This is a genomic window from Paenibacillus sp. FSL M8-0228, assembly GCF_038007385.1.
GTDB lineage: Bacteria > Bacillota > Bacilli > Paenibacillales > Paenibacillaceae > Paenibacillus > Paenibacillus polymyxa_D.
Genome location: NZ_JBBOXA010000001.1, coordinates 1,152,501 through 1,267,843 on the forward strand (window position 1 = coordinate 1,152,501; position 115,343 = coordinate 1,267,843).

Annotated in this window: 84 protein-coding genes, 14 tRNA genes, 2 rRNA genes and 1 pseudogene (1 of these 101 only partly in view); 84 read left to right on the top strand and 17 right to left on the bottom strand. The window is 48.6% G+C overall.

The features are described from left to right. The first annotated feature begins 333 nt into the window (after positions 1-333). The 16 genes from MKY98_RS05235 to MKY98_RS05310 all read left to right on the top strand — a co-directional run bounded on the left by MKY98_RS05235 (position 334) and on the right by MKY98_RS05310 (position 4,850). A 23S ribosomal RNA gene (locus MKY98_RS05235) occupies positions 334-3,261 on the top strand. Positions 3,262-3,414: 153 nt separating this feature from the next. After that, positions 3,415-3,531 (top strand): 5S ribosomal RNA (rrf, locus tag MKY98_RS05240). A 71-nt stretch (positions 3,532-3,602) separates the two neighbouring features. After that, a tRNA-Ala gene (locus MKY98_RS05245) sits at positions 3,603-3,678 on the top strand. A 4-nt stretch (positions 3,679-3,682) separates the two neighbouring features. Beyond that, positions 3,683-3,758: transfer RNA gene (locus tag MKY98_RS05250), tRNA-Asn, on the top strand. 3 nt (positions 3,759-3,761) lie between these two features. Further along, positions 3,762-3,853, top strand: a tRNA-Ser gene (locus tag MKY98_RS05255). 20 nt (positions 3,854-3,873) lie between these two features. Next, positions 3,874-3,945 (top strand) — tRNA-Glu (locus tag MKY98_RS05260). A gap of 10 nt (positions 3,946-3,955) precedes the next feature. Beyond that, positions 3,956-4,031: transfer RNA gene (locus tag MKY98_RS05265), tRNA-Val, on the top strand. Between the two features lie 26 nt (positions 4,032-4,057). Continuing rightward, positions 4,058-4,131 (top strand) — tRNA-Met (locus MKY98_RS05270). Between the two features lie 26 nt (positions 4,132-4,157). Continuing rightward, positions 4,158-4,234, top strand: a tRNA-Asp gene (locus MKY98_RS05275). A gap of 13 nt (positions 4,235-4,247) precedes the next feature. Beyond that, a tRNA-Thr gene (locus MKY98_RS05280) sits at positions 4,248-4,323 on the top strand. 4 nt (positions 4,324-4,327) lie between these two features. Next, positions 4,328-4,413, top strand: a tRNA-Tyr gene (locus MKY98_RS05285). A gap of 7 nt (positions 4,414-4,420) precedes the next feature. Then, positions 4,421-4,496, top strand: a tRNA-Lys gene (locus MKY98_RS05290). Between the two features lie 12 nt (positions 4,497-4,508). Then, positions 4,509-4,589, top strand: a tRNA-Leu gene (locus MKY98_RS05295). Positions 4,590-4,599: 10 nt separating this feature from the next. Continuing rightward, positions 4,600-4,674: transfer RNA gene (locus MKY98_RS05300), tRNA-Gly, on the top strand. A gap of 7 nt (positions 4,675-4,681) precedes the next feature. Further along, positions 4,682-4,758 (top strand) — tRNA-Arg (locus MKY98_RS05305). Positions 4,759-4,770: 12 nt separating this feature from the next. Beyond that, positions 4,771-4,850 (top strand) — tRNA-Leu (locus tag MKY98_RS05310). 329 nt (positions 4,851-5,179) lie between these two features. Here MKY98_RS05310 and MKY98_RS05315 read toward each other — a convergent pair. Then, positions 5,180-5,518, bottom strand: a complete 339-nt coding sequence (locus MKY98_RS05315; RefSeq protein ID WP_029514776.1) for a hypothetical protein — start codon at positions 5,516-5,518, stop codon at positions 5,180-5,182. 402 nt (positions 5,519-5,920) lie between these two features. Between MKY98_RS05315 and MKY98_RS05320 the strand changes: the two genes are divergently transcribed. Continuing rightward, positions 5,921-6,385, top strand: coding sequence for a phage tail protein (locus tag MKY98_RS05320; RefSeq protein WP_069010310.1), 465 nt, complete (start codon positions 5,921-5,923; stop codon positions 6,383-6,385). Between the two features lie 457 nt (positions 6,386-6,842). On the opposite strand, the gene MKY98_RS05325 is transcribed toward MKY98_RS05320, so the two are convergent. Both MKY98_RS05325 and MKY98_RS05330 read right to left on the bottom strand, forming a co-directional pair. Then, positions 6,843-7,673, bottom strand: coding sequence for an SDR family oxidoreductase (locus tag MKY98_RS05325; RefSeq protein ID WP_069010311.1), 831 nt, complete (start codon positions 7,671-7,673; stop codon positions 6,843-6,845). Positions 7,674-7,719: 46 nt separating this feature from the next. Continuing rightward, the gene (locus tag MKY98_RS05330) at positions 7,720-8,472 is read right to left on the bottom strand and encodes an SDR family oxidoreductase (RefSeq protein WP_069010381.1); all 753 of its coding nucleotides are present in this window, start codon (positions 8,470-8,472) and stop codon (positions 7,720-7,722) included. A 146-nt stretch (positions 8,473-8,618) separates the two neighbouring features. On the opposite strand from MKY98_RS05330, the gene MKY98_RS05335 reads away from it, so the two are divergent. Beyond that, complete coding sequence (locus MKY98_RS05335) at positions 8,619-9,296, top strand: TetR/AcrR family transcriptional regulator (RefSeq protein WP_081317513.1); 678 nt, start codon at positions 8,619-8,621, stop codon at positions 9,294-9,296. 197 nt (positions 9,297-9,493) lie between these two features. After that, positions 9,494-9,616 (top strand): hypothetical protein, encoded by a 123-nt coding sequence (locus tag MKY98_RS05340; RefSeq protein WP_256026018.1) that lies wholly within the window; start codon positions 9,494-9,496, stop codon positions 9,614-9,616. Between the two features lie 91 nt (positions 9,617-9,707). On the opposite strand, the gene MKY98_RS05345 is transcribed toward MKY98_RS05340, so the two are convergent. Further along, entirely contained in the window at positions 9,708-11,060 is a 1,353-nt protein-coding gene (locus tag MKY98_RS05345) for an MATE family efflux transporter (protein ID WP_029514780.1), read from the bottom strand. A 137-nt stretch (positions 11,061-11,197) separates the two neighbouring features. Between MKY98_RS05345 and MKY98_RS05350 the strand changes: the two genes are divergently transcribed. After that, a complete protein-coding gene (locus tag MKY98_RS05350; protein ID WP_069010312.1) occupies positions 11,198-11,884 on the top strand; it encodes a TetR/AcrR family transcriptional regulator in 687 nt (228 codons plus the stop codon). Positions 11,885-12,001: 117 nt separating this feature from the next. On the opposite strand, the pseudogene MKY98_RS05355 reads toward MKY98_RS05350, so the two are convergent. Further along, positions 12,002-12,659 (bottom strand): annotated as a pseudogene (locus tag MKY98_RS05355) (aldo/keto reductase). 195 nt (positions 12,660-12,854) lie between these two features. Between MKY98_RS05355 and MKY98_RS05360 the strand changes: the two are divergent. Next, entirely contained in the window at positions 12,855-13,235 is a 381-nt protein-coding gene (locus MKY98_RS05360) for a winged helix-turn-helix transcriptional regulator (RefSeq protein ID WP_025685981.1), read from the top strand. A gap of 46 nt (positions 13,236-13,281) precedes the next feature. Here MKY98_RS05360 and MKY98_RS05365 read toward each other — a convergent pair whose 3' ends face one another. Both MKY98_RS05365 and MKY98_RS05370 read right to left on the bottom strand, forming a co-directional pair. Further along, on the bottom strand, positions 13,282-14,352 hold the full coding sequence (locus tag MKY98_RS05365; RefSeq protein WP_069010313.1) for an SDR family oxidoreductase: 1,071 nt from the start codon (positions 14,350-14,352) through the stop codon (positions 13,282-13,284). 638 nt (positions 14,353-14,990) lie between these two features. Next, complete coding sequence (locus MKY98_RS05370; protein WP_341010679.1) at positions 14,991-15,242, bottom strand: VOC family protein; 252 nt, start codon at positions 15,240-15,242, stop codon at positions 14,991-14,993. Between the two features lie 525 nt (positions 15,243-15,767). Here MKY98_RS05370 and MKY98_RS05375 point away from each other — a divergent pair. The 40 genes from MKY98_RS05375 to MKY98_RS05570 all read left to right on the top strand — a co-directional run bounded on the left by MKY98_RS05375 (position 15,768) and on the right by MKY98_RS05570 (position 73,183). Beyond that, positions 15,768-19,793 (top strand): DUF5695 domain-containing protein, encoded by a 4,026-nt coding sequence (locus tag MKY98_RS05375; protein WP_069010314.1) that lies wholly within the window; start codon positions 15,768-15,770, stop codon positions 19,791-19,793. A 134-nt stretch (positions 19,794-19,927) separates the two neighbouring features. After that, positions 19,928-21,226, top strand: a complete 1,299-nt coding sequence (locus tag MKY98_RS05380) for an alpha-glucosidase/alpha-galactosidase (protein WP_069010315.1) — start codon at positions 19,928-19,930, stop codon at positions 21,224-21,226. A 13-nt stretch (positions 21,227-21,239) separates the two neighbouring features. Beyond that, positions 21,240-23,066 (top strand): sensor histidine kinase, encoded by a 1,827-nt coding sequence (locus tag MKY98_RS05385; protein ID WP_069010316.1) that lies wholly within the window; start codon positions 21,240-21,242, stop codon positions 23,064-23,066. A 16-nt stretch (positions 23,067-23,082) separates the two neighbouring features. After that, complete coding sequence (locus MKY98_RS05390; RefSeq protein WP_069010317.1) at positions 23,083-24,672, top strand: response regulator; 1,590 nt, start codon at positions 23,083-23,085, stop codon at positions 24,670-24,672. A 123-nt stretch (positions 24,673-24,795) separates the two neighbouring features. Continuing rightward, the gene (locus MKY98_RS05395; RefSeq protein ID WP_245231545.1) at positions 24,796-26,151 is read left to right on the top strand and encodes an ABC transporter substrate-binding protein; all 1,356 of its coding nucleotides are present in this window, start codon (positions 24,796-24,798) and stop codon (positions 26,149-26,151) included. A gap of 33 nt (positions 26,152-26,184) precedes the next feature. After that, entirely contained in the window at positions 26,185-27,090 is a 906-nt protein-coding gene (locus MKY98_RS05400) for a carbohydrate ABC transporter permease (RefSeq protein WP_069010319.1), read from the top strand. Next, positions 27,087-28,013: a carbohydrate ABC transporter permease gene (locus MKY98_RS05405; RefSeq protein ID WP_069010320.1), complete on the top strand. Its 927-nt coding sequence runs from the start codon at positions 27,087-27,089 to the stop codon at positions 28,011-28,013. Before MKY98_RS05400 ends, MKY98_RS05405 begins: the two co-directional genes overlap by 4 nt. 79 nt (positions 28,014-28,092) lie before the next feature. After that, entirely contained in the window at positions 28,093-29,196 is a 1,104-nt protein-coding gene (locus MKY98_RS05410) for a M24 family metallopeptidase (RefSeq protein ID WP_069010383.1), read from the top strand. Positions 29,197-29,269: 73 nt separating this feature from the next. Next, positions 29,270-30,793 carry an Ig domain-containing protein gene (locus MKY98_RS05415; RefSeq protein WP_069010321.1) on the top strand — a complete coding sequence of 508 codons (1,524 nt, stop codon included), beginning with the start codon at positions 29,270-29,272 and terminating at the stop codon, positions 30,791-30,793. Between the two features lie 46 nt (positions 30,794-30,839). Further along, the gene (locus MKY98_RS05420) at positions 30,840-32,048 is read left to right on the top strand and encodes an NAD(P)/FAD-dependent oxidoreductase (RefSeq protein ID WP_069010322.1); all 1,209 of its coding nucleotides are present in this window, start codon (positions 30,840-30,842) and stop codon (positions 32,046-32,048) included. Then, the gene (locus MKY98_RS05425) at positions 32,045-33,046 is read left to right on the top strand and encodes a proline racemase family protein (RefSeq protein ID WP_069010323.1); all 1,002 of its coding nucleotides are present in this window, start codon (positions 32,045-32,047) and stop codon (positions 33,044-33,046) included. Before MKY98_RS05420 ends, MKY98_RS05425 begins: the two co-directional genes overlap by 4 nt. Positions 33,047-33,109: 63 nt before the next feature. Beyond that, positions 33,110-33,997 (top strand): dihydrodipicolinate synthase family protein, encoded by an 888-nt coding sequence (locus MKY98_RS05430; RefSeq protein ID WP_069010324.1) that lies wholly within the window; start codon positions 33,110-33,112, stop codon positions 33,995-33,997. Positions 33,998-34,012: 15 nt separating this feature from the next. Next, a complete protein-coding gene (locus MKY98_RS05435; RefSeq protein WP_069010325.1) occupies positions 34,013-35,449 on the top strand; it encodes an aldehyde dehydrogenase family protein in 1,437 nt (478 codons plus the stop codon). 4 nt (positions 35,450-35,453) lie between these two features. After that, positions 35,454-35,756, top strand: a complete 303-nt coding sequence (locus MKY98_RS05440; protein WP_069010326.1) for a (2Fe-2S)-binding protein — start codon at positions 35,454-35,456, stop codon at positions 35,754-35,756. After that, positions 35,753-36,088 (top strand): (2Fe-2S)-binding protein, encoded by a 336-nt coding sequence (locus tag MKY98_RS05445; RefSeq protein ID WP_029516055.1) that lies wholly within the window; start codon positions 35,753-35,755, stop codon positions 36,086-36,088. Before MKY98_RS05440 ends, MKY98_RS05445 begins: the two co-directional genes overlap by 4 nt. Further along, a complete protein-coding gene (locus tag MKY98_RS05450) occupies positions 36,085-37,308 on the top strand; it encodes an NAD(P)/FAD-dependent oxidoreductase (protein WP_081317515.1) in 1,224 nt (407 codons plus the stop codon). Before MKY98_RS05445 ends, MKY98_RS05450 begins: the two co-directional genes overlap by 4 nt. Before the next feature lie 86 nt (positions 37,309-37,394). Beyond that, complete coding sequence (locus MKY98_RS05455; RefSeq protein ID WP_069010385.1) at positions 37,395-39,695, top strand: glycoside hydrolase family 127 protein; 2,301 nt, start codon at positions 37,395-37,397, stop codon at positions 39,693-39,695. Between the two features lie 436 nt (positions 39,696-40,131). After that, positions 40,132-41,076, top strand: coding sequence for a stalk domain-containing protein (locus tag MKY98_RS05460; RefSeq protein WP_069010327.1), 945 nt, complete (start codon positions 40,132-40,134; stop codon positions 41,074-41,076). 4 nt (positions 41,077-41,080) lie between these two features. Beyond that, positions 41,081-44,368: a DUF5704 domain-containing protein gene (locus tag MKY98_RS05465; protein WP_069010328.1), complete on the top strand. Its 3,288-nt coding sequence runs from the start codon at positions 41,081-41,083 to the stop codon at positions 44,366-44,368. Between the two features lie 339 nt (positions 44,369-44,707). After that, a complete protein-coding gene (locus tag MKY98_RS05470; RefSeq protein ID WP_069010329.1) occupies positions 44,708-47,155 on the top strand; it encodes a rhamnogalacturonan lyase in 2,448 nt (815 codons plus the stop codon). Between the two features lie 312 nt (positions 47,156-47,467). Further along, positions 47,468-48,967, top strand: coding sequence for a nitrogenase cofactor biosynthesis protein NifB (gene nifB / locus MKY98_RS05475; RefSeq protein ID WP_069010330.1), 1,500 nt, complete (start codon positions 47,468-47,470; stop codon positions 48,965-48,967). A gap of 6 nt (positions 48,968-48,973) precedes the next feature. Further along, the gene (nifH, locus tag MKY98_RS05480; RefSeq protein ID WP_069010331.1) at positions 48,974-49,840 is read left to right on the top strand and encodes a nitrogenase iron protein; all 867 of its coding nucleotides are present in this window, start codon (positions 48,974-48,976) and stop codon (positions 49,838-49,840) included. Positions 49,841-49,928: 88 nt separating this feature from the next. Beyond that, the gene (gene nifD, locus MKY98_RS05485) at positions 49,929-51,377 is read left to right on the top strand and encodes a nitrogenase molybdenum-iron protein alpha chain (RefSeq protein WP_069010332.1); all 1,449 of its coding nucleotides are present in this window, start codon (positions 49,929-49,931) and stop codon (positions 51,375-51,377) included. Then, entirely contained in the window at positions 51,374-52,903 is a 1,530-nt protein-coding gene (gene nifK, locus MKY98_RS05490; RefSeq protein WP_069010333.1) for a nitrogenase molybdenum-iron protein subunit beta, read from the top strand. Before nifD ends, nifK begins: the two co-directional genes overlap by 4 nt. A gap of 79 nt (positions 52,904-52,982) precedes the next feature. Further along, positions 52,983-54,344, top strand: a complete 1,362-nt coding sequence (gene nifE, locus MKY98_RS05495; protein WP_069010334.1) for a nitrogenase iron-molybdenum cofactor biosynthesis protein NifE — start codon at positions 52,983-52,985, stop codon at positions 54,342-54,344. Next, on the top strand, positions 54,334-55,641 hold the full coding sequence (nifN, locus tag MKY98_RS05500; RefSeq protein ID WP_069010335.1) for a nitrogenase iron-molybdenum cofactor biosynthesis protein NifN: 1,308 nt from the start codon (positions 54,334-54,336) through the stop codon (positions 55,639-55,641). The genes nifE and nifN overlap by 11 nt, the downstream gene beginning before the upstream one ends. Next, the gene (locus tag MKY98_RS05505; protein WP_069010336.1) at positions 55,638-56,027 is read left to right on the top strand and encodes a NifB/NifX family molybdenum-iron cluster-binding protein; all 390 of its coding nucleotides are present in this window, start codon (positions 55,638-55,640) and stop codon (positions 56,025-56,027) included. The genes nifN and MKY98_RS05505 overlap by 4 nt, the downstream gene beginning before the upstream one ends. Positions 56,028-56,121: 94 nt before the next feature. Further along, positions 56,122-56,886, top strand: a complete 765-nt coding sequence (locus tag MKY98_RS05510) for a HesA/MoeB/ThiF family protein (RefSeq protein ID WP_069010337.1) — start codon at positions 56,122-56,124, stop codon at positions 56,884-56,886. Further along, complete coding sequence (locus MKY98_RS05515; RefSeq protein WP_069010338.1) at positions 56,864-58,000, top strand: homocitrate synthase/isopropylmalate synthase family protein; 1,137 nt, start codon at positions 56,864-56,866, stop codon at positions 57,998-58,000. The genes MKY98_RS05510 and MKY98_RS05515 overlap by 23 nt, the downstream gene beginning before the upstream one ends. Before the next feature lie 246 nt (positions 58,001-58,246). After that, positions 58,247-59,983 carry an ABC transporter ATP-binding protein gene (locus tag MKY98_RS05520; protein ID WP_341011421.1) on the top strand — a complete coding sequence of 579 codons (1,737 nt, stop codon included), beginning with the start codon at positions 58,247-58,249 and terminating at the stop codon, positions 59,981-59,983. Continuing rightward, positions 59,964-61,802, top strand: a complete 1,839-nt coding sequence (locus MKY98_RS05525; protein ID WP_069010340.1) for an ABC transporter ATP-binding protein — start codon at positions 59,964-59,966, stop codon at positions 61,800-61,802. Before MKY98_RS05520 ends, MKY98_RS05525 begins: the two co-directional genes overlap by 20 nt. A gap of 319 nt (positions 61,803-62,121) precedes the next feature. Next, positions 62,122-62,778, top strand: a complete 657-nt coding sequence (locus MKY98_RS05530; protein ID WP_039269397.1) for a DJ-1/PfpI family protein — start codon at positions 62,122-62,124, stop codon at positions 62,776-62,778. Positions 62,779-62,921: 143 nt separating this feature from the next. After that, positions 62,922-64,121 (top strand): MFS transporter, encoded by a 1,200-nt coding sequence (locus MKY98_RS05535; RefSeq protein ID WP_069010341.1) that lies wholly within the window; start codon positions 62,922-62,924, stop codon positions 64,119-64,121. After that, positions 64,114-64,773 (top strand): TetR/AcrR family transcriptional regulator, encoded by a 660-nt coding sequence (locus tag MKY98_RS05540; RefSeq protein WP_069010342.1) that lies wholly within the window; start codon positions 64,114-64,116, stop codon positions 64,771-64,773. Before MKY98_RS05535 ends, MKY98_RS05540 begins: the two co-directional genes overlap by 8 nt. Before the next feature lie 148 nt (positions 64,774-64,921). Then, positions 64,922-65,833: an AraC family transcriptional regulator gene (locus tag MKY98_RS05545; RefSeq protein WP_341010690.1), complete on the top strand. Its 912-nt coding sequence runs from the start codon at positions 64,922-64,924 to the stop codon at positions 65,831-65,833. 459 nt (positions 65,834-66,292) lie between these two features. After that, positions 66,293-66,952, top strand: a complete 660-nt coding sequence (locus MKY98_RS05550; protein ID WP_029516074.1) for a hypothetical protein — start codon at positions 66,293-66,295, stop codon at positions 66,950-66,952. Beyond that, positions 66,940-68,364, top strand: coding sequence for a hypothetical protein (locus MKY98_RS05555; protein ID WP_069010344.1), 1,425 nt, complete (start codon positions 66,940-66,942; stop codon positions 68,362-68,364). The genes MKY98_RS05550 and MKY98_RS05555 overlap by 13 nt, the downstream gene beginning before the upstream one ends. A gap of 15 nt (positions 68,365-68,379) precedes the next feature. Continuing rightward, positions 68,380-68,808: a DUF4280 domain-containing protein gene (locus tag MKY98_RS05560; protein ID WP_029516076.1), complete on the top strand. Its 429-nt coding sequence runs from the start codon at positions 68,380-68,382 to the stop codon at positions 68,806-68,808. A gap of 20 nt (positions 68,809-68,828) precedes the next feature. Continuing rightward, on the top strand, positions 68,829-72,251 hold the full coding sequence (locus MKY98_RS05565; protein ID WP_069010345.1) for a phage baseplate assembly protein V: 3,423 nt from the start codon (positions 68,829-68,831) through the stop codon (positions 72,249-72,251). Between the two features lie 125 nt (positions 72,252-72,376). Further along, positions 72,377-73,183, top strand: coding sequence for a hypothetical protein (locus MKY98_RS05570; RefSeq protein ID WP_029516078.1), 807 nt, complete (start codon positions 72,377-72,379; stop codon positions 73,181-73,183). A gap of 546 nt (positions 73,184-73,729) precedes the next feature. Here MKY98_RS05570 and MKY98_RS05575 read toward each other — a convergent pair. From MKY98_RS05575 to MKY98_RS05595, 5 genes are all read right to left on the bottom strand, one after another. Next, complete coding sequence (locus tag MKY98_RS05575; protein ID WP_069010346.1) at positions 73,730-75,130, bottom strand: sugar porter family MFS transporter; 1,401 nt, start codon at positions 75,128-75,130, stop codon at positions 73,730-73,732. 227 nt (positions 75,131-75,357) lie between these two features. Next, positions 75,358-76,695 (bottom strand): response regulator transcription factor, encoded by a 1,338-nt coding sequence (locus tag MKY98_RS05580; protein WP_029516080.1) that lies wholly within the window; start codon positions 76,693-76,695, stop codon positions 75,358-75,360. A gap of 4 nt (positions 76,696-76,699) precedes the next feature. After that, positions 76,700-78,115 (bottom strand): sensor histidine kinase, encoded by a 1,416-nt coding sequence (locus MKY98_RS05585; protein WP_039269403.1) that lies wholly within the window; start codon positions 78,113-78,115, stop codon positions 76,700-76,702. Beyond that, entirely contained in the window at positions 78,112-79,110 is a 999-nt protein-coding gene (locus MKY98_RS05590) for a substrate-binding domain-containing protein (protein ID WP_069010347.1), read from the bottom strand. Before MKY98_RS05590 ends, MKY98_RS05585 begins: the two co-directional genes overlap by 4 nt. Before the next feature lie 229 nt (positions 79,111-79,339). Then, the gene (locus MKY98_RS05595; protein WP_069010348.1) at positions 79,340-80,185 is read right to left on the bottom strand and encodes a Cof-type HAD-IIB family hydrolase; all 846 of its coding nucleotides are present in this window, start codon (positions 80,183-80,185) and stop codon (positions 79,340-79,342) included. 264 nt (positions 80,186-80,449) lie between these two features. Here MKY98_RS05595 and MKY98_RS05600 point away from each other — a divergent pair, with 264 nt between their 5' ends. From MKY98_RS05600 to MKY98_RS05655, 12 genes are all read left to right on the top strand, one after another. Next, positions 80,450-81,949 carry an alpha-glucosidase/alpha-galactosidase gene (locus tag MKY98_RS05600; protein ID WP_069010386.1) on the top strand — a complete coding sequence of 500 codons (1,500 nt, stop codon included), beginning with the start codon at positions 80,450-80,452 and terminating at the stop codon, positions 81,947-81,949. A 549-nt stretch (positions 81,950-82,498) separates the two neighbouring features. Further along, a complete protein-coding gene (locus MKY98_RS05605; protein WP_081317517.1) occupies positions 82,499-84,643 on the top strand; it encodes a glycoside hydrolase family 6 protein in 2,145 nt (714 codons plus the stop codon). Positions 84,644-84,818: 175 nt separating this feature from the next. Next, a complete protein-coding gene (locus MKY98_RS05610) occupies positions 84,819-85,754 on the top strand; it encodes a nucleoside hydrolase (protein WP_069010349.1) in 936 nt (311 codons plus the stop codon). A 164-nt stretch (positions 85,755-85,918) separates the two neighbouring features. Continuing rightward, positions 85,919-88,594, top strand: coding sequence for a PAS domain S-box protein (locus MKY98_RS05615; RefSeq protein WP_069010350.1), 2,676 nt, complete (start codon positions 85,919-85,921; stop codon positions 88,592-88,594). Positions 88,595-88,755: 161 nt separating this feature from the next. After that, on the top strand, positions 88,756-89,145 hold the full coding sequence (locus tag MKY98_RS05620; RefSeq protein ID WP_069010351.1) for a GntR family transcriptional regulator: 390 nt from the start codon (positions 88,756-88,758) through the stop codon (positions 89,143-89,145). Beyond that, on the top strand, positions 89,138-90,040 hold the full coding sequence (locus MKY98_RS05625) for an ABC transporter ATP-binding protein (protein WP_025723753.1): 903 nt from the start codon (positions 89,138-89,140) through the stop codon (positions 90,038-90,040). Before MKY98_RS05620 ends, MKY98_RS05625 begins: the two co-directional genes overlap by 8 nt. Further along, a complete protein-coding gene (locus MKY98_RS05630) occupies positions 90,015-92,111 on the top strand; it encodes a multidrug ABC transporter permease (RefSeq protein WP_069010352.1) in 2,097 nt (698 codons plus the stop codon). Before MKY98_RS05625 ends, MKY98_RS05630 begins: the two co-directional genes overlap by 26 nt. A gap of 209 nt (positions 92,112-92,320) precedes the next feature. Next, positions 92,321-93,085 (top strand): class I SAM-dependent methyltransferase, encoded by a 765-nt coding sequence (locus MKY98_RS05635; protein WP_069010353.1) that lies wholly within the window; start codon positions 92,321-92,323, stop codon positions 93,083-93,085. A 196-nt stretch (positions 93,086-93,281) separates the two neighbouring features. Beyond that, on the top strand, positions 93,282-94,736 hold the full coding sequence (locus MKY98_RS05640; RefSeq protein ID WP_069010354.1) for a PstS family phosphate ABC transporter substrate-binding protein: 1,455 nt from the start codon (positions 93,282-93,284) through the stop codon (positions 94,734-94,736). A gap of 149 nt (positions 94,737-94,885) precedes the next feature. Next, positions 94,886-96,127, top strand: coding sequence for a WD40/YVTN/BNR-like repeat-containing protein (locus MKY98_RS05645; RefSeq protein WP_069010355.1), 1,242 nt, complete (start codon positions 94,886-94,888; stop codon positions 96,125-96,127). Positions 96,128-96,140: 13 nt separating this feature from the next. Beyond that, positions 96,141-97,004: an aldo/keto reductase gene (locus tag MKY98_RS05650; RefSeq protein ID WP_069010356.1), complete on the top strand. Its 864-nt coding sequence runs from the start codon at positions 96,141-96,143 to the stop codon at positions 97,002-97,004. Positions 97,005-97,018: 14 nt separating this feature from the next. Then, a complete protein-coding gene (locus MKY98_RS05655) occupies positions 97,019-97,564 on the top strand; it encodes a mismatch-specific DNA-glycosylase (RefSeq protein ID WP_029516095.1) in 546 nt (181 codons plus the stop codon). A gap of 81 nt (positions 97,565-97,645) precedes the next feature. Here the strand turns inward: MKY98_RS05655 and ald are convergent, their stop codons facing one another. Continuing rightward, entirely contained in the window at positions 97,646-98,776 is a 1,131-nt protein-coding gene (gene ald, locus MKY98_RS05660; protein ID WP_069010357.1) for an alanine dehydrogenase, read from the bottom strand. 244 nt (positions 98,777-99,020) lie between these two features. On the opposite strand from ald, the gene MKY98_RS05665 reads away from it, so the two are divergent. The 7 genes from MKY98_RS05665 (at position 99,021) to MKY98_RS05695 (ending at position 108,689) form a co-directional block, all read left to right on the top strand. Next, positions 99,021-100,685 (top strand): PucR family transcriptional regulator, encoded by a 1,665-nt coding sequence (locus tag MKY98_RS05665; protein ID WP_069010358.1) that lies wholly within the window; start codon positions 99,021-99,023, stop codon positions 100,683-100,685. 101 nt (positions 100,686-100,786) lie between these two features. Beyond that, complete coding sequence (locus MKY98_RS05670) at positions 100,787-102,310, top strand: copper amine oxidase N-terminal domain-containing protein (protein WP_029516098.1); 1,524 nt, start codon at positions 100,787-100,789, stop codon at positions 102,308-102,310. Positions 102,311-102,499: 189 nt separating this feature from the next. Then, positions 102,500-103,810, top strand: a complete 1,311-nt coding sequence (locus MKY98_RS05675) for a galactokinase (protein ID WP_069010359.1) — start codon at positions 102,500-102,502, stop codon at positions 103,808-103,810. A 116-nt stretch (positions 103,811-103,926) separates the two neighbouring features. After that, positions 103,927-104,844 (top strand): PD-(D/E)XK nuclease family protein, encoded by a 918-nt coding sequence (locus MKY98_RS05680; RefSeq protein ID WP_069010360.1) that lies wholly within the window; start codon positions 103,927-103,929, stop codon positions 104,842-104,844. A gap of 168 nt (positions 104,845-105,012) precedes the next feature. Continuing rightward, positions 105,013-105,672, top strand: a complete 660-nt coding sequence (locus tag MKY98_RS05685; RefSeq protein ID WP_069010361.1) for an SGNH/GDSL hydrolase family protein — start codon at positions 105,013-105,015, stop codon at positions 105,670-105,672. Between the two features lie 141 nt (positions 105,673-105,813). Next, entirely contained in the window at positions 105,814-107,154 is a 1,341-nt protein-coding gene (locus MKY98_RS05690; RefSeq protein WP_029516102.1) for a hemolysin family protein, read from the top strand. Positions 107,155-107,417: 263 nt separating this feature from the next. Next, entirely contained in the window at positions 107,418-108,689 is a 1,272-nt protein-coding gene (locus MKY98_RS05695; RefSeq protein WP_029516103.1) for a methyl-accepting chemotaxis protein, read from the top strand. 94 nt (positions 108,690-108,783) lie between these two features. On the opposite strand, the gene MKY98_RS05700 is transcribed toward MKY98_RS05695, so the two are convergent. Then, positions 108,784-108,996, bottom strand: coding sequence for a hypothetical protein (locus MKY98_RS05700; RefSeq protein WP_013309048.1), 213 nt, complete (start codon positions 108,994-108,996; stop codon positions 108,784-108,786). A 188-nt stretch (positions 108,997-109,184) separates the two neighbouring features. Between MKY98_RS05700 and MKY98_RS05705 the strand changes: the two genes are divergently transcribed. Beyond that, a complete protein-coding gene (locus tag MKY98_RS05705; RefSeq protein ID WP_029516104.1) occupies positions 109,185-109,979 on the top strand; it encodes a YwaF family protein in 795 nt (264 codons plus the stop codon). A gap of 114 nt (positions 109,980-110,093) precedes the next feature. Here MKY98_RS05705 and MKY98_RS05710 read toward each other — a convergent pair whose 3' ends face one another. Then, a complete protein-coding gene (locus MKY98_RS05710) occupies positions 110,094-110,885 on the bottom strand; it encodes an SDR family oxidoreductase (RefSeq protein WP_029516105.1) in 792 nt (263 codons plus the stop codon). Between the two features lie 186 nt (positions 110,886-111,071). Between MKY98_RS05710 and MKY98_RS05715 the strand changes: the two genes are divergently transcribed. Next, positions 111,072-112,505, top strand: a complete 1,434-nt coding sequence (locus MKY98_RS05715; RefSeq protein WP_069010362.1) for an N-acyl-D-glucosamine 2-epimerase — start codon at positions 111,072-111,074, stop codon at positions 112,503-112,505. Positions 112,506-112,625: 120 nt separating this feature from the next. After that, the gene (locus MKY98_RS05720; protein ID WP_069010363.1) at positions 112,626-113,297 is read left to right on the top strand and encodes an MgtC/SapB family protein; all 672 of its coding nucleotides are present in this window, start codon (positions 112,626-112,628) and stop codon (positions 113,295-113,297) included. Positions 113,298-113,525: 228 nt separating this feature from the next. On the opposite strand, the gene MKY98_RS05725 is transcribed toward MKY98_RS05720, so the two are convergent. Both MKY98_RS05725 and MKY98_RS05730 read right to left on the bottom strand, forming a co-directional pair. Beyond that, positions 113,526-114,203: a peptidylprolyl isomerase gene (locus tag MKY98_RS05725; protein WP_029516108.1), complete on the bottom strand. Its 678-nt coding sequence runs from the start codon at positions 114,201-114,203 to the stop codon at positions 113,526-113,528. Between the two features lie 330 nt (positions 114,204-114,533). Continuing rightward, positions 114,534-114,791, bottom strand: coding sequence for a YqkE family protein (locus tag MKY98_RS05730; protein WP_029516109.1), 258 nt, complete (start codon positions 114,789-114,791; stop codon positions 114,534-114,536). Positions 114,792-114,922: 131 nt separating this feature from the next. Between MKY98_RS05730 and MKY98_RS05735 the strand changes: the two genes are divergently transcribed. Further along, positions 114,923-115,343, top strand: the beginning of a protein-coding gene (locus MKY98_RS05735) for an MFS transporter (RefSeq protein WP_069010364.1). The gene runs 812 nt beyond the window's last position; only the first 421 of its 1,233 coding nucleotides appear in the window; the start codon lies at positions 114,923-114,925; its stop codon lies off the right edge, out of view.

The window sequence follows — 115,343 nt, forward strand, 5'->3', positions numbered from 1 at the left end:
TTCATCACGTTCGTGTGAATGAAATGAATATCCTGAACTTACTCACTCGTTGCTCAGTTTTGAGAGTTCAAACTCTCACATTGGATTTCCAAAATATACTTGTATTCAAGTATTGAGGAATTTGATATGATATTTTTCCGGGGTTAAAGCCGGGGAGAATATTGCACCTTGAAAACTGGATACCGAAACGAAATTGCGTTTTAGAATATTCCTTTAAGCTGATCTTGTGTAAACAAGTGAAATAAAGGTAGCAGGTAAGGAAAAATCTTTTGCCTTTGGCAAAAATCATTCTTTATCGAACATCGACATTTTCTTTTATCAAAGAAAAGTCAAGGTTAAGCTACAAAGAGCACACGGAGGATGCCTAGGCGCCAGGAGCCGACGAAGGACGTGGCGAACAACGATAAAGCCTCGGGGAGCTGTAAGCAAGCTTTGATCCGGGGATGTCCGAATGGGGAAACCCGGCTGTCTTCATCGACAGTCACTTTCTGCTGAATACATAGGCAGAATAGAGGCAGACCAGGGGAACTGAAACATCTAAGTACCCTGAGGAAGAGAAAACAATAGTGATTCCGTCAGTAGCGGCGAGCGAACGCGGATTAGCCCAAACCAAGGAGCTTGCTCCTTGGGGTTGTGGGACGTCTCACATGGAGTTACAAAGGAACCGGTTAGATGAAGAGGTCTGGAAAGGCCCGCCAGAGAAGGTAAAAGCCCTGTAGTTCAAAACTTGTTCTCTCCGAGACGGATCCCGAGTAGTGCGGGGCACGTGAAACCCCGTATGAATCCGGCAGGACCATCTGCCAAGGCTAAATACTCCCTGGCGACCGATAGTGAAGCAGTACCGTGAGGGAAAGGTGAAAAGCACCCCGGAAGGGGAGTGAAATAGATCCTGAAACCGTGTGCTTACAAGAAGTCAGAGCCCTATTTATGGGTGATGGCGTGCCTTTTGTAGAATGAACCGGCGAGTTACGTTCCCGTGCAAGGTTAAGGTGAAGAGCTGAAGCCGCAGCGAAAGCGAGTCTGAATAGGGCGATCTTTAGTACGTGGACGTAGACCCGAAACCGGGTGATCTACCCCTGTCCAGGGTGAAGGTGCGGTAACACGCACTGGAGGCCCGAACCCACGCATGTTGAAAAATGCGGGGATGAGGTGGGGGTAGCGGAGAAATTCCAATCGAACCCGGAGATAGCTGGTTCTCCCCGAAATAGCTTTAGGGCTAGCCTCGGAAAGAAGAATCGTGGAGGTAGAGCACTGATTGGGTGCGGGGCCCGCAAGGGTTACCAAGCTCAGTCAAACTCCGAATGCCATAGATTTAGTTCCGGGAGTCAGACAGTGAGTGCTAAGATCCATTGTCAAAAGGGAAACAGCCCAGACCATCAGCTAAGGTCCCCAAGTGTGTGTTAAGTGGGAAAGGATGTGGAGTTGCACAGACAACCAGGATGTTGGCTTAGAAGCAGCCACCATTGAAAGAGTGCGTAATAGCTCACTGGTCGAGTGACTCTGCGCCGAAAATGTAACGGGGCTAAACACACCACCGAAGCTATGGCTTGATGCTTGCATCAGGGGTAGGGGAGCGTTGAATGCGGGTTGAAGGTGTACCGTAAGGAGCGCTGGACTGCATTCAAGTGAGAATGCCGGTATGAGTAACGAAAAGATCTGTGAGAATCAGATCCGCCGAAAGCCTAAGGGTTCCTGAGGAAGGTTCGTCCGCTCAGGGTAAGTCGGGACCTAAGGCGAGGCCGATAGGCGTAGTCGAAGGACAACAGGTCGAAATTCCTGTACCACCGTAATCCGTTATGAGCGATGGGGTGACGCAGTAGGGTAGTGACGCGGACGGATGGATGTCCGTCTAAGCAGTGAGGCTGGTGTGTAGGCAAATCCGCACATCGTTAAGGCTGGGCTGTGATGGGGAGCGAAAATTATAGTAGCGAAGGTCATGATCTCAGACTGCCAAGAAAAGCCTCTAGCCAGGAGAAGGTGCCCGTACCGCAAACCGACACAGGTAGGCGAGAAGAGAATTCTAAGGCGCGCGGAAGAACTCTCGTTAAGGAACTCGGCAAAATGACCCCGTAACTTCGGGAGAAGGGGTGCCTCGGTAGGGTGAATAGCCCGAGGGGGCCGCAGTGAAAAGGCCCAAGCGACTGTTTAGCAAAAACACAGGTCTGTGCGAAGCCGCAAGGCGAAGTATACGGGCTGACGCCTGCCCGGTGCTGGAAGGTTAAGGGGAGTGGTAAGCCTTTGGGCGAAGCTATGAACCGAAGCCCCAGTAAACGGCGGCCGTAACTATAACGGTCCTAAGGTAGCGAAATTCCTTGTCAGGTAAATTCTGACCCGCACGAATGGCGTAACGACTTGGGCGCTGTCTCAACGAGAGATCCGGTGAAATTTTAATACCTGTGAAGATGCAGGTTACCCGCGACAAGACGGAAAGACCCCATGGAGCTTTACTGCAGCTTGATATTGAATTTGGGTACGATCTGTACAGGATAGGTGGGAGCCGTCGAACTTTGAGCGCCAGCTTGAAGGGAGGCATCCTTGGGATACCACCCTGATCGTATCTAGGTTCTAACTTGGTACCGTAAACCGGTGCGAGGACAGTGTCAGGTGGGCAGTTTGACTGGGGCGGTCGCCTCCTAAAGAGTAACGGAGGCGCCCCAAGGTTCCCTCAGAATGGTTGGAAATCATTCGAAGAGTGCAAAGGCAGAAGGGAGCTTGACTGCGAGACCTACAAGTCGAGCAGGGACGAAAGTCGGGCTTAGTGATCCGGTGGTACCGCATGGAAGGGCCATCGCTCAACGGATAAAAGCTACCCTGGGGATAACAGGCTTATCTCCCCCAAGAGTCCACATCGACGGGGAGGTTTGGCACCTCGATGTCGGCTCATCGCATCCTGGGGCTGAAGTAGGTCCCAAGGGTTGGGCTGTTCGCCCATTAAAGCGGTACGCGAGCTGGGTTCAGAACGTCGTGAGACAGTTCGGTCCCTATCTGTCGTGGGCGTAGGAAATTTGAGAGGAGCTGTCCTTAGTACGAGAGGACCGGGATGGACGTACCGCTGGTGTACCAGTTGTTCCGCCAGGAGCACCGCTGGGTAGCTATGTACGGAAGGGATAAGCGCTGAAAGCATCTAAGCGTGAAGCCCCCCTCAAGATGAGATTTCCCAGTATGTAAGACCCCTTGAAGACGACGAGGTGGATAGGTTGGGGGTGGAAGTGCAGTAATGCATGGAGCTGACCAATACTAATCGGTCGAGGGCTTATCCTAAAAAATAAAACGCAAATGAGTTTCGGATCCAGTTTTCAGGGTGTAACCTTGAAGGTATGTACAAGTGACATACAACAAGCGCATGGCTATTCATTCACACGATAAGTGATGAACCGAATAACCGTACGGAAGAATTTGCATAGCAACTTCATGTTTGGTGGCGATAGCGGAGGGGTTCCACACGTACCCATCCCGAACACGACCGTTAAGCCCTCCAGCGCCGATGGTACTTGGACCGCAGGGTCTTGGGAGAGTAGGACGTCGCCAAGCAACCCCATAATGGGGATTTTTTTTTCGCCTATCAGGCTATTGATTATACATACAAAAATGATTTTTTAGATGGGGCTATAGCTCAGCTGGGAGAGCGCCTGCCTTGCACGCAGGAGGTCAGGGGTTCGATCCCCCTTGGCTCCACCAATATTCCCTGATAGCTCAGTTGGTAGAGCACTCGACTGTTAATCGAGTTGTCACAGGTTCGAGTCCTGTTCGGGGAGCCATGTGGAGAGGTGTCCGAGTTGGCCGAAGGAGCACGATTGGAAATCGTGTAGGCGCCAAAAGCGTCTCGAGGGTTCGAATCCCTCTCTCTCCGCCAGCTCTTAATAATAGATATATGGCCCGTTGGTCAAGGGGTTAAGACACCTCCCTTTCACGGAGGTAACAGGGGTTCGAATCCCCTACGGGTCATAAGCAGTATGGAGGCTTAGCTCAGCTGGGAGAGCATCTGCCTTACAAGCAGAGGGTCGGGGGTTCGAGCCCCTCAGCCTCCACCATTTGAAAAATAAATATTTATTACTGTCGCGGGGTGGAGCAGTTCGGTAGCTCGTCGGGCTCATAACCCGAAGGTCGCAGGTTCAAATCCTGCCCCCGCAATTACTTCAACTAAGGAAGTTTCCTCTGGAACCGTGGTGTAGAGGCCTAACATGCCTGCCTGTCACGCAGGAGATCGCGGGTTCGAATCCCGTCGGTTCCGCCATTTAACTTAATACGCCGGTGTAGCTCAACTGGTAGAGCAACTGACTTGTAATCAGTAGGTTGGGGGTTCAAGTCCTCTCGCCGGCACCATATTGGAGGATTAGCGAAGTGGCCAAACGCATCAGACTGTAAATCTGCTCCCTTACGGGTTCGGTGGTTCGAATCCATCATCCTCCACCAGTTTTACGAGCCATTAGCTCAGTTGGTAGAGCACCTGACTTTTAATCAGGGTGTCGAAGGTTCGAGTCCTTCATGGCTCACCATTATCATTGTATGCGCGTGTGGCGGAATTGGCAGACGCACTAGACTTAGGATCTAGCGTCTTTGACGTGGGGGTTCAAGTCCCTCCACGCGCATCTTGTTTTTGCGGACGTGGCTCAGCGGTAGAGCATCGCCTTGCCAAGGCGAGGGTCGCGGGTTCGATTCCCGTCGTCCGCTCCATTTATTAGTCCCCTTAGCTCAGCTGGATAGAGCGTTTGACTACGAATCAAAAGGTCGGGAGTTCGAATCTCTCAGGGGACGCCATTAACTTCATAAGCCGGTGTGGCGGAATTGGCAGACGCGCGCGACTCAAAATCGTGAGGGAAACCGTGGAGGTTCGAGTCCTCTCACCGGCATCTATTTCGGGATGTAGCTCAATGGTAAAACTCAGCCTTCCAAGCTGGTAGCGTGGGTCCGATTCCCATTACCCGCTTTATATAGATGAAAAAGGAGAGATGGCTTATTTTTATGCCATCTCTCCTTTTTTACTTTTAAACTATTTCTATCGACATCACAAGCAGTAGAAACCCCAAGGCAATCTCCTCCGTTTTTTTGCGTTATTAAGATAGGGCGTACAACTAACGAGGAACGATAGTTAAATAACACACAATGTTGAGCAGGCGCTTCAAGTCTGCTCTTTTTATTAAACTAACGGGCAAGTTAGTTTTAAGTTTACTTCACCAACTCAACACAGAAAGCGCAAAAGTCTGTTGGGAAACTCGACAGACTTTTGCGCTTTAGAAGATGAAGCTTGCGCGGCCGGCGTTAGCGGATATCGTAAGGCCTCTAACACGCGAAAGCCTTCGTCCATAGCCGCGATCATCTGCCGCAACAACTTGTCGTCCCCAGCGATTTTTTTCATTTGGCGCTCGTGTGTAACCGTTACAAAGTTTAGTACAACGATAGGCACGATATGATTCTTCAGCCATGCATCTATATTTTCATGATAGATAGGCATCATACTCATTTGGTTTACGTATGCGGGTGCTCCCCTTCCATGCAGAGGAGTTTTCCAAACAAACATGGCCTAACGGCCACCATCATGAATGAAAATATCTTTGGCTTGTGAATCTGAACCTCCTTAATGGAAGTACAGGACACAGGCCGAGAGTTTTTTGGTAGGACATACTCTGAGTCCTTAATTTCCCGACCTCGAGGAACTATAGGCAGCATCGTTTTATCTCGCTGGTCGAATATTTAAAGCGGTGTTTGTGAATACCAGTCTATGTGAACACTATTTAACAAACTAACAAATTCGCCATTCAAAATCTTCTCTTGAATCAATTTTGGTATACTATGTGGTAGATAAGAGAATTAATTTGAAGTCTGGCTATAAGTATGTTTCTACAACAACTTGAGAAATGAATTTGATTTTGGTGAAATGCGGAAGCTGTTAGGGCGTAAAGAGAGAAGAGGAGGAATGGAAATGTCGTATCTCGTTGATTTTAAAGATGTATCTACGGTTGGTTTAGAGTCTTCACCTGTAGCAGAAGCGCTTGCTGGTTTACGTGCTAATGAAGCCCGTTATTTTATGAACAAGTACAAGTATGAATTTACGGTTGTACCAGCTAGCGAAAGCCAGGAGAGCCTTGATTATGTGAACCGAATTTTGAGAGAAGAACGTAATATTGCGTTTGCGGCTAAACCTTTAGAAACGTCGCGTTTTCAAGTGGAAAATATCCAATTTACCTACGTTTTTTATGAGGATGGTCTTGCAATCAATGTCATGTATACGGTGGATGACCCTAAAAAGCGGGCTGTTGGTTTTAAGCTTTCTGAGGGGATGGAGGTACCAAAGGAGCTAGAAGGGAAGTTTAAGTTTGCTAGGCAGAAGTCTAAACTAGCTGGAACAATTCGGGGTTCGTTTTTTGTAATTAAAGGACAATATTAAAGTAAGCAAAAGCGCAAATGGAGGAATCCAGCACCTTATTCTCTTTGCAAAAAAGTGAAATTAAAGAAAGGGCTATCCCGCAAAAGGATTGCCCTTTTTTGAAAGAATGATGAAAAGCTACCGCTTATCGTATGATTATCAAACAGGAAGATCGCGGGTAGTCTCTGATAAGGAGACTATTTTTTTTGAGAACTTGCCCTTTCAGCCAACGCGGTGAACCATACCATAAGTGAAGATGAAAAATTTCCTTGTGGGAAGTGAGCCTAACAATACGATTAGCCAGAATAGTTTGCTGCGAATGAAGGTAACAACACTTAGTGTGGTATGCACTCGTGTTGATCTTGTTTTAATATCCAAACTTCTATTTCATACATGTTGTTGTTAGTCCATGTCTTACTTCGCTTTTCTCAAGTGCTTTATTAAGCGGCCCATGATCGATTCTCGGTCTCGTCTCCAATCAGTTGTTGAAGTAGTGAGACTGTTCGAGGTCGTGGATCAGTGCAGGTTGCACAGACAGCCATCCCAGAAGTTCCTGAGTTGCAACGCTTGATCTCGGGATATCGAGCGCTGCAAGTGTGCTGAGGAAGCCGAAGTGGGTGTCTGCTTCTTCACGTGAAATGCTGACTACAGGCACGTTCAGGTGTTTACCGATAACACTTGCGATGTCGCGAAATGGCACGCCTTCATCTGCGACCCCATTTAGTCGTGAACCGGCGGGTGCCTTTTCTAACGCAAGGCGGTATAGATGTGCGGCGTCAAGGCGGTGCACAGCTGACCAGCGGTTGGTCCCCCCTTCCACATAGGCTGAGAAGCCCTTCGTTTTGGCAATGTTGATCAGTCTCGGCACAAATCCTGTGTCACCCTCACCGTGTACCGAAGGACAAAGCTCTACGATTGATGTCCGCACTCCGCGCTCAGCCAGCAATAACGCTACGTTTTCTGCTGCCACTCCATTGGCGTGCGTGGTGATCACGAATGGCTTACCGGACCCTTCCAGCGCCGCCCCCATCGCTTCAACGGCGTGCAGATCTGCTGTGAGTGCCCTGGCGAAGTTCGAGAAGTCGTGATTGAATGCCAGATGAATAATGCCATCCGCAGCAGCCGCACCACTACGAAGGCTGTCGAGATCGTCGATGTCACCGCGGTGTACTTCGGCCCCGGCCTTTTTTAGTTTCGCAGCGCTATTGTCTGAGCGCACAAGACCGACGACCTGATGACCCGCATCCATGAGTTCACGGACGACAGCGGAACCGATGTAACCTGTTGCTCCTGTTACGAAAACACGCATCATGAAATCCCCCTTAAGCTACTAACCATTATTGTATAAATTATAATTACCACGCGATGGGTCCATCCTCATCTGAAAACGTTCCTGTTGGACCGTCCGCACCAATCATCGCAAGCCGGACTGCTTCACGCGACCCTTGTTCAACACTACGAGTGCCAGCAAAATTATTGAGCGCAGTCGATGTAAAACCTGGACATGCCGCATTGACCTTGATGTTTGTCGATTCAAGCGCAAAGGCAAAGGCAAGAGTCACCGCATGAACAGCCGATTTTGACGCCGAATAGGCCCCAAACATCGCACGATGTGAGTTTTCTGGAATGGAGTTCCAGCTAAGAGAGCCGCCGGTGCTGCCCATGTTGACAATGCGTGCTGCCGGAGCCTCACGTAAAAGTGGTAACATGGCCTGGGTGACAGCAATGACACCAAAAACATTAGTTTCATAAACCGAACGAATGTCTTCGAGCGAAGCAACGGTCAAAAGACCGCTCGTCGCGCCACTGCTCGGAAACGGATCGCCCGGTTTACCTGCGTGTGATATGGCCGCATTGTTCACAAGTACATCGAGATGACCAAATTCGTTCCGAATACGCTCTGCTGCAGCAACAATGGAGTCCTGATCGGTAACGTCGAGCTGGAGAGCGTGCGCATCCGAACCGATGCTTTTGGAAGCAGTTTCTCCATTTTCGAGGCTGCGTGATCCGACGAGCACGGTGAAGCCGTGTTCCGCTAGATCCTTCGCAATTTGTAAACCTATTCCTTTATTGGCGCCAGTGATCAAGGCAATGGGTTTGTCCTGCATGGTTGTAATCTCCTTTTTGGTATGGGATACCATCTATATATTTCCTGTGGGATGTGGGATAATGATATTAAATCACACAAAATCGAAACTGTAAAGTTCCGGAACTAATAAGTTTCTAAATATATATTTTAAAAGGAGCTAAGTTTATGAGTAAAATAAAAAAGAAAATGTCTGAGAGGGGCGAATTATCTGAGGTCGTGGCAGAAAAGCCTGCGCAAGCATTGGGCCGCAAGCGAGATCACACGCGGGATGATAAAATCCTTGAGGCGACAATCGACATCCTCGCCGATACGAGTTTCGATGGTATGACAATGGACATGGTCGCGGCTCGAGCAAAGGCTGGGAAGGCGACGGTTTACCGCCGCTGGTCTTCCAAGGCGGAGTTAGTCCGAGACGCCTTGGCCTGGATGAATCGGAATCATCTTAAGCTCGAAAGCTTGCCTGATACAGGAACCTTGCGCGAAGATCTCCTCGTGCTTTTGAAGCCGCAATCGATCGCGGAAGAAGAACGCAAATTTCGAGTCCTAGCGGGCCTAGGCTCCTTTTTGCAGCATCCGGAATTTGCCGAAGCAGGAACAGCCGGGATTTTCGAGCCATGGGTTGTTGTGAACCGTGAGCTTATGAACCGAGCCGTCGTCCGCGGTGAAATTCCCGCTCACGCAGACATTGAGATGGCTTGCCAGGTCATTACTTCAATGGCTTCTTTTCGCGGACTCATCCAGCGCAAACCGTTCGACAAGCCTTTCTTCACAGCGCTAATCGATGGCATTCTACTGCCTGCACTCAAAAACCCGCAAACAGCTCCAAATATCATGGACAGATGATGACCAGGCGCTTACCAGAAGAATCTACAAGGTGGATCAATCACAGAAATGATTCAACTAACGGGAAACGATATTTGAATTTAGAACAGGGAGCACACTGCCGCGGCAAATGCTCCCTCTTTCATGGAAGTAACGGGCAGTACAGGTTAATACAGTAGCGTTGAAAAGTGAGATATAAGGGATTAGGAGGCACGGATTTGCTCGTCTCGAAGTTTGCGCTGGGAACGATGATCTTCAGAGGTAAGAACTTTCCGATGAGTGTGGCGATGGGGGCGCTGAATAAGCAAGATCGTGCAGGTAGGGGGCATTTTCCTTTTTAAAATGACAATTGCCCTATTCCCCGTCCATGTACCTAAAAAAGGCAGGGTCGGGGAGTGTCCTTATCCTGCCTTCTTGGGTGTTATATGTTTTCTACTGTACTAACTTATCCAATTCTGGCTGCAATTTGGTCCGCAAAACATACAACATGATGGCACCAACAAGGAATGCGACCGCATCCGCAATGACAAGCGACCAGACCACCCCGTGGAAGCCGTTCATTTGATTGGCGATAAACAACACAGGAATCAGAGTAATTCCTTGAATAATTGACATAATAAACGCGGCAGTTCCTTGCGCTGATGCTTGGAAGATCCCGGTAAACAATGTGGTCATTCCTGTAATGAACAAGGATAGGAACGTCACATGTAGAATGTAGCTGCCCATTCCAATTAATTGCGAGTCATTTGTAAATAAACCAATTAAGTGGTCGGAAATCAAATAGACGATGATGCCGAATACGACTGCTAACGCCACAATCACTTTGATCGTAAATCCAATGGTATTCTTCATGCGTAATTTATTCGCTGTGAAAGAGAAGGCAATCAACGGCACGACTCCCTCGCATAAGCCCATCAGAATAAACTCAGGAAATTGCAATAAACGTGATGAAATTCCGTAAGCCGCTACGGCCTGATCCCCGTATTCGACAAGAAAATGGTTAAAGATGAGCGACATTGCACCCAAAAAGATACTCATAATAAAGACGGGAACTCCGATTTTGAATACATTGCTCAGAATGTCCTTGGTAGCCTTGAACCATTTTACGGAGACGGTTAAGAATTGGCTCTTATATCCCATATGGAAGGCGTAGAATGCACTCGCAACCAAGTTAGAAATGACCGTAGCAGACGCAACGCCGATCACATCCCAATGGAGCACGAAGATGACTAACGCGTCGAGAATAATATTTATAACAACACTGAGAATCATACCGATCATCGATGTGATTGCTGCACCCTCCGAACGCACGATATTCTCCAGTGTGAAGAATAATACGACGAATGGTGAGCCAATAAGCATAATCGTGACATAGTCCTTCGTGAATCCGAAGGAGTCAGACGTTGCTCCCAGGCCATGAACGATTGGATTGATCAACGGGAGACCCACGGCCATCACGATAAGACCGAGAACTAAACTGCTGTAAAAGGCAAATGAAGACACATGCTTTACCTCATCATATTTTTTCTCTCCTAGCAAACGGGAGATGAATGTACCGCTACCCATGCCAATCAAATTGCCTAGCGCCATAATGATTGCGAATAACGGCAGGGTCAGTGCGAGTGCGGTTAACATGGCAGTATTGTGAAGTGTACCAAGGAAATAGGCATTCAAGATGGAATAAATGACACTCATTGACGTGCCTAGCATCATGGGTATAGCGAAGTGAGCTACGGCTTTTGCGACCGGTGCTTTTTCAAAGTAATGGAGGTTTTCTGCATCCATGCGGATCACTACTTTCTCTATTTATTTTGCCTTTCAGTCTAACACTGTTAGGTTGTGACTTACAGTGTTAGATGGTATCATGAACCAATGAACCTGTAAAGCATAAACTTACACTGTTAGATAAAAGGGCGGATGACATGAAAAAGCAGCAACCTCAGATTTCGGAGGATAAGATTTTGGAAACCTCGTGGGAGCTTCTTGGAGAGGAGGGCATCGAGAAATTAAGCATGAGACGATTGGCCGATAGGTTAGGGATTCAGGCTCCCTCTCTGTACTGGTACTTCAAGAGCAAACAGCATCTCTACCAGCGTCTGGCCAACCAGGTATCGAAAATGATTCTGGAAGAGTTCCACTCCGAGGGGGAATGGAAGGAGCAGCTGACGGGGCTTGCGGTAACGGTACGGAACGTGCTCAGCCGATATCCCTGCTCCACGCAGCTCATGATGATGACGCTGCCCCACGAACCGGACATCATCCGGTTCACCAACCGTATGCTGCTCTGCGTGGAATCGACGCCGCTTGAGCAAGAGCAGAAAATGCAAGTGGTTACTACGCTTGTGAACTATGTCTTCTATTTCGTTCTAGACGATTATCAGCATGAGCGCAATGTCTCCGCTATCTTTAAGGACCAGAAAGCGCATCCGGGTGAGGAGATGATTCGCCTTCTGGACTCCATGAGCGAGACGGATGTGGGACTGTTTCGGAGGATGTTCACGAACGGGCTGTTCAATCTGATGGGAACCGACGGGGCGTTTGAGTTCGGCTTGAAGCTGATTCTGTTGGGGATTGAGCAGGTGATAAAGGAGCAGGAGAAGGAGAAGTAGTATGTAAAAACCGCCCATCCGGTTATTGGATGGGCGGTTTCAATTAGGTTTACGTTTACCCTAAATTGTTGGTTCTTTTGGCGTAATCAAAACCTACGGGGATCTTTTGAAAGAGGGTTAGATATCGAGTTTACGGGTACTGATCCATTTCACCATGTCAGGATCGCGATGTGAAAAGAACAGGCTCTGTTTCGTATCTAACGTAGTAATCGACTCCATATCCTCCTGGCTTAACTCGAAGTCAAAGGTATCGAAGTTTTTGATAATTCTCTCTTTACGAACAGACTTTGGAATCACAACAACTTCTCTTTGTGCCAACCAGCGTAAAACCACCTGAGCAACGGATTTATTATATTTTTCAGCTATGGATACCAATATTTCATGCTGGAACAAGTTGTTTTTCCCTTCAGCAAAAGGCGCCCAGGATTCGATCTGAACATTATTCTCTTTCATAAATTTTGCATTTTCAATTTGCTGGTTGAATGGGTGCGTTTTCCAGTGATTTTTCAAATGCCTTTTTTGTACGCTCATAACCAGTATCCTGAACCCAAAGTTTCGTAGTGATAAATAACTCCTCTCTTGCCACGCCACTACGTTTGATCGCTCTGCCAACTGCTTCTTCATTTAGATAAGAGGCAGCGGTATCAATCAGCCGATAGCCTGCCATAATAGCGTCATAAACGCTTTGTTCACATTCATTTGCATCTTGGATCTGATAAACACCAAAACCGAGTATAGGCATCTCAATCCCATTGTTCAAAGTTACTTTTTGCATATAAAATCCTTAGTATTAGGGAAATACTTTTACGGAATGTAAGCAAAACTTAATTTAATTCGGGGTTCAACTAACGGGCAGGATAGCCTAATAATTTGGTTGTCGTTATAATGTTTAATAGGGACATTTAATATCTCCAATTCATCAGGAGTTACCAATGACCTGTTTCGAAATATTCGAAAAGGGGCAAGTTGTGTGAAAAAGACTGAAAAAATTTACAACACCGCAGTTGAGGCAACTTTAGAGGTAATTGGTGGGAAATGGAAACCTGTTATTCTCTTTCATTTGACATTCGGTAAGAAACGTAATAATGAATTTAAGAGCTTGATTCCCGCAATTACTCAAAAGATGTTAACGCAGCACCTTCGGGAGCTTGAAGAAGAGGGCGTCATCTTACGTATTTCTTATAATCAGGTACCACCTAGAGTTGAGTATGAGTTGACAGACTACGGCTGGAGTCTAAAGGAACTCCTACATCTGATGTGCCGTTGGGGGGATTCGCATATAGAGAGAAAGTACGAGGGAAAGGCTACTGTTCTGGCTAATCCAATGCTTACAGACGTGAATAACAGTTAAGAAACCGACCCAATACAAGGTCGGCTTTCTTATTTTATACGGTAGTTTACGGGATGACTTTACGCTTGCGGAAGTCGTTGAAGATGTTCATAAACATTGCTTCGGTATCGACGAATTCGTGAAAGCCTAAACGACGAGCCTTAGTTCCGTCGGCAAAAAAATCGTAATCCCATGCAAACACGAAATCGCCGAATAGCCAAGAGGAAACGTCTTTATAGGAATTCCGAGCAAGCCCATGCCTCTCAACCATTTTGTTCCAAATCTGCTCCTTGTCCTCCATGACAATGTCCAGAGACATTTGCAACGGAGGGGCTGTTTCCATACCAAAGTATTGAGCGATCTTCGGCCATAACTCATTCCAACGGAACAGATCGCCGTTCGTAATGTTGAATGCCTGATTCGCACAGCGCTCGTCGGTCGCCGCCCATACTGTTGCCTTTGCGAGAAGCCCAGCGTCTGTCATCTCCAAGAGGCTGTTGTAAGCTCCTGACTTACCTGGAAACCGCAAAGGTATTCCAAGTTCCTTCGAAATTGAAGCGTAAATCGCTATGACCATTGCGAGGTTCATCGGATTTCCAAGCGAGAAGCCGCAGACTACAGAAGGACGGAGTGCAGACCAAGTCCAAGCCTTACCTTTTTGCCGTTGTTCTAAAAAATCTTGCTGATCAATATTGAACTCAGGAGGCATGTGGTTAGCGTCTGTCTCACGAGCAGGAGTTTTGAACGGGCCGAGATGTGCGCCGTATACCTTATATCCCTGCATCAGACTGACATGTTTCAAGCCCGGCGCGATTGGTTCGATCACTTCTACGATGTTCACTAACATGGCGAGGTTCGGTGGAACAAGTTCAGCCCAAGTTTGACGGTCTTGGTAAGCAGCATAAAAAATGTGTGTTACCCCAGTTAAATCGCTTAACTTCTCGTGAAGATCGTCTATATTGAGTAGATCCGCAGCCACATATCGAACATGGTTGCTAGATTCTCCACCGCGACGCGATACACCGATCACGTCCCAATCAGGAAGAGAGATGAGGTGATCAATGAGGTTGCGACCGATAACACCATTCGCACCTACGACCAAGGCGACTTTGCGTGTTGTTGTAGATTCATTATTCATAGTGTTTCAGCTCCCTCTGTACTATTCTTTCTTTGTACAACATTATTTTGCATCAACTAACCATACATAGGAAGTACGCACATTAAAGTGACATAAGCACTTTAAAGTAATCGAGGTATATCCAGACGAAAAGAAGTCAGTCAACTCTCTCTTTGCTTTCTTAATCATTATGGTAGATGGGTATACTCGGCGCTAGCTTTCAAAGGTAGTTTTAGTTAACGGAAGACGATAGTTCAAATAATATAGACTGCTGGCATGATTCGCCAGTCTATTTAGCTAACGGGCAGGTTAGTTCAAATATGCGTTAATATTGATTATTTATGTAAGACCAATAAATTAATACGGGCTAACCCAGGTGATTTGTATAAGTTTAACCCACGAATTTTTCCTTCTAAGCAACCATTTTGATTTGAATTACTGATATGAGATTATAGGGGTGTAAAAAACGCCGGTGACCTTAAGCAGGTGACCGGCGTTTTCATATTAGCGTTTCGGCATTTTGCTCTCATCCATGTACAGCAGGTTCCAGCGGTGACCATCCAGGTCGGCAAATCCTGCGCCGTACATCCAGCCGTCAATTTCACTCGGCTTGCCAAAGATGTTTCCTCCGGCAAACTCTACTTTTTGAATAAAGGCATCTACTTCTTCTCTGCTTTCAGCGCCAATGGAATGGAAAATATTACTTCTGCGGTATTGGAAGTATCTGCGGTTTTTGAACCTGTGAATTGCTCAAACGCCGCATCCGGGAACAGCAGAATCGTTGTTTGGCCTATGGCAAGCTTGGATCTCTCGTTACCAACGCTCACCGCATGGAATCCAATCTCATTGAAAAAGGCAGTTGACCTCTCAACATCTTTGACCGGCAGGTTAATCCAGATATCCTGTGACATGGCTGTAGCCTCCTGGAATATTTTTTCAACTACTCCTACTATACTCTACTTCTGGCAGCAGAAGCGAATCTTATAAAAGAAACTGCAAGGTATGACATTCCTGTCATGCATTCTGCGGTTTCCTTAGTAAACTTATTTACTTCTCTGTTCCAGCATCGTCTCCGTCAAGGTATCGATCTAGCCAAGAAATGGATTTCGCATCAAAGTAGAAATGCGTTTTGTAATCCAGTCTATAGATAAGCACCCTCAGCGCGAAACATATAATTACTGAAATTAAATTTTTGGGACTAAAGTAGAATTAAAACATTGAACTAACGAGAAACGATAGTTCAATGATAAAGTGGTGGTCTCGAAAGGTTGAAATCCTATAAAAATCGGTTGAAAATGTTGATTTCACCAGTGGACAAGGATTTGTACAATAGAGTTGTAACGCTTACATTTCCAAGGAGGTTGCGGCGAAATGAAGAGACTTCAGGTGATTGGCAAGCAAATCAGGACCCCGAAATCCAAAAGGAGGCCGTGTTGATGAAATTTAAGGGAATATTGGCGGCGTTTTTATTTTTAACCACAGCGTCTGTGTTGTTTGGAGTGCATACGGCAGAGGCCCATGAACTATCCAATGACAAGCTGACGATTCAGACAGGCGAGCATGGCGAAATTTCATCCATACGTATCAAGGGAGATGCTTTTCCGACAGAGTATGTCATGAACGCAACGGTAACACCTGAACAGAACACCGCAGATCATCAGTGGCTAGGGGAGCTGATGTTCACGTATCGATTGGATGGAGGTAGCTGGACGAAAGCATGGACGAACAAGTCGGCAGACGCACGCAAGATCACAATCAGTGGTAACCGTGTCACTGTCACGTACGAGAACTCTACTAATGCAGAAGGCATACGCAATTTTAAAGTCATCGAAACGTATTCGGCAGAGTCGAATGGTTCGGTGTTGTGGAATATACAGGTACAGAATACAAGTGGGAAAAAATTGGAGATTGGCGATTTCGGTTTGCCTCTGCCTTTTAATGAGCAATGGACTAATGGTGATGCGATCTACGAAACTAGAGTGGTGACGCATTCCTTTGTCGGCAATAACAGCTCCTATATTACAGCTGGGCGTCCCAGCGGCATTGGCTCTTCCCTTTTGCTGATTCCTGATTCGACAACAGGTGCGGGTTTTGAATATCAGGATCACTGGCGGGATGAGGAGCATCCGGGCAGCAAATGGGCCTGGAATCCGGCCAATGAAGGTAAATGGCTGGAAGGGCTGAATGTATTTTATATTCATTCCAATGTCATCAAGTCCACCAACCGGGGCTATTTGCCCAATACAAGCCTGATCCTGAATCCCGGTCAAAGCAAAAACTATGGCTTCAAGTTTCTGGCTGTGAAGGACGAGCATGATGTAAAAGATACGTTGTACCAAGAAAACTTGGTGGATACAACAGTCGTACCCGGCATGATCGTGCCTACGAATCAAAAGGCGAAGGTGGACCTGCGCTCCAAGCAGGCGATCAGCAAAGTAACCTATCCCGACGGAACCGTTATTCCAGAGACGGATAGCAAGGCTGGAGGACACCACATTTATGAATTGAAATTTACTAAATTGGGTCCGAATTTCATAACGGTAGAATACGGCAATGGCAGCAAAACGGTTCTACAATTTTATGCCATCGAGCCGATTGATCAAGCGCTGCAACGGCACGCTACATTTATGGTCGACAAAACCCAATGGAATGTACCGGGTGATCTGCGCGACAAGGTATTTGACGATTGGATGATGCATACCAAATCCAAACGGAACATTTTCAACGGCTACTGGGGCTGGGGAGACGATTGGGGTCTGACGCACGGACAGTTTCTGGCTGAGAAAAACACACTGTCTCCGGTCGCTAAAGAGGTGCGGGCCGTAGACGATTATTTGGAAACGGCGATCTGGACGAATCTGATGAACGGACATCATGAGGATTATTTAATTCATGATTTCTTGATGCCAGAGCCTAACGATACACCGACCTATCGAGGGTATGCTTATCCGCATGTATACAACACGTATTTCAGCATGTACAAGATTGCCAAGGAATACCCGGATCTTGTTACTTACAAGCATCCAAAGGAAACGTATTTGCTGCGGGCGTATAACATTTTCAAAGCATTGTATGAAGGGCCAGTCGCGTACAACTGGGAAACAGGTTTGATGGGCGAACTGACCACACCGGATATTATTCAGGCACTTCATGATGAAGGCTATGATGATGAAGCGAATGATCTTAAGGAAAAAATGGATCGTAAATATAACAATTTTAAAAATACAAAGTATCCTTATGGTTCTGAATATAGCTATGACAATACAGGGGAAGAAGCTGTATATACGTTAGCCAAGCAGAATATAGATACAGAGGGCGAGCAAAGTAAAGCCCTGGAAATGATGGGTAAAATCAATGCCAAAACCCGTGCGGCACGCGGTCATATGCCCGTATGGTACTACTACACCGATCCGGTGACGATTACCGGGGAGAACTGGTTTAACTTCCAGTACACGACTTCGCTTGCTGGATATGCGATGGATGACTGGATTCGCCATCATGAGGACAATCACCGTGAGGAACAACAACGGTTGTCCTATGCAGCTAAAATTGCCAATGTCGGAGCGATTAACTCCGGGCAAATCAGCTCGGACCCTGAAAACATCGGGGCGGTCGCATGGACGTATCAAGCGGAAAAAGGCAATAACGGCACGAACGGCACTGGCGGCGGTAAAAATGTTCCGCTCTTTAACGGCTGGCGCGGCATGAGTGGTGAGGCTGATCTCGGATTGTTCGGTGCGCTCAAAACCTTAAGCGCTGATATCGCGATGGATCCGATTTTTGGATTGACGGGCTACGGTGCAGAGGTGAGCAAAAGTGGCAACGTGTATACGATCAAGCCGCTGGACGGTTTGTTCAAGCGAATCAATCTGATTACGGAAAAGATGTATATCGAGCTGGAAAAGGATCAGTATACAGAAGCCAAGCTGGCAACTTCCAAGGATTATGTATGGCTTCAGTTGAAAAATCAAACGCCAGGCCAAGCTCATTCCACGTACATTACATTTGACGGTTTGAAGAAAGGAACGTATTTGGTTAAAGTAGGCGGTCAATCACAAGGGAAGTTTAATGCATATGCGCCTTCCAACAAGCTTAAATTGGAGATTGGTACAGCATCCTCCTACACGGTAGAGCTGACACCAACCACACCTGATCCGAACAAGGCACCTGTTGTAGACGCTGGCAAAGATTCGAAGGTGAAGCTGCCGGATCAAATTATTTTGAAAGGCACAGCTACGGATGATGGACTTCCGCAAGGAAAGGTGACGAGCGAGTGGAGTCTGGTCGAAGGACCACAGGACGCGAAGGTCACATTCAGCAGCAAAACATCGCTTCGCACGAAGGTGGACGTTTCCGAGCCAGGAACGTATGTGTTCAAGCTGACAGCCAGCGATTCTCAGTTGTCAGCGGAGGCTAAAGTAACGGTGGTAGCTGAACCGGCCGCTCCGTTACTTGAACAGCTTGCCGTTTACAAGTTTGATGAAACCAGCGGTTCTGTAGTTGCGGATTCTTCGGACAGTGGCAATGATGCTGCCGTGAAGGGAACGGCTGCATGGGCTGCGGGTAAAACAGGCAATGCTGTCAGCCTGAACGGCAAGGACAGCTACGTGCAGCTTCCGGCGGGTATTGTCAGTCGTGCACAGCAATTGACCGTATCCGGCTGGGTCAAAGCGAACAGCCTGAGCGATTATGTACGGATTTTTGACTTCGGCTCCGGGACGAATGAATATATGTTCCTGACGCCTAAAGCAGGAAATACCATGCTGTTTGCCATTACCAATCAAGGCAACGGGCAGGGACAGGAGCAGACGATTGAAGGCCCTGTACTGCCGACAGGCGTATGGAAGCATGTTGCGGTCACGCTTTCAGGTTCCACAGGTATTTTATACGTGGATGGAAAAGAAGTGGGACGCAATACCAACTTGACCCTGAATCCTACCAGTCTGGGACAGACCAAAAATAATTTTATCGGCAAATCTCAATACCCTGATCCTTATTTCAATGGTCTGGTGGATGAATTCCGGATCTACAGCCGTGCTTTGAATGCTTCTGAGGTAGCAGGTTTGGTCTCCGGTACAGCACAAAGCCTAACGGGAGTCGAGAAAATTACGGCTTTAAAAGAAGTAAACGTGACGACTCGTACGGGTGAAAAACCCGAACTGCCAAGCGTAGTGGAAGCTACGTATGGCGAAGGCTCCACTAAATGGGTGGCTGTGGAATGGGAGGATATAGACCCTGCACAATATGCTGCTCCAGGTTCGTTTGAGTTGAAGGGCAAAGTAGAAGGGACAGAGTTAAAGGCAATGGCGAAGGTAACCGTGATTGAGGTAGGGGCTGCGGTTCCATCGGTAACACCGGTTGGCCCGGAGAATTCAGTAACCCCGCCAACTACGACATCCCCGGTAACATCTGCCTTACCGCCTCGACCTGTCAGCTCCGCTAAATCAGCGGGGGTATTCTGAATGGGCGGCAACAACGCATAGTCATGACTAATTTTTCCCATCGTCACTTTCCTCCTATAAAGGGGAGAGTGGCGGTGGGTATCCTTGCATTTGGAGTGCAAAGCTGCGAACAAAATGTGAATGGGGGATAAAGTATGAGCAAGATTACATTTCTGGGTGCAGGCAGTACGGTATTTGCTAAAAATGTGCTTGGCGATTGTATGTTGACGCCTGCTTTGCAGGGCTTTGAACTAGCGTTGTTCGATATTGACCCCGTAAGGCTGAAAGATTCAGAAAATATTTTATCCAATTTGAAAAAAACAACAGGGAGCACCTGTGTGATCCGCTCCTACACTGACCGCAAGGAAGCACTGCGTGGAGCGACTTATGTGGTAAATGCCATCCAGGTGGGCGGCTATGATCCGTGTACAATTACGGATTTTGAAATTCCAAAAAAATACGGTCTGCGCCAAACGATTGCCGATACGGTCGGCATTGGTGGCATTTTCCGCAATTTACGCACGATTCCGGTAATGCTCGATTTTGCGGCAGACGTGCGTGAGGTGTGCCCGGATGCTTGGTTTCTCAACTACACCAATCCGATGGCAGTGCTGACGAATGTAATGAACGTTTATGGCGGTGTCCGTACGGTAGGGCTGTGTCATAGCGTGCAGACGTGTATACCGGAGCTGTTCAAAAGCCTTGGGCTGGAGCAGGAAGGTGTAAAGGCAAAAATCGCAGGCATCAATCATATGGCGTGGCTGCTCGAAGTGAGTAAGGATGGTGTAGATTTATATCCTGAGATTAAAAAACGAGCCGCCGCTAAACAGCAGGAAAAGCATCATGATATGGTACGCTTTGAAATGATGCTAAAATTCGGCTATTACATTACAGAATCGTCCGAGCATAATGCGGAATATCATCCGTATTTTATCAAACGGGCATACCCTGAGCTGATCGAGCGCTTCAATATTCCTTTGGATGAATACCCGCGCCGCTGTGTGAACCAGATTGCACGATGGGAAACGATGCGTGAGGAGCTTTTGGGCGATCAGGATTTGCGTCATGAACGGTCAAACGAGTATGCCTCTTATATATTTGAGGCGATCGAAACGAATCAGCCTTTTGCCATTGGTGGCAATGTGATGAACACAGGCTTAATTACCAATCTGCCGAAGGAAGCCTGTGTAGAGGTACCTTGTCTGGTGAATCGTAACGGGGTTACGCCAACCTTTGTCGGGGATTTGCCACCCCAATGTGCTGCACTGAACCGGACGAATATTAATACCCAGCTGTTAACGATTGAAGCTGCAATCACCGGGAAAAAGGAGCACATTTATCATGCTGCTATGTTGGACCCGCACACGTCCGCAGAGCTGTCCATAGATGATATCGTTTCTCTGTGTGATGACCTGATCGCAGCGCACGGGGAATGGCTCCCACCCTATGTGTAAGGGAGACAGATGAATGGGAGGCCGGGGTCGTCAAAAGTTCGCCGGGATTCCTACAATCCGTGGGAAATTTATTGTACTGACGCTGGTACTCACCGTCATTCCGATGGTGGTATTGACCTTTACCTTTTACCAGATCGCGGCCCATTCCATCGGTGAGAAATCAGAAGCATTAGCTATGCAGTCTCGGCAAATGAGTGAAAATTACGTCAATGCCACGCTTTCCGATTTGAATGACCTGACCAATGCCATTCTCAGCAATCCTGATGTGCAGTCCATGCTGGAGACCAAGCCGGAAGATGATTATGAATATTTACGGAACGATGAAACACTCAGTATGGTTGTCCGTACGCAAACCCAGACCAAGCCGTATATCACGTCCTCTCTCATATATGCCGCCAATGGCGGGCTCAAGCATTCTCTCTATCAGGGGAATGTTTCGGTCCGTTTTGGCGGCCTTCCTACATTAGAGGAAGCACGTGTGTACTATCGCCGCCTGCTCGCCGAACGGCCCATGATGTGGATGGCTCATTCGCCGTTTGAATCAGGACGCGGGATGGCGAGGGATCGCATCTATGTGGGGAAGCTACTTCGAAAAACGACTGGAGATTACGCACCCCTCGGATTTTTGCTGCTGGAAATCGACAAGGCTAGTCTGTTTCGGGGGCTTGCTTTTCATGAGACAGACGGCAATACCCAGATGTGGGTGCTGGATCAGGAGGGCGAGCCTGTATACCGATTGCCGGAGCAAAGCGTTGCGGATCAAGCGCTATTGCGGCAGATTGCTAAATCGGCTGTGGATAGGCCAGTGCTTACGAAGGACTGGAGAACATGGAACGGTCGCCAAACGATGATCTCTTACGGCCCGTTAAATGAAGGACAATGGACGCTGCTGCAAAAAGTCGATCAGTCTGTGCTGTTCGAGGATGCGCGGAAAATTGGTGCCTGGACCATCTGGACTTTTCTGGTTGCACTGATGCTGGGCTGGATGCTGTCTTATCGGCTGAGTGACACGATTCGTCGCCCCCTGCTTCAATTGAGCCGATTAATGGCGGTCGATGGGAGTGTGAATGCTACAGGCTCAGCCCAAGCTTTCGAAGCTCCTACTTCCGTTGTTTTTAATCCTAAGGATGAGGTAGGGCAGATCGGGGAGCGTTTTCTTCATATGATGCAAAAAAATCATGAACTGTACGATCAGGTCTACGAAGCGTTGCTGTCGCGTAAGCAGGCTGAGTTCCGCGCGCTTCAGGCGCAGATTAATCCGCATTTTTTGTACAACACGCTGGAGTCACTGAAGGGAATGGCATTGGCGAATGGGCAACGGGATATGGCAGAGGTAATCGGTGCCTTCGGTAAATGTTTTCGCATTTCACTAAGTTATGGCCGAGAGCAAATCAGTTTGGGACAGGAAGTTGAGCATGTAAGCGCCTATGTGAAGGTGCAGCAGTTCAGGTTTAGGAATTCGTTCGAGTGGATTTGCGAGGTAGAGGAGGATATTTGCGGATTTTATGTACCCAAACTAATCCTCCAGCCGCTCGTCGAAAATGCTATTTACCACGGTTTAAAAGGGCGCACCGACCATGGCTATATCATGTTATCCGGCACAAGGGAAGGGGATATGTTGCGTTTGACGGTCAGTGATGATGGGGGCGGTATTGGAGCCGAGCGTCTGGACGATATTCGGAAGTCGCTAGATGCCGAGCGGGGAAGTGCTATTGGCTTTGGACTGCGCAATGTACATGAACGTCTTGGGCATTATGGTCCGCAATATGGACTGTCCGTGACAAGCGAGCCGGGTCAGTACACCTCGGTTACCTTACTGGCACCCATTCGAACTGAATAAGAAAGGGGAGAATGGCATGTACCGGCTGCTGATTGTGGACGACGAATATCATATTCGGGAAGGACTGAAGCTGATGGTGGCGGAAAGTGGCCTATCAGTGGAAGTCAGTGATGTGGCGGGGGACGGCGCAACGGCATTACGTTTGTATACGGAGCAGCGACCGGACATGGTTTTACTGGATATTAATTTACCGGATATGAGTGGACTGGACGTAGCAAAAACCATTCGGGACAAGGATCAGCAGACCCCGTTATTATTCCTGACAGGGTACGAATCTATGACGTATATTCGTCAGGCAGTCTCGCTTCAAGCGGTCGATTATTTGCTCAAGCCGGTGACCAGCGAGGATTTCGAAGCGGCATTGAGCCGGGCTGAGGATCGTATTGCGCAATGGCGAAGAAGCGAGGAGGAAGCGATTCACCGCCATCGTTCATTGGAGCCATTGTACAGGGAGCATCTACTGCTGGATTTGCTCCAGCAGCGGCGTCCTGCAGCCGAGGTCATTCGGGAGATGGACGGGCTGAGATTTTTCGGCGAGACGAGTGGGCCGCCTTATACCGTGCTGTGTTGCGAGCTGGAGGAGGCGTCGCAGCAGGAAGCAGCCGCTAGCAAGTCACACGGTTCCATGCATAAAAACAGCCATGTATTCGCTGGACTGGCTGGGGAGGCTGCGGCAGCGACCGGAGCGAAGGCGCACAGTGCAGCGGTTTCCCGCGATCGGCGTGTTGTGCTGCTGGCGACGGCATCTTGCAGGGCGGCGGAGCGGGCGGCACAGCAGATTCGGCAGGCCGTGCAGGAACGATTGAGTCTGGGCGTGTCCATCGGGATTAGCCGTCCTGTACAACGGATGGAGCAACTTCCCGAGGCGTATGAGGAAGCCGTGCAAGCGGCGGAGCATCGGGGGTGGGTGGGCTATAGCCAGATCATCCCCTACGAGAGCATTCAGGCGGCCGAGCCAAACAGCAGTCAATTACTGGAGAAGGAACTGCTGATGATTACGGAAATTCGAGCCGGTAATGATGCTGCCGTACATGCGATTTTACAGGAATGGTCAGGACAGTTGGCAGGGTTGCCATTCAAGCAGGTGAAAATGATCGTCACCCAGCTCGTGCTGTTCGTCATGCGGATCGTTCAGAATGATGCATCTGTAGGACAAACGTCCATGCAGGAGCAGGACCCGTTGCTGGAACTGTCCCGATTACGACATGGGCCCGAGATGGTTGATTATGTATCGCGCTATTTTGTTCGGGTGGGTCGACATGTCCGAGAATCACGCGAGAAGGATATTCCCCGCAAATTCCAACGGGCCAAGGAATGGATTCGGGAGCATCTTCAGGAGGATGGAGGGCTGAACCGTCTGGCAGAGTACATGAATATGAGTCCCAAATATTTGAGTACCCGTTTCAAGCAGGTTACAGGTGAAAGCTTCGCCGACTACCAGACGCGTGTTCGCTTTGAGCGAGCCCGAGAACTGCTGCTGGACCCGAATCGCAAGGTGGCGGAGGTAGCGGAGCTTGTGGGATTCACAGATACGAACTATTTTAGCATTGCCTTTAAAAAGCATACTGGACTGACCCCGACGGAGTTTCGTAAAACATTTTTGTAAACGCGCTGTTAAAAAAATCATACCAAAACAAAGAGAGTCTGGAGTCGTTGGGTGGTCGGCTCTGGGCTCTCAGCGCATAATAGGCTTGTAAGGAGAAACCAGTTCAGGAAGGGGCCGGTTGATTTGCTGAAACGAAGGTTACGGACATGGATGGCTCTCGTGATGACGGTGATGTTGACAGGGCTGACGGCTTGCAGTGGTAACGCTGGCGAACCGGCTAATCCCAATGCGGTCGAACTCAAGTTCATGTACTGGGGAAGCAATGATGAGAAGCAGGCGATGGAAAAAATGATTCAAAGCTTTAATGCATTCCACCCGAACATCCGGGTGAAGGGCGAGCATGTCCCTGGTGACTACACGACGAAAATTAACACGTTAATGGCTGCCAATCAGCTTCCTGATATCGCCTACCTGGGTGATTCCCTCACAATGAAATGGGCAAGTGAAGGCAGACTCCTGGATTTATCCTCTTATTATGACGAATATCCCGAATTAAAAAACAAGCTCAAATCCTCCTATCTCTACAGCGAACCCGGCAAGTCTATCGGCAATTACACCGCATTGGAAGTGATGCAGTTATTTTACAACAAGGAGTTGTTTACAGAAGCAGGGGTACCCGTCCCTCCGGCTGATCCTGAAAAAGCGTGGACATGGGATGAATTCCTGGAAATTGCCAAAAAGCTGACCAAGGATCAGAACGGCAAGCATCCGGGAGACAGTGGATTTGATCCGAAAAATATTGTGCAGTACGGCTTTGCCTTCGGCAATGACCGCAGCTCCTGGGGACCGCTTTTAGCAAGCAACGGCGGAGGTTTGACTGACAAAACGGGCAAGAAGTACACCCTGAACAGTCCTGAGTCGGTGGAGGTTTTTCAGAAGCTGCAGGATCTGGTGTTCAAGGAGCATGTTTCTCCTGATTTGATCCAGCAGCAGGACATGCCGTCTAATACGATTCGTCTTCAGACGAGGAAGGTCGCGATGGTGGTGGACGGAACCTGGTCCCTGCTTGATTTTTCGAACAACAAGCAGCTGCAATGGAGTATCGGCGTTCTGCCGAAGCTAAAAGAGCCCAAAACGATGATTGTTGCGGGAGCCACGGTCATTTTCCAGAGCACCAAGCACCCAAAAGAAGCGCTCGAATTTTATTTATACCATAACAATCCCGAAAAGGTGGATCTGTTCAAGTCCGGTCTTTGGATGCCTATCGAGGAAAAATATTATACCGATGAGCAGGCTATCCAGTCATGGACGAACAATGCCGCACATCCACCGGAATTTCAAAAGGCTGGCATTGAGTATGCCAGAGATTATGCGATCAAGCCGACAACTTCGACCCTTCGCAACTGGCCTGATATCGGTTCCAAACTGACCCCGGGGCTGGATCTGATCTGGACGAACAAGAAGACGCCGCAGCAGGCGCTGGATGAACTGGAACCTATCATTCAGCCATTGCTTCAAGGCGTATACCCGGATGAATAATGCGGCGGGACAGCTGCGAAAGGAGAACAGCCCATGAAGCGACCAAAATCAGGAATGATGCGCATGGAGCGAAACTGGGGTCTGCTATTCGCGCTTCCTGCCATCCTCGGATTAATGATTTTTACAATTGGACCGATCGTGGCCTCGTTCGTATTCAGCTTAACCAATTGGACGATTGGTGGACAGATGACCTTTATAGGATTGGATAATTACCGAACCATTTTGACCGAGGATGCTACCTTTTCCCAATCCATGTTCGTGACCACATATTATGCACTGGGCAGCGTGCCTCTCGGCTTGGCGGCGGCTTTTATCATTGCGCTGTTATTAAATCAAAAGGTGAGGGGGTTGTCGGTGTTTCGTACGATTTATTATCTACCTACTATTGTACCGAGTATTGCTAACACGATGTTGTGGCTGTGGATGTTCAACCCGGATTTTGGTCTGTTAAATTCGCTGCTGGAGAGCGTTGGACTGCCGGGGAGCAAATGGATTTATGACGAGAACACTGCAATACCCTCCCTGATCATGATGAGCACCTGGGGGATCGGAAACACGGTCATTATCTTTTTGGCGGGACTTCAGTCGGTTCCCACCCATCTGTATGAAGCAGCTGAGGTAGACGGCGGTAATAGGTGGCATAAATTTTTTCATATTACCATTCCTTCGATGACACCAACCATTTTCTTCAATCTGGTCATGTCTTTAATCAGCACCTTTCAGGCCTTCAATCAGGCATATGTTATGACCAACGGGGGGCCGAATAATTCAACGCTGTTCTATGTGTTCTACTTGTGGCGTACGGCCTTTACGGAGACTAAAATCGGCTACGCCTCAGCGCTGGCCTGGATCTTATTTTTCGTCATCATGGTGCTAACGGTTCTGATTTTCTCCACATCCAAAAAGTGGGTCCACTATGAAGGAGGGGAACGTTCATGAATCAGGTCACTTCTTCTGTCAATTCTTCAGAAACACCACAACATCCGCTTCCACAGCCTGAACGTTCCCGAAGTCCTGCGACCGCCACCCATTCCAAACCCTTCCCACTCAGCCGTGTTGTACTGTATATCGTTTTAATTATAGGTAGTGTTTTAATGCTGTTGCCATTTGCATGGCTTATTCGCAGCTCTCTGATGGGGACATCGCAAATTTTCGTGTTCCCGCCGGAGTGGATACCCTCTCCTTTTCAATGGAGCAATTACCCGGAGGCGCTGACTTCAGTACCGTTCGGCAGGTATTTTATGAATACGTTCATGATTGAGGTGTGTGTGCTGGCAGGAGTGATGTTGACCTCAATTGTGTCGGCGTTTACCTTTGCCCGCCTGCGCTGGCCTGGACGTAATCTGATTTTTTCCCTGCTGATCGGGTCGATGATGTTGCCTTACGCGGTGACGCTCATTCCCACTTTCGTGATGTGGCGTGAGCTGGGCGGGCTGAATACATTTCTGCCACTGATTGTTCCTGCATGGTTCGGTGGAGGGGCGTTTAACATCTTCTTGATGCGACAATTCATGCTGACGATCCCGCGCGATCTGGACGAAGCGGCTTATATGGACGGAGGTACGCCTCTGACTGTATTATGGCGTGTCATTATTCCTTTATCTTCGCCTGCATTGATCGTGATCGGAATATTTACATTTATTGATGTGTGGAACGATTTTTTGGGCCCGATTATTTACTTAAGTGACGAAAAGCATTTTACGCTCGCGCTGGGGCTGGCGACTTTCCGGGGATTGAACAATACCAACTGGCCTTACCTGATGGCGGCTTCCAGCACGATTTTGGCTCCGATCGTCGTGATATTTTTTATAGGGCAGCGTTATTTTATTGAAGGCATCACATTGACAGGGATTAAAGGCTAAAGGAAGTTAGGACGCGCTGGTGTGTTCTAAGGCATATGCCTTGAAAAGAGATGGGAAATAAGGAGGCGTACGAGTGAAAGTGGAAGACAGTCAGAAGACAAAACCGTTACAGGGTGTTCCTGGCAGACTGGCCCGGTTACGCTCGAAATTCACGGCTCTAGGGATAGATGCACTGCTTATTACACATGGGCCCAATCGAAGATATATGACCGGATTTACAGGCTCCGCTGGAATTGTGCTTGTTACGCAAGAAGAGGCTTTTTTAGTGACGGATTTCCGCTATATGATGCAGGCAACAGATCAGGCAGTGGAATATTCAGTGATTCGGCATGAGGCGCAAATCTTCCAGACCATCGCTGATCTCACAAGTAAGTTGGGGGTTCGTAGACTGGGTTTGGAGAGCAGGCATGTCTCACTTCAACAGTCGGGACAGCTTCAAGCCGCGCTGGGCTCGTTGGAGTACGTGCAAACGGAGGATGTAATTGAACGGCTGCGCGATGTGAAAGACGAAGAAGAGATTCGGACCATAAGTGAGGCAACGCGTATTACCGATGCTGCCTTTACGGAGGTGCTGAATTATATTCAGCCTGGGGTCACAGAGCGGCGGATTGCGGCGGAACTGGAATATCAGCTTCGGCTCGCAGGCGCGGAATCAGGCGGTTTTGCGTTCATTGTCGCTTCGGGTGAGCGCTCGGCATTGCCGCACGGACTGGCCAGTGACAAGGAAATTGGTCAGAACGAGTTTGTCACAATGGATTTTGGCGCAAATGTGCGTGGCTATCTATCCGATATCACGCGTACCGTATTCGTCGGCAATCCGTCGGAGCGGCACGAGGAACTGTATGCTATTGTGCTGGAAGCGAATATGACGACGATTGCTGGACTTCGCCCTGGCATGAGCGGTCGGGAGGGAGACAGTCTGGGGCGGGATGTGATTGCCTCCTATGGCTATAGGGAGCAGTTTGGTCACGGGCTGGGCCACGGCTTTGGCTTGGAGATTCATGAGCAGGTACGGCTTTCCCGCGAAAGTAAGTCGGTGCTCGTGCCGGGTCATGTCCTTACTGTGGAACCAGGCATTTATATTCCAGGCTTTGGCGGAGTTCGGATTGAGGACGATGTGCTGATCACAGATGTCGGTGTCAAGGTACTGACCTCTTCCCCTAAGGAGCTGCTTTTATTATAAAACGCAGTGGCGCTATAGGTAACTATCATAGTTTAGTTTGTAAGTCATTCAAAAATGAGATGGAGGGAATCAAATGAACACGCATAAAAGACACACCAAAATATGGCTGACTGCGCTGACGGCTTCTCTCATTGTAGCTTTGACACCAGCTATTCCGGGTCAACAGGCTTATGCCGAGGCAAAATCGGGTGTAAAAGTCGTCGACATTTTTAGCCGGACGGTGAACGATTATGGTATAGATCTGGTTGATTGGCAAGGATATCTGGCGAACCCGTATGTAAAGCTAAAAGTGAAGCCGCCAGTGGATGCTGCTTTTCCGGTGACGGTTACGCTGAATGCGCGGGGCACGTCCCGGCTGATGATGGATCTGCCAAGTACGTTGTCGGCACAAGGAGCAAGCAAAACGTTGACTTTTGCCAATGCACAGGAGGAAAAAGATTTTCGGCTAGCCATCCATCCTGACCGGATTGGAGGAAACGGTGAAATAGAGAATTACACGCTGTCTATGTCTGTTGCTGGAAATGATGGTCACACGACCGCTCAGTCCATTCCGATTCGCGTGTTGGATCAGGACGATAATGAAGAGCCCACAATCCCCCTCCATTTTGACTACAGATTCGATACGATCAAGCCTTATTTCAATGATGCGGCTACCAAAAAAGCCGCAGAGCTGGCGGTAAAGGACTGGTTCTATTTCTTTGATCTGGCTCCTTTCGATGAGGTTCCTGCCAACGCGGAGGTAAACCATCTGCCAGGAGACGACTGGCAAAATGAAATACAGGTGACAAATGATAAGCCCTACAAAGGCATGTGGGTGTTTATGAGAGGGCTGAACGGACCCTATTCTACAGGCTTTCCAGCCACGAACGGCAATTATCATACACGTAACGGTGTGACCGTCCCGGGGAACCTGAACCGTTCCTATAGTTTGATTTTGGATTTCTATGATGATGCGATTCCATTCACATCCGTAGACGATGAAGAATGGTATCAATCCGATCTGTCCAAGGTGACGGATGTGCATGGGCTGATCATGCATGAATTTGGTCATGCGATTGTGTTCAGCGACACATTCCCGGGTGTCAAAGCGCTGAAGGAAGCGGCGGGCAATGACCCTGATATTATGGCTTATCAGCACAGACCGGCTGCATTGGATGACAGCTATCATCTATCTGGAGAGCTCGCAGAAGTCGACAGATTGAGTGGACAAAATGGAGGCTGGCGCCATCTGTTCCCGACCCGGCGCTGGATGAACACGAAGCTTTCGCTACTGGTAGCAGAAAAAGCGGGCTGGCCGCTGCGTAAGGACCTGACTCCTTTCCTCGCGCCAGAAATCATGACGAAGGTATTGCCAGCACCCGTCAAAGGCAAAGCGTACATGGCTAAGCTGGAGGCCAAGGGAGGGGTTCCGTTTTACGATTGGATGGTGACAGGCGGTCAACTGCCCGCAGGGTTCACACTGGATCGCTTTACAGGAACGATTAGCGGAACAGCGGACAGCGGAGCAGGCAACAAGACGTATACGTTCACTGTACAGCTGCGGGATTATGATGAGCTGAGCAAGCCTGTGACGCAAACCTTTACGCTCAAGCTGTAAATAATACCTCATAAGCAGATTAAAACGGCCGAAGGGAGGGAAGCGAATGAAACATGATGCCGCGGATCTGGTCATTGTAGGCGGCGGAATCATCGGTACAGCCATCGCTTATTATGCAGCTAAGTCCGGTATGAAGGTCGTGCTGGCTGAGCGAGGGGAGATTGCTGGAGGCACTTCGTCCCGTTGTGATGGAAATATATTGGCAATCGATAAAGAGCCCGGGTTTGACAGTCGAATGTCGTTGGTATCGCAGGAACTGGTGGCAGAGCTGGCTAGGGAATTGGAGGATGAGTTTGAGTATCGTGCGCCTGGAAGTATTCTGGTCTGTGAAAACGATCAGGAGATGCAAGCGGCTGAGCAGTGGGTAACCCGTCAGCAGCAGGAAGGACTTCCGTTTCGCATGCTGGATCATCAGGATTTGCGAGAGGAATGGCCACATTTGGCCAAAGATTTACCGGGTGGGCTGGAGTGTGCGACAGATTCCACTGTGAATCCGATGTTGATGACGTATGCACTGGCCGAGGCCGCGCGTCGGATGGGGGCCAAGTTATTACCGCGCATGCCGATACAGTCCATCCTTCAGGACGAAAGGGGGAACGTCCGCGGGGTCGAGACGCCTAATGGCGTTATCCATGCAGGTGCAGTGGTATTGGCGGCAGGTGTATGGACACGCAGCATGGGTCATTCACTCGGTATGGACCTTCCGATTATACCGCGCAAAGGACATATACTGGTGTCTGCTCGAATGCCTTCCATTGGCAACCGCAAGGTAATGGAGTTCGGCTATCTGATGAGCAAGTTTGGCGGTCAGCGGTGTGTGGATGAGCTTTATGAAAAATACGGTGTAGCGCTGGTATTCGAGCCAACCGCATCTCAAAACATTCTGATCGGCAGCAGCCGTCAGTTTGTCGGTATGGACACACGTGTCGATCAGCAAGTGATTCGCTTAATCGCCCGTAGAGCCATTCGTTTTTTTCCTGCTTTAGCCAATGTACCGCTGATGCGGGCGTATACTGGCTTACGTCCATGGACACCTGATCATTTGCCAATTGTATCAGTGGTGGACGAAGTACCGGGGCTGTATATCGCTTCTGGTCATGAGGGGGATGGCATTAGTCTTGCGGCGGTTACGGGTAAACTGGTGACCGAAATGGTACGCGGCGAACCCACTTGCATTCCGGTGGAGCCGCTGCGATATGACCGATTTGGGGAGGCTTTTACCAACCACGAGGTTCACGGGGAGGTAACCGGATGAGTGTACTGGGCAGAATTACTACCATTGATACCCATACGGGGGGCAATCCGACGCGAACGGTCATTCACGGCGCGCCTAAGCTGGTAGGTCGTACGATGCTGGAAAAAATGACTTATATGGCAGCACATCATGATGATTTTCGCCGTTTGCTGATGTTCGAGCCGCGAGGGCATGAGGTGATGTCGGGCTGTATTTTAACAGAACCGTGTCACCCAGATGCTGATATCGGTGTGGTCTTTATAGAGACCGGTGGCTATTTACCGATGTGCGGTCACGATACGATTGGAGTATGTACGGCGCTGATGGAGGGCGGACTGATTGCTGCGGATAAAAAAGCAATATTGCTGGACACTCCGGCAGGCCCGGTTCAAGTGCAACTGGAGGTGGATAAGGGCAAGGTGCGACAAGTCACGTTCACAAACATTCCTTCTTTTGTGTACCGTCGTGAGGTGGAGGTCCAGGTAGAGGGCATCGGGCAAGTCACGCTGGATATTGCGTATGGAGGCAACTTTTACGGCATTGTAGAGGCGGCTTCCATCGGTCTTGCACTGGAGCAGAGCCATGGGGCAAAAATTGTACGAACAGCGGTGCAGATTCGGGAGGCAGTGAATGCGGTTGTTGAGGTCGTGCATCCTGAAAATCCGGTTATTCAAGGATTGACACATATTGAATTTTACGGGGAGCCTGTGGCTCCACAGGCCGATTGCCGCAATGTCGTTGTCATCCCACCGGGAGGTATCGATCGTTCTCCTTGTGGCACAGGAACCTCGGCCAAGGTAGCGGTGTTGCACGCCAAGGGAAAACTGGACTTCAATGAGCCGTTTGTACATGAAAGCATCACAGGTTCCATGTTTCGGGCTGAAATCGTGGGGGAGACGCAGATCGGTCCTTATCCGGCAGTCATCCCACAAATTACAGGCTCGGCTTGGGTGACGGGACATCATCAATTTGTGTTGGATCCTGAGGACCCGCTTAAAGAAGGTTTTTTGCTGATGTGAGCATTTTACATCATTCCCGAATGCTGAATATGAAAATAAAGATCGGAAAGGGTTGGTAAGCATATGGCACGTTTTGAAGGTGTATATGTGGCCTTGGTTACACCGTTCACGGCAGAGCTGGAGGTAGACCATAAGCGTCTTACCGAGCTATGCGAGCATCTGATTGCAAGTGGCATTAGCGGACTGGTTCCTACAGGATCGCTGGGAGAATATGCGGCTTTGTCCCCGGAGGAACGGTCGCAGGTTGTGCATACCGTAATTGACGCTGCGGCAGGGCGTGTCCCGGTTGTTGTCGGCTCGGCGGCTCCGTCCACCAAACAAGCGGTGCATTGGATTCAGCATGCGAAGGATGCTGGGGCTGCGGGTGTCATGGCACTGCCACCCATTAATTACAATCCACTGCCTCATGAGGTAACGGCCCATTATGAAGCATTGTCAAAGGTGGGCTTGCCGATCATTGCGTATAACAACCCCCATGATTACAAGGTTGACTTGACTCCAGATATTCTTGCGGACTTGTCGCGAATTGAAAATATCGTAGCAGTCAAGGAATTTTCCGGTGATGTACGGCGTATTCACGCTATTTTGGATCAGACAGAGCTGGAGGTCATGGTCGGAGTAGATAATCTAGCGATGGAGGGGGCATTGTTCGGCGCGACAGGCTGGATTTCGGGGGTGCCTAATGCGTTGCCCAAGGAAGGGGTAGAGTTGTTCCGACTTGCGCAGGCGGGAAATATGGCAGAAGCGTCCGCGTTGTATCGCAAGCTGCTGCCGCTGTTCCACTATGATGCCAGCCCGCAATTGGTACAGTCCATCAAATATATGATGGAGCTGGCTGGATTTCCGGTCGGTCCGACACGTCCGCCCAGACTTGCGCTGCCGCAGGCGGATTATGACCGCATTCGCGAAGCATTTGAGGTGGCGGTTCGTCCAAGCGAAGTATCATCCTGAATGGAGGTGAAGACGATGGAGAGCCGAAATTGGATCGGTGGTGAGTGGCTGAGCCCTTCCGGCGAGGAAATGGTGGTTCACAATCCTTCGGACTTGAAGGAGGAGGTGGGAGTCGTCCATTTTTCAGAAACGAGCGATATTACACAGGCCGGGGATGCGGCACGGCTGGCTCAGGCGGGCTGGGCCGCTTTAAGTCCCGCAGCGCGGGGAGTTTATCTGTTCAAAGCAGCCGGTTTACTAGAGGCAGCATTACCTGAATTGGCTGAGCTGGCCAGTCGTGAGATGGGCAAGCCGATTACCGAGATGCGCGGAGAGGTCATGCGAGGTGTCCATCTGCTTCGGTACTATGCAGCAGAGGGCGTACGTTCCATCGGTACAGTCATTCCTTCGAATGAGCCGGGAGTGCTCCAATACACGAAGCGCATTCCGCTAGGTGTAACGGCTGTCATTACGCCGTGGAATTTTCCGGTAGCTATTCCGCTATGGAAAATCGCCCCTGCACTTTTGTGCGGAAACACGGTCATCTGGAAGCCTGCCGAACATGCTTCATTAACTGCAGTACGGGTCGCCGAGCTATTCGAGGCGGTGCAGTTTCCGCCCGGCGTACTGAACTTAGTCATTGGGCAAGGTAACCGTATTGGCGATGCCTTACTGGAGCATCCGGTACTGGATGCAGTCAGTTTCACGGGTTCTACCGCTACAGGTTTGGGCATTGCCGAGCGATGCGCGCGCCGTAACATGAAGTACCAGACCGAGATGGGCGGTAAAAATGCCGCCATTGTGCTGAAAGACGCGGATGTAGCACAGGCGGTGGCGATGATTGTCAGCGGGGCTTTCCGTTCAGCCGGGCAAAAATGCACGGCCACTAGTCGGGTGATTGTGGAACAGTCTGTCTATGAGACGTTCACGGAAGCCTTACGCCAAGCGGTGGAAAAAATACAGATCGCTCCGGCGCTTGACGCCGGTGCGTATCTTGGACCTGTGGCATCCGCAGGTCAATACGAGAAGGTCATGTCCTATATATCGCTGGCCCGCCGGGAAGCCGAGATTTTGGCCGAAGGTGGAGCCGCTGCCGGGACAGAGAACGGGTATTATGTGCGTCCACTGGTGGCGACTGGACTCAATTCGTCCCACCCGTTGATTCAGGAGGAGATTTTTGGACCTGTGATGGGGGTCGTGCAGGCGGACGACTTCGAGGATGCAATTCGACTGTGCAATGATTCTATTTATGGATTAAGCGCCTCTCTATTCACCCGCGATTTGCGGTTGGCTCATCGGTTTCTGGATGAGGCGAACGCCGGTATGGTTCGGGTTAATCAGGAGACGGCTGGTGTTGAATACCAGGCTCCGTTCGGCGGTCTGAAGCAATCCAGTTCACATACCCGGGAACAGGGCCAGGCGGCGCTGGATTTTTATTCAGCGATTAAAACCTGTGCGATCAGTTATGAGTAAGCGGATGACGGGACGAAGTGAGACGATCGGGTGCGCATCAGGTCATTTGCTCATATGTCGCTGTGAAGAAGTGAGTATCGCACAGATGGAGCAGGCTTGCCGCATGGGTATGGACACCGTGCGCCAGCTTAAAATGGCTACGCGGGTGACGATGGGGGCATGTCAGGGTAGGGTATGCCGACAATTGGTGGAGTCATGGTTTTACAATCAGGTTCCTGCTGCCCGCCGGGAGGCGGAGCTGTTATCGCAAAGGCCACCAGTGCGTCCCGTAACGTTCGGGCAGCTGGCAGAGGGAGGTTCTTTATGAGCCGCACGCGTATTGTAAATCATCCTATTTTGGGACCAAAGCCGGAGCGGCGGCAGGTATCTTTCTTTTTTGACGGTCGTCCCATGCAGGGATTGGCTGGAGAACCATTGGCAGCAGCGCTGCTGGCCAGCGGTGTCCGTTTGCTGAGAAGGCATGAGGAATCCGGTACGGCCAGAGGCGTATACTGCGCCATTGGGCATTGTAACGAATGCCGCCTGACGGTTCATCCGTTCGGTACCGTCCGTTCCTGCCTGACCAAGCTGGAAGAAGGTATGGTGGTGGAAACCGGGCGGCAGCTTTCGAATGAAATCACAGGGAGAATTGTGACATGAATGAAATGGCGCATCTTATCGTCATTGGGGCGGGTCCCGCCGGATTGTCCGCAGCGGTATCGGCTGCTGAGCAAGGATTGCCAGTCACAGTACTGGATGAGTTTACAGAGCCGGGTGGACGTATGCCCGGGCAATATCATGAGGAAGGCAGTCAAGGCTGGTGGGTTGGAAAACACGTTTCGGATGAGCTGATTACCCGTTGCGGGGAGCTTGGGGTGGACATTCGCTGCGGCGTTTCCGTGCATGGTATGGAATATACAACAACGTGGGAAATTTCCACTTCCTGTGGATTGTTCACTGCGGATTACGTATTGCTAGCGACTGGAGCTGCCGAAATTCCCGTTCCGCTGGATGGCTGGACGTTACCGGGCGTCATGTCTATCGGGGCCGCACAAGTAATGACTAATGTTCATTACGTTAAGCCGGGGGAACGCGGCATCATCGTAGGCATGAACGTATTGTCGATGGCGATTGCCCGCGAGCTGTCTGTCGCCGGGGTGAAGGTGGCGGCAATTACACTGCCGTGCGCTAATCCGCTGGCTGGTGCGGCGGCAGATCCGACAGCCTCCGCGAAGCTGCTGCTTCAGCTGTCGGGGCTAGCTCCTGCCGCCTGGATGCGTGCAGGCGGCAGGCTGGCAGCGGCGATGCGGATGGAGAAACTCATCGCGTGCTGCTATCCCCACAGAGGCTTCCGTCTGTGGGATATCCCGATCCGTTTGCGGACAGCGGTGCTGTCCGTCAACGGCCAGGACCGGGTCGAATCCGTGACCCTGGTCCACGTTAAACCGGACGGCTCGCCTATTCCCGGCAGCGAGCGCGTCGAACCCGCCGACTTCGTGGCGCTGAGCGGCGGCTTGTATCCGCTCGCCGAGCTGGCGGCGGTAGCCGGGTGCAAATTCGTGTACAGCCCTGAGCTGGGCGGGCATGTTCCACTGCATGGTGAGCGAATGGAAACCTCGCTCAAAGGGCTGTACGTTGCCGGCAATATTACCGGCATCGAAAGCGGGGTGGTCGCGATGGCCCAAGGTCGATTAGCCGCCGCTTCCGTGCTCCATGCCGCTGGACTCGGCGGAGCAGGCGGGGAACAGCGGGTGCAGGAGGCGATCCGTGAGGTCCATTTTGCACGGAAGCATGCGCTGATTCAGTTTCATCCCGGCATTACAGAGGCGAGAACGCAGCTGTACCAGCAGTGGGGGCAAACCTTTGGCAGCGGCGCGTAACGGCTCGTTGTGTTTGATATGCGTTTTTTTGTCCCAAATTCGTCTTAAAGGAGGAACGGAAAGTGACTCTTAAAGCAAAAGCCCATATGAAAGCAAGACCGTTCGCACTGAACGAGGTGGTATTGGCTGAAGGTCCCTTCAAACAGGCGATGGAGCTGAACCGATCTTATCTGTTGGAGCTTCAACCAGACCGTCTGCTGGCGCGTTTTCGGGAATATGCCGGACTTACGCCCAAAGCGCCTCAATATGAGGGCTGGGAAGCGATGACTATTTCCGGTCATACACTGGGACATTATTTGTCCGCTTGCTCCATGATGTATGCTTCAACGGGCGATGAGCGTTTTAAAGAAATTGCACATTACATTACGGATGAACTAGCCGTTTGTCAGGCAGCGCACGGTGACGGATATGTATCCGGTATTCCTGGGGGAAAGGAACTTTTTGAAGAGGTGTCTGCTGGAAATATTCGCTCGAAGGGGTTTGACCTAAACGGTGCCTGGGCCCCCTTGTATACACTACACAAGTTGTTTGCTGGCCTGCGTGATGCGTACCATTTGACAGGCTGTGACAAGGCATTGACGGTGGAGCGCAAGCTGGCGGACTGGCTCGAAGGAATGATGAAGCCGATGAGCGATGAGCAGATGCAGCAGATGATGTTTTGCGAATATGGAGGCATGAATGAGGTATTGGCCGATTTGTATGCGGATACTGGGGAAGAGCGCTACTTGCGGCTGGCTGAGTGCTTCTGGCACAAGCTGGTGCTGGACCCGCTTAGCTCGCAGGAAGACTGTTTACAGGGCATTCACGCCAACACACAGATTCCGAAGCTGATCGGGCTTGCCAAGGAATATGAGCTGACTAATGATACGAAGCGCCGGGAGACGGTGGAGTTTTTTTGGGAGCGGGTGGTGGATCATCATTCGTATGTCATTGGCGGGAATAGCTTTGGAGAATATTTTGGAGCGCCGGATGGCTTGAATGATCGCATCGGGCCTCATACGACGGAGACGTGCAACACCTATAACATGCTCAAGCTGACAAATCATCTGTTTCAATGGAATGTTTCCGCCAAGGAAGCCGACTTTTATGAGCGAGGTCTATTCAATCATATTTTGGCCTCGCAGGACCCGGTTCACGGGGGCGTAACGTATTTTCTGTCGCTGGCGATGGGCGGGCACAAGCATTTTGAAAGCAAATTTGACGATTTCACATGCTGTGTTGGTACAGGGATGGAAAACCATGCGAGCTACGGCAGCGGTATTTATTTTCACGATCACGATAAGCTGTATGTCAATCAGTTCATTGCTTCCACGCTGGAATGGAAGGACAGAGGCGTTACGCTAAAACAAAACACTTCCTATCCAGATACAGATCATACGACGCTGGAGATTCAATGCGATCAACCTGCCTCATTTACGCTACTCATCCGCTATCCATATTGGGCTGAAAAAGGAATTACCATTCGTGTAAATGGCAAAGAACAGTCGGTTGTATCGGAACCGGGCAGCTTCATCTCTATCGCCAGAACGTGGATTGACGGGGATGTTGTAGAGGTGACGATTCCGATGTCGCTGAGGCTGGAGCAGATGCCGGATAATCCGGATCGGGCGGCTGTTATGTATGGACCGTTGGTGCTGGCAGGCGACCTTGGACCCTTAGAAGATCCTAAAGCCAAGGATTTCCTCTATACACCGGTATTTATCCCTCAAACGGAAAAGCTGGATGCCTGGATACAGTCTGTAGAGGATAAGACGAATACGTTCCGTACCTTGAATGCAGGGCATCCTCGGGATGTGGAATTGTCTCCTCTGTATAAAATGCATGATCGTACGTATTCCGTATATTGGGATATTTTTACGAAGGAAGCGTGGCAGGAGGCGGAACAGGAATACACAGCGGCACGCGAAAAGCTGGCGATTCTGGAGCAGTGTACGATTGATTTTGCCCAACCCGGAGAAATGCAGCCGGAGCGGGATCATAACTTCCAGGGAGATGCTTCGACTCGCACTGGATATGTGAATAACCGACCTTATCGGAATGCGGGAATTGACGGCTGGTTTTCTTTTGATTTGAATACAGATCCATCTGCTCCGATGCTGTTGGTTATTACCTACACGGCTACGCTGGAAATGCCAAACTGTGGTTTTGATATTTTGGTTAACGGTCATCCGCTTGAGCATTTTAGTGAAGGTTTTGATGAAGCCGATAAATTTTACAACGTGAATGCCGCTATTCCGGCTGCATATCTGGAGGGTAAGGATCAGGCGACAGTGACCTTCAAAGCCAAGCCGGGACAGCGTATCCGCAGATTGTTTGGGCTGAGGATGGTCAACAAGGACGTATATGAGCAACTCTATCAAGCTGGAAATTCAGGTATACATGAATGATCTTTGAAATGTTTCGTGAGAAAAAGTAACGTTTGATTTTTCGTCCGGTATGATTTATGATGTAAGAAATATTGGATGATGCTGGAATAATCCATATGGTGGTATGAGTTGATATATTCATAGTTTTTTGCGCGTGAAGCACACGGGCTGTTTCTTCCTTCATAGGGGAGAGGCAGCCCTTTTTTGTTGATATTTTGCGGAAATATAAAACTTTTTAATGAGTCAGTTCTATGATTGAGGGGGAGGGATTGCTTTATAGAGTCTATTTGTTTGGAATACTTTGTATTAGAAGTTTTTCTTATAGATTTTGTAAGAGGGAAACCCTATAATATATAAGTTGTATCCAGTATTTTCCGAAAGTGGGGATGCGATAAGTTTATGAAATTAGAGATGATATACATAGTTTAAAGTTTAAGCCGACAAAGGGGATAGAGAGATGAGTATGAAAAAATGGATGTTGAGTTTGACCGCAGTCACGTTGCTATGGGGCGCGACAATTACGATTCCAACGACGGAGGCGGCAAGCAGCACCAAGCCCATTGAAGTCTTGTTAAACGCGAAAAAAATACAGTTTCCAGATGCTAAACCTTTTCAGGATAGTAACGATTATGTGATGGTTCCGATTCGTTTTGTATCCGAAGCGCTAGGGGCTAAGGTAGGCTGGGAGAAAACAGGCGGTCAATTGGCTGTGTCGATTAAAAATGATGCCCATGCTGTTAACATGACAGTGGGTCAAAACACCGCTACCGTGGATGGGCAGACCAAAACGTATGAGACGAAGATTATTTTGAAGCAAAACCGTACTTTTGTGCCGCTGCGGTTGGTAAGTGAGGGTCTGGGGCAAACGGTGGAGTGGGATAAGGTCAGTCGCTGGGTCTGGATTGGAAAGAAGGAAATTGCTGCGCTGGAGGATAAAGGACTCCAAAAAGTCAGCATTGAACCGTATAAGAAAGCAATTAACACAATACCAAATCTTATAAACGATATTTATCGTCAACCATATGACAAAGTAGTGGTTTTTAAGCAGTCTGACTTGCCTATCAAGTTGTTGCATGATATTTACTCTGTTGAGCCTTACACAAGTTCTAATGGCACACCTTATCTGAAAATGAGAGTAAAAACTAAAGCTACAGCAGGAAGCATTTTCTTTCTGACTAAGGGCAAGGATGCCCGTTTACGCTACCCAATGGACGACATGATGAAAGATAACGGGGATGGTACAAAGATGGTCTATTACCCAATCTATTCATCTGGAGACGAACTATTTCAAGGCATCAAAAATTATAAGTCTTTCAAGTTGGCAAGCATTGAGTACATTGCATTTGCATTAGCGTCAGAGGACTACATCCCTATGATGGTCAATCCGTGGAAGGGCAATTAACCACATGAAAAAGTCACAACGGATTCTGGCAGTATTGCTGGTGGGGGTACTGCTATTCTTGCAGATCCCACCTTTTTCTTTTCCTACACATAAGGCGGCAGCCGAGACGGAGGTTACACCGCTGTCCTATTATTCAGATAAGAACGACCGTTATTTTGTCGGTATGATGTACTTCGACATGTGGAAGAACACAGCAGGGGAATGGGTGACCCAAAAGAAGGAGCCTGGGAAGGGAATGCATGGTGAGGCCACTTTCACCTACAAATTTAGTTTTCCTGGTCGTAAGATCAAAAGCGTTGAAGCCAATCTATATAACCCAGCAATAAAGGCTAACAAAGATAATCCTAACTATATAGAGTATTTTTTAAAATCCCGTTCTGACAGTTATTCTGATTATGTCCAGGCCATAAGTAGGGGCACAGAGGAAAAAGACATTCGCCCCTACCAAATACAGGGGGTCGGAACGGACACCACTATTATTCCAATCACGGTAAATATGATGCTGAATGCTGAGGTTCAGGCACGTAATATCAAATATGAGAGTTGCCCTACCTGTGCCAAAGAGGTAGAAGCCTGGCGTATCTTTCAACCAATCCTGTTCAAGATCGAACTGGAGAGTGGTCTGATCGTCAAGCATTTTACCACTGACGGGAAATCACTTAACAACGTATTTACACCAATAGAGGATGAACTGAAAGCTGATCAACCGTATGATTTTCCCCCGCCAACCAACCCGAAATATGAGTATGTGGGTTATAAGAAAAGCACGACAGGTAAACCGCCAAGCGGAGATATTTTGCCGGGAATTGTACCCGGGTTTACCTATGACGGTTCTTTTGAACAGTTTACCGCTTACTTGTATTACAAAGAAGCTCAGGGCTGTCCTAAGCCTGGAGAAAGCCAAGAGGGAGCACCCTCGGATTGTCAAGATCATGAACAGCCAACGAAAGGTGTTGTCTGCTCCCGCCCCGTTCCAGGTCTGCGCTTGGAAACTGCCGAATTGGACCCGACAGTATCTGCCGTTATTAAAGCCGATCAGCGAGGCGCGTCACGTTTTGATGTAGCCAAGGGTATTCCAACTTCTGAAAGCCTGTACGGAAACGTGCTGGCCCGGAATTACCTTTTTCAAAACACCTACCAACAGCTCAAAGGCGAGTGCACCTACAACGTCAAGCTGAAGCGCACGTATGATCTGGAATGGGAAGATATCAACGATACCCGGCACATGAAGGTCGTGGAGTATTACAAATACGAAATTGTGAAACCGTACTCCTACTGGGTGATCGACAACCTTGAGGTGTACGGTATCAAGAACGCGCAGCTACGCAACTATGCACTGCCGGGAGGTAGTATTACGATTCCACCAAGGAATTACACGCCGCCGTCTGTAGAATCAGCGACCAACGGAAAATACTATCCGGCTCCTTCTCCGGGCATCGTCGATGGGGGTTCACTTTATATTTATGGCGGCAAGAGTATGCCGAAGGTGCCCAATGAACAAAGATCACTGGAGCCTGTGGCCCAGAAGGCTACACCAGACGTGGAAGTTGAAAACGATACTGTGAAATTCAACGGTCAAACGATCATGGACCACCAGCGTGTCAAGGAAAAGGGGCCGACTCCTGGCAAAATCCCTGAACCCGTAAAAATCGGGTTGGATATCCTGTACAGCCCGGGCCATATGATTGAAAAGCATAAGATCAATAAACCCAATACGCCCAGCAGCGGTGACATCACTTACGCTATTCTCAAAGGAAATATCAATGGAGGTGCGGATAAAACGTTCCCGATACAGGGAATTAATACGGTGACTGTCCACACTCCCGTAGTGAATCTGTCTAAAGTGTCGGACGATGCTGCTCATAATCAGAAAACCCAACCTACGAAGGGACGATCCGCACTTATTTTGGAGCGACCTTTCCGGGTGACGATTTCAACAGCGGGACCACATTTGGATATTCCCGGATATGGTGATCGGGAGTATGCCAAATATGTACGAACCAAGCAGGTTCGCTTTCCGTTCGATGTGTACGACAAAGGAAAGACGCATTTTTATCCGCGGGGTACCTGGATCGACATTCCAGTGCTGCAGCTCAACACAGACTTTTATCTTCCCGTGTGGGTAGATGAAGGCAACTACACAGTTGAGTTCCGTACCATTGCCGAAAATGCACCGGACGGGTTCACTGAACAGCGCCATGCCAACACGGATATCGCCCATCATGTCGCCAATGATGTGGTAAATATAGAGGTCATCGGACGGATGTATGATTTTCATATCACGGATATTGCCGATTACCATTGGGAGCGGGTGTTTCGGCAACGAAAAGGGAGCCCGACGCATAGCGGCCTGTCCTATTGGACGGGGCTTGGCAATATTGACGGGTTACCGAGAGGGAACCAGGAGCCATTCACCTTGCCCATTCGTCCCGGCAGTCACCCACATGAAGGTTATGCAAATGTGTCGGTCAAGACAGGCTATCATTTCAAGTTTGATCTCAAAACCAAAGGCAATATGTTTAGCGCCAAGGACGGTATTCGCATCACGCCATCGTTCTATTGGGTGAGCAAAGATGGGCGACAGCGGGGAGAGGTGGATCTGTATACACACTCCGGCAACCGGAAATTTATCCGTTTGGGATCGGCGGAGGACCGGGAGAAGCGATATGTTATTTTGAATGAACGGCTGCGCAATGTGCCGATGGAGGAAATGCAGGACACGGCAGCCTACCAATACAAGCATGAGCTGAGTGAAGCACAGCAAAGCCAGTCGACGCTGGAACGCTATGTTTCTCTGTATGCCCACCGTATTGCACGCAGCAAGACCTGGATTGGACGTTACGACTGGCTGGTGCTGCCTGCGGCTGTGCGTACCTTGATGGGTCCGAAGACAGACCTGCCGGATGGGGTCAATGTGGATCGCGCTAATGCGTCGATTCAGCGCTGGTATGGTGAATATAGCCTGCCTGCTGATGTGTACGCAGTCACCAAAGGCACAGATTTGCGCGAGGTCAGTCGCCGTCAGGAGCTTAACGAGCATACGGATATATTTAAGAAAACAGGCTTTATCGTCGTTCGCTTTAATTTGGAGTCACTGCGTCAGGGTGACACCGAGCATCCGCATTTACAGTATATAAATGGCCCGCTATTGAACCAGTGGCAACTGGAGGGTTACCACCGAGAGATAAAGGACCCGTACGGGCATACCTTTCATTTACAGGACGGGGATGTAGTATTTTATCATGCGGATCAGTCGAGCAGGGACGATTTCAGTTCATTTGTCCCTCACTAGGTTGCAGTAATCAAGACGAATCCTAATCCGTAACTAGCGCGAAAAATACGAAAACGGACAATGGGAACAATCCACTGTCCGTTTTTTATTTCCTTTTGCGTTTATGCGAATATTTAGACCTATCTTCAGCCCTCGACATGCCGTTTTCATACAGCCTTGGTGGGGGCTGTTTTATTTGGAATGAGTAAACAACACGGATTTGTGTAGGGAAATCCTCGGATATTTAAACGCGTTTGAGGGAACGGCAAAACTATAATAATAGGGAATTTAATTTATGTAAGCGCAATCATTTTGGCGTACTTGCTTGTCATCACAATACTATTGAGGAGGACGACCCGAATGGCTCAAAGGAAAGGCGCATGGCGAAAGGGAAGCTTGACCGCTGCGTTGGCAGCGATGCTGGCGATGACGGGCACGACTGGAGGAGTGGCTGCGGAAGATTTGTCCGAACCGACACTACAGGCGGAATCAGCCATTGCAGTTGAACAGAACCGTAGCGGTAGCATTCAGCTGGAAAAGTTGGATCGCGGACTGGTAGCTGCGGTGACGCAGGAAGGGGTCTTTTTAAGCTGGCGGTTATTGGCTCAAGAAGTGAACGGTTACGGTTCAACGGGGCTGACAGGAGCGGACTTCAACGTATACCGTGACGGTAAGAAGATTGCGACAGTGACCGACAGTACCAACTATGTGGATAAGGAAGGGAATGGTAAATCAGTATACAGAGTGGCTTCAGTCGTTAATGGGCGGGAAAAGGATCGTAGCGCTAAAGTGAAGCCATGGCAGCAGGGTTACTATGAACTTCCTCTCCAAAAGCCTGCCGATGGGGTAACACCCGCAGGTGAATCCTATACGTATTCGGCCAACGATATGAGTGTGGGGGATGTGGATGGAGACGGACAATATGAATTTTTTGTAAAATGGGACCCGTCGAACTCCAAAGATGTATCTCAGAAGGGGTATACCGGAAATACGTATGTTGATGCGTATACGGCCGAAGGCAAGCTGCTGTATCGGATCGACCTGGGCGTGAATATTCGATCAGGTGCGCATTATACACAAATGATGGTGTACGATTTTGACGGCGATGGTAAAGCCGAGCTGATGTTCAAAACGGCTCCAGGGACCAAAACAATTTCTTTTGATAAGAAGGGCAAGGCGAAAAAAGAAAAGTATATTACTCTGCCACGTGAGGATCGCAAAGCAGGGATCACACATGAGGATGATTACCGTTTGAGTCGCTCGGATTATTATGAGCATGTGGTGAACATGTTCATGAACTGGACGAAGCATGAAGAAGTGGTCAAGGGACAATGGCCTGCTACGCTGGAGGAATGCTTTGGCATCGCTCCGAAGTACAGTTATCCGTTATCCCGAAAGGATGCGGAAAGCCTGACAGACTACTTTATGGATGTATATGCACCATCACGGAGCGACAAAAACAAGCTGAGAGAGTTCGAGGGCTTTATTGTCGATGGACCAGAGTATTTGACAATTTTCAAGGGGAAAACGGGAGCTGAGCTGGATACCGTCCGCTATGAGCCGGAGCGTCATGACGATGGCCTCATGTGGGGCGACTACGCCATGGCCCGAATTGAACCCGCCAACCGTGTAGACCGCTTCCTGGCAGGTGTGGCCTATCTGGACGGCCGCAAGCCGTATGCCGTATTTGCACGCGGCTATTATACGCGTTCCACTTTGGCCACCTACACATGGGATGGTCGCCATCTCCAAAAACATTGGATGGTGGACAGTGGCTGGACACCAATGACCAATCCATTTAACGATGGTCCGCACGGGCGTGATGGAACGGACCCGAAATTTGGCACCTTGACCACACAGGGAGCGCATTCTTTGAGCGTGGTGGATGTGGACGGTGACGGCAAGGACGAAATCGTATACGGTTCCGCCACGATTGACCATGATGGCAGCCTGTTGTACAGCTCATTTGATGTCATGCCTCCTGAAAGTGCAACTCCGGGTCAAACCGCCAGATTGGGGCACGGCGATGCACTGCATGTAACCGATATTGACCCGGATCGCCCCGGCAAAGAAATCTTTATGGTACATGAAGGTGGCACTTACGCTCCATATGGCTATTCTTTGCGGGATGCCAAAACAGGTGAAATCATTTACGGCGCATATTCCGGCAAGGATACAGGTCGGGGAATGGTCGGTGACATAGACCCGGATCAGCGAGGTCTGGAGACCTGGGCCATAGGCCTGTGGACCGCAGCGGGCAAACAACTGGATACGAAGATACCGGGTACCAATATGAGTATCAAATGGGCAGCCGATATGACCACACAAATCGTAAACGGCGCAATTGATGTAACCCCAACCATTGAAGATTGGAAACGAGGTACATTGTTGACCGCCACTGGAACCAAAACGAACAACTATACGAAAGGAACGCCATCGCTGGTAGCCGACATTTTCGGAGATTGGCGGGAGGAAATGCTCGTCCGTACAGCGGATAGCTCAGCCATCCGTATCTATCTGAGCACAGAACCTACGACGCATAAATTGTACACGTTGATGCATGATCCGCAGTATCGCACGGATGTGGCGCGTCAAAATACCGGGTATAACCAGCCGTCCTACACGAGCTTTTATTTTGCATCCGATATGGATTGGGCGAATGTGCCGATTCCCAAGCTCTACACGCCAAAAGCCTTAATAGAGGAAGAGAGCAGTGACGAAGCGGATGAAGTAGAGGCAGCAGAGGTAGATGAAAAAGAAGTCGATGGAACGATAGTCGATGGGACGAAAATAGATGTGAAGGAATGATAAGCGGAGACTATTTCCCAAAATATATAATAAAAAATTAAAGTTTCTTATCTCAAAAGGAGAGCCGTATTTACGGACTCTCTTTTTTTACGTCTTGATGTTATTGAGAATATAAAATGTAACCGCACACATGTAAATGTTGTGATATCTTACCTAACGTGAAATTTGACACATATGTGAAATGAGGATAAATGACAGAGATTTCATGGAGAAGTGAATTGACTGTATTTGTCCCTGTCTCTAAGATGTAATTATATTCCAGACAAAACAGAGGTTTGTGTAAGGGAATATAACGTAGAGAGGAGGGAATGAATGGACTCTTTGGCTGATCTCTCGGAAACCCCCTTAGCATTAGAAACCCTCAGACGACATCCCTGTTATAACGAAGAGGCACATCGCTATTTTGCGCGCATTCATCTTCCAGTAGCCCCGGCATGCAATATTCAGTGCCATTATTGCAACCGCAAATTCGATTGCGTCAATGAAAGCCGTCCCGGCGTTGTTAGTGAACTGCTTACGCCGGAGCAGGCGGCGAGCAAGACCTATGGCGTAGCGGCACAGCTGATGCAGCTGTCCGTTGTCGGCATTGCGGGACCTGGAGATCCGCTGGCCAATGCGGAGGCAACCTTCGGTACCTTCCGCCGGGTCCGTGAGACAGTTAAGGACGTCATATTCTGTCTCAGCACGAATGGCCTTACTTTGATCAGGCATGTCGACAGGATTGTAGATCTGGGCATTTCGCATGTCACGATCACGATCAATGCTGTAGATCCAGTGGTGGGGAGCCGTATTTATGGATGGGTCTACGATGAAGGAAAACGCTATGCAGGAGAGGAGGCCGCACGGCTGTTGATTGACCGCCAGCTGGCAGGCTTGAAGATGCTGGCTTCGAGAGGCGTATTGTGCAAGGTGAACTCGGTGCTGATTCCCGAAGTCAATGATGCCCATCTGCCGGAGGTAGCCAGGGTGGTCAAGGAACACGGCGCAGTGCTGCACAACATTATGCCGCTCATCATCGCACCTGGTAGCCGATATGAGCAGGAAGGGATGCGTGCCCCCCGTCCCCGCCTGGTCCGGCAGCTGCAGGAGAAATGTGCTGAAGCGGGAGCTGTCATTATGCGCCATTGCCGTCAGTGCAGGGCGGATGCGATTGGACTGCTGGGCGAGGATCGCAATCAGGATTTTACATGGGAGAACATTGCGGCTGCTCCTCCCATGGATGAAGAGGCAAGGGCACAATTTCAGAAAGAACTGGATGAGAAGGTGAGAGTGAGAATGGAACGCAAGGAGGGACAATCGCACCCCAAACAACCGTCAACCGGGGCTGGATGTAGCTGCCCGTTATCTGGGGATAAGCCTGAAGTGAGCTTTACCTCAAAGCCAGTCCTAATCGCTGTGGCCAGTCGTGGCGGAGGGAAGGTGAATCAGCATTTCGGCCGTGCCAAGGAATTTATGATCTATGAAAGCGACGGGATTATCGTAAATTTCATAGGCATTCGTAAGGTGCAATCCTACTGCCACGGGAAAGCCGATTGCAATGGAGACAAGGCCGAGACGATGAAGGAGATCCTTTCCATGGTGCATGACTGTGCATTGCTGCTGTCGGCCGGCATAGGCGAGGCCCCCAAAGAGGCATTGCAGGAAGCTGGCGTGCTGCCTATTGTATGCGGCGGGGATATTGAGGAATCCGTTCTGGAATATGTAAAATTTCTACGTTATATGTATCCTGTGCAGAGCAATAAGGGAAGTCAGCGTAATAAGGGAGTTAAGGGCAGTCATTCGGATTTACCCATTGAACATTTTGGAGGCTGAGAAAATATGAGACAAATTGCGTTTTACGGTAAAGGCGGTATCGGCAAATCGACAACCTCGCAGAATACACTGGCTCAACTCGCGACCAAATTCAAACAAAAAATTATGATCGTAGGCTGTGATCCCAAGGCAGACTCCACCCGTCTTATTTTGAATACGAAGGCCCAACAGACTGTGCTGCATCTGGCGGCTGAAAGGGGTACGGTGGAGGACCTGGAATTGGAGGACGTTGTCCAGAAGGGCTTCGGTGACATTCTGAACGTGGAATGCGGTGGGCCGGAGCCTGGTGTCGGCTGTGCAGGGCGCGGCATTATCACGGCCATTAATTTTCTGGAGGAAGAGGGGGCCTACGAAGGGCTGGATTTCGTATCCTACGATGTACTGGGGGACGTCGTGTGCGGGGGCTTCGCCATGCCGATCCGGGAGAAGAAGGCGCAGGAAATCTACATCGTATGCTCAGGCGAGATGATGGCTATGTACGCTGCAAACAATATTGCACGCGGGATCTTGAAGTATGCCAACAGCGGTGGGGTGCGTTTGGGCGGCTTAATCTGCAACAGCCGGAATACGGACCTGGAAGCGGAATTGATTACAGAGCTTGCAAGAAGACTGAACACGCAGATGATCCACTTTTTGCCGCGTGATAATGTTGTCCAGCACGCTGAGCTGCGCCGTATGACTGTAACTCAATACAACCCGGACCATAAGCAGGCTGCGGAGTATGAAGAGCTGGCAGGTAAAATTTTGAATAATGACATGCTAACGGTTCCCACCCCTATTTCCATGGAAGAGCTGGAGGATCTATTGATGGAATTCGGCATTATTGAGGATGAAGAAACCGCAATTAACAAAGCTGAGGCGTCCGGGCAGTAGGCTGTAGCCAGAAGGCTTAATGACGGAATCATCGTGTGATGATGGGAGGAGCTGAACGCGCAGCTCGCAGGAGGGAGGAATAGGTCAAATGAGCAGTATTGTGGATAAGGGTAAGCAGATCGTAGAGGAGATACTGGAGGTATATCCCAAGAAGGCCAAGAAGGACCGGACCAAGCATTTTGAGATCGCGGATGAGGAGCTTGTGAACTGCGGGACCTGTTCCATCAAGTCCAACATGAAATCACGACCCGGCGTCATGACAGCAAGGGGCTGTGCTTATGCAGGGTCCAAGGGTGTGGTATGGGGCCCGATTAAAGACATGGTGCACATTAGCCATGGTCCCATCGGCTGCGGACAATACAGTTGGGGTACCCGACGTAATTATGCGAATGGGGTATTGGGAATCAATAATTTTACCGCTATGCAGATTACAAGCAATTTTCAGGAAAAGGATATCGTGTTCGGCGGAGATAAGAAGCTGGAGGTGATCTGCAGGGAAATCAAGGAGATGTTCCCGCTGGCTAAGGGCATCTCCGTGCAATCTGAATGTCCGGTCGGACTGATTGGTGATGATATCGGGGCTGTGGCCAAGAAGATGACAGAGGAGCTGGGCATTCCGGTCATTCCCGTACGCTGTGAGGGCTTTCGCGGGGTGAGTCAGTCTCTGGGCCATCACATTGCCAATGATGCTATCCGCGATTTTCTGATGGGGCGCCGGGAGCTAAAGGAGTGCGGGCCTTATGATGTCTCCATTATCGGGGACTACAATATCGGCGGTGATGCCTGGGCTTCGCGTATTTTGCTGGAGGAAATGGGACTGCGGGTCATAGCGCAGTGGTCGGGTGACGGTACGATCAATGAGCTGGGGATTGCCCATAAATCCAAGCTCAATCTGATCCATTGTCATCGTTCCATGAATTATATGTGCACAACGATGGAGCAGGAATACGGAATTCCCTGGATGGAATATAACTTCTTTGGCCCGACCAAGACAGTGGAGAGCTTAAGGGCGATTGCAGCTCGTTTTGACGAAACGATTCAGGAAAAATGTGAGCAGGTCATCGCCCAATATATGCAGCAGATGGAGGCAGTCATCCGTAAATACCGCCCACGTCTGGAAGGTAAAAAGGTGATGCTTCTGATTGGCGGGTTGCGGGCAAGGCATACCATCGGTGCCTATGAGGATCTGGGGATGGAAATTGTGGCTACAGGCTACGAATTTGCCCATAAGGATGATTACGAGAAGACATTTCCCGATGTAAAGGAAGGCACTATTCTGTACGATGATCCAACTGCCTATGAGCTGGAGGAACTGGCCCAGCGGCTGAATATTGACTTAATGGGCGCCGGAGTCAAGGAGAAATACGTGTATCACAAAATGGGCATTCCCTTCCGTCAAATGCACTCATGGGATTACAGCGGGCCTTATCATGGTTTTGACGGCTTCCAGATTTTTGCACGTGATATGGATATGACCATAAACAGTCCAGTTTGGAGCCTGCTGCCGTCCCGGCAGACTGCGGAGGTGTCGGTATGAGCGAGCGTCTGAATATTGTCGATCACAATCAGCTGTTTCGGCAGGATAAATATGTGCGCCAGCGTGAGGAGAAACGAGCCTTCGAGGCCCCTTGTTCGCCAGAGGAGGTTACCGACACCCTGGAGTACACCAAGACCAAGGAATACAAGGACAAGAATTTTGCCCGCACAGCCGTAGTCGTGAATCCGGCCAAGGCTTGTCAGCCGCTGGGAGCGGTTATGGCTGCACTGGGCTTTGAAAAAACGCTCCCGTTCATTCATGGCTCACAGGGCTGTACGGCTTATTTCCGCAGCCATCTTGCCCGCCACTTCAAGGAGCCTGTTCCTGCCGTCTCCACCTCGATGACCGAGGATGCCGCCGTATTCGGCGGCATGCGCAACCTCATTGACGGTATAGAGAACTGTATTGCCTTGTATCAGCCGGAGATGATTGCGGTATGCACGACCTGTATGGCAGAGGTGATCGGAGATGACCTGTCTGCCTTCCTGGCTAATGCCCGTCAGGAGGGAGCCCTTCCCGAGGATATGCCAGTTCCTTTTGCCAATACCCCCAGCTTCTCCGGTTCACATATTACAGGCTATGATGCCATGCTGCGCTCTGTGCTGGAGACGCTGTATAACAAGTCAGGCCGGACGCCGCAGCCTGGTCATGAATTGAAGCTGAATGTACTGCTCGGGTTTGACGGGTATACGGGAAATTTTGCGGAAATGCGGCGCATACTGGGGATGTTCGGCGCTACGTATACCATTTTGGGTGACCACAGCAGTAATTTTGATTCAGGAGCTACTGGAGAGTACAGCTACTATTACGGGGGAACGCCGCTTGAGGATGTGCCCAAGGCCGCAGATGCTGCCGGCACGTTGGCGATCCAGCAGTACTCTCTTCGTAAAACATTAGGTTATATGAAGCAAACCTGGGGGCAGCAGATGTTCTCCATCTCCACACCGCTGGGTATCCGGGCTACAGATCGCTTGCTTGAGGAGATTAGCCGCCTGTCCGGAAGAGAAATACCCGAGGCATTGAAGCAGGAGCGTGCTCGAGTTGTGGATGCCATGATGGATTCGCATGCTTATCTGCACGGCAAACGAGTGGCTATGGCAGGAGACCCGGACATGCTCATCGGCCTGATTGGCTTTTGTCTAGAGCTGGGCATGGAGCCGGTGCATATTGTTTGCTCCAATGGAGACCGGAAATTTGAGAAGGAAGCAGAGCTTCTGCTGAAGTCCAGCCCTTACGGTGCAGAAGCCACGGTTCATTCTGGTCAGGATTTGTGGCATATGCGTTCGCTGCTGTTCCAGGACCAGGTGGACCTGGCTATTGGCAGTTCCCATCTGAAGTTTGCGGCGAAAGAGGCGAAAATTCCTTTGCTCCGTGTGGGCTTTCCGATCTTCGACAGGCATCATCTACATCGTTATCCGATTATCGGCTACCAGGGTACGCTGAATCTGCTTACCCAATTCGTGAATACCGTACTGGATGTCATGGAAGAGCAGGCTCCGGATCATAGCTTTGATTTGGTGCGCTAATTGCTGTATCGCGTAGATGGAAGTTGGCAGCTTGGCTTGTGATTTCAATGGATTCTATCTGAAATAAGGGGGTGTGCGGATGGAGCCGGCTGTGTCTAACGGAAGGCTGGAGGTATCCTGCGGCAACAAAATTCCCAAAAGCACGCCCTGTCCCCGGCCTGTGCCGGGGGAGGCTTCGGGTGGCTGCTCCTTTGACGGGGCCCAGATTACACTGATCCCCATTGCAGATGCGGCTCATCTGGTGCACGGGCCGATTGCGTGTCTCGGCAATAGCTGGGAGAGCAGAGGCAGCCTGTCCAGCGGCCCGGGGCTGTCGGCGTATGGCTTCACTACTGATCTTGGAGAACAGGATATCATTTTTGGTAGTGAACAGAAGCTGCATGAATCGATCCGCTACATTGTCAGCCGTTTTGCTCCTCCCGCTGTATTCGTCTATACCACATGCGTCACAGCCCTCACCGGTGAAGATATCGAGGGGGTCTGCAAGGCTGAATCGGAGCGGCTGGGGACGCCGATCATTCCGGTGAACAGTCCGGGATTTGTGGGCAGTAAGAATCTCGGGACTCGGCTGGCCGGAGATGTATTGTTCCAGCATATTATCGGCAGTACCGAGCCGGAACAGACAACCTCCCATGATATCAATCTCATCGGGGAATACAATATTGCGGGCGAGATGTGGCATATCGAGCGGCTGATGCAGCAGACGGGAATGACTATCCTGTCCCGAATTACCGGGGACGGTCGGTTCCGTGAGGTGGGATGGGCGCATCGTGCCAAGGCCAACATGGTCGTATGCAGCCGAGCTTTGCTGGGCCTAGCAGTCCAAATGGAGCGTAAATACGGCATTCCTTATTTTGAAGGTTCATTTTATGGAGCAAAGGAGACGAGTTATTCCTTGCGGCAGATGGCTTATCTGACCGGAGATCGTGATGTAGAGCGACGGGTGGATAAGCTGGCCGCACGGGAGGAAATGAGGCTATCGCTGGAGCTGGAGCCCTATCGCAAGCAGTTGAAAGGAAAGCGGGCAGTGCTCTATACCGGGGGTGTAAAGAGCTGGTCTGTCATTACGGCTTTGCAGGAGCTGGGCATAAAGGTGGTAGGTGTAGGCACGAACAAGAGCACTGCCGAGGATGTATCCCGGATTGCTGACCGTATCGGGGATGATGCGGAATACATCCCGGAAGGCGGTGCCCGGCAGATTCTCAAAACCGTACGGAGCCGCAAGGCAGACATGGTCATTGCCGGGGGCCGGAATATGTATATGGCGCTTAAGGAACAGATTCCTTTTGTGGACATCAATCAGGAGCGGCACAAAGCCTATGCGGGCTATGACGGGCTGTTGTCTCTGGCGAAACAGCTTGTGCATACGCTGCAGCATCCGGTGTGGGAGCTGACCGCCAAACCAGCTCCATGGGAGGAGGAGACGGAATTTGCCGATTAAATCCGCCACGAAGCCTGTCAGTATCAACCCGCTCAAGGTAGGACAGCCTTTGGGGGGCGTGCTGGCTCTGCAGGGGATGTATCGCTCAATGCCTTTGCTGCACGGCGCTCAGGGCTGCTCGGCCTTCTCCAAGGCGCTGCTGACTCGCCATTTTCGAGAGCCGATAGCCGTTCAGACCTCTGCGCTGCAAGAGATGGACGTTATATTTGATGCAGACCGGAATCTGGAGGAGGCACTGGATCATATCTGGTCCAAACACCATCCAGATGTCATCGGCGTCATCAGCACAGCCCTCACCGAGGTGGCAGGCGTTGATTTTCAGTCCAGGGTAAAGGCGTTCAAGCGAGAACGGGCCTTGAAAGACAGTCTGCTGTTTTCTGTATCGCTGCCTGATTTTCACGGCTCTCTGGAGACGGGCTACAGTAGTACAGTAGAGTCCCTAATGGATGCTGTACTCGGATTGGCCGGAGGCAAGTCCCCCAGAAAACAGCGCCGGATGCAGGTCAATCTGCTGCCAGCTTCTTATCTGACTGCCGGAGATGTCATGGAAATCAAGGATATTATCGCTTCCTTCGGCCTGGAGGTTATTACGCTCCCCGATATCTCCACTTCCTTGTCCGGTCACCTGCTGACAGGCTTCTCCCCTTTGACAAGAGGGGGGACTCCGCTAGATTCAGCCTGCCAGATGCTGGAGTCTTCCTGTACCATTGCCATTGGCGCGAGCATGGAGCGGCCGGCGCGCAGGCTGACTCATGCCGCAGGCATTCCCTACCACTTGTTCGCTGGTCTGTTTGGCTTGGCCGCGAGCGATGCGTTCATACATTTTCTGCAGAAGATCAGCCGCGAGCCAGCCCCCGTTCGCTTTCGCTGGCAGCGTGAAAATCTGTTGGACAGCATGCTGGATGCCCATTTCTATTATTCCGGCGCTTCGGCTGTAGTGGCGCTAGAACCGGATCATATGCTGTCGACCGCAGCCTGGCTGGAGGAGATGGGAGTGGAACTGAAGCGGCTAATTACACCCTGCAGCACGCCCGCACTGCAAAAGACAGAACGGGAAGTCTGGATCGGTGGCCTGGATGATGCAGAGGAGAGCGCGCAGGGTGTTGATTTGTGGATCAGCAATTCACATGGGAGAAAGGGAGCGGCACGGGCTGGGGCCTCATTCGTACCGGCAGGCTTGCCGGTGTATGACGAGCTAGGCGCCCACACATCCGTAAGCGTCGGATACCGTGGAACCATGGAGTGGGTGAATAAGGTGGGCAATGTATTGCTTGCCGAGAGGGGGAGGGGAGGATGAAGGTTGCATTTGCGACGGAAGACGGCGTGCTTGTGAATGCTCATTTTGGGCAGAGTCCTATGTTCACTGTATTTGAAATCCGGCACTCAGGCGTCCAGTTCCTGGAGCATCGGCGGATAGCCCTGGGGAGCGATGAGAACGAGGCGGGCAAGATCGCCAGCCGAATTGGCTTGATCGAGGATTGTACCTTGATCTTCCTGGTACAGATTGGCGCTTCGGCCGCCGCACAGGTTACCAAACGGACCATTATGCCTGTGAAGGTGGCCTTCGGTAGCACCATTGAGGAGCAGGTCCAGCGTCTCCAGAATATGCTGGCTCGCAATCCGCCCATGTGGCTTGCCAAAATCCTGCATGCTGAGGAGGGCAGCGGCAAAGCCGAATCATGAGCTCTCCTGTAAGGAAGAGCAACCCTATAAGTTATCAAGATCCTGCGGACCGAATATCTTAAAGGCGGGAGCCGCACATGGAGGGGGTGGACGAATGGTACAGCTGCTGGAAGACAGTAGATACGGACGCCAGTTGAAGCTGTTGGGAGTAGAAGGTCAGAACAGGCTAAAGCAGGCTACTGTTATGGTTGCAGGCATCGGAGGATTGGGAGGGACAGCGGCCATGTACCTGGCCGCTGCCGGAGTAGGAAAGCTGATATTGGCCCATGAGGGCATAATCCATCTGCCCGATATGAACCGGCAGGTGCTGATGGACAGCGGACGAATCGGGGAGGAACGGATGGAGACGGCATTACAGCATTTGCATCGTATCAATCCGGAGACGGAGCTTGAGGGCCACGCCCACAGAATCACAGAAGAATCTTCTGGATCATGGGTAGAAGCGGCCGATATTGTGATAGATGCACGTTATGACTTTCCGGAAAGATATGCGCTGAACAGACTATGTGTTCGACATGGCAGACCGATGATAGAAGCGGCCATGTACGCCTATGAAGTATCATTGATGACCATTGAGCCCGGTAAGACGGCATGCCTGGAATGTCTTTACCCGGAAGGCGGACAGCCTTGGGAACCTCTGGGATTCCCGGTCCTGGGAGCCACCTCCGGCTTGATTGGCTGCATGGCTGCACTGGAAGCGGTCAAATGGATTACAGATGCGGGTAATCTGTTCACTGACCGCATGTACCGTATGAATGTGCTGGATATGAGCAGCTGTACCATAGCGGTCAAGCGCAACTCACGCTGTCTGTGTTGCGGAACGGGAGGGGATACAGATGAGTCAGTTGCATATTTGTGATACAACACTGCGTGACGGAGAACAGGCTCCGGGCGTTGCCTTTTCGGCCGAGGAGAAGAATGAAATTGCCATCATGCTGGACTCGGCGGGGGTGGAGCAGGCTGAGATCGGAATTCCGGCAATGGGAAAGGCGGAGTGCAGATCTATTGCCAGAATTGCTGCTCTTGGACTTCAGATGAAGCTAATGACCTGGAATCGCGCGGTGTTCACAGATATTGATGCAGCTGAATCGACAGGTGTCGGCTGGGCCCATATTTCGGTTCCCGTGTCGACGGTGCAGATGAAGGCCAAGCTGGGTATGAATCCTGAGCAGGTGACAGAACTGATCCGCAAGTCTGTCGATTACGGTCAGTGTAAAGGATTGACTATTTCCGTAGGCTTTGAGGATGCTTCAAGGGCAGATGACTTGTTCCTTGAACAGTTGGCGAATCAGCTCTACAGGGATGGTATCCGGCGCTTCAGATATGCCGACACGCTGTCCGTTCACCATCCTGCTGCCATAGCTGCCCGTATAGACAGGTTTGTATCGCGCGTGCCGCAGGATGTGGAGCTTGAGATTCACTGTCATAATGATTATGGCCTGGCGCTTGCCAATACTTTGGCAGCTTTGCAGGCGGGAGCTGTCTGGGCCAGTACCACGGTGTTGGGACTTGGGGAAAGGGCAGGTAATACGGCGCTGGAAGAGGTGGTGATGTCGTGGAGGGACCTATATCAAGGAACCTGCAGCGTCCGTCCCGAACTGCTGAACCCGCTGGCTGCACTGGTGTCCCAAGCCTCCAACCGAATCATTCCCGAAGGCAAGCCCATTGTGGGAGACATGGTATTTGCCCATGAATCCGGCATACATATCAACGGTCTGCTAAAGGAGCGCGCCGCCTACCAGGCCCTTGATCCGACCGAGCTGGGCACTGACCATTCGTTCGTACTCGGCAAGCATTCGGGCAGAAGTGCAGTTCAATATATGCTGGAGCAGGAAGGAATCGAGGCAGGCTCCGGTGAAATCAAGTTCCTGCTGGAGCGGCTTCGCCTAGTCGGTGAAGATCCCAAGCTTGTCATCCATAGCGCGGATTTAAGGCGCTGGCTGCAGTATTATCCGGCAGAGCTGCCGAAATAACCGAAAAGGCGTTCCCGTCCGGTAAGTGTTACTGTGACTGGAATGCTTTTTTTGTATATTTGTTAATTCCTGCAACCGGAGTCTCCAATTTGCTGGTTAAACGAAGCCGTTCAGAAGGGTATAATAAAATATAGTGCTGTATAAAGTGCGTATATATGGTTTTACAGCAGGCGGGTTCGAATCTTGTAACCATTACACGCTGATCTGGAAGGACGGCTATGGGCAATTGGAGGAATGCTTGTGGGGATGATGTTCTCTTTTCTAAAAAAATATCGGGTTCCAGCCATCGCGGCGCTCGTGATGATGTTGCTGGAATTGACGGTAGAGTTATCGCAGCCGTATTTGATCTCCAAAATCATAGATGAGGGCATTCGGCAACAGAATTTGTCCGTCGTCTGGTTATGGGGCAGTGTACTGGTGGGCAGTGCCGTTATCGCTTTTATGGCGGGGATATCCAGCTCTTTTTTTGCTTCACATGCAAGTCAGGGCTTCGGCTATGATTTGCGGGAAAAGCTGTACTGTAAAGTGCAATCCTTTTCGTATCCTGTGTTTAAACGTTTTGCCACTTCGTCGCTGATTACGCGCCTGACCGGAGATGTCACGCAAGTACAAGATACGGTGTTTATGAGCCTGCGGTTTATGACACGGGTTCCGCTTGTAGTCATCGGCAGTATTGTGATGGCACTGGTTGTACATTTCAGGCTTGGACTATTATTGGCGGTTATGGCCCCGGTGCTGTTTGTGTTTGTGTTGGTGATGATGCGGCGAACGGTCACTTTGTTTAAGGGTGTCCAGCGTCGCCTAGATGACGTTAACGGAGTGATTCAGGAGAACCTGACAGGAATCCGGCTCATCCGGGTTTTTGTACGGATACGGCATGAAATCGAACGTTTCGCTCATTACGGAGGTGAATTGATGAAAGGGACGGTGTCCGCTCTACGCTGGACGGAAACGACGATGCCGTTCATTTTGTTTACGATGAATGCAGGGATTATTGCAGTACTTTGGTTCGGACGCGGCCAAATTTCCACTGGGGATGCCAGTGTAGGACAGGTGGTCGCAGTCGTCAATTATTCACTGCGGACGATTGGAGCCTTGTCTGCCTTATCAGGTATCGTTGTTGTGTTTTCCCGGGCAACTGCATCTACGGGGCGGATCCGAGAGATATTGGAAACATCTAATGAAGATAGGCAAGGGCTGGAGCCTGTTTCAACACATCATACACGGATTGAGGGACAGGTGGAAATGGACCGGGTGAGCTTTCATTATCCGGGCAGTGATCTGGCTGTCCTAAAGGATATATCTTTTAAAGCGCAATCGGGCGAGCGGATAGCTATTATGGGGGCCACTGGCTCGGGAAAATCCTCACTTGTGCAGTTGATTACGCGTCTCTATGAAGAGGATGAAGGTCATGTGCGCTTTGACGGAAAGGACGCTCGTGAACTGGATGCGTCCATATTGCGAGAGGCCATTGGCTATGTCCCTCAGGAGGTACTGCTATTCACTGGCTCGATTCGGGATAATATTGCTTGGGGGCTGGAGAATGCCAGCCTGGAGCAAATTAAGGAAGCCGCACGCATGGCGCAAATCCATAATATGATTGAACGCTTGCCGCAAGGCTATGACACGATGCTCGGGCAGCGTGGCGTCAATCTGTCTGGCGGACAGAAACAGCGACTTTCGATTGCCCGCGCACTGGTGCGCCAGCCGGCAGTGCTGATTTTGGACGACAGCACAAGTGCGCTGGATGTAGGGACGGAAGCAGCACTACTGAATGCACTCGATGGCCTGTCCTGTACGACATTTCTCATTACGCAGAAAATCAGCTCGACCGCATCGGCAGATCAGATTTTACTGCTGGATGAGGGTCGTCTGATGGCAAGCGGAAGTCATAAGCATCTCATGGATAGCTCGGATCTGTATCGACGTATCTATGGATCACAATATGGAAAGGAGGAGTCGCATGTTCAAGGAACTCATTGAACCGTTCTGTCAGCCTACACCGCCGTCCGGTGTGCTGCGAAATCCGGCGGGAGCTGAAGGACGCCGCAAGGCCAAAGCGAAAAACTGGTCTGGCACCTTAGGACGGATATGGGCTTATCTGGCTCGTCGTAAGGCCAAACTGATGCTGGTACTGTTCATGGTGCTGCTCAGCTCCGGGCTGGCTCTGCTGGGTCCATATCTGGTTGGTGTAGCGGTGGATGATTTTCTCGAAGGTCCGGGTGGACGCACGTGGATTTATTTTCTCATCGGATTAGGGGCTGTATATCTACTGAACTCGCTGACCTCCTGGCTGCAAAATATCTGGATGATTGAGATTGCCCAAGAGACGGTGTACCGTATGCGTTTCGATCTGTTTTCACATTTGCATCGACTACCGATTCCTTTCTATGGCAAACGTCAGCAGGGAGAGATCATGAGCCGTCTGACCAATGATATCGAAAATGTCAGTTCTACGCTCAACAGCTCCGCCATTCAGATTTTTTCGAGCATATTGACGCTAATCGGTACACTCACGGTGATGCTGTGGTTAAGCCCGCTGATGACCCTGCTGACCTTTATCGTAGTGCCACTGATGGCTGCCGGGATGCGCTGGATTACACGTCGCACCGGGCCCTTATATAAGGAACGCCAGAAGAATGTGGGCGAACTGAACGGATACATCGAAGAAACGCTGTCCGGGCAGCAGATTATTAAAGCATTTTCGCAGGAAAAGAGAGTCATCCATGGTTTTGGCGAGCGCAATGACCGTATTCGGCTGTCGGGCTTCTGGGCACAAACGATTTCAGGCTTTATACCGAAGCTGATGAATGGACTGAATAATCTAAGCTTTGCTATTGTAGCGGGGATCGGTGGGATTTTGGCCATTCGCGGCTCCATTACTATAGGTACAATTATTGTATTCGTAGAATATGCCCGCCAGTTCACCAGACCGCTGAACGATTTGGCTAACCAGTGGAACACCCTGCTGTCCGCCATTGCCGGAGCTGAGCGTGTATTTGAAATATTGGATGAAGATGAAGAGTCCAAGGATGAACGCGGTGCAGTGGAAGTAGGGCATGTAGAGGGGGCGGTGCGGTTTACGGATGTTTCCTTCGGTTATGATGAGGGAAGCGCTACGCTGGAAGGTATCTCTTTTGAAGCCAAACCTGGTGAAATGATCGCGCTGGTCGGTCCGACCGGGGCAGGAAAAACGACACTGATCCAGCTCCTTTCTAGATTCTATAGCCCCGACAAGGGCACGATTACGCTGGACGGACGCGATATTACCACCATACAGCGTGAAAGCTTGCGCTCCCGCATGGCATTTGTGCTACAGGACTCCTTCCTGTTTCAGGGGACGATTCGTGAAAATATCCGTTTCGGCAGACTGGACGCCACCGATGAGGAGGTTGAACAAGCATCGAAACTGGCCAACGCCCATTCCTTTATCATGCGGATGAAGGACGGATACGACAAGGTGCTGGAAGCGAACGGCAGCGGCATCAGTCAAGGGCAAAAACAACTGCTGGCTATTGCCCGTGCTATTTTGGCCAACCCTTCCATTCTTGTACTCGACGAGGCAACCAGCAGCATCGACACCATTACTGAGATGAAGATACAAGAAGGACTGGAGCGGCTTATGCAGGGTCGAACAAGTTTCGTCATCGCACATCGGCTGAATACCATTCGTCAGGCAACCCGGATTCTGGTCTTGAAGGATGGCCGTCTGGAGGAGCAGGGTTCTCATGATGAGCTGCTGGCTCACAAAGGCTTTTACAGTGATTTATATTATGGTCAATTGAGTAAGCAAAGCTCTTAAGCCGGCTCTCGATTCACAGATTTGTAGGCAAGATGTAGAAGCTTTATGATGCTAAAAAGGACTACCCTGGGGGTAGCCCTTTTTAAGTATGCCTTTTGGTGACAAGAGATGTTTGAAATTAACATACCCCCTTGAGGGCAGAGGCTTTTACGCTGGTAAGCGTATTATTACTTCAAAAGGTCACTGTTCTGGTTGTGGGCAATATCGTCTATGAAGAAAGCCGAGCAGTGTTTTCACAAAATTAAATATACCCATACCCTGTATATGTATGTTAGTATGGGTGTGCAAGAATAAAATCCCACTCCAAAGGAGAGTCATCATGAAAATCGCAATCATGCTTTTCGATGGAATCACAGCATTAGATGCCATAGGTCCATATGATGTATTTGCTGCTACACTGAAATGTGAAGTGAAGTTTGTCGCTAAGAAAAAGGGGTTAGTCAAACTGGACTCAAATATGGGTTATTTGCATGCCGATTACAGTTTTTCTGAAGTACCTTCAGCTGATATTCTTGTTGTTCCAGGCTGCAGTCCGCCAAATTATAAAACTCCAATGAATGACGAAGAAACGTTAAACTGGATTCGCCAAATACATGAAACTACGAAATGGACCACGTCGGTTTGTAATGGCTCTCTGATTTTGAGCGCCGCAGGCTTGTTAAATGGAACCGTAGCCACCAGTCATTGGGGCTCCTTAGACCTGCTTCAATCTCTTGGAGCCATTCCAACAGATGAGAGAGTGGTTCGTCAGGGCAAAATCATTACAGCAGCCGGTGTCTCCTCTGGTATTGATATGGCACTCCAGCTAATAGCATGGGAATTGGGAGAAGACATGAGTAAAGGAGTCCAGCTGATTTTGGAATACGATCCTCAGCCTCCGTTTGACACGGGTTCACCCAAGAAAGCACCTGCTATATTGGTAGAACAAATAAGAGGTATGTTACAAGAGTTTGCAAAAAGGGAGCCTCATGTGTAAATCAAGAATAACAAGATCTCTTTTCGGTATTAGCTAGGCTCAATAGGTTTGTATTTTTATTTACAATGCCCCCTATTTCAACTAATATAGTTTACACATAGTAAAGGGTTACATAGTGTAAAGGGTTGGAGGGGGTTACAAACATGAGCAGCTTACCTAAGTCTGCTACATTTCCGCTTTTCATTCTGATGCTGAATTTGTTTATTGCTTTATTGGGTCAAGGCATGGTGATTCCCATTCTGCCTGAATATCTGAAACAATTTAATGCGGCAGGAGCTGCTGCGGGGTATCTTATTGCCGCATTTGGAGCAGCACAGTTTATTTTTTCGCCCCTAGGTGGGCAGCTTTCGGATAGATGGGGTCGAAAATCCATGATCATCACCGGTCTGTTTTTAACGGTCATTTCGGATCTCATGTTTGCTGTATCTACGACATTGCCCCTTTTATATATTGCCCGATTTATTGGGGGGATGGGTATTGGATTAATGGTTCCTTCCAATATGGCCTACGTTGCTGATATTACCACTCCTGAAACTCGCGCTAAAGGAATGGGGTACTTGGGTGCTTCCATGAATTTGGGGATGGTGCTTGGTCCGGGGTTAGGCGGTATGATCGCTGAGTTTGGCATAAGGGTGCCCTATTTTTTTGCTGGTGGACTTGGACTTGTTGCTACGCTGCTTAGCTTGTATATGCCAGAGACATTACCCAAGGAAAAACGAAAACCCGCTAGCCATTGGGTCCGCCGGGAACCCATTCGCAACCAAATCCTAAATTCATTTCGGACATCCTATTTTCGTTATCTTCTCCTCATTCTGATCATGACATTAGGTTTGATGAATTACGAAACAGTGTATGCTCTTTTTGTGGAACGAAAATATGGTTTTGATGCCACTAAAATCTCAATGATCATTACGGTTGGTGCAATTATAGGCATCGTTGTGCAGATATGGCTACTTGATTATCTCATCAAGAGACTTGGTGAGATGAAGCTTATACGTCTTTCTTTGATCATGACAGCCATCGCTTTACTGTTAATGATCATTAAGATTAATCTAGGTTATTTGCTGGCGGTATCTGCTCTATTTTTTGCTTTTAATGCCTTCCTAAGACCAACGGTAAGTACAATGATCGCGAACTCAGCTGGTGATCGCCAAGGATATGCCGCTGGATTGAATACGACGTATACCAGCCTAGGCAATATATTGGGACCCATTTTAGCGGGCTTGTTGTTTGACAAACACATTCATATTCCTTATATTTTTGGTGCACTTATCCTTGCATCTGCCCTTTTCTTAACCTTACAAAAATCGAAAAATAAGAAACGGATGGTTGTGAATGACTGAGAACTGGCACCAGAATTTAAAAAACAAAAATCGGGAAGAACTCATTGCGGCTGCGAAGGAACTTTTTATGAAGCAAAGCTTTCTCAAAGTTAATATTAAGGATGTATGCAACGTGGCTGGTGTAAGTCGGGTCACATTCTATAAGCACTTTCAGTCCATGAACGAACTGATCTTTGAGGTCCAGATGGAAATCCTTGAGAGCATGACCGAATTTGTTAGAAGGGCACCTTCAGCTGAAATGAGCGGGAAGAAGATGCTTACTTCGATGCTTGATGCATGGATTAATTACGCTTGGCAACATCCGGAATACATCAAGTTTATTCTTTTATTCGATCTGCATTACGAAGCTTATGATTCAAATCAAGAACTCAAAGAACAGTACAACAATTTTGTTAGCCGGGAAAAGGAACGACATTTCCTGATGGATGCTCTGGAAGCTGGATTCCAAGATGGATCATTAAAGTCCGACACGGAGCCCTTGAAGACCGCTCATTTTATCTTCACGTCTATGATGGGTATACTCCAGAAAATGAGTCTGACGTCCAAGGACGAACGGAATAACGAACTTGAGGATATAGAAATTGCTAACCGATTTGTGGGGATGTTGATTCAGTATTTAAGTCCAGAAAGTGATGAATCCCCTACCTTTTAGGTAGAAGTCGCCTGCTACATTCCAAAGGATTATAGATCGTCCAATGGTGTGAAATAGAAGTACACGGCTCAGTCTGTTAAACTGTGAAAATAGAGCGATTTCAGATACGTTGTCGTGTTAGCCTTATCTATTTAGTGGAGGTGCGGGGATGAACGGAAGTCTGTTTGAGCTACGGCTACGTGACGGGGATTATATTCCCCGTTTTTTTGCTTACTATTACAAGCAATGGCATGACTATACCATGTCTTACCACGATCATCATTCCACTGAAATTATGTACATGATTTCCGGCTTTTGCAGGGTAGATGTACAAACGGGAGAGAACACGGAAGAAAGCATCACGCTGCGTAAAGGCGAGTTTATTATGCTGGACGCAGGTGTACCGCATCGACTGGTGGTGGAAGGAGAACAACCGTGCCGGATGCTAAATGTAGAGTTTGGTTTTACGGAAGGGGTGAGGGTAGGGCCGTCTATCCGACAAATCGCAACGGAGGAGCAGGAGGTCACGACTCTCATGTCACGTCCGTTCCCGTATCTGGTACTATCGGACCCGGAAGAGGTATATTATGCGCTGAAAAGTCTCGTGCTGGAGCTGGACCAACGAAAAGAACAGCCGGGTGCAATGGCAGAGATGCTTTTTATGCAATTGCTAGTACGAATTGCACGTCTACGGGAAGAGGCAGAGCGTAGCAACACGCAGCAAACGGATATGTACATCAAACGATGCATTGAATTTCTCCATCTGAACTATGATCGAGAGATTGTGGTCAAGGACATGGCGGCGGCCGTGAATCTGCACCCAGGTTATTTGCACCGTATTTTCAAAAAACATACGGGGCTAACACTCACCGCGTATTTAACAATGCTGCGAATGGACAAGGCCCGTATGCTTCTTCAGCAAACGGACATTCCCATTCAAGAAATTGCCGATTATGTAGGCGTAGCCAGCAGGCAGTATTTTCATATGCTGTTCAAAAAGCACACAGGCCAAACCCCTGTAGAATACCGCTCTGCTGTAGAGCGCAATGTGAGGAACTATGCGGAGGAGGAAGGGGACTGAATATATAGGAAGTTTTATGATTTATTCATATTCGCGTGGAGCTTACCTGATAAATAAGGTAGGCTTTTTTTTGATTTTGAAAATAGGCAATTGGATTCAGGTTCAAAAGAATCATTTTTTGGGAGTTGAAATTCATATAATTATTTTAAATCGAAGATGTTCAGAGGCGAATTAACTTTATTTCTTTGAAAATGAAGACGTATTTTCACAAGTATGGATGCTTGCTTTGGGTAAAAAGAATCTGAATGATAGTAAATCTTTCATTTTTATGCATGATAATAGGTCTTATATCTTGATTGTTTTATAAGAGTTATAAATTGACAATAACAAAAACACTTCGTATGATACCTATAATGTAAGGTATAAATTGGAATTAAAATGGTTCTTTGGATTCAATTATGTTATAAAGTTCCATGAAATGAATATTGAGATTGAACATATAAAGGAGTTTTACCGTCGATGGGACATATGGATGAACAAATTGCAGACATGATTAATACTGCACGGAAGGAACAACAGGGTGCATCTGGTCTCCCGAAATCGGATTTACACAATTACATAGAATCTGAGAGCGGCTTGGAACTTTATCCACTTAAGATGCTGGACGGAGAACGAATCGCTTTTGCAGAACGTCCTTTGCTGAACGACAAAATTTCGATATGGTTGCCCCGGACTTTCACCGAGATGGGTGAGCGGGAGATTGAACTTAAATATCCTTCGAGTTATCGCCCACCGCTCATTTTGACCGATCCAACAGGGGAGATCAATTTTTCTTTTAACCTGACACCAAGCGAACTGACGGATGAGGAGCTAGAGGCGTTCACCAGCGAGATGATCTACATTTTGCACCACACGCAAAAGTTGACGGAATGGTATGCAGACGGTGTGTGCAAGGTGTACGGACGACGGGTCGGATACTGTGAATTTATGACTCCGGCTTTGAATACGCGTCTGTATAATCTGACCTTTTTTGCAGCTCTGGAAGGGCATGCGCTTATATGCTCATTTAACTGTACGGAGGAACGTATGGATACATGGCGTCCGGTCGCTCAACGTATGATGACCACACTAAAAATCCTGCCTAGTGAGGCTGAAGGAGAAGGAACATGGAGCAGATAAGCACCACCTATTCTAATCTGAAAATCACGCCTTATCAGCTTATCAATGTACAGGAGCTCTACCTGGTCAAGCAGCTGAACGACCACACTCGGTTGCGTTTTACCGCTGTCGTGCCTGAGGAACTAAAAGATACTTATGTGGATATGACCAAATTTGACTCACCTGTCGGAATCTCGCAGCTGGCTGAGGATGGCACGGAGGTTCCCTTGTTTAGCGGAACAGTGCTGGCGATTGAAGTGAAGGCGGTACGAGATGTGTACTACCTGGAGGTAGAGGCTGTGTCGCATACCTACAGGCTGGATGTACGCCCCCAAAGTCGTTCTTTTCAGGACAAAAATATGAAGGTGGATGAACTGCTGCGTCGTATTTCGCTTCTTTATCCTAGCTTGGACATCATGGATTCGGCCACCGGAGGAGCGTCGATCGGGCGGATGTGGGTGCAGTACCGCGAGACTGATTGGGCTTTTCTCAAGCGGCTGGCTTCCTATTACCATACCTCCCTTATGCCCGCGGCCATATTTGATACCCCAAAGTTCTATTTTGGCATTGAGGAAAGTGGAACAGCCGTTCAACTGGACAATTATCATTACACGGTAAGCAAAAGAATCTCGGCATATCGCTACTTTGCAGGCAATGATACAGCTTCGGTGGACGAGCAGGATTTTCTCGATTATACCGTTGAAACAGAGCAGGTGCTGGAACTGGGCAATGAAATCCAATTCCGTGGCAAAACGCTATATGTATACGAGGCACAAACTCGTATGACGCAGGGAGTACTGCTGCACACATATACCTTGACGACACATAAGGGGTTGCGACAGAAAGCGTATTATAACGAGCAGTTGACGGGTCTGTCTCTGGAGGGAAAAGTGATCGCTGTCGAACGTGATCGGGTTAAAGTGCATCTGGATATCGACCCGGAGCAGGACAAAAATACAGCCCACTGGTTTCCATATGCAACAGGGTATAGTGCAGAGGGGCATAGTGGCTGGTATGTGATGCCTGAGCTGGGGGATAAAGTGCGTATTTATTTCCCGAACCAGCATGATGACGAGGGCATCGCGAGTAGCTCGGTCCGGCAGGATCGGGGGGATGGCGGCCACAATCATTTGAAGCATCCCGACGTAAAAATTTTCCGAACGCCACATGGTAAGGAAATCCGCTTGACACCGGACGAGGTGGTGATTACCGGCAAGGATGGCGCTGTTTTCATCAAGCTGAATCAGGGCGACGGTATTCATATGGTGAGCAACAAAGATATTCATTTTTCGGCAGGCGGTAACATCCACATGGAGGCGGGGCAAAAGGTGACTATTTCCGCCGGTCAGGAAATCAACCTGTCCAGCCGCAGCAGCCATATTACACTCGGTGGTGACACATCGGTCGTTGGCAGCGAAGTCAAAACGAATTGACGGAGGAAGCAGACCATGGCAAAAGAAAAAGCATCCATGACCATTCAGGCCGGATCAGGTGCAAAAAAAGGATATGTGGTTGCAGGGGCTATTTTGAAATGCAACCGTGGTACACAACCCACCCGGCTCAAGCGTCCGTTTAGCCACGGTGTTTACATCAAGGACAAGGCCCAGATGAATGTGGGGGATCACGAACCGGGAGTTCATATATCTGGGTTTGGTAACTGTTTTAGCTCGGCCAATCCGGCGGTTCAAAATAGCGAGATGGTGGACATTTTCGGTGTGAAGAAGGCGCCTTGTATTCCGGTCATTCTTCGACCCTGGATTGGGGGCAAGCAGGATGTGCTCGTCGAGGGACAGCCTGCCTTGCTGGAGCATTGTACCAATGCCTGCCTGTATTGCGGAGCAATAACGATTGAAAATGACGGGCAGAATCTGGAATGATAGTGGGGGTTTCTCATCAAATGGACAAGGTGCAGGAAACATCCGGTTACCGTCATGTGGAATTACTGAGTAAAGTTCCGCTGCAAACCATGACAGACATTCGTATTGAGCGTAGATTGGGCGACCATGTGCGTTTGGTAGTAAGTGGTATCGTGCCGGAGGAAAATCAGGAACGGTTTATGGAGTTAGAGAGTGAAGCCGAACCGGTTGAAGTCATCGAAAAGGACAAGGATGGCCAGCGGCTGCGTACGTTGTTTCATGGACAAATGACGCGTATCACGCTGAAGCAGGTACACGGTATTCATTACGTACAGTTAGAGGCCATATCACATACGATTCGGCTCGATGTGAGGCCTGTGACCCGGTCTTTTCAAAATCATACCATGACGTATGGGCAGCTGCTGAAGCAGGTACTTACTGGTTATACAGGCGCAGATGTGATTGATACGGTCAGCGGGGGTGCTCAACTGGGCGCTTTGACATTGCAGTACAGAGAAACAGACTGGGCATTTTTGAAAAGGATGGCTTCCAGATTTGGAGCTGTGCTTGTGCCTGAGGCTGCCGCAGATGCCCCCAAGTTCTGGTTCGGTATTCCCGAGGGGCGACCCGCAACACTGGATGAGGTCCCGTATCGTTCAAGAAAAAGCTTTGTCGGCGCAGATGGGGCTTTTTCTGACGGGGACGGTTTGTCATGTGGAGCATCGTCGGTGTACGAAGCCGCAGCAATCCTTGGCGGCCCTCTTCCAGGATCGGGTCATGTGGACGACGGAATAAAATATTTTTGGAGTGATTCAAGCAGCAGTGAGCGACTATCTGCTGTCAGCGTGGATGGCTTCATGGGTAGAGCATTGCCTGGAGGAGCAGACCTTTGGCAAAGACAGCCGGGGATTCAAATCGGTATGCGCCATAACGAAGCCAACACCCCCTATGGTACGTTCTATACTGTGGAGAGTGCACGATATTTCCGCCCGGGAGATGTACTCTCTTTTCAAGGCAAGGAACTGCTCGTTGCGGATATCGTGTCCCGGATGGACCGGGGGTTGTTTTTACATACCTATACACTGGTTTCTGAAGATGAAATTCGGCAAAAGCCGATCTGGAACCATTCAGTGAGAGGGGCCTCCCTAGAGGGCCAGGTACTGGAAGTTGAGCGGGATCAGGTACGTGTACATCTCACCATAGATGCTGTACAGGAACGGGAAAAGGCATGCTGGCTCCCCTATGCAACAGGCTATAGTGCAGAGGGCCATAGCGGCTGGTATGTGATGCCCGAAAAAGGAGACATGGTGCAGGTACAGTTCCCGACTTTGCAGGAGTCGGATGGTTTTGCAGCCAGGTCTGTGAGGCGCAGTGGCAAGCCTATACCCGAGTTAGGCAATCCGGACATTAAATACTGGGGCACTCCTCATGACAAGCTGGTTAAGCTAAGCGCGCAAGAGTTGCTGGTATCGGCTAAAACGGATAGCGTATATATTTCACTTGATGCGAAGGGAATACAGGTACACAGTGACCATACGCTTTCAATTGCGGCCAAACGGGGGCTGACGATCCATGCGGAGGACACAGTGGATATAGCGGCAGTCGAGGCCATTTATTTGCAAGCAGGCAGCAGCAGTATGGTGATGGATGGCGAGACGGATATTCGTGCATCCAGGGTTAAACTGGATGGATTTACAAAACGCCCTGTTTTCGTAGCGGATTTAGAGCCTGTACCGGAGCCGCCGCTGATGTCCATTCAGGCTTATCAGGCTGCTCATGCGCCCAAAAGTACTGGCGGATCTGGAGCGGGCTCACCTAACGGAGGAAACTCAAGTGGTGGCCAGGCGAGGAAGACAGGTGCTTCACCCACCACACCTGCATCGCCGAAGGCAAACCTGCTTGGGGGGATACTAAACGTAGCTCAGAAGGCGCTGAGTATCATCGGTACGGTTCCCGTATTGGGGACGCCTGCCCGGATGGCGAACAGCAAGCTCACTTCGATTCGCCGTGACGTTGCCAAGGGAGGGCCAACCCGTGCCTTGAAGTATGCGGCCGCTGGTTTATCCATGCTGGCAGGCGTGCCATCAGGAGGCTGGGCTGTGCTGGGCGGAAGGAATCTGGCGCGGGAAGCCGCAGCCTTTAGCCGCCGGGTAGCTGCTTATAAAAAGAACGGCGTCGGACAACGCTACGCCTCCGCTTACAGGGGCAAAGTATGGACAGCAGCCCGCAACGTCGCTAGTTCCAGATCATTAGGGGAGCTAGCGAAAAATCTAGCCCATAATATGGACAAGCTGAACACGGAGTATCACAAAATTCCGCTTGAAGTGAGAAAAGGTTGGCGGAATAAGGAAGTTGAACAGTTACAACCCTTAGATGCCACCGGAGCGAAGAAAATTCTTGATGAGAAATTTGGTTCCATTAATCAAAATGACCAAAATAGAAATCTTGAATTTGAGGAATATGTTAAGAATGTAATGGTGATGCGTGAAGGAGAAACAGGTTTTTTAGAAGAAAAAGAAAGATTAAGGAATGAGTATGAAAGATATTATAAGTTTAATCCAAATAGGGATTTTGAAACTTGGTTTGCAAGGCTAACACAAACGAGTAAAGTAGAAAGTAACTCGGAGACAAAAGCCCAGTGGGCCTTCGTAGAGCTGATTTTAAATAAAAAGGATCCGTACCCTAGGCCAGTAAATCCCGAGCTAAAAGGAAAAACAGAGCCAGATGTTCGTTTAGAAACTGTGATGAATGCAGGAGCCAAAAAAGCGGAAAAAGAACAAGCTGAAGCTGATCTAAGGCGATGGTATCAAAATTTATACAAGGGTAAGCAACAACAGACTTTTGAAGAATGGTTTGCCCATCTTACAAGTAGTGATAAGATGGAAGCCGAGCAGGCACTAAGTGAATTCCGTGGGAAGATAGCATTAGAGAGCGCAATTTCTCAAGCACAGTTCGAACTCATAATTTCCACCGCATCTATCTTCCAATCAAGACAGAGCACCCGTCCGACTCTTGGTATTGTATCTCGCGGCATGTCAAAAGGAGCAGGGGGCATTAAGGGGAATCCTAAGATACCAGAGGGGACGGGGAATCCTTCACCTGAACAATTGTTAAAAATTAAGCATGCTAATATGAAGAACCCTAGAGGGGGACTTAATGATTTGATTCCATTAGATATAAGGGTAGCTAAAAAGACGCAGAAACCTGTACGTAGGCATCTTACCCAAGGTGAAAAGAAACTAGCTCATCAGCATCTAGACGATCTTGCAGCACGCAGGAATGGGGATCCAAATGCAGCCCAAAGATTAGCTTCCGATAAGTACAGAGAACACCCCCGTGATGATGGATGGACTAGCCTCGACATTATTGATGAGAAAAAAACTACTGGAATAACGAACGTTATGAGGCTTCTTTATAAAGAAGTAGATGATGGGATAGAATGGAGAGTTATTCAGAACCATTAAAATTAGGAAAGGCGAGTTTTAAAATTTAAGTAGAGAAGCACCAGCAAAAGGAAATTATCCATGGTAGGCTTCAGCCTTTAAGAAGATATGGATACTATTTTAAGCGGAATGGAAGATGAAAAAAGATGATTAAAAGGATTCTAGAATTAATAGCGAATGCTCTTTTAGACGAAGATAATTATCTCTTAGAAGATGCTTTAAGGTTACTAAAGACTAATGCTAATTTAGAAGAATTAGTAGATGATTACTATACTCAGCTTGTGCGCATAATTCCTATGGTTAAGGAAGATAGTGCGAAAGTACTTTTAATCGAAACCATAGTTAATTCTCCAGATTTCAATGGTGATGATGAACTCTTAGATGAGTATATAAAACTGATCGCACAAGGTGCGACTTATGTCAAGGATGCAGTCAGCTGTTTAAATTCATTTAATAATCATGGATGTAATGAGATATTTGTAAAACTAGCCGAAAATGTAGATAAAGAACTTGCCTTTGAAATATTAGTATTAATGGACGAATCTAAGTGGGGACCAGTCCCTAAGTCTCTTCAGCCCTTTTCACAACAACTTGAGTCATTTGCGAAAGAGGTTCGGTTACAACAAAAAATAGGGTACCGTTCATGGATTATTGGAGCATTTTTGTTAATTGTTCATCCGTTGTGTTCAAAATATGCATCTATAAGTGCGTTAACCTTCGGATATCCTTATACTGAAGCGGCCGTAAACGATTGGGCGTGGGTAACTCCAAAAAGTACGGAATCTATAATTGAATCTAAAATAGTAACCCCGAAGGAAGCTGAAATATTGAGGGAATTAGGCGGATTATTATGGAATAAGACGAATCTGACTCCAGAACTAGCTACAAAGCTTTACTCGGAATTTTTTGAGGATAGGAATCCGTTTGATGTTATTTTTACTTTGCCAGAGTAGTATAATTCTTTGACAATAAAAAAATGTTAAGGAATGAAAGGGGATAATTCTTTAAATAGTTTGGTAATTTCTTTACAATTCCAGTAACAAGATCGTACAATACAACCAACAAACAAACACTTGATAAATTTTCAAAAGCTCTTCCCAACTTGAACCCTGAGTAGGAATGAGCTTTTTTTGCCTGCAGAAAATGAGCTGAGGAGCTGAACTAAATGACAAAACGTGAACAAGTCATTCAACAGATGGGGCTGCTTACATAGGCACATAAAGCATACGAATAGCTTATGGATGAAATTCGTGGTTACTGCCAGCAAGCTAAGGAATTGTGCGAACAGTTGGCGTTAGTCAACGCTACGTCGTCGCTATCCATTAATCAAAAACTGCCCATCATAATTTCGAGTGATTAAAGGAGAAGCAGGAGGATAAATTACACATAAGCAACAAGAAGCCTCTGAACCATTGCCGATTTAGGTCGGTATGACTCAGAGGGCGTGTGTTTTGAAGCATTATAACATGTGTCCGGGCTTTTTGAGAGCTAAAGTTGGGTCATTTCCCAAGCCACATATTTTCCATCTGTTCAAGTGATCTCCCCTTGGTTTCGGGAACCTTGCGCCATATAAAGACTACGACGAACAACGAGATGGCTCCGAATAACCAGAAGGTATTAGACGGGCCAGCTGAGCTCAGCAGAGGAGGGAATGCCTGCGATACCAGATAATCGCCGGCCCATAGTGCCATCGAAGCGATGGCTACAGCTTTGCCGCGAATGCGGTTCGGAAAGATCTCAGAGATCATGACCCATACGATTGGCCCAAGCGATATAGCGTAGGAGGCCACGTAGATCAATATCATGATGAGTACGAGCGGTCCGGTGGTCAAACCCATTTTGAATGCGGCTCCAATAATGACCAAACAGCAGGTCATCAACGAGGTGCCGATTATCAGCAGGATTTTTCGTCCCGCTTTGTCGATCAGCCATACAGACACGATGGTAAACAACACATTGATCAACCCGATCCAGATGGTCTGGGTCAAAGAAGCGTCTGTACCGAGTCCCATTCCTTTAAAGATAACCGGCGCGTAGTACAAAATGGCATTGATGCCGGTAATATGCTGCATAATGGCGAGCATGACACCGATAAAGAGAGCGACCCGAATACCGGGAGTAAACAATTGTTTCAATGAGTTGTTCTCATTTTTGAATGATTCCTTGATATCAAGCACTTCCTGCTTAGCGGCTTCTTCACCGTGAATTTTCAGCAATATCGGCAACGCTTCATAAGGCCGATTCTGTTTAATAAGCCATCTCGGGCTTTCGGGTATGAAGAGCATCAAGAGCATAAAGATCAGTCCTGGAACAGCTCCCACTCCGAACATCCAGCGCCAGGCTGTTGAGACACCCCAGGCTTCATCCCCCAGGCTGACGATCCACGAATTCTGAAAATAAACCAGGAAAATGCCCGTTACGATCGCCAGCTGATTTAAAGCAACCAAACGGCCGCGGTATTTGGCAGGAGCGATCTCCGCATTGTACACCGGACAAACGGTGGAAGTGATGCCTATGCCAATGCCGCCGATCATGCGAAAGATAACATACCCGGTGAACGAGTCTTGAAGCGCAGAGCAGATCGAGCCGACGACGAATAAAAATCCGGCGGCCAGTAATACCTTTTTTCTACCGATCCTTTCACTCATGTAGCCAGAGAGAGCCGCTCCCGTGATACTCCCTACAATCAGACTCGACACCGCCCAACCAACCTGAAATTCGCTCAGCGAAAAACGCTGCTGTAGGAATTCAACTGCTCCCGAAACGACCGCGATATCAAAACCGAACAGTATCCCTCCAAGCGCAGCTACGATGGATACTAGTGTCACGAAAAGCATATTGGGTTTTTCCGATTGAAGCGCTTTCTGTTGAGCGCTTTCATTATGAATGATTACTCCCATATAATCATCTCCCCTCCAGATTCCTAAAACCTCATTCCGTTCTTCGAGGAGAAGTATAACATGCGCTTATAAAAGAAAGGCCGGTTATCGTCTTCAATAAACGGACCTTTTCACGCACGATTTTGGCTTCGGTTCTCGAATTGGAGACGGAGGAGCTAAATCTAGCATTACCTTGTCATTCGAGCTTAAAAAAATCCATGCCGATGGTCGGCATGGATGAATTTCTACTATTTTTGGCTTTTGAACTCAGTGGGAGGAACCCCCGTTATCTTCTTAAAGACACGGCTAAAATAGTTTGGGTCCTTATAACCCACTTCAAAGCTGATTTCCTTCAGAGCAAGGTTACCCTCCTTGATCAGAGAAATAGCTTTATCAATCCGTAGCCGGGTTACGAAGTCGATGAACGTCTCTCCGTATTCCTGTTTGAAAATTTTACTGAAGTAGTGGGGATTCAAATGGACAAAATCAGCCACTTCTTCCAGCGAAAGCTCATCGTTGAATCGTTCCTCGATATACATTTTCGCTCTGCCCAGCATAGTCAGTGTTTGAACCTCCCGCTGTTCGCGTATCCGTTGCAGTGCTGACATGACGTACGTCTGCTGAAGCATTCCATTCTCCGCTTTGACGGCAAGCACAGAAGCGTTTCCAGCCTCTGACGACTTCAGTTCGTCAAAGTGGCAGTAACCTCCATCCCGCTTGCGTAGGGTGGAGGCAAAAACGGCTTCGAAATAGGACTTGCGAAGTCCTTCCTCGCCGCTATGCAGCGATCCGATTCCAATGGCCGTCTTAATGCCAAGTTGCTGGTGGGCAAGCTCGGAGAGCTGCTGAACGAGGTGTTTAACCAACTGGCGCCAGTCGTTTTCGCTGGTGGCAGGCGGCTTGCATAAAAAAGTGGCTACATGATGGTCGATCAGGGAGCTTACAATGGCATTCGGGCCATGTGTTTTTACATAGCTTCGGAAATGATCGTAAATTTTCTTTTTATCCTGCTCGTCCGGATATCCGTCAAAGGCGGCAATGATGGCGCTTCCCTGATCAAGAGGAAAGTCCAGCCATTCTGATAGCTGGGAAGCGCTCGAATCCACTGTCTGGTCGACCATAAGCATTAAAGCCAGCTCATTTTCTGCGAGCGGCATCAGCTGTGAGATTTTGTGCCTAAGCTCCAATTCTTCCGTACGTGCTCGCTTCTCGCACTCAATTTCTTCAATCAGTCGTTTCAGTGTGCCGATGATCAGTTCTCGCTTCGCCGGCTTCAGAATATATTCTTTTACGCCCAAAGAGAGCGCCTTCTGGGCATAGGCAAAATAATCGTAGGCAGTGACGAGCACGAATCGGGTATCGGGAAGCCGCTCCTTTAATTCACGAAGCGCTGCAAGCCCGTCGATTCCGGGCATATTGATATCCAGAATCGCAATATGGGGACGGTGCTCTTCCGCACATTCAATCGCCATGCGACCGTTGCCAGCATGAATAAACCGGAATATCCCCGGCATCGCCCGTTCCACTGTCAATTCCAGTCCTTCTCTCTCTAAAGCCTCGTCATCCGCGATTAACAACCGATACATCAGTCTACTCACTCTCCTTCTTGACTGGAATTCGTATGGTTATGGTAGTACCTCGTCCGGTACTGCTACTGATTTCAACCATTCCTTCTTTTCCGTAGAACAACTGCAGCCGCCTAAACACATTTTGCATTCCAAGTCCTGTTGAACTGTCACTTTCGACTTTGCCTTCAAGACGGAGCACGGACAGTCGGGTTTCCTCCGTCATACCCTTTCCGTTGTCTGAGATTTCAATTTGTACATCCTCGTTCGCTCGCGACAACGTCAACGTGATAATGGCTCCGTCCTCCATATCTGCCACACCATGAAGAAAAGCGTTTTCAATAAATGGCTGGATCGTCAAGGCCGGAATTTGCTGCTGAAGAACGGAAGCGTCAAAGTGCAGATTAAAGAGAATTCTGTCCCGGAAGCGCGCCTGCTGAATGGTCACGTATTCGCGAATATGATCCAGTTCCTCCTGAAGAGTTACGGGTTTGTCCAGCTTCTGCAGACTGTACCGTAGTAGATTGGACAGCGAGACGATCAGGTCGCTGGTTTTCTCCGCCCCTTCCAGGATCGCCAGCTTGGAGAGCACATTTAAGGTATTGAATAAAAAATGCGGATTAATTTGATTTTGCAGAGCCAGAAGCTCCAGTTCCTTCACAAGCCGCCGCATTTCCAGACTCTGTTTATCCTTCTCAATGAGGATGCTCAAATCGGCGGACATTTGCGAAATGGCGTCCGACAGTACGCCTAGCTCGTCATCCCGTCGCGGTGGGGGCTTGATATTCAGATCACCTGTAGCGATTCGCTTCGCCAGTCCGACAAGTCTGCCGACAGGGCCAGTAATGCTGCGCGAGATCCAGATTGCAAGCAAAACCCCCATCAGCGCGTTCATGCCGAACAATGCCACTCCTAAAACGTTCATTCGCTCATTTTTGTTCCGAATGTTCTCGATGATCGGCCGGTAATAGGCCAGTTCAGCATCGATCAGTCGCTGTCCCTCCTCATGAATATAGCTGACGGTTTTCTCCGCTTCAATATAATGTTCAAAAGCCGATTGAGGATCTTGTGTATTTGCATCCAGAACTGCGGCTTGTTTCTGTTCAAGAAATGTGGTCAACAAATTCACGTAGTCCTCCTCGGCGAAAGAAGGGTCGGTCGAGTCGGAGACTTCTTGGATTTTGCCTTTCAACTGCATTAATTGGTATTCTGTCGGACCCTGCATAGCCTTATCGTCCCTTGGATTAAGCAGATAGGCATATAGGAGCTTTAAGTTGCTCTCCGCCGATTCGGAGGTTTGCTCGATGAGGAGAATGCGGCCAAGCATTTCATCGTAGCTCTGTTGTACGACCTTTCCGCTTTGGAATACAAAATAAGCGATGATATTGGCGAACACAACTAGAAGAGGGATGAACAGAAGCAGCTTCGTTCTGATCGTCATCGTCTGTCATCTCCGGACATGTTGTCGGGAGTGTCCGCATGCACTTCATATACCCTGGTGTATGTTAATTGCTGGGGATCATTCCCCTTTAGATAATCATTCAGCAATTTTATGGCCTTAGCCCCCATTTCTTCTGGCTGTTGAACAAGGGTCAGTTCGATTTTGCGATCTTTGATCGCTTCCAACGTCTCGGCCATATCGTCAAAAGCGAAAATTTGCAAATTCCGCGCGCCGCGCCGCTCCGAGGCTTCCAGAATGCCAAGGCCGTCCAGCGCACTGAATCCGACCATGTAGCGGATCTGCGGATATCGGGCGAGCATGTTTTGAGCTTGCTGGGCTGCCTGAAGCCGTGAAATATTTGAGGAGCGAATCTCCACAATGTGGAGATTGGGATAGCGGCTGATCACGGAGCGAAATCCGGCAAGCCTGAGTCGCTGATTCTCGACGTGCTCGCTACTGATCATAACTCCAATGTCGCCACGCTCTCCAGAGGCTTTCGCTAATAGCGCGCCCATCTGTTTTCCTGCTCCTTCGTTATCCGTTCCGACGTAAGCCAGCCTTCGGGAGTCCGGTTCGTCCGTATCGATCGCGATGACAGGTATGCCAAGTCCGGCTGCTTTGTCGATTAATCGTCGATACTCCGGATCATTTATCCCTTGAACCAGAATTGCATCCGCCTTGGCAGCGATCGCTTTATCCAGCAGTTTGATCTGCTCGGACGGATTAATGCGGTCTGGACCGATATAATCGAGCCGCATACCGTACTGTTCCGCTTCTTTTCGGGCTCCTTGTTCAATGGACCGCCAGTAATAATTGTCTAGCTCTTGCGATATCAATACCACTTTTGTATCGGAACCCCCGTCGTTTGGTGAAACCGTCTTCAATTGTTCTGCAAATTGGTGGATTTGAAAGGAAGACAGAGTGAACTGAAAGAGCAGCCAGGCAAATAGCAGGAAGACCGGGATAAGGATAAATGTCCATTTACGGTTTGACATGTCTTGCTCCTTTGTAAATATTTAGAGACTTAACTCATTATACAGTAGCCAAAGAAGCGTAGGCAGCTATCGCCATCATAAGCGCGATTATTGAGGAGATGGAAGTCGAGCAGACACTAAATGAATTCCGTGGAAAGATAGCATTGGAGATAGGCCCCTACCAGTAGGATTAGGACATTTTTAAGTCCAGAAACTGCTGCAGGGGCTTAAGTATATAAAAATAACCTCACTAAATCAGACCATGCTTTTTAAAGCTGTGAAACAGTCCATCTTCATCCACAGCATCCGTAATGTCATCTGCAATGGCTTTGAGGCCCGGTTTGGCATTTCCCATGGCAATTCCTAGGGCACAATATTCAATCATTTCAGCATCGTTCATCCCGTCTCCGATAGCAATGGTGTCTTCTTGGGATCTTCCCAAATGCTCAATAAGCTTTTCAATAGCTACGGCTTTGTGAATACCGGGAACCATTAGCTCACCACTGTCTTGCCCGAAAGCAGATACAGTACATTGAATAACCTCAAATTTCCCTGCGAATTCCTTTTTGATTTGTTCAAAAGGAACATTTTTATTTTCCAAAAAACATGCTTTGTTCACGTCACTACGGTACAGGTTGTCCTCTCCTATAGTTAGGCCGGTGATAAAAGGATGCGGGCGTTGTTCTTTTTTTTCTCTGGCCACGGGATCATTGTCTACATCTCCGTAGATAAGCCGTTCCACATGGGGCAAAAAGTTTTTACTCGCAAACAGTCCCCCGTTCGATTCCAAATAAAAGTCCAAATCATGTTCATCAAAGTAATCGACCATATGTCTAACATCTTCATCCGATACTTTGTGGTGATATAACATCTCACCTTCGATTTCTACAAAGCCCCCGCCAGCTCCGATGATCCCGTCAAAACCGACCTCCATGATAAAATCATAAATCTCCGCTTTGGATCGGCCAGTGCATAAATAAATCAGATGTCCGTTCTTTCTCGCTTCGATACATGCTGTTTTTGCAGATTCGGGAATCATACCATCATCATTCACTAGCGTTCCATCTATATCTAAAAAGATAATCTTTTTGTTCATCTTAGGCTGCTCCTTGCTCTCCAATGTTTTCTTTTATGTTACTACATTTACCGCACTTAAAGTACATATTGAACTGAAAAAACACTAGATAGAAAGAGAGAAACGGGATGGATCAAAATGGAAATGGGAAACCCTCTGATCACGCGAAAGTTAGGATTTTTGACACCTAAATACGAAACTGGTCATGATTTTGATAACGCTTTCCACAGGCCTATTGCTACAATGACGGTATATACCCATTCTAATTACCGGAGGTTGAATGCCGTGTCATTTAAAGTAGCTTTTATTGGAGCAGGAAGCATCGGTTTTACCCGTGGAATTTTGCGAGATCTGTTATCGGTGCCGGAATTTAATGATATTGAAGTGGCTTTTACGGATATCAGTCAGCACAATCTGGATATGGTTACTGAGCTGTGCCAGCGGGATATTCGCGAGAATGGTTTGTCCATACAAATACAGTCCTCTACGGACCGTAAGATAGCTTTAAAGGATGCCAAATACGTCATTTGTACGATCCGGGTTGGCGGGCTGGAGGGCTTTGCAACCGATGTGGATATTCCACTGAAATATGGCGTGGATCAATGCGTGGGCGATACACTGTGTGCAGGAGGGATTATGTACGGTCAGCGTGGTATTGCTGAAATGCTGGCCATCTGCAAGGATATCCGCGAGCTAAGTGCACCGGATGTATTGCTGCTGAACTACTCGAACCCCATGGCAATGATGACGTGGGCCTGTAATAAATACAGCGGTGTGCGTACAATCGGTCTATGTCACGGCGTACAGCATGGGCATCACCAAATTGCCGAGGTGTATGGTCTGGAGAAGCAGGATGTGGACATTGTGTGCGCCGGAATCAATCACCAGACGTGGTACATTCAGGCGTCACATGAAGGCAAGGATCTGACAGCCGGGCTGCTGGAGGCTTTTGAAAAACATCCCGAATATAGCCGTACCGAAAAGGTGCGCATCGACATGCTTCGCCGTTTTGGCTATTACAGCACAGAGTCGAATGGTCATCTAAGTGAATATGTACCTTGGTACCGGAAGCGTCCGAATGAAATTATGGACTGGATTGATCTAGGCAGCTGGATCAACGGAGAAACAGGCGGCTATCTGCGTGTATGTACAGAAGGACGTAATTGGTTTGAAACAGATTTCCCTAACTGGATGAAAGAAGAGCCATTGGAGTACAAGGCGGAAAATCGCGGTGAAGAGCATGGTTCATACATTATCGAAGGTCTGGAAACCGGACGTGTATACCGGGGGCATTTTAATGTCGTTAATAACGGTGTGATTTCCAATTTGCCGGACGATGCGATTATTGAAGCGCCTGGATATGTGGATCGGAATGGTATCTCCATGCCACATGTAGGAGACCTTCCGCTCGGTCCTGCTGCCGTCTGCAATGTAAGTATTTCCGTCCAGCGTTTGGCTGTCGAAGCAGCTGTACATGGTGACGACATGCTACTTCGGCAAGCGTTTATGATGGACCCGTTAGTGGGCGCGGTGTGTAATCCCAAAGAAATTTGGCAGATGGTCGATGAGATGCTAGTGGCACAGGAAGCATGGCTGCCGCAATACGGAGCAGCGATTGCCGAGGCGCGCCAACGTTTGGCTGCAGGCGATCTGATTCCAACCCGGCCTTATGAGGGAGCAGCACGACTTAAGGCGAAGACGGTTGAAGAAATGCAACTGGATCGGGATGCCGCCAATAAAAATGCAGGACAATCCGACAAGGGCAAGGATCGCGAAAAAGTGTAGAACAACAAGGGCAGAGATTGACTTCACAACAATAAAAGGGTGTTTTCACGGTCATGAGGGCCTGAAAACACCCTTTTGCTGTCGATAGATATAACGATTTGGCATAGTTGGCGTGCTGGAGTTTATCATTGTCGATTTAGGCTGACGGAAATTAAAGAATACGGTCTTGCTTTTTATGAATTTGCTCTTTTGCCGTCGATCCTAAATCTCCCGAAAGCTTGTTATAGCAGGGATGTTCAACAAATGAAGAAACCGACTTCAGAAAAAGAGGGGCCGTGATGAACCACTAGGGTGGCAATTCATATGCCTAATTAATAATGTAGTCCTTAATTTATTCAATTTACAGCAGATTTCCAGCTCACTATAATCTAACATAGGAGGTGACAAAAAGGGGAAAATGTGAGCGCATGCACAAATAGAAAGCGCTTACCTTTCGCAACTATGAACGCCACTTTTTTTGGAGAGAGTAGAGTAGGCGTAACTCACAATTAATCATGTAACAATCAGGTGCCGACATAGGAAGATTCAACAAAATCCACGGAAAGATAGGTGAAGCAATTGAAAACAAAGCAAGTGCTTCGTAAAAGCATGAAGTATGCTTTTGCGCTATCACTCGTCGCAAGCAGCTTTCTACCAGGTGCAGGATTTACGGATAAAATACATGCAGAATCCCATGTCGATAATCCTTACCAAGGAGCGACAAAATATGTTAACCCTGATTATGCGGCTAGTGTCGACACATCGATTGCCAAAATTACGGATGCCAATCTGAAAGCAAAAATGCAAACGGTCAAAACGTTCCCGACAGCCGTATGGCTTGATCGTATTGCTGCTATTAACGGTGGTGGGGGCAAGCTTGGCTTGGAAGCGCATTTGGACCAAGTATTGGCGCAAAAGAAAGGCAACATGCCGATTACGGCGGAATTCATTGTGTATGATCTGCCCGGACGAGATTGTCATGCCTTGGCTTCCAATGGTGAATTGCCGTTGACTCAGGCAGGTCTGGAAACGTACAAAAAGGATTATATTGACAAAATCGCTTCTATTTTTGCGAATCCCAAATATAAGGATATTCGCATCGTAGCGATCATTGAACCGGACAGTTTGCCAAATCTGGTAACCAATCTGGATACTCCCCAATGTGGACAAGCCAAATCTACAGGAATTTATGAGGCTGGCGTTAAATACACAATGAATAAGCTGAACGAGATTCCGAATGTGTACAAATACGTGGATATCGGTCACTCTGGTTGGTTAGGTTGGGATAACAACCGTACAGCAACGGTATCTCTGTTTACAACTATCTTCAAAGATACTAGCAAAGGTTTGTCCAGTGTGGATGGCTTTATCACGAATACAGCCAATACTTCACCGTTGACAGAACCGAATCTGCCTGATCCCAACCTGAATATTGGCGGGCAGCCGATCAAATCATCCAAATTCTACGAATGGAATCCTAATTTCGATGAATCGGATTTCGCTGAGTCCTTGCATAGAGATTTTGTCAATGCAGGCTGGCCAAGCTCGCTCGGCATGTTAATTGATACCGGCCGTAATGGATGGGGAGGACCTAACCGTCCGACTTCCGCAGTCGGCAATGATATTAACTCCTATGTAAACTCAGGTCGTGTGGACAAACGTTCGCACCGTGGTAACTGGTGTAATAGCAGCGGAGCAGGTATGGGAACGCCGCCACAAACGGCTCCAGCTGGCCATATCGATGCCTATGTCTGGGCGAAACCTCCGGGTGATTCCGATGGTTCCAGCTCACTCATTCCGAACGATGAGGGTAAAGGCTTTGACCGTATGTGTGATCCTACCTATACAACCAAGGATGGCACATTAACAGATGCTTTGCCGAATGCACCTATTTCAGGAGCTTGGTTCCATGATCAGTTTGTGATGCTGGTACAAAATGCGTACCCTGCAATCGTGCCTTCCACTGGTGGTGTGGACCCAGCGCCTACAGCTCCAGCTGTACCGTCTGGCTTAAAGGCCGTAGCTGGTAATGCTCAAGTGACGCTGACTTGGAGTGCGTCTACTGGTGCCGATAGCTACACGGTAAAACGTGCCACTAGCGAAGCAGGTCCTTTTACAGCCGTTGCCCCTCTTGTAACAGAAAGAGAGTACACAGATAAGGGACTGACGAACGGAACAACTTACTTCTATGTTGTAAGTGCTACGAATGCGAAAGGAACAAGTAAGGATTCTGCAACGGTAAGTGCTGAACCTAAAGGTACACCGACTGATCCAACAGAACCAGCGGGTGATCTGGTTGTAATGTACCGGGCCGGGGACACCGACCCAGCGAATAACGCAGTTAAGCCTTTCCTTAACCTGAAAAATAAAGGCACAACACCCGTGAAGCTGAGTGAGCTGAAAATACGTTACTATTTTACGAAGGATGGCAGCCAAGAGCTGCAATCCGTAGTAGACTATGCGCAAGTAGGCAATGATAACGTGCTGCGTACCATTACAGACAACTATATTGAAATTGGTTTCAGTGCTGCTGCCGGCACGCTTGCTGCTGGAGCGCAAACAGGTGATATTCAGATCCGTATGAACAATAGCGACTGGTCTAACCTGAACGAATCCAATGATTATTCCTTTGATCCAACTAAAACCTCTTATGCAGAATGGAACAAAGTAACGTTGTTCCACAATGATAAGCTGGTGTGGGGAATCGAACCTTAGGATTTGGCCAGAACATGTGCCCTTGAGTGATTGAAAAGTAGTAAAAGAAGGCTACGGCATAACTGTCGTGGCCTTCTTTTACGTCTTCGAATAAAGAATTTGATGACCAAGGGAATAAGCATTGAAATTGTGTATAATGAAAAAAAGAATGCTGTTTCTACTGTGGAGGGTCATCATGAGCAAAAAGTTAATCTTAGATGTAGATACGGGCATTGACGACGCGCTTGCTATTGCGTACGCGGTCCATTCGCCGGAATTGGAGCTACTCGGTATTACAACCACCTTTGGCAATATCTCGGTGGAGGAGGCAACACGTAACTCACTGATTCTGCTGGAAAAACTGGGGGTAGAGGCTCCGGTCGTGTCTGGGGCTCACAAGCCGTATGCTCGGGAGCTGTTCAAACCTTATTCTCGGCATATTCACGGTGAAGACGGTATTGGCAATCAGTTGAAAGGAGCGCCCTCCCGTCAGGCTGCGTCTGGGGATGCCGCTGATTTTATAATCGGACAGGCTCGTCGCTATGAGGGCAAACTTACCCTGGTAGCTGTGGGACCGCTGACCAATCTTGCATTTGCATTGGATCGCTGTCCCGAATTGCCCCAATTGCTTGAGCGTCTGATCATCATGGGCGGCGCGGTCACAGTGAAAGGGAATGTAACTCCAACGGCTGAAGCGAATATTTACGCCGATCCAGAAGCCGCAGCCTATGTGCTGGGAGCGGGCTTTTCGCTTACGCTCGTCGGGCTGGACGTCACGATGCAGACACTGCTTCCCCAGCAGGATGTGGACAAATGGCGTGAGCAAGGGACCGAGCTGGGCGCGTTTATGGCAGATATGACAGACTTTTATATGGAAGCCTATCGCAATTTCAGACCTGGCATTGCAGGCTGTGCTTTGCATGACCCTTTAGCCGTAGGGTTGGCTATTGACTCCAGTTTTGTGGAGACGCGTCCAATGCACATTGCCGTCGAGGTGGGCGATTCCACCGAGGTTGGTCGCACCCGTGAGATGCAAAATGAGAACGAAGCTCAAGCACTGACTACGGTTGATGTGGCACTTGAAGTCGATGCGGAGCGATTTTTGCGTCATTTTCTTAGCCGGGTGGTATAAAAAAATAATTCAAAGATTGCCGATGAATCTGCATCGGCAATCTTTTGTGCATACATGTTTAAGGGCTTTCATCTAGAGGTGGACTCACCGCTATAAAATCCCACGTCATGGTATAATATGTGCAATTGGATAAAACTGCCAGACTACAAAGGAGGAGATTGATTGTGTTTTCTGCTGCTCGACGACTACCTTTGCTGGAACATATGTATAATCATGCCCCGACAGGAATCGTGATTTTGTCGAGGGAAGGGAAGTGCCTGTACGTCAATCCCGCCTTTTGCAAAATGGTCGGATATGAGCAGGAGGAATTACTGGATATCCGATATTACCATCTCTTGTATAAAGAGGCTCAGGATCAGCGAGGGTTGAGGGAGGCTTACGCAGGTTGGCTACAGGCTACGGATCAAGTCTATAAGACAGAGCTACGTTTGAAACATAAACGGGGAACATCCGTCTGGCTATCGCTGGAATTAACCATATTTGATGATGAGGCTACCGAGCAATCATATTTGATTGCGTATGCAATGGATATCACGGAGAAAAAGGACATGGAGCAGGTGCTCTCGGATAATGAGGATTTGTATATGCTGATTACGGAAAATACGCCGGATGTTATCTCATATAGCACGGCGGACGGCATACTCCAATATATCTCTCCTTCGGTGGAAAAACTCCTAGGCTATACGAAACAGGAGATGCTTGGGAAAAAACGATTGCAATTTTACCATGTCGAAGATGCCGATTACATGCGTGTACATGGAATGTTCAAGGAAACAGGCATCATGAAGCGGCGTGTTCGTCATAAGGACGGGCACTATTTGTGGCTAGAAGTATCGTACCGCATTATTCGGGATGAACGGGGCAGAATCAAGCGAGTTCTATCCATCGGACGAAATATCACAGAGCGCCAGAAGAGCGAGGAGAACCTGGCAAAAGCTCAACAGTTGGCGATGTTCGGCTCATGGGACTGGGATCTGGTCAACAATGTTATGCATTTTTCCAAGGAATTTCGCAGCATATTTGGCTATTGTGTCAAGCCGGTTGAAACAAGTATTGACGCGTTCATGGCGGCTGTTCATCCAGAAGATACAGAGCGCATGAAACAGATTATCACCAACGTTATATTGAAGGGAATACACGAAGAGACCTTTTACCGAATTGTATTGCCGAATGGGGAACAAAAGGTACTGCGTTCAATCTGGGAAGCTGAAATGGACGAGCATGCAGGCAAGCCCGTTCAAGTGGTGGGTATGATCCAGGATGTTACAGAGCACCGGGAAATGGAGCAGCGCCTGCGTGAAAGTGAAAACCGCTATAAGTCACTATTTCAGCATAATCCACTCGGGATATGCGCCGTGAATATGGAAGGTCATATCTTAAGTGTGAATCCGAGCTTGGAGGAGCTTACGGGTTATACGAAGGATGAGTTGCTTGGGGCTGACATACTTATCATGGCTTCCTCTGAGGAACAGGATAAAATCAAGCGTCACATGGAGCTGGCCCAGCAGGGTGAGACGCAAACCTATGAATCGGAATTTATACATAAGGAGGGGGAGCGTCTATTCATCAAGATGACGAATATTCCGATTTTCGTACAAGATGAAATTGTAGGCTGCTACGGGATTATAGAAAATGTTACCCCTCTTAAAAGCTACATTGCTCAAATTGAGAAGCTTAGTAATGAGCATTCGCTTATTTTGAATGCCGTATCCGAAGGAATTGTGGGTTTAAGTACCGAAGGACATGTCCGCTTTATGAACCCGGCAGCTGTCGAGATGTTCGGCGTAGGATCGGCCAAACCGCTGAATGGCGCATGCATAGACTTGATCCGCCATGCTGACGAAATTGGCAGTCACTTTCCGGACGAACAGTCCTCTATTCTTCAAGCGATTCGAAGCGGAGCCTCTTATCAGGCAGAGGAAGCTGTATTTTGGAAAAAAGGCGGGTCCAGCTTTCTGGCCTCCTATCGAATCAGCCCTTTGATGGATAATGGCGAGCGAAAAGGGGCTGTGATGGTTTTTGTAGACAGGACGAATGAAAAGGAGATCATTCGGGCCAAGGAGTCTGCCGAGCGCGCCGATCGAGCCAAGTCAGAGTTTCTCTCTGTGATGAGCCATGAGCTCCGTACACCGATGAACGGCATTATAGGTATGGCAGGGTTACTGGCAGATACTGAATTGGATGAGGAGCAGCGTAGCTATATAGACATTATTACCAGCAGCAGCGGTGCTTTAATGCAGATATTGAACGAGATACTGGATTTGAGCAAAATCGAAGCTGGCAAAATGTCTTTGCTGCACGAGTCCTTTGTGCTAGATAATGTGGTGGGCAGTGTGGCTGACCTATTCAGGACGCAGGCTATGGAAAAAGGCATTGAGCTGGAATGGCATGTGGATCAGGAAATGCCGGGAATGCTGGTCGGTGATCATGTGCGTATTCGACAGGTGCTAGTGAATTTGGTGAGTAATGCGATCAAATTTACGGAGCGAGGGCGTGTAAATATCTTTGTGGAGAGAAAGGCTTACAGCCGTCGTAAAAATAGATGCCTGATTGAGTTCAGTGTTACTGATACTGGAATCGGTATTCCAGCAGACCGCCAACATCTATTGTTTCAGCCTTTTTCCCAGCTTCATCCGGCACTGAACCGAAAATATGGAGGGACAGGACTAGGATTGTCCATCTGTAAAAACTTGGTCAAGCTGATGGGGGGTTCCATTGGTGTAGATAGCGATGAGGCCAGAGGAGCGACGTTCCGGTTCCAACTGGATCTTAAGCTGCCGGAAGGTTCAACGCTTGCGAATATAAGCCGTGATGAACCTTATGAATCAAAGGAAGGCTAAAAAGAGATAACCGTGATGCATCATGCATCACGGTTATTTTTGTAAGGAATACCCAAAGAAAAGATTGACAAACTGTTCTAACTGTACTATTAATGATAGTACAGTTAGAACAGTTCAGTATATACAAGTGAATCAGAATAAGTCCTGAAAGGAGGAAGTCCATGTTCGAGCTGGATATCCGCAGCCGCAAGCCGATCTACGAACAGCTTATGGACAGGGTAAAGGAAATGATCGTGTACGGATCACTTGAGCCGGATGAGCAATTGCCTTCTGTACGGGCATTGTCCGCTCAACTTACGGTGAATCCGAATACGATTCAGAAGGCGTATCGCGAGCTGGAACGCGAAGGATATATCTATTCCGTTCAGGGCAAAGGCAGCTTTGTCACGCCTACCCAGCAGCAGCCGCAACAAATGAAGCGGGATGAGATTCGGGTGGCATTGTTAAAACAGATGATCGAAGCTGTCCATTTCGGTTTTACACAGCAGGAAGTGGACGACATATACGTGGAAGCTATGCAAACAAAGGAAAGGGGGATGTCCCTTGATTGAATTAAGGGAAGTCACAAAGACATTTACAGAAGAAAAGGCTGTCGACCAGCTCGCCCTTAGAGTGAAGAAGGGCTCCATTTTTGGACTGCTGGGCTCAAACGGGGCGGGGAAAACAACACTGCTCAAAATCATCGCCGGGATTTACCGACCGGATGCAGGAAAGGTACTGATTGGCGGACAGTCCGTATATGAGCAGCCAGAAGTCAAGCAGCACATTCTGTTTATGCCAGACACCCCCTATTTTTTTCCGCAAGCGACAATTCGTCAGATGGCCCGGTTTTACCGCTCCATTTATCCGAGCTGGAGCGAGGAACGCTACATACAGCTTACGGAGATTTTTAAGCTAGATCCTAAACGAAAGCTTCACCGTTTTTCCAAGGGGATGAAGCGTCAGGCTGCATTTTTGCTTGCCTTGAGCTGTATGCCTGAGCTGCTCATTTTGGATGAACCGATTGATGGGCTGGACCCGGTGATGCGTAGAATGATCAAAAATTTACTGTTCCAGGAAACCGCTGCACGCGAGATGACCGTCGTGATCTCATCTCATAATTTGCGTGAAATAGAAGACATGTGTGATCACGTCGGCATTATGCACCAGGGGCGGATGCTGTTGGAAAAAGAGGTCGACGACCTCAAGTCTGATACGCATAAGGTGCAGGTTGCCTTTCGTGAAAGCACGCATGAGGAAACCGTATGTGGACAACTTTCGGTTGTACATAAGGAGCGGAGGGGCAGTGTTCTGCTGCTCATTATCCGGGGGGAACGAGAGCGGATTGCAGAGACGATTGAGGCGTATGAGCCGCATGTGTTTGATTTGCTGCCGTTGACGCTTGAAGAAATTTTCATTTATGAAATGGAGGACGCAGGTTATGACATCCAACCGATTCTTCTGTAGCGGCGGCGTAATTCGCCAATGCCTGAGACAGCATGGCTGGATCGGTCTATTGTACTTGGCGGGGTTATTGTTTACGGTGCCACTGCCACTATTTATGAGTACTGGAAACGAGCGAGTGCCCACGGTTTTGAGAAGCTTGTTCGATAGTACAATCCCAGGAAATGAATTGCAAAATATTATTTTCTTGACTGTGCCTGTGCTGGCGGGCGTGATGTTGCTTCGTTTTATTCAGCGGAAGGGTTCATCAGATTTATACCATAGTCTTCCTTTACGCAGAGAGCATCTGTTATCGGCACATTTAATTAGCGGCCTTATCCTTTTACTCGTACCTATTTGGCTGACCGCGGGAGTAACTGCCCTGCTAAATACGTCGGTTGAACTATCTTATATTTTTTATATCAATGATATTGGATCGTGGGCTTTGGTCGTATCCGTCCTTACGATTTTCCTGTTTACCTTTACCGTGTTTGTAGGTATCTGTGTAGGACAATCGCTGTTGCAAGCTGTTGTAGTGTATGTTTTGCTGTTGTTGCCCTTTTTCTTGTACTCCATGATAAGTCGTTTTCTGGGGCACAATCTATATGGTTACTCTCAGATTTTGGGAACCATTGTTCAGAACGGTAATGGCGTGGGGTTGCGTAGCAGCAATAATATTTGGTATAGTTTATCGCCGTTCGTCCGCATTATGGATTTGTCGAGTAGCGTATTTTCATATGTGGAGCTGCTTATTTATATGGGTGTTTCCTTGCTGTTTGTGATTTTAGGCTATGTGTTATATCGCAAGCGGCTGGTAGAAAAGGCAACACAGGCTATGGCCTTTACTTTCTTTCAGCCCTTTTTTAAGGCAGGGGTCATGTTATGTGCCATGTTGCTGATAGGAGAATATTTTTATAGCACAGGAGGCCAGGGGAGAGATTGGTCAATTTTCGGGTATGTGCTTGGAGCTATTTTAGGTTATATTGCTGTGGAGATGGTCATCCGCAAGACATGGCAAATTGTACGTATTCGCGCTTTGCTGGAGCTGGTTGCATATGGGGCAGTTTTGGGTCTGGCAATGTACATCCCCACGTCTAGTTGGATAGGCTACGAGGAACGGATTCCAACCGCTCATTCAGTCGAGCAAGTCTATGCTGGGCAAAATTTGTATCTGGACGGGGGAGCGACACAGAAAAATCTCTATTTTTCGCAAGATAAAGTTTTTATTGCTGCTGTGCTGAATTTACAGCGTGAGCTTGTAAGTGCACACTCAGTTGGAGAGTCGGCTGGGTCCAATAAAGAACCGCAACAAATGATATCCATTGCCTATCGTTTGGACGATGGTACCATTATGACTCGTAGCTATACATTTCCAGAGCAGCCTTTCCGGGCAGCGCTGGCGAATGTGATGCTGTCTGAGCCTTACAAAACAGTAAGCTACTCACTTGATAAGCTGTATGGTAAAGCGGAGACGATCAGCATTCAATCGGCAGATGATAATGAACGGCGAGTTGTTCTGACTGATCCGGAAGATATTCGTGAATTTGAAGCTGTATTGAAAGAAGAAGTTTTGGGCATGAGCTATAGTGAAATGCAGGCAGGTTCTTACGCGTTGGGGAATATTAATATTGTGAACAAACCTTCATCTATTTTGTCAGAAGAACCAGAGTGGACTCGCACTGTCTCCTTTAATTGGCGTATATCCTTCCACAAGCTGAATGCTTGGCTGGAACGCAAAGGATACGCCGACAAGGTGATTGTCACGTCGAAAGACATTATATCGATTCGAGCTATTCCAATGGTTTCTCAAGAGAAGAAGTCGTATCAGCCCGGTAAGTATATTGAACCAGCGAATTTGTTCAGAATATTGCAGCAGAAGTATAAAGTCACCACAATTGAAGATCCAAAACTTTGGAATACTGTGCTGGATAACCGAAATGACTACAGCTATGATCCACAAGTAGAGAAAGGCACTTATCTGTTCCAAGTTAAAATCAAGTCCATCAGCGGTTCCGGCTTTCATACGATTTATTACTTATTAACCTCAAAAGACATCACACCGGAGCTTGCGAAGGCATTACCGACAGCTCCTTAAGTGGGACAGCATCTGGTTTGGATGGCATATGGACGGAGGTAGATGAACATGGGATGGTTGGGACACGACATATAACAACCTGATCGACGGGCAAGAGCTCCTCCACATTAGAGATGACATAAAATAGATGCACAGAGAGATAGAACGTAGAACATACAGAGAGAAGAGTTCAATAACGTACAGCTCAATGGTGGAGGAGCAAAAATAATATGAAATATACAGAAGATCGTGAATTTCTACAGTTCTTGGAGACTTATAAGCAGTCATTTTCCGGATGGGATTTTTCATTCATCTCGGATACGGGACGTGTGGCGAGCGAGCCCTTGGAATGGTCTTATGTCAGCAAGGCTATGAAGTTTATTCATTCATCCAAGGCGATGCTGGATATGGGAACAGGCGGGGGAGAGCTATTATCTCGGCTACGCCCTTTTCCAGAGATCGTATGTGCGACAGAAGCGTATGCACCGAATGTTCCTATCGCCAAGGAAAGATTGGAGCCGCTGGGTGTGCGCGTTATGACTATACAGGATGGCGATTCCCTTCCGTTTGGCGATGCCGGGTTCGACCTCGTGCTGAATAAGCATGAGTCATTTTCGCCAACGGAGGTACGGCGTATTTTGCGACCAGGTGGGACGTTTTTGACTCAACAGGTAGGGGGCCTAGATTGTGCGGGCATCAACGACCGTTTGGGAGCACCTGATTACGAGTATGCGGACTGGACCCTTTCTCAAGCACTTGCAGGTTTGAAAAGCAATGGCTTCGAAATTTTAGAGCAGCAGGAACAGTTTCCGATACAGCGCTTTTACGATATTGGAGCGATTGTCTATTACTTAAAAGCAATCGAATGGCAGATTACAGACTTTCAGCCGGAGAAATATATAGAACAGCTATATGGTCTGTATTTAGATATTAAACGTGATGGCTATTGGGACGTGAAGCAGCACCGTTTTTTGATCCATGCCAGAGCAATATAAAGAAGATTCGATGACAAAAAGGCCTTTCCCGTGGGGGAGGCCTTTTTTGCCATACGCAGCTTGAGTAATTCATCGCTGGGAAGATCGGATAAGGCTTTTTTTTCCTCCTCTCGTATACTAATCTTTACCATAATTGTACAATGAAGAAGCAATGGCTTCTGTCTCATTTCATTCAATTAGTTATAGGGGGATGTACATGTCTGATCCAAAGGGAGTTATAACCAAGCCGGAAAAGGATGAGTCTGTTCGGACAGCATGGTTTTGGCCATGGTTGGGCGGTACGTTTATGTTTGGATTGTTTTCAGTCATGTTTAATGTAGTTTGGAGTATGGTTGTGGCACCCCAAGTGCAGCTTCTACTGAGGCATGAAGGTGTAACGGATACAACTGTGATTGTAATACTGCTTCTATATGCATGGATTATCGGTCTCATCTTTGCAGCTTATGGTGCCTTGAGTGCGCGTATGTCCAGCATGGGCAAGCTTTCGCTGATGCTGACCGGGCTATTATCATTATTATGTGGGCTGTGGTTGTGGATTGTAGGAATACAAGGGTCTGGTGGTCAACCTGCTGAAGTGTCGGGAGGGGCGTGGGGGCTCTTTTCATTCTATCATGCTTGGGCGGAGCCTGTGTTAGAGGTATTGGGTCCATATACACAGCATGGCGAAATCTGGTTTCTACTGGCTGCACTGCTGCCGATAGTTGGCATGGTAGTAGGAGTTGGGGTGAATCGTTATCCAGCGCTAATCGACAAGAATGGTAAGGTGGATCATAGATGGCAATGGATTGTTGCTGCGATATCTGCTGCGCTCGTCATTGTGCTGACGATTACACTGATGCTTCCTCAACGCCCATACATTGCAGAGAGAGATTTTCCGGTAGTTGACGGGGCTACAGCGGCCATTCCGTTTGCGCAGGATATGCTGCATGAACTGACCGGAATGAGCAAGGCGCGAGCAGCGCACGAACTGAGATTCAACACGACCCATCAGGCATATGTCAATTTGATCGAAAAGAAGGCGGATCTGATTCTGGTGGCTGGTCCTTCCGATGAGGAACTGCGGCTGGCGAAAAGTCGGGGAATACAAATGAAGCTCACACCCATTGGGTGGGATGCGTTTATTTTCCTCGTACATCAAGACAATCCGGTTAGAGGACTTTCTTCGGAGCAGGTTCGCCGTATATATGAAGGGGCTATCCGTAATTGGAATGAAGTAGGGGGCAAGGATCAGCCGATCATTGCTTATCAGCGAGAAGAAAATTCAGGCAGTCAGACATATATGCAAAAGAAAGTGATGGCAGGCCATGAAATGGCTGACCCGCCACGTGAACTACAAATTGGCATTATGGGTGGTATGATTAATGCAGTCGCAGATTTTAACAAGGATCACAACGCGCTCGGATATTCATTTTATTATTTTGCAAATGTGATGCATAATCGTCAAGAGGTCAAATTTTTGTCTATTGATGGAGTGAAGCCGAACAAAGAGCACATCCGCTCGAAGCAATATCCATTCACAGCTCAACTGTTTGTAGTCACACGGGAAGGCGAGGAACCAAGCCCTTCGATGCAACGATTACTCGAATGGCTGCAAAGTGAAGAAGGAACTCGGGCCATCGAAAAAGGCGGCTTTGTTCCTGTAAACTCGTAATCCTGTAACGTTGGTTTGCATTCAGTCCATTCCGTATATTCACCTTAAGAGTGAAACGAAGACAGCAGGGTAATACATAGAATATACATGGCTGTGAATACAATACCCGCACAGCCATGTATATCACCAACATAAGGGGATGAACGAAAATGAAGAAAAAAACATCGGTCTGGGTGCTTTTACTCGCCGTAGCCATAGTGACAGCGGGGTGTGAAACAGGCTCACAAACAAGTTCGCAAACAGGACAAACGGCTCAAAATGAGCAAAAGGGTGCCGTCTCGGCACAAGCGAATGGTTCGGGAGCGACTGTAGATACACCGAAAACAGGAGGACAAGCAACCACAGACACTACTATAGCGAAAGTCCGCATGGACAATATTACCGCGTTGCGTTTGATCGACGGCCAATCCGGCTGGATCGGCGGAAATGGCTGGATTGCCCGAACGGACGCGTCTGCATCCGGTTCAGTCGGATCGACGTGGAATGTGCAATATCAGGGCCAAGGTACGGTTCAGCAGATTTTTGCCTTGAACGGGCAGCAAGGCTGGACTGTTATGGCAGACAGCGGATCGCTGCTGGCCACTCGCGATGGCGGCAAACGCTGGGAGGTTGTTGGGACTGTACCTGAGCAAGGGCAAACGGGCTTTTTACACTTTGTATCATCCAAGGAAGGGTTCAGTGGCAACCAATATACGAAGGATGGCGGGCAAAGCTGGTCTTCGCTCCCCGTGCCTGGCCACATGGTAGGACAGCCATATTACCATGATCGGCAAAACGGCTGGGCGGTTACGCAGGACACAGACCGTTCATTCCAGATTTTACATACCGTTAACGGGGGCCAAAAGTGGACTACTGTCATGTCACGGACAACGGAGGCGCCTCTAAATGGAGCCATTATTCGTTCGGTAGAACGTGGCAACGCGTGGATCGAGCTGGTTGGAGATACGGGGATGAATCAGACGTCGTATTCGCTTTGGCATACTGCCGATAGTGGACAAAGCTGGCGTCCTGTACTGGCGAATGCCACCGCTGGCGGTGGCCCGGCACCAGGTATTAGCCAGCAAGACAATCAGGTTCCTAAAAATGAAGGGGCGGCACCAGGTATGCTCTATGCGGTTAATAGCATTACCGCATGGATGGGCGGTTATTGCGCACCGTGCGACAAGCCCAATACGATTGGCTGGACGACTGACGGCGGCAAGACGTGGAACAATGGAAAGCAAGGCTTTGACGGTTATGGCGGTCAGCAAATCGGGATGGCAAATGCCAAAGAAGGCTGGGCTATTTTTTCGGACTCAGAGCAGGCCCCAGTTATGTACACTACCTCGGATGGTGGACAGCATTGGACGCAGAGCCATGTCTTTGATAAGCCTGTGACACCAGGCTCCTAAGGAGGGAATGCATATGAGCCAACATAAGAAAAGTGTGATCACATGGACGGACGGTCGTGAAGTACCGCTCATCGGGCAGGGCACGTGGAATATGGGCGAAAAAGCCTCACTTCGGCAGGAGGAGGTGCGTGCGCTTCAACTTGGCTTCGAGCTGGGCATGTTGCTGGTGGACACGGCTGAAATGTATGCGGAGGGCGGCGCAGAAGAGATCGTCGGAGAGGCCATTCAGGGGCGCCGGGACGATGTCTATCTTGTCAGCAAGGCTTACCCTCATCATGCGGACCGCCAAGGACTGGCTCAAGCGTGCGAAGCGAGCTTAACCCGCATGGGAACGGATTACATGGATATGTATTTGTTGCATTGGCGAGGGAATATTCCACTGGAAGAGACAATAGAAGGTATGGAACAACTGCGTGAGCAGGGCAAAATCCGCAGCTGGGGAGTGTCCAACCTGGACAAGTCCGACATGGAGGAGCTATGGAACCTGAGTGGAGGCGAAGCCTGCGCTGTCAATCAAGTGCTGTATCACGCGGCTTCGCGGGGCATCGAATATGATCTGCTACCTTGGAGCCGTGCGAATGGAGTGCCTGTGATGGCCTATTGCCCGATTGCCCAAGGTGGTCGCCTGCGACGGGGCCTGCTGGAGCATCCTGTTATGGTAGACATTGCTGCCAGCCACGGGGTAACTCCATCGCAAATTGCGCTTGCGTGGGTCATACGAGACGGTGATGTCTGGGCCATTCCGAAGGCGGTACAGGAATCGCATGTACGAGAAAATGCAGCGGCAGCAAGTATTCGGCTCACCCCTGAACAACTTCAACAAATAGACGAAGCTTTTCCTCCGCCGATGCGGAAGCAGCCGCTGGATATGGTTTGAGGAAGGAGGAGCCCATGACAGAGCGAGAGACAGAACTGCATGAGGTAGATGATCATCTGGATTATGGATTATCCGTTGTATTCATCGGCTTTAATCCCAGCCTGAAATCAGGCGAGGTAGGACATCATTATGCGAATCCGCGCAACCGCTTTTGGCGCATACTTGAGGGAGCAGGCTTGACACCTCGCTTGTACAATCCATCGGAAGATCGGGAGCTGCTGAAGCTGGGCTTTGGTTTTACGAACATTGTTTCCCGTCCCACGAGGGGAATGGAGGACATTGCACGCGAGGAATACGCCGAAGGACGTCTGAAGCTATACGAGAAGCTAAAGGAATACCGCCCGAAGGTTGCTTGCTTTGTCGGCAAAGGCGTGTACACCGAATACAGTAAAAGATCCAAAGTAGATTGGGGATTTCAGCCTGAACCGCTAATTCCTGAGATGCATGAATTTGTGGCACCTTCGTCTAGCGGACTGGTGCGCATGTCGCTGGAAGAAATCACAGATATTTATCGCCGTCTTCAAACGTTCCTTTCGTCAGAAATATCTGAAATGCAGTAAGTACGGTGAATATAGCTAGTACAAAAAGAACCACACGCTTCGGTCCCTGCTGGGAAGAGCGTGTGGTTCTTTGAGCTGTTTCTATTGTAAGGCTTTCGCCTGCCATGCCTGTTCCACGGGAACATAGGGATATCCCAGATCACGTGCGACCGCTTCGTAGGTAATATGTCCATTCAGGACATTGGTGCCACTAAGCAGTGGTTTGCTTCTGCGAAGCGCCTCCTGCACACCCAAATCTGCGAGCTGGAGAGCAAAGGGGAGTGTCGCGTTCGTCAGGGCCAGCGTCGAGGTTTGCGGTACCGCGCCCGGCATGTTTGCTACCGCATAGTGAATGACGCCATGCTTCACATAGGTAGGCTGGTCGTGTGTCGTAATGTGGTCAATCGTCTCGACAATGCCGCCTTGGTCGATGGCGACATCCACAATCACAGAACCGGGCTGCATCGTCTGTACCATGGCTTCCGTTACGAGCCGCGGAGCTTTGGCACCAGTGATTAGGACAGCGCCGATCAGCAAATCACTTTGCGCCACGGCTTCAGCAATGTTGGACGGGGTGGACACTAGCGTATGGAGCTGATTGCCAAAAATATCATCCAGTTGGCGCAGTCTTGGCAGGCTTAGGTCGATTAGTGTCACATCTGCCCCGAGACCGATGGCGACCTTGGCAGCATTGGTACCGACCACCCCTCCGCCAATAATGGTCACTTTACCGCGTTTGACCCCCGGCACACCTGCCAGCAGGATGCCTTTGCCACCCTTTGGTTTTTCCAGCAGTTGTGCTCCAATTTGTACAGCCATTCGACCGGCAACCTCACTCATCGGAGTAAGCAGCGGGAGGCTGCCCTCAACATCTAGTGTCTCATAGGAAATAGCGGCTACACCGTTGTCTGTTAAAGCGCGGGCCAGTGCTGGCTCGGCGGCCAAATGCAGATAGGTGAATAAAATCAATCCTGGTCGGAAATATCCGTATTCAGAGGAGAGCGGCTCTTTTACCTTGATGATCAGATCCGCCTGGGACCACACGTCCGCAGCTTGCTGCACAAGAGTCGCACCCGCAGTGGCATAATCTCCATCCGTAAAGCCGCTTTCAACACCTGCGTGGCTTTCCACAAACACATGATGTCCGTGTTGGATCATTTGAGCTGCACCTGCGGGCGTTAGAGCGACACGATTCTCATTGTTTTTAATCTCTTTCGGAACCCCAATTTTCATTTCATTCACCTCTCCTAAAAATAATGGTTAAGAAAATTTCACTATCATTTTTATGCAGCCTGCTGATTAGTTACATGGACTCAAGCCGATAAATGCAATTCATGTTAGATTAGGTACAGTTTACAAGGGGTGAAGCTCCTTGACATCATACATTTTGTCGGATTATCTGACTTAAAGGCTCGACTTTTTGATGAATATATGTCATGTAAAATGACATAAAGACATATACATAAGGAGAATGCCGATGAACGGTAAAAAAACATTTACCATTGCGGATGTGCTGGAACGTCCCGTTTTCCGGCGGGCGAAGCTGGCGGCGGGGGAACAGGGCGTACATCGCCGTGTGGGTTGGGTCCATGTGCTAGAAATCACAAATGTCTCTCCGTTTGTGAGCCGTCATGACTTGATTTTGACGACCGGCCTGTGGCTTACCCGGAAGGGGGAAGAGCGCGCCGAGTATATGGAGCAACTGATCCGCTCGGAAGCTGCGGGATTGTGTGTGGAGCTGGGCACGAGCATTCATGAAATCCCTTCTGAAATTCTGGAGTTGGCGGAACGACATCACTTCCCGGTCATCGTATTTGAGCAGCCAGTACGTTTTGTTGAAATTACACAAGATATTCATTCCCTACTTATTAACCGACATCATGAACTCCTAAAAGATCTGGAACGATTTTCACGTCAACTTCAGCAGGAAACCCTGCGCAGTACTGATATGAGCGCCCTCTTGCGTGTGCTCCATGACTATGCAGCCCGGCAGGTCATCTACATGTCTTCCATTGATACCAATCGATTCGTACCTTCCGTCCAGCCGGATCTAGCGGACCGTATTGCAGATTTTTATGCCCATGAAGTGGAATCTAGTATGACCGCCGATCGGGAGGGGCATCTGCTGTTTCACCTGAATGAATCCACTGCCGTGTTGTTCCAGCCCGTTGTATGCTTCGGTCAGGTGTTTTCCGCAGTAGGTTTGGTGCTGCATGGTGAAATGCCGACAGAAGAAATGTCGCTGCTGCTCGATTACACGGCCAAGGCAGCCGCTACATTGGTGCTGAGAACACAGTTTCTTGAAGACCGATTGCTGCGTAATCAAAATGAATTGATTCAGGATGTGCTGAGCGGGCAGCTTCCCAGTGAAGAACAGGCCCAGACCCGAATGGGCCTGCGATTGTTATCGAAGGGACAGTATTTATTTTGGGCAGGGGTCATTGAGGTGGAACATCAGGACAAAGATGCCAGTCAGGTACGCAAGGAGTCCATCAATCAGGATGTGCTAGTGCTACTTCGTTCATTGTTGAAAAAAGAAACGTTGCACAATCTGTTGATGATGAAGGGGAGTCAGTGTTACATCCTTTGTGCCAAGGAGGAATTAACACTACGTTCCGCAGCGCAAATGAAAAAAGTGCTTGCCCATACAGTTCAATATATTCAGAACTATGCCGCAGGACAGCTTGATAAGGTGCGCATTCATGCAGGCTTTGGTAAGGTAAGGCATCGCATGACGGGGACGGATCGCAGTTTTGAAGAGGCATATGAGGTCATTGAAGTGGCACGAAGCGTCCCAGTCATGAAGGATCGGTTATTTTACGACAGCATCGGAATCTATCAGTTGTTGAAGGCGGTGCCCCGCATTCCTTTTCTACAAGAGTTCGTAGAGGACCATTTGGGTGGGCTGATTGCGCATGATCGTGAGCACCATATGCAGCTTTTGGATACACTGGATGCCTACTTTAAATCCCATGGTTCCAAGCGTGATACCGCCGGAATTTTGTACATTCACAGACAGACCCTTTATAATCGGCTGGATAAAATTAATGAAATCATAGAGGGAAATCTGGCAGACCCTGACAAACGTCGTTGCCTGGAAATGGCACTACTGGCTTACCGGATGCTGCAGGCTGAAAATTGATCCTAAATAACTAGTTCTATTTTCCATTCTACTCATTTACAATGCGTGTTAACACTGAGATAATAGAAGAGATTACGGAAATATCTTGAAAGGGGATTAATATGAATATAAAAAAATGGATTGCCGTCCCTCTTATTCTGTTAATGGTAGCTTTGACAGGTTGCCAGGCAGTAGGCGGATTTGATGTAAGTAAAAATTTATTGGGAACACTTGATGTGAAATCCCAGCAGACAACGGAGAAAATCTCTCTTAAGTTGACTCCCAAAGAAGGAATCACGCAAGGAGATAAAGAAATCGTAGATTTGATTAATTCGATTTCCGTCACTGTGGATGAAGCCAAAGTACAATCGGAGGAACTTGCTTCTGCCAAAGGTACATTGCACATCGATAAGTATAATTTGCCGTTTGAACTTGCTTTAGACCGCCAAGGTTTGGCTATTCAACTGGAAGGTGCCAAAAAACCTTATTACATATCTCTGAACTCGCAAGAGAGTTTGAGCGGTCTGCCTGCTGGATTTGATCCATATGTATATTCCAAAGACGTGAGAGAACTGACGAAAACAGCCGCTGCACTTATGCTCAAGCATGCGCCTAACCCTTCGACCATTTCTGCAACGTCTGTAACCGAGGAAGTATACGGTGAGAAAGACAAAGTGAAACTGACCCATCTGCATGCTGAACTTCGTGGTGATGAGCTGGTAACATTGGTAAAACCGTTCCTGGCGAATCTGGCCAAGGACGAAGCAGGCTTGAAAGAGCTGATCGGGCAAGCCATTGATATGACGAAGACGATTGCTTCCGGCATGAATATTGAAGATAGTGATAAAGTAACAGCGGAACTGAGTGCTAACAAAGAAAAAATGGTCAATGAGGCTTATACCGAAGTTAAAAAATATTTGGATCTAGCTGTTGATCAATATGATGTAGGAGTTAGCACCATGTATGCACAGTCCCCTGAAATCAAAACGGTCCTGAGTGCTAACACGGTTCTGAAAAGCGACATGTATTTTGATGAAAAAGGAAATGTTCGCAAAGCGGCAACAGACCTGACGGTTGCTTTGCCAGATGTGGATGGTCTTCCGGTGAAGTCCTTCACAATTCTGACCGAAACTCAATCTTGGAACGTCAATGGTAGTGTGACGGCTGATAAAGTGGATATTTCTAACGGTGTTATTGACTTGAATAAACAAGCTGAATTAACTCCGGGAGCGACGCTGCGCAATTTTGAAGCGAATTCTCCGATCTACAACATTTTAAAAAATGATTTGGAAATTACAAAAGTAGAAACAACTTTCGATCCTAAAGACGATTACTACGTCTTGGAGAATCGTGGTGGTACTGCCTTTATTCCATTGCGTGAACTGACGAGCGAACTGAACTCCGAGTTAAAATGGGATGCAGCTGCCAAACAGACTACTGTAATTGATGATATTACAGGTAAGACGATTAAGCTGAAAAGTGGCTCTAAACAAGCTGTATTGGAAGGAAGCACATTGACGTTGCCACAAGCTCCATATACGGATGAATATGGCACATTGTATGTTCCTTTCAAATCAGTTGCCGAGGCGCTTGGCGCCACAGTAACTCGTAACAGTGATGGAGAATATGTACTGAAACGCGACTAAAAAGAAATTCAAGGAACCGGCCCAATTAGGGGCTGGTTCTTTTTTAGTTATATTGATAAAATGCTCAGTAAAGCGATTAAAATAAGCGCTTACAAATTTTAAAAGTGCCATACTTTCATACAGGGAAAATTGAGATAATGATAGTATCATTCCAGCATAGGAAAACACATACAATTAGGGGGATATACGATGAAAGATATGGAACTATTGAATTCCAGAGAGGGACAAATAGTGCTTGCCCGAATGTACGGTCAACAGCAAATCTCTGAGCAAACGACTCGATATGAATCACTTATACAGGCGTATCGGGAGCATTTTGGTGTAGGGGATATTGAACTGTTTAGTGCTCCGGGGCGCTGCGAAATTGGTGGAAATCATACAGACCACAATCACGGGAAGGTGCTGGCAGGCAGTATTACACTTGATACCATCGCTGTAGCTTCTAAAGTGGAGGAATCTGTAATTACATTCTTTTCTGAAGGCTACAAGACGAAGTACGTCATCGATTTAACTGACTTGTCGCCAAAACCGGAGGATGACAGTACGATGCTGCTGGTCCGTGGTATTGCCGCTGGTCTACTTGAATTCGGATACCGTATTGGGGGATTCCAAGCTTATATATCAAGTAATGTATTCTCTGCTTCAGGTTTAAGCTCTTCCGCTTCTTTTGAAATGTTGATATGTACGATATTAAATCATTTTTATAACGAGGGAGCGTTAGATGCTGTTGCTAAATCCAAAATTGGTCAGTATGCAGAAAATGGCTATTGGAACAAGCCGTCGGGGCTGCTCGATCAGATGGCTTGTGCGTATGGCGGCTTGATTTCCATTGACTTTGAAAATCCCAAGGAACCGATCATAAATCCTGTTCATTGGAATTTTGAACAAAACGGATATTCCCTTGTTATTGTAAATACAGGTGGAAATCATGCTGATTTAACGGACGATTACGCGGCAGTGCCCAACGAAATGCGTGCAGTGGCACAATCTTTAGGCGCAACGGTTTGCCGTGACTTATTGCCGGAGGATCTATATGCCAACCTCAAGATGGTCAGGGAAAAAGCAGGAGACCGTGCAGTGCTGCGGGCATTGCATTTTTTTGAAGAAAATAGACGTGTGGATGAACAGGTGAAATCACTGGAGGAAGGGCGCTTTACTGATTTCCTGAGGCTCGTTACCGAATCTGGTAATTCCTCATGGAAATGGCTCCAAAACGTATATAGAAGTGGGATTGCGCGGGAACAAGACGTATCGGTTGCACTGGCTTTAACCGAAATGTATTTAAAGTCAATAGATAACAGCGCATGTAGGGTACATGGTGGTGGCTTTGCTGGTGTCATCTTGACGATTCTTCCGAATAATCATGTGGATAATTATAAGGAGTGGATCAGCGGCATGCTGGGAACTCCGGTACTTGTTGTCAACGTCCGTGAGGACGGTGCTGTTAATGTTAGTGATTTGATCAATGTTGAACGGACTCATTGCGAGTCTACAAACTAGTCAGTCAGTAGAAGACTTTAACCCATGGGTTAAGGTCTTCGTCCTTTTTATCGCCGATACAGCTTGGGTTTGCGTTATAATAAAGAGATGATAGTTTTAATGAAGGAGGGCCTGTCATGGCTATATACCCGTCCTGGTCCTATTCGCAATCGAGGGCTCAAACGTTCGATGAATGCTTACGCAAATACTATTATCATTATTACGGCTCGCATAATGGCTGGAATTCGGCACAGGGCACTGAAGAGCAAGTTACATTGTATCGGCTCAAGCAACTGAGCAACTTATATATTTTATTCGGGAATATTACGCATCAAATGTGTGAATCCGTCATACGTGGATGGATGGAAAAAGGGGCTATCCCGCGCACAGCATACCTTGAGACAGCTATGAAGAACATGTTGAATAACAGCTACAAGGAATCGCTACACCGTGAGCTATGGCTACAAGATCCGAAAAATCGCGTCATGCTGGCGGAGGTTTATTACGACGACGAGGTGCTTTCGGAACGGATCGCCCTTATTAAGGAACGACAGCACGCGGTGATACACAATTTGTACCGTACTGCGGTTTGGCGTGAACTGCAACAGGGAAAGGCCCGAATTGTAGAAGTGGAAAAGTGGGATACGATGCTCCTTCATGAGACGAAAGTGTATGTCAAAATGGATTTGCTCTACCGTAGAGACAATGGAGACATGGTCATCGTGGATTGGAAAACAGGCAAAGAAGGCGATTTTTCCGACCAACTTTTTTTGTATGCTTCCTACGTGCAGGAGCACTATCAGCTTCCTTTGGAGAAGATTGAGGTACGTGTGGAGTATTTGATGACAGGAGAGCATGAGGTATATCGTCCCGCGCAAGAAGATATCGACAAAGTGGTTGGTAATGTAGGACGATACATCGATGAAATGAAGTCCTGTCTCGATGACGATTACTATAACCGCCCCAAGTCCGAGTCTTTCTTCACTCCGATGCCTTCACGCAGAGCGTGCGGAGGCTGTAATTTTCGTGAGGTGTGTAAGTACCGAGCGGTGTGAAATGACTTGATCGCCTTTGCCACCGGATTCCTACCCTAATTAAAGCTAGTGAATCCGGCCATATGGCAAATCTATAATTCTTCTATATTTTGAAATCGCTTTATAATTTAGATGACGCGAGGTATGATAAGGGTATTATTGGAAAATATGAAGGAGGAAGTTAGGAAGATGACGAGTACAGAACACGCACGTATTCTATTTCAGGGAGATTCTATAACAGACGGAGGAAGGGGACGAAATGAGGATGCGAACCATTGGCTGGGTCAGAGTTATGTGTATCTGATCGCAGGTGCATTGGGGAGCCGTTTGACGACCACACAGCCAGAATTTGTGAACCGGGGAATTTCGGGGGATCGAGTTTCAGATTTGTATGCACGCTGGAATGAGGACATGTTTAGCCTGAAGCCGGATCTGCTCAGTATTCTAATCGGAGTGAACGACGCCTGGCGGATCGTCGAGCAGGAACCGTCCGGGGTGACGGACCGATTTGAACGAGCGTATCGCCACCTTCTGGAGGAAACGCGTGAAGTGATGCCTGATCTGGGACTCGTGCTGTGCGAGCCGTTTATTTTGAAAACAGGAGCTACCGAAGCGCGATGGAACATTTGGCAAGAAAAAATAACGGGGTATCAGCGTATTGTACGTCAGCTAGCGGACGAATTTGGTGCTGTATTTGTGCCGCTCCAGAGCATGTTGAACGAAGCCGCTACCCAGGCGGACGCCTCCTATTGGCTGCATGACGGGGTTAATCCGACAGCGGTTGGGCATCAGTTGATAGCTGATCAATGGATAGATATCGTGCAAAAGAGTCCGCTGGCGATTCGCTAACAGGGTCATACATAGTCTACTCCTTGTCATTTTTGGGTAATACACGATTATGGACATCATTACTTATGTTATGGTTCCATCCAAAAATGAATGTCAAAGGGGGTGCTTCTTGCTTCATCATGAACGGAGCAAGAGAGGGCTATGGAAACGATAAATATCATTCTGGTTATATTACTTATCGCATTAACTGCTTTTTTTGTGGCCTCGGAGTATTCCATTATTCGTGTGCGGGTATCTCGCATCAATCAATTGGCCTCTGAAGGCAACAAAAATGCGAAAGCTGTTAAAAACATTTTGTCTCGGCTGGACGAGTATTTATCTGCTTGTCAGCTCGGAACGACATTAACCTCAATGGCGCTAGGCTGGCTAGGGGAATCTACTGTTGAACATCTGCTACACCCCCTGTTTGTGCTGGCTCATATTCCGCCAGGCCTGACGGGAGTGCTCTCCTTTTTGCTGGCTTTTCTGATCTTGACCTATTTTGAGGTGGTCATTGGGGAGCTGGTACCGAAAACATTCGCCATACAGATTGCGGAACCGATGGCATTGTTTTTTGCCCGTCCGATCACGATATTTTATAAAATGACCTATCCTCTGAATTGGGTTCTTAGTCGTTCATCGCGTGTCATTACAGGTCTCTTTGGGCTCAAAAAAGTATCTGAAGAAGATGCAGCACTTAGTGAAGCTGAGCTTCGTTTGGCATTATCTGAAGGTTTTCGTAGTGGTGAAATTACACCGACAGAATATCGATATCTGAACAATGTATTTGATTTTGACGACCGTGCAGCGCAGGAAATTATGGTACCGCGCATCCACATCCGCTCCATCTCCCACCAGGCAACAGTGGCCGAGTTTATGGAGCTGATCGAGGACAAAGTTTATAATTTTCTACCTGTAGCTGAACATGGCGACCGGGATCGTATTATCGGGATGATTCGCGTTAAGGAAGCCCTGCATGATTTGGCACGTGGGCACAGCACAGGGAATACGACGATGGCTTCTTATATTCATCCGGTGCTTCAGGTTATCGAGACGGTTCAGGCTCGGGATCTGCTGATTCAGATGCAAAAACGGCGCATTCCAGTAGCGGTGCTGGTGGACGAATATGGTGGAACATCTGGACTTGTCACACTGGAGGATATTATGGAGGAGATTGTTGGAGACATTCCTTCCTATACCGACACCGAAACCCCCGCAGCGTTAACTCCACTCATTACAAAAACAGATGATCATCGTTACATACTCAAATCACAGGCGCTCATTCATGAGGTCAATCGGCGCTTGGAGACGGATATTGAGGCCGGGGACGTATATACGATTGGTGGATGGATGCTTTCAGAGCGTTTTGATATCCAGCAAGGAGACAAGCTGACCATCGGTTTATGGGAGTTTACTGTACTGGAAAAAAACAGTCACCAAATAGACACAATTGAAGCGATGAAGAAAGCAGTCGTTGAACAGAAAAATGACAATGATTTTTAATAATGGAAAATGGCTTTGTCGAGTAACAGCTTGCTTAAGATGTGACGAATAGCCTGTAAAGCTTGTGGCAACGCGATTTGTCCATCTTAAGATGCAAGCTGCTACCTGGTAACATAGTGTTTTTTGTAATTAGGATAGGGGACTTAAGACTCTGTATCTTTATGCTCATAAATATATCTGTCTGTGAAAAATTCTACTAGAAATGTAGCAATTTTATGGTAAAATGGAATCAAATTTGAGTTTTTTGGGGTGGGCTACAGTACATGAAGATGTCACTAGGTACGAAAATGGTTACTGCATTTGTCTCAATTTCTGCAATAACCTATGGAACAAGCGCTTTTTTTATTTTTGTACTCAAGGACTGGCTTGCTCAAGGTACACAAGAATGGGTGTACACTTCGATCATTCTGTTATTGGGTGTCCTGTGGAGTGGCATTTTGGGCTGGTTGATCTCAAAATTACTCACGCGGCCCATTGTTAGGTTGGCGAAGGCGGCAGAGGAAGCTTCGGCGGGGAACCTGTCTGTTGTGATTCCTGAACGTCGCTCGGAGGATGAAATCAAAGTTCTGTATGATGCATTTCGGCACATGATGCTGAACATTAAAGATATGTTCAATGAGATCTCGTACAGCACCAGAACCACTTCGCAAAGTGCGGAAAATCTGAGCTTGGCTATTGTACAGGCTACCACACAAATTGAGTCCATGTCTTCGGTGGTAGAAGATATTTTGAATGGCGTGGAGCAGCAAAAGCAAGCATCTGCCCAATCGATTAAAACAGCAGACCGAATGCTGGGCGATTTTAAAATGATGCGTAGCAAATCGGGACATATGCTGGAACTGTCTGGCCATATGGAGCATTCAGTAGATTCGACGCAGACCGTATTTTCATCCCTGATGGATGGAATGGGAGAGCTGACAGCATCACATGGTCGTTCGCAGCAGGTAATTGCACGACTGGAAAAAGAAGCTTCCCAAATTGAAGCGATTACAAGCACCGTGAAGGATATTGCTGAACAAACCCATTTGCTGGCGTTGAATGCTTCCATAGAAGCGGCGCGTGCGGGAGAAGAAGGGAACGGGTTTGCGGTAGTGGCTCACCAAATTCGCGCACTTGCCGCCCAAAGTACGGAGTCTGTGCAGCAAATAAATGCCATCGTTAGCCGTGTGCAGTCACAAATCGTAGAGACAGTGCAGTTGATGCATCAGCAAACGTCATTGGTCAGTGCCGAGGCGGAACGGACAAGCTCTGTGGATCAGACGCTGAACCATTTGAACGCTATTGTACGTGAATTTGTCGAGAGCATCCGTTTAATGGAAGAGGCCGTGACGGAGCAGACGAATCGGGTAGATCAAACCTTTGAGCAGATCCATCGTATTCAGCAAATGTCTGGGGCCTTCTCTGAAGGGGCTCACAAAATTTATACAGCTGCTCATGAGGAGACAGCAATTATGCAGGAAATTTCGTCTTCTTCCGAGGATTTGAAAGTGCTTACGAATAAACTCATGATGAAAACACGTGGAATGCAACTATAATCAGAAATCGTCATGTGAGGCATGATATATACGAACAAAATGTAGCCGCTATACACCGGAAAACGCAGCAAAATGGTTTCCCGGTGTGTAGCGGCTATTTTTTAATTTCAAAAAACTCACATTGTTTTCTAGGGTGGTAAGCCAGATCACTGACGCTGGATTGCACGACGATGGTTTGATCGTCAAAACGGATTATGATTCCGCCAGAGCCAATCAATTGGTCATCCTGAAATACTCGGACACGAAGATGACGTTCCAGTGCCTCATTGAAATCCTGATCTGTAATTAATCGGCGATTAATGGCCATGAGGGTTCTCCTTTGAATATAATATCTTTTATCATAAAGGTAAGGTATTGAACAAGCAAGAAACGCGGCTAGAACATAATTGGCTATTGGGTATAAAATAGAAGGCAATGAAGCGAGAAAGAGATCGAGAAAGAGATCGAGAAAGAGATCGAGAAAGAGATCGAGAAAGAGATCAAAGGGGGCTAGCTATGGATAGGTCGTGGTCAGGGCCTTGGTTTGATGCCAACGCGCCAGAAGGGTTCGAGGCTTTTTCTCCGTCACATGGGTTGGCTGTATTGGGACTCATTGTTTGCGCTTTGCTGCTGTGGCTGACTAGGGGATGGATTCGGTCGAACAAGCCTGTAAGTGAGGGAATTCGCTGGTTGTTAATTACAGTCCTCATTCTGTCAGAGGTGACTCTGAATATTTGGTATGTGATGCAGCATATTTGGGATGTCCAGACTTCATTGCCATTAGAACTGTGTAGTGTGACACTGCTGTTGTCTATCCTGATGCTCATTTTTCGAAGCCGCTGGTTATATCCGATCATCCTTTTTGCCGGAATTGGAGGGGCGCTCCAAGCAGTACTCACGCCTAATTTGGCATATGCCTTTCCGCATTATCGTTTTATCCATTTTTTCGTAGCTCATAGTGCTATTATTTTGGCAGCCTTGTATATGACCTGGATAGAAGGACTCAAACCGACATGGAAGAGTGTGGGGGGAGCTATGCTTTTTCTGAATGGCTTGGCGCTGATAGTGTGGATCGTAGACGATGCTCTCGGTGCTAACTACATGTTTCTAGCCGGAAAGCCGTCGACACCGTCGATATTGGATGTTTTGGGGCCATATCCTCTGTACATTCTGGCAGAAGAAGCCATTGCACTGCTGTTCTTTTCGCTTCTGATGCTGTTGTTCGAGGTGCTCCCGGGAGGCAGGCTGTATGTCCGCTTTCGCAAAGGAGCTGTGCATGGTGCTGATAGGTCGACATCAAAGCCGTTGTAAAGCCATATGAAAGCAGCCTTCTCCACAAGTATCTGACCAAGGATAAGGCTGCTAAGAATGCTAAGAATGCCTAAACAATAGTACGCCTGGGGATAACGTTCTCCATTCTAATACTTAACGCAGTAGTGATTCTGCTCCGTCTACATAAATTTCCGTACCCGATACATGAGATGACTCGTCTGAGGCGAGAAACAGGACCAGATTGGCAACCTGCTCTGGTTCACCAGGGGCACCCTCTAGCGGATGCTCTCCGCCCTTCGGAAATTCGACTGGAATTTCTACCTTCTTCAAGTCTTCCGAAGGGTACGTGTTATTATCAATTTGCGTGTCGATGGCTCCCGGGCATATCGCGTTGACCCGAATTTTGTAACGTGCCAGCTCCAGCGCTGCCATTTTCATAAACGCAACCTGAGCTGCTTTGGTGGAGGCGTAGGCTGAGAATCCAATACCCGAAAAGGTGCGATTACCGTTGATGGAGCTGGTAATGATAATGCTGCCGCCGTGTTCTTTCAGGTAAGGGACGGCATATTTAACGGTAGCAAAGGTGCCGCGAAGATTAATGTTCATCGTGCGGTCCCATTCCTCTAGCTCCAGTGTCTCGATAGGGGCCATGGTGCCGTTAATGCCTGCGTTGGCGAACACGATATCCAACTTTCCGTACGTTTCCACGACTTTAGCGAACCCCTGCTGAATCATATCTGGCTTGGAAATATCACATTCCAGCACAAGTGCTTCACCGCCAGCCTGCTCAATAATTGCTTGGGTCTCCTCTGCATGCTTGGGTGTCCGATCCAGCATGACCACCTTGGCGCCTTGTTCTGCAAAACGGATCGCGGTCGCCTTGCCGATTCCTGAACCTCCACCACTGACCACTGCTATCTTTCCTTGCAATCTCTGCTCTGCCATTGACTATTCCTCCCATTCCGTTCATAAACTAAACCTGACTCGTTATTCCATACCTCTGTACGTTGATGGTGAAACAGTCACCGCTGGATTTCACCCCATTTGCGAAATATGGTAACATAGGGAACCAGCAGGAACTTATAGCAGGAACACGTATCGGGGAAGACCGGGTGACGGAGGTGGATCGAATTGAGCTATAACGCAAATGACCAACCCGAATCGACAGACGCTATAGCACTGACCGGAAAAGTGAAACCGTGGGCACTGAGCGGCCCCAGTATTCAAATCGATCCGTTGTTTCCCTATTACGCGAACCGTTCGCGGGACAGTATAGCAGATGAGATCGCCCTTGCGGGCTACCAGACCGTTCATTATTTTGTCGTGCGTGAAAATGAAGTGGATGGAGCGCTTGTTGCTGCTTTTCAACGCAGAGGCATAGCGGTGTGGGCGATGGTGCTAGGCAACGGTTCTTTTGGCGTGTCCCAGCTGCCGCCGGAGTGGAAAGGATGGCGCATGGAGCTGCTGCGCGAACCGAACGACGGGTTTCAGCGGCTTTCGCATTTTGCCCAGGAGTATGTGGAATGGAAAAAGAAAGCTGCTGCCCGGCTCGTCACCGACATTCCGTTCGACGGGTTCGAGGTGGCGGAGCCTTATTTCCCCGAATGGAACGGGCTGCGCAGTGGAGTGTACGGGGATATTGGGCCACATGCACAGCGCGCCTTTCGCGAGCGTAGCGGTGAGGACATTCCGGATTTTCGCGACAAGCATGCGCGGAATTATTACCGGAAGGTTCCGAAGCTGTACGCGCAGTGGGTTGATCTGCGTGTGGACGCCGTGAATGGCCTGATCAGCGAGCTGGTAAACGGTGCGGGTGGTGTGCGAGATGTCCGACCGGACATCTGTGTGGCGACATGGTCGCTTGCTGTGAGCGGACGCGGCGATGTCCCCGGCCAGCTACGGGAATGGCAGGGTCTTGACGCGGTAGCCATGATCGGGTGCGTAGCCCCGGATATGCACGTGCTCCAGACCCATTGGCCGGACTGGATGCGTCGCCGTCTGCCGCCGCAGTATACTCGCGGCTACGCCCGCATCGCGCAGTCGATACGAGCCGCTTATCCGGGCCTGCCCCTCGGGGTGCAGGCGGATATCGGTTCTCTCGCGCGTATGGTTCGGGACCATGAGTGGACGCGGCGGTTTGGCGCTGCCGCCTTGGAGGGCGGGTACGACGCCTGGACCGCCTATGAATACCATTTGGGTGGTTACATGTACGATGAGCCGCCCAAACCGCTTAAGGCGGAACGATCAGCTGAAGATGAGGTGGTTATTTCTTTCAGCAAGCGGATTGCTACACCGTCTGTAGATGAGCTGCGTATATGGAGCCGGGAGGACAGAGCAGGTACAACACGTGACCTGAGCCGCCACCTAAGGAAGGATTCACTAACGTTGTTAGAGCTTGTGGATGCCGTAGCAGACGGAAACCGTCTATTGCTGCGTATACGCAATTTACCAGCGGGGGCGTTCAGCTTGCGCCTTGATGGTGTACAGGATACACCGGAGTTGTGGCTGCTTAAGGGGAGAAAGGTACATCGCAATCTGCCAGAGCATGAAGTGAAGATACCTTAAAATTTGGGTAATAACAAAATAACAGCTGTATAAACGGCTCATTTGCCGTAGCATTATTGAGTTGTATATATTAAGGCAACATCTTTTCAAAACATAAATAAATAGTGGAGTGAAAAAAGTATGTGGGATTGGGATTATCTGATTCGGGTCATGTTCGCTGGCTTGTGCGGTGCGTTAATCGGCTATGAACGGAAGAGTCGGATGAAGGAGGCAGGCATTCGCACGCATTTCATTGTCGGTATTGGCGCAGCGCTCATGATGGTGGTATCCAAATATGGGTTTCAGGATCAAGCCGTCTGGTCTAACCTGTCGCTGGACCCTTCCAGAATAGCAGCGCAGGTTATAAGTGGAGTCGGCTTTATCGGCGCAGGGATGATTTTCACACAAAAAAATAGAATCAAAGGATTGACCACTGCCGCAGGCATCTGGACTACCGCCGGAATCGGTATAGCCGTAGGTGCAGGGATGTATGGGCTTGGTGCAGGTGTGACGCTGTTTATTTTAGCGGCTCAGTCCTTGCTCCATAGTCGGTTTTATCAGATGGCTACCCCGTCTACGCGACAAGTGGTTGTTCAGGTCGACAATGAACCGGGCGTACTGAATCGGATCAAAGAACTGTTGGAGCACAAGAAGCTGACCATTCACAGTTTTCACGCCGAGCGCATCAATAACGGTGAACAGTTGGTTATTCATATGCTTCTAAAGCTGTCCCGGTCAGAGGGAGTGGAGGAATTGCTGTCACTGCTGCAAGAGATGGAAGGTATTCGTTCAGTCGAGGCCAAGTCCAATTAGACGAATATTTACTGCTCATACAGTAGTTTTTTTGTCGAACGCTGGCGGCTCTTATAACGGAAAAAAACTTTAAAAATAATGATTGAAAACGCTTCCTTTTGTGTATATACTCTTACTACATCATAGAGGCAGCAGCTTAGAGAGCATCAAGGGATAAGCAAAAACGACCTCACGCGTATGCGCAAGGTCGTTGCTGTTATCCCGTTTTGAAAGAATAATTTGAATGTCTTACTTTACTTTGACTGGAGCTGGATATTTTTTACCCAGCGTATCCACAGTTACTTTTTTCATCGTAGCCGGTTGGATCGGTTTGTCATTGCTATCCCGTTTGGAATTGACGATAGCATCGACCACGTCCAGCCCGGACGTTACTTTACCGAAAGCAGCATATTGACCGTCGAGGTAGTCCGCATCGGCAACCATGATGAAAAATTGCGATCCGGCCGAATCCAGATCCGCTGAGCGGGCCATGGATAATACGCCACGTGTATGTTTGAGTGTATTGTTAACACCATTGCTCTTGAATTCGCCTTTGATACTGTAGCCGGGGCCACCTGTACCGTTACCTTGCGGATCACCACCCTGAATCATAAAGCCTGGGATCACACGGTGGAAAATGGTGCCGTTATAGGCTCCCTTTTGTACCAAAGAAATGAAATTGTTAACCGTGTTCGGTGCTACTTCCGGATACAGCTCAAGCTTAATTTTCTTGCCATCATTCATGACAATCGTGACAATCGGATGGGAAACAGCCTTGTTCTTGTCTTTAGTCGCAGCAGGAGTTGAAGTGCTTGTCCGGCTGGCAGCTTCCACATCGGCCGCTTTTGTACCGCATCCAGCAACCAGCACGAGCATGATGGCCAGTAGGCACAGCGTGTACCATGGGCGTATCGTTTTTCGGTTCATTGATATTCCTCCTGAAAGGTTGGATGGTGTAACATCCTAATTTAAAGTTTGGGGGCAGCGCAGAACACTTTTCCATTTTCTATCATACCTTTTTTGCTGGGGATAAGGAAATACGGGTTTGAAAGCCGTATTCTTGACCCATACTGCTGCTATTCCCAAGGAAAGGGGCAGGATCATGATGGAGGTAGACAAAAAGCTGGCAAAAGGTCTCATATGGGGTATGGCGTTCAGTCTGCCGGTTTGGGTAGGGGTGCTGTACTCAGTACAACATATTCGTGACTGGCTATAACATAAAGCGTAAAGATAGGCCAAAACCGTTATGGTTTTGGCTTATTTGTATTTGTGCCAGTCCAAATTGCTGTTATTCAGCAGATGCTCAAAGTTGTTATCTAGCTTCTTCTGTTCAGCTTTTTTTGCTTCGACGGCACGCTGCCGTTCGTCTTCTTTACGCTTGTCCTGTTCTGCTTGGGCTTCATTGGCTTGAGCCTTAAGCTTATTCAGCACATCCTGACTCAACAGATCCTTTAACGTAGCAGGTTTGTCCTGAGGCGCAGGAGCAGGGGAAGACGAATTTCTTTTCTTAGCCATGTCATCATCTCCATTCCATTCGATTATATCAGCTTCTTCACGGTTGTTCCACGATGGAAGGATGAGGGGGGCGGTAGACTTTTCTAATTGAGGGGGTAATAATGGAATGAGCAGAAGGGACGTGTGGCATCATGCATCTATATTGGAAGCGAAACCTGGTCATTTTGTGGATTGGCGTGTTGTTTTGCAGCATGGCCTATTCCGTGTCTATTCCGTTTTTACCTATTTTTCTGAATACGGAAATGGGCGTAAATGATCATTTGGAACTGTGGTCGGGGACTGCCTTTGGAGTCACTTTTTTAGCCAGTGCGCTGATTGCCCCATTTTGGGGTTCGCTTGCAGATAAATATGGACGTAAGCCGATGCTGATTCGTTCAGGCTTTAGCCTGGCGGTGTTGTACCTGATATGTGCCTTTGTGACAGATCCATATGTGTTCGTAGGAGTACGACTGTTTCAAGGTCTTCTATCCGGGTTTATTCCTGCTGCGATTGCGCTGGTCGGAACGGGTTCGCCAGAAGAGAAAACGGGCTATGCGCTCGGTATAATGGCGA

Coding starts and splice junctions, on each gene's coding strand:
- MKY98_RS05315 (WP_029514776.1), bottom strand. CDS start 5,518: ATGTTTGTTTGGAAAACTCCTCTGCATGGAAGGGGAGCACCCGCATAC.
- MKY98_RS05320 (WP_069010310.1), top strand. CDS start 5,921: ATGTCGTATCTCGTTGATTTTAAAGATGTATCTACGGTTGGTTTAGAG.
- MKY98_RS05325 (WP_069010311.1), bottom strand. CDS start 7,673: ATGCGTGTTTTCGTAACAGGAGCAACAGGTTACATCGGTTCCGCTGTC.
- MKY98_RS05330 (WP_069010381.1), bottom strand. CDS start 8,472: ATGCAGGACAAACCCATTGCCTTGATCACTGGCGCCAATAAAGGAATA.
- MKY98_RS05335 (WP_081317513.1), top strand. CDS start 8,619: ATGAGTAAAATAAAAAAGAAAATGTCTGAGAGGGGCGAATTATCTGAG.
- MKY98_RS05345 (WP_029514780.1), bottom strand. CDS start 11,060: ATGGATGCAGAAAACCTCCATTACTTTGAAAAAGCACCGGTCGCAAAA.
- MKY98_RS05350 (WP_069010312.1), top strand. CDS start 11,198: ATGAAAAAGCAGCAACCTCAGATTTCGGAGGATAAGATTTTGGAAACC.
- MKY98_RS05365 (WP_069010313.1), bottom strand. CDS start 14,352: ATGAATAATGAATCTACAACAACACGCAAAGTCGCCTTGGTCGTAGGT.
- MKY98_RS05370 (WP_341010679.1), bottom strand. CDS start 15,242: ATGTCACAGGATATCTGGATTAACCTGCCGGTCAAAGATGTTGAGAGG.
- MKY98_RS05375 (WP_069010314.1), top strand. CDS start 15,768: ATGAAATTTAAGGGAATATTGGCGGCGTTTTTATTTTTAACCACAGCG.
- MKY98_RS05380 (WP_069010315.1), top strand. CDS start 19,928: ATGAGCAAGATTACATTTCTGGGTGCAGGCAGTACGGTATTTGCTAAA.
- MKY98_RS05385 (WP_069010316.1), top strand. CDS start 21,240: ATGGGAGGCCGGGGTCGTCAAAAGTTCGCCGGGATTCCTACAATCCGT.
- MKY98_RS05390 (WP_069010317.1), top strand. CDS start 23,083: ATGTACCGGCTGCTGATTGTGGACGACGAATATCATATTCGGGAAGGA.
- MKY98_RS05400 (WP_069010319.1), top strand. CDS start 26,185: ATGAAGCGACCAAAATCAGGAATGATGCGCATGGAGCGAAACTGGGGT.
- MKY98_RS05405 (WP_069010320.1), top strand. CDS start 27,087: ATGAATCAGGTCACTTCTTCTGTCAATTCTTCAGAAACACCACAACAT.
- MKY98_RS05415 (WP_069010321.1), top strand. CDS start 29,270: ATGAACACGCATAAAAGACACACCAAAATATGGCTGACTGCGCTGACG.
- MKY98_RS05420 (WP_069010322.1), top strand. CDS start 30,840: ATGAAACATGATGCCGCGGATCTGGTCATTGTAGGCGGCGGAATCATC.
- MKY98_RS05425 (WP_069010323.1), top strand. CDS start 32,045: ATGAGTGTACTGGGCAGAATTACTACCATTGATACCCATACGGGGGGC.
- MKY98_RS05430 (WP_069010324.1), top strand. CDS start 33,110: ATGGCACGTTTTGAAGGTGTATATGTGGCCTTGGTTACACCGTTCACG.
- MKY98_RS05435 (WP_069010325.1), top strand. CDS start 34,013: ATGGAGAGCCGAAATTGGATCGGTGGTGAGTGGCTGAGCCCTTCCGGC.
- MKY98_RS05440 (WP_069010326.1), top strand. CDS start 35,454: ATGACGGGACGAAGTGAGACGATCGGGTGCGCATCAGGTCATTTGCTC.
- MKY98_RS05445 (WP_029516055.1), top strand. CDS start 35,753: ATGAGCCGCACGCGTATTGTAAATCATCCTATTTTGGGACCAAAGCCG.
- MKY98_RS05450 (WP_081317515.1), top strand. CDS start 36,085: ATGAATGAAATGGCGCATCTTATCGTCATTGGGGCGGGTCCCGCCGGA.
- MKY98_RS05455 (WP_069010385.1), top strand. CDS start 37,395: ATGAAAGCAAGACCGTTCGCACTGAACGAGGTGGTATTGGCTGAAGGT.
- MKY98_RS05460 (WP_069010327.1), top strand. CDS start 40,132: ATGAGTATGAAAAAATGGATGTTGAGTTTGACCGCAGTCACGTTGCTA.
- MKY98_RS05465 (WP_069010328.1), top strand. CDS start 41,081: ATGAAAAAGTCACAACGGATTCTGGCAGTATTGCTGGTGGGGGTACTG.
- MKY98_RS05470 (WP_069010329.1), top strand. CDS start 44,708: ATGGCTCAAAGGAAAGGCGCATGGCGAAAGGGAAGCTTGACCGCTGCG.
- nifB (WP_069010330.1), top strand. CDS start 47,468: ATGGACTCTTTGGCTGATCTCTCGGAAACCCCCTTAGCATTAGAAACC.
- nifH (WP_069010331.1), top strand. CDS start 48,974: ATGAGACAAATTGCGTTTTACGGTAAAGGCGGTATCGGCAAATCGACA.
- nifD (WP_069010332.1), top strand. CDS start 49,929: ATGAGCAGTATTGTGGATAAGGGTAAGCAGATCGTAGAGGAGATACTG.
- nifK (WP_069010333.1), top strand. CDS start 51,374: ATGAGCGAGCGTCTGAATATTGTCGATCACAATCAGCTGTTTCGGCAG.
- nifE (WP_069010334.1), top strand. CDS start 52,983: ATGGAGCCGGCTGTGTCTAACGGAAGGCTGGAGGTATCCTGCGGCAAC.
- MKY98_RS05505 (WP_069010336.1), top strand. CDS start 55,638: ATGAAGGTTGCATTTGCGACGGAAGACGGCGTGCTTGTGAATGCTCAT.
- MKY98_RS05510 (WP_069010337.1), top strand. CDS start 56,122: ATGGTACAGCTGCTGGAAGACAGTAGATACGGACGCCAGTTGAAGCTG.
- MKY98_RS05515 (WP_069010338.1), top strand. CDS start 56,864: ATGAGTCAGTTGCATATTTGTGATACAACACTGCGTGACGGAGAACAG.
- MKY98_RS05520 (WP_341011421.1), top strand. CDS start 58,247: ATGATGTTCTCTTTTCTAAAAAAATATCGGGTTCCAGCCATCGCGGCG.
- MKY98_RS05525 (WP_069010340.1), top strand. CDS start 59,964: ATGTTCAAGGAACTCATTGAACCGTTCTGTCAGCCTACACCGCCGTCC.
- MKY98_RS05530 (WP_039269397.1), top strand. CDS start 62,122: ATGAAAATCGCAATCATGCTTTTCGATGGAATCACAGCATTAGATGCC.
- MKY98_RS05535 (WP_069010341.1), top strand. CDS start 62,922: ATGAGCAGCTTACCTAAGTCTGCTACATTTCCGCTTTTCATTCTGATG.
- MKY98_RS05540 (WP_069010342.1), top strand. CDS start 64,114: ATGACTGAGAACTGGCACCAGAATTTAAAAAACAAAAATCGGGAAGAA.
- MKY98_RS05545 (WP_341010690.1), top strand. CDS start 64,922: ATGAACGGAAGTCTGTTTGAGCTACGGCTACGTGACGGGGATTATATT.
- MKY98_RS05550 (WP_029516074.1), top strand. CDS start 66,293: ATGGGACATATGGATGAACAAATTGCAGACATGATTAATACTGCACGG.
- MKY98_RS05555 (WP_069010344.1), top strand. CDS start 66,940: ATGGAGCAGATAAGCACCACCTATTCTAATCTGAAAATCACGCCTTAT.
- MKY98_RS05560 (WP_029516076.1), top strand. CDS start 68,380: ATGGCAAAAGAAAAAGCATCCATGACCATTCAGGCCGGATCAGGTGCA.
- MKY98_RS05565 (WP_069010345.1), top strand. CDS start 68,829: ATGGACAAGGTGCAGGAAACATCCGGTTACCGTCATGTGGAATTACTG.
- MKY98_RS05570 (WP_029516078.1), top strand. CDS start 72,377: ATGATTAAAAGGATTCTAGAATTAATAGCGAATGCTCTTTTAGACGAA.
- MKY98_RS05575 (WP_069010346.1), bottom strand. CDS start 75,130: ATGGGAGTAATCATTCATAATGAAAGCGCTCAACAGAAAGCGCTTCAA.
- MKY98_RS05580 (WP_029516080.1), bottom strand. CDS start 76,695: ATGTATCGGTTGTTAATCGCGGATGACGAGGCTTTAGAGAGAGAAGGA.
- MKY98_RS05585 (WP_039269403.1), bottom strand. CDS start 78,115: ATGACGATCAGAACGAAGCTGCTTCTGTTCATCCCTCTTCTAGTTGTG.
- MKY98_RS05590 (WP_069010347.1), bottom strand. CDS start 79,110: ATGTCAAACCGTAAATGGACATTTATCCTTATCCCGGTCTTCCTGCTA.
- MKY98_RS05595 (WP_069010348.1), bottom strand. CDS start 80,185: ATGAACAAAAAGATTATCTTTTTAGATATAGATGGAACGCTAGTGAAT.
- MKY98_RS05610 (WP_069010349.1), top strand. CDS start 84,819: ATGAGCAAAAAGTTAATCTTAGATGTAGATACGGGCATTGACGACGCG.
- MKY98_RS05620 (WP_069010351.1), top strand. CDS start 88,756: ATGTTCGAGCTGGATATCCGCAGCCGCAAGCCGATCTACGAACAGCTT.
- MKY98_RS05630 (WP_069010352.1), top strand. CDS start 90,015: ATGACATCCAACCGATTCTTCTGTAGCGGCGGCGTAATTCGCCAATGC.
- MKY98_RS05635 (WP_069010353.1), top strand. CDS start 92,321: ATGAAATATACAGAAGATCGTGAATTTCTACAGTTCTTGGAGACTTAT.
- MKY98_RS05640 (WP_069010354.1), top strand. CDS start 93,282: ATGTCTGATCCAAAGGGAGTTATAACCAAGCCGGAAAAGGATGAGTCT.
- MKY98_RS05645 (WP_069010355.1), top strand. CDS start 94,886: ATGAAGAAAAAAACATCGGTCTGGGTGCTTTTACTCGCCGTAGCCATA.
- MKY98_RS05650 (WP_069010356.1), top strand. CDS start 96,141: ATGAGCCAACATAAGAAAAGTGTGATCACATGGACGGACGGTCGTGAA.
- MKY98_RS05655 (WP_029516095.1), top strand. CDS start 97,019: ATGACAGAGCGAGAGACAGAACTGCATGAGGTAGATGATCATCTGGAT.
- ald (WP_069010357.1), bottom strand. CDS start 98,776: ATGAAAATTGGGGTTCCGAAAGAGATTAAAAACAATGAGAATCGTGTC.
- MKY98_RS05665 (WP_069010358.1), top strand. CDS start 99,021: ATGAACGGTAAAAAAACATTTACCATTGCGGATGTGCTGGAACGTCCC.
- MKY98_RS05670 (WP_029516098.1), top strand. CDS start 100,787: ATGAATATAAAAAAATGGATTGCCGTCCCTCTTATTCTGTTAATGGTA.
- MKY98_RS05675 (WP_069010359.1), top strand. CDS start 102,500: ATGAAAGATATGGAACTATTGAATTCCAGAGAGGGACAAATAGTGCTT.
- MKY98_RS05680 (WP_069010360.1), top strand. CDS start 103,927: ATGGCTATATACCCGTCCTGGTCCTATTCGCAATCGAGGGCTCAAACG.
- MKY98_RS05685 (WP_069010361.1), top strand. CDS start 105,013: ATGACGAGTACAGAACACGCACGTATTCTATTTCAGGGAGATTCTATA.
- MKY98_RS05690 (WP_029516102.1), top strand. CDS start 105,814: ATGGAAACGATAAATATCATTCTGGTTATATTACTTATCGCATTAACT.
- MKY98_RS05695 (WP_029516103.1), top strand. CDS start 107,418: ATGAAGATGTCACTAGGTACGAAAATGGTTACTGCATTTGTCTCAATT.
- MKY98_RS05700 (WP_013309048.1), bottom strand. CDS start 108,996: ATGGCCATTAATCGCCGATTAATTACAGATCAGGATTTCAATGAGGCA.
- MKY98_RS05705 (WP_029516104.1), top strand. CDS start 109,185: ATGGATAGGTCGTGGTCAGGGCCTTGGTTTGATGCCAACGCGCCAGAA.
- MKY98_RS05710 (WP_029516105.1), bottom strand. CDS start 110,885: ATGGCAGAGCAGAGATTGCAAGGAAAGATAGCAGTGGTCAGTGGTGGA.
- MKY98_RS05720 (WP_069010363.1), top strand. CDS start 112,626: ATGTGGGATTGGGATTATCTGATTCGGGTCATGTTCGCTGGCTTGTGC.
- MKY98_RS05725 (WP_029516108.1), bottom strand. CDS start 114,203: ATGAACCGAAAAACGATACGCCCATGGTACACGCTGTGCCTACTGGCC.
- MKY98_RS05730 (WP_029516109.1), bottom strand. CDS start 114,791: ATGGCTAAGAAAAGAAATTCGTCTTCCCCTGCTCCTGCGCCTCAGGAC.